Source organism: Xenophilus arseniciresistens, from assembly GCF_028023875.1.
Classification (GTDB): domain Bacteria; phylum Pseudomonadota; class Gammaproteobacteria; order Burkholderiales; family Burkholderiaceae_C; genus Xenophilus; species Xenophilus arseniciresistens.
The window spans coordinates 110,967-221,768 of record NZ_JAQIPB010000006.1 but is presented as its reverse complement, the minus strand read 5'-3'; the positions used below and the strand labels follow the sequence as shown (position 1 = coordinate 221,768).

Genomic DNA, 110,802 nt, shown 5'->3' with positions numbered 1-110,802 from the left:
CGTGCAGAAGCTCAAGGGCGTGCTGGAGTACTACGAAGACCCGGCCCCGGGCCTGGAGGGCATGGCCGCCGTCGCGCGCGAATGCGACGTGCCGCTGGCCACCAACATGGTGGTGACCGATTTCGCCGAATTCCGCCGCAACGCCGACATGGGTTGCCCCGTGAAGATCGTGCTGAGCGACCACCACTACTGGGGCGGCCTGCGCGCCACGCAGCGCCTGTCCACGCTGTGCCGCACCTTCGACCTGGGGCTGTCGATGCACAGCAACTCGCACCTGGGCATCAGCCTGGTCGCCATGACCCACCTGTGTGCCAGCGTGCCGCTGCTGACCTACGCCTGCGACACGCACTACCCCTGGCAGGACGAGGAAATCGTCGAAGGCGGGCGGCTCCGCTTCGAACAGGGCAGCCTGCGCGTGCCCACCACGCCAGGCCTGGGCGTGACCCTCGACCGGGAAGCCCTGGCGCGCCTGCACGAGAACTACCTGCGCTGCGGCATCCGCAACCGCGACGACCTGGGCCAGATGCAGAAGTACGACCCGTCGTTCACGGGCCGGCAGCCTCGCTACTGACACGGGCGCCCCATGACCGCCCCGCTCTACATCACCATGCACGAGGCCGACAACGTGGCCATCGTGGCCAACGATGGCGGCCTGCCGGCCGGCACCGTGTTCCCCGACGGCCTGACGCTGATCGACAAGGTGCCGCAGGCGCACAAGGTGGCGCTGGTCGACATCCCCGAAGGCGGGGCCGTGCGGCGCTACAACGTGACCATCGGCTATGCGCTCAAGGCGCTGCCGCGCGGCAGCTGGGTGCATGAGCGTCTGCTGCAGATGCCGCAGGCGCGCGAACTCGAGGGCCTGCCCATCGCCACCGTGAAGCCGCCGCCGCAGCCGCCGCTCACGGGCTACACCTTCGAGGGCTTTCGCAACCCCGACGGCTCGGTGGGCACGCGCAACATCCTGGCCATCACCCAGACCGTGCAGTGCGTGGCCGGCGTGACCGACTTCGCGGTGCAGCGCATCAAGGCCGAGCTGCTGCCCAAGTACCCGAACGTGGACGACGTGGTGGCGCTGGAACACAGCTACGGCTGCGGCGTGGCCATCGACGCGCCCGATGCCATCGTTCCCATCCGCACGCTGCGCAACATCAGCCTGAACCCGAACTTCGGCGGCGAGGTGATGGTGGTCAGCCTGGGCTGCGAGAAGCTGCAGCCCGAGCGGCTGCTGCCGCCGGGGTCCATCCCGTTGATCGACGAGCGCAATGTGGCCGACGTGGGCGACACGGCCGAGGCCACGCTCGACGTGGTGTGCCTGCAGGACGAGGCCCATGTGGGCTTCATGTCCATGATCGACTCGGTGATGCGCCAGGCCGAGGAACACCTGGAACGCCTGAACGCGCGCCGGCGCGAAACCGTGCCGGCCAGCGAACTGGTGGTGGGCGTGCAGTGCGGCGGCAGCGATGCCTTCAGCGGCGTGACGGCCAACCCGGCCGTGGGCTTCTGCACCGACCTCCTGGTGCGCGCGGGCGCCACCGTGATGTTCAGCGAAGTGACCGAGGTGCGCGACGGCATCGACCAGCTCACCTCGCGCGCCAGCACGCCCGAGGTGGCACAGGCCATGATCCGCGAGATGGCGTGGTACGACGCCTACCTGGACAAGGGCCGCGTGGACCGCAGCGCCAACACCACGCCCGGCAACAAGAAGGGCGGGCTGTCGAACATCGTCGAGAAAGCCATGGGCTCCATCGTCAAGAGCGGCAGCAGCCCGATCAGCGGCGTGATCGCGCCCGGCGAGAAGCTCAGGCAGAAGGGGCTGATCTACGCCGCCACGCCGGCCAGCGACTTCATCTGCGGCACGCTGCAACTGGCGGCCGGCATGAACCTGCACGTGTTCACCACCGGCCGCGGCACGCCCTACGGCCTGGCCCAGGTGCCCGTCATCAAGGTGGCCACGCGCGACGACCTGGCGCGGCGCTGGCACGACCTGATGGACATCAACGCCGGCACCATCGCCACGGGCGAGAAAACCATCGCCGACGTGGGCTGGGAGATGTTCCACCTGATGCTGGACGTGGCCAGCGGCCGCAGGAAGACCTGGGCCGAGCAGTGGAAGCTGCACAACGCGCTGGTGCTGTTCAACCCCGCGCCCGTGACCTGAGCTGCGCCCCCTGACCCACGCCTTTCCTCACACCGATATAACTCTGGAGACTCCTGATGCAACGCCGAACCCTCATCCAACACGCCGTCGTCGCCGGCACGTTCATGGCCGCCGCCGCGCTGCCCGCCGGCAGCGCCCTCGCCCAGGGCAACTGGCCCACGGGCAAGGCCGTCACCTACGTGGTGCCCTTCCCGCCCGGCGGCAACACCGACACGCTGGCCCGCGTGATCGCCCAGCCCCTGGGCGCGGCGCTGGGCACGCCGGTGGTCATCGACAACAAACCCGGCGCCGGTGGCAGCGTGGGCTCCACCTTCGTCGCCCGCGCACCGGCCGACGGCTACACCATTCTGGGTGGCACCATCAGCTCGCACTCCATCAACGTGAGCCTGTATTCGAAGCTGGACTATGACCCGGTCAAGTCCTTCACGCCGGTCGCCATGCTGGGTTCCGGGCCGCTGGTGCTGGTGGTGCCTGCGTCCAGCCCCTACAAGACGCTCAACGACGTGCTGGCCGCCAGCAAGGCCAAGAGCGGCGGCCTGTCCTCGGCTTCGCCGGGCAACGGCACCTCGCCGCACATGGCGCTGGAGCTGCTGGCCTACCAGTCGGGCGTGAAGTTCACGCACGTGCCCTACAAGGGCAGCGGCCCGGCCGTGCAGGACGTGGTGGGCGGGCAGGTCGACATGATGTTCGACACCACGCTGATCGTGGGCCCGCACATCCAGTCGGGCAAGCTGCGCCCCATCGCCGTCAGCAGCTCCAAGCGGGTGGAGTCGCTGCCCGACGTGCCCACGATTGCCGAAGCGGGCCAGAAGGGCTTCGACGTGGGCTCGTGGCAGGCCGTGTTTGCCCCTGCGGGCACGCCCAAGCCCGTGGTGGACCGCCTGCACGCGGAGATCATGAAGATCGTCGCCACGCCGGAGGTGCAGGCCCGCCTCAAGGGCTTCGGCATGGTGCCCTCCAGCATGACGCCGGCCGAGCTGGGCGAATACCAGAAGGCCGAGGTGAGCAAGTGGGCGCAGGTCATCAAGGCGGCCGGCATCAAGGCCGACTGAGCAGCACCGGGGCTCCCAGGGACGCTCTTCATGAATCCTCGCGCCGTGTGCATCTGCGGACTCGGGCGATCTGCTTCGTTGCAAATGCTCGCAATAGCAATGGCTATTGCTGCGCTTTGCGCCTCGCAGCTCATCCCGACCCGCAGCGCACACTTTCCGCTCGATTCGTGAAGAGCATCCCTAGAATCGGCCGCTCATCGCCTTCCGCTCAGGAGCACCCTACTTGTCCGATCGCCTCGCCGTCCTGCCGCAGTACCTCTATCCCAAACAAGCGCTCACGGCCTTCGCCGGCTGGGTGGCACGCGGCGAGCGCGGCGGACTCACGACCTGGATCATCCGGCGCTTCGTCGACAAGTACCAGGTCAACATGGCCGAGGCGGCCGAGCCCGACATCACGCGCTACGCCAGCTTCAACGATTTCTTCACGCGCGCGCTGCAGCCGGGTGCCCGGCCCATCGCGCAGGCGCCGCTGGTGTGCCCGGTGGACGGCGCCATCAGCCAGTTCGGCCCCATCACGGGCCAGGCCGGCGACCAGATCTTCCAGGCCAAGGGCCACCACTACAGCACCACGGCGCTGGTGGGCGGCGACGCGCAGCTTGCGGCCCAGTTCCAGCACGGCAGCTTCGCCACGCTCTACCTGAGCCCGCGCGACTACCACCGCATCCACATGCCCTGCGACGGCAGGCTCACGCGCATGATCTACGTGCCCGGCGAGCTGTTCTCCGTCAACCCGGTCACCGCGTGCGGCGTGCCGGGGCTGTTCGCGCGCAACGAGCGCGTGGTCTGCGTCTTCGAATCCGCGCGCGGGCCTTTCGTGCTCGTGCTGGTGGGCGCCACCATCGTGGGCAGCATGGCCACCGTGTGGCATGGCGTGGTCAATCCACCACGCCCGGGCCGCTTGCGCGAATGGCGCTATGACGGCGCGTCCGCAGCGCCCGTCGTGCTGCGCCAGGGCCAGGAAATGGGCCGCTTCCTGCTCGGCTCGACCGTGGTGATGCTGTTCCCGCGCCCCGCCCTGGCCTTCCACCCCGACTGGGCGCCGGGCCGCGCCGTGCGCCTGGGCGAAGCCATGGCCTACGACGCCGAGCTGCCGCGCTGAAGGGCGCCCGCCTGCGCCCTGCCCGGCGCGCAGCCCGGCCCAGATTCACGACTAGACTGCATCACGCGTCTTTGTCAGGACTGGCCCCCATGAGCACCAAGGACAACACCGCCATCAGTGCCCTTCTTGCGCTGCTGGAAGCACGCTATGCGCTGCGCGTGCTCTGGGCCCTGCGCGACGGCCATGCCCAGACCTTCCGCCTGCTGCAGGACAGCGTGGGCGGCGTGACCCCCAACACGCTGAACACCCGCGTCAAGGAACTGCGCGCGGCCGGGCTGCTCACGCGCAGCCGCGACGGCTATGTGCTCACACCCAGCGGGCTGGACCTGAGCCGCCGCCTGTCGGACCTGCCGGCCTTTGCCGGGCGCTGGCACGCAAGCCAGCCGCGCCCGGCGCCCGCGCCGGCCGCCGGCGCGGCGGATGGTTCGGGCGGGCCCGAAGGCTCCCTCTGATTGCGGCGCGCGCGGTGCCGCGGCGCACGCGGGCTGCCGCAGTGCCCTCGTTACACTGCCCGCCCGACGCAGCCTGGCTGCGCGCCCCTTTTCTGACCCTCTTCAAGGAGTTTCCACAATGCCCACCACCCCCTCCGGCCTGCAATACGAAGACACCGTTGTCGGCGAAGGTGCGCAAGCCCAGGCCGGCCACCATGTGCACGTGCACTACACGGGCTGGCTCTACAACGACGGCCAGCAAGGGGCCAAGTTCGACTCCAGCCGTGACCGCGGCCAGCCCTTCGCCTTCCCGCTGGGCGCCGGCCATGTGATCAAGGGCTGGGACGAAGGCGTGGCCGGCATGAAGGTCGGCGGCCAGCGCACGCTGATCATCCCCGCAGTCCTGGGCTATGGCGCACGCGGCGCCGGCGGTGTGATCCCGCCCAACGCCACGCTGAAGTTCGACGTCGAGCTGCTCGACACGCACTGAAGTCCAGGCTCTCGCACTGACCGCCGCGCGGCCGGCCCGCAGCGGCGGTCGTCCTTTGTGCCGGCCTTTCGCGTCGCTGCCGATGCGCGCGCCAGCGGATCGCCGGCCTCCTCCCGAAATGCGGCGCATGTGGCGCAGTTGATCGACCCCTGCGAGTCGATTGGAATTTTCTTACGCCACAACCGATCGCCCTGCCTTGAAAAGGGCTTTGCGGGCCCTAGCTGCGACGCAGCACTCATTCCCAGCCATCACAGATCATGTCGGAGAATCAGAATCCCCCGAACGGCCCGGACGCCCTGTCCGGCGCACCAAGCCCCGAAGAACTGGAGGCCGCACTGGCCGCGAACGAGGCCGAATCGCAGGCCCAGCAGGCCGTGGCCCAGAACCTCGAGGCCGAACTCGCGACGCTCAAGGCCAAGAACGCCGAGCTGGCCGACCAGTACCTGCGCGCCCAGGCCGATGTGCAGAACGCGCGCCGCCGCGCCGACGAGGAAGTCAGCAAGGCCCGCAAGTTCGCCCTCGAGTCCTTTGCCGAAGGCCTGCTGCCCGTGCTCGACAGCTTCGAAGCCGGCCTGGCCATTGAAGGCGCCACGCTGGAACAGTTGCGCGAAGGCTCCGAGGCCACGCTGCGCCAGCTGCAAAGCGCGCTGGAGCGCAACAAGGTGCTGGCCATCAACCCGGCCGCGGGCGAGAAGTTCGACCCGCACCAGCACCAGGCCATCTCCATGGTGCCGGCCGAGCAGGAGCCCAACACCATCGTGAGCGTGCTGCAGAAGGGCTACACCATCGCCGAGCGCGTGCTGCGCCCCGCGCTGGTCACCGTGAGCGCGCCGCGCTGAGGCCAGGCGCGAGCCACAGGAAATACACAGGAAGTCCCCACGGCATCCCTTGAAACCGTCGGACTTATCCACACGTTCAGCACAAGACTTTTTTCAGATTCAGGAGTCACTCAACATGGGCAAGATCATCGGCATCGACCTGGGCACGACCAACTCGTGCGTGGCGATCATGGAGGGCAACAACACCCGCGTGATCGAGAACTCGGAAGGCGCGCGCACCACGCCTTCCATCATTGCGTACCAGGAAGACGGCGAGGTGCTGGTCGGTGCATCGGCCAAGCGCCAGGCCGTCACCAACCCCAAGAACACGCTGTACGCGGTCAAGCGCCTGATCGGCCGCAAGTTCGAAGAGAAAGAGGTGCAGAAGGACATCGACCTGATGCCCTACACCATCTCCAAGGCCGACAACGGCGACGCCTGGGTGGAAGTGCGCGGCAAGAAGCTGGCACCGCCGCAGATCAGCGCCGAAGTGCTGCGCAAGATGAAGAAGACCGCCGAGGACTACCTGGGCGAGCCCGTGACCGAGGCCGTCATCACCGTGCCGGCCTACTTCAACGACAGCCAGCGCCAGGCCACCAAGGACGCAGGCCGCATCGCCGGCCTCGATGTGAAGCGCATCATCAACGAACCCACCGCCGCGGCCCTGGCCTTCGGCCTGGACAAGCAGGACAAGGCCGACCGCAAGATCGCCGTTTACGACCTGGGCGGCGGCACCTTCGACGTGTCGATCATCGAGATCGCCGACGTCGACGGCGAGAAGCAGTTCGAAGTGCTGTCGACCAACGGCGACACCTTCCTGGGCGGCGAGGACTTCGACCAGCGCGTGATCGACTACATCATCAGCGAGTTCAAGAAGGAACAGGGCGTGGACCTGTCCAAGGACGTGCTGGCGCTGCAACGCCTGAAGGAAGCGGCCGAGAAGGCCAAGATCGAGCTGTCCAACAGCGCGGCCACCGACGTGAACCTGCCCTACATCACGGCAGACGCATCGGGCCCCAAGCACCTGAACATCAAGCTGACCCGCGCCAAGCTGGAAAGCCTGGTCGAGGACCTGATCGAGCGCACCATCGCGCCCTGCCGCACCGCCATCAAGGATGCCGGCGTGAGCGTCAGCGAGATCAGCGACGTGATCCTGGTGGGCGGCCAGACCCGCATGCCCAAGGTGCAGGAGAAGGTCAAGGAGTTCTTCGGCAAGGAGCCGCGCAAGGACGTGAACCCTGACGAGGCCGTGGCCGTGGGCGCTGCCGTGCAGGGCCAGGTGCTGTCAGGCGACCGCAAGGACGTGCTGCTGCTGGACGTGACGCCGCTGTCGCTGGGCATCGAGACCATGGGTGGCGTGATGACCAAGATGATCACGAAGAACACGACGATCCCGACGAAGTTCGCGCAGACCTTCTCGACGGCCGACGACAACCAGCCGGCCGTGACCATCAAGGTGTTCCAGGGTGAGCGCGAAGTCGCCGCGGGCAACAAGCTGCTGGGTGAATTCAACCTCGAAGGCATTCCGCCGGCACCGCGCGGCACGCCGCAGATCGAGGTGAGCTTCGACATCGACGCCAACGGCATCCTGCACGTGGGCGCCAAGGACAAGGCCACGGGCAAGGAAAACAAGATCACCATCAAGGCCAACTCGGGCATCTCCGAGGAGGAAATCCAGAAGATGGTGAAGGACGCCGAGCTCAACGCCGCCGAGGACAAAAAGAAGGTCGAACTGGCCCAGGCCCGCAACCAGGGTGAAGCGATGCTGCACAGCGTGCGCAAGTCGCTGGGCGAGCACGGCGACAAGCTGTCGGAAGCCGAAAAGAGCGAGATCGAGACGGCCGCCAAGGAGCTGGAAGACGTGCTCAAGGCCGACGACAAGGCGGCCATCGACAGCAAGACCGAAGCGCTGATGACGGCCAGCCAGAAGCTGGGCGAGAAGATGTACGCCGACGCGCAGGCCGCTGCCGGCGCTGCGGGCGCCGCCCCGGGTGGCGAGCAGCAGGCCGCCGCCGCCCCGGCCGACGACAACGTGGTCGATGCGGAAGTCAAGGAAGTGAAGAAGGGCTGAGCCCGCCTTCCGGTGAAAGGCTGGAGCACCTTCAAGGGCGCTCCGGCCTTTCGTCTTTTTCACTGACCGACCGCTGACTCCCGCAGGGACCCCGCCATGGCAACCAAACGCGACTACTACGAAACCCTGGGCGTGCCGAAGAACGCTTCGGACGACGAAATCAAGAAGGCCTACCGCAAGCTGGCCATGAAGTACCACCCGGACCGCAACCAGGGTGATGCGGCCAAGGACGCCGAGTCCAAGTTCAAGGAGGTCAAGGAAGCCTACGAGATGCTTTCCGACGGCCAGAAGCGCGCGGCCTACGACCAGTACGGCCACGCAGGCGTGGACCCGAACATGCGCGGCGGCCCGGGCGCGGAAGGCTTCGGCGGCTTTGCGGAGGCCTTCGGCGACATCTTCGGCGACGTGTTCGGCCAGGGCGGGCGCCGGGGCGGCGGCGGGCGGCAGGTCTACCGCGGCAACGACCTGAGCTACGCGATGGAAGTGACGCTGGAAGAGGCGGCCGAAGGCAAGGACGCGCAGATCCGCATCCCGAGCTGGGACGACTGCGGCACCTGCCACGGCAGCGGCGCCAAGCCCGGCACCAAGCCCATCACCTGCACCACCTGCCATGGCCAGGGCGCCGTGCAGATGCGCCAGGGCTTCTTCAGCGTGCAGCAGACCTGCCCGCAGTGCCGCGGCACGGGCAAGATCATTCCCGAGCCCTGCACCACCTGCCACGGCCAGGGCAAGATCAAGAACAACAAGACGCTGGAAGTGAAGATCCCGGCCGGCATCGACGACGGCATGCGCATCCGCAGCACCGGCAACGGCGAGCCGGGCACCAACGGCGGGCCTCCGGGCGACCTGTACATCGAGATCCGGCTCAAGAAGCACGAGGTCTTCGAGCGCGACGGCGACGACCTGCACTGCGTGGTGCCCGTGAGCATGACCACCGCAGCCCTGGGCGGCGAGATCGAAGTGCCCACGCTGGGCGGCCATGCCGCCATCGACATCCCCGACGGCACCCAGAGCGGCAAGCAGTTCCGCCTGCGCGGCAAGGGCATCAAGGGCGTGCGCGCCAGCTACCCGGGCGATCTGTACTGCCATATCCGTGTGGAAACCCCCGTCAAGCTCACCGAGCACCAGCGCAAGCTGCTCAAGGAACTGGACGAGTCCCTCAAGAAGGGCGGCGACAAGCACAGTCCCAACGACAAGGGCTGGCTGGACAAGGCCAAGGAGTTCTTCAGCTGATGGCACCCCACGGCGCGCGGCCGGCCCCGGCCCGCGCCAGCGCCTGAGCCACCGCTGCCCCCCAGGACCGCCCTGCCCGGCGGTCTTTTTTTGCCTGCGCCGATCCGGCGGCGGGCGCCGGCACTCGTCGAATGAAACAGCCGCGCAAAGGGCTTTGGGCCGCCGCCGGCAAAGGGCGGCTATTCGCAATAGTATGGAAGGCTCCGGCTTTGGAATTGCGCGACGCCCCGCGCCGGGGCATCGCAGCCCGGGCCCGTCGAATTGGCCGATTTGGGCCACCAGGCATGCGGCCCGTCCTACTTTGCTGTCAGCCGCCGCAGGCTTTCGAGATAGGCTGGGACAGCGCCTATTTTTTATCCGGATTCTTTTTCTTTTAGCCGGGTAATACTCGGTAACACCAATTTCCCCGGCAGAAAATTGTCGGAACTCCAGAGCCTCAATCGTCTCTCCCCGAGGGAAAACTGCGCCGGGCGCACTTGCAGGGGCCTGATGTAGATATACGCCCGGGCGAAATGACCGCATTGCGCACGAGTTTGGCGCCGCACCGGCCAGCCGGCATGGCTTTTGCTCGTTCGAAAGAGGACGCAGCCCGGTCGTTTTTTGTGGAATTCGATTTGTAAATTCGCAAATCGCGCCAACGGCCAATGACCTTGCCGCGTTATTTGTCTTATGCTGGGCCCACCAATCTGCAAATGGGGGGTTCATTCAGGGGACGGACAGTTGCACCGCGCGATCACGTCCAAATGGGCCAGCCAGGGCGAAATGGGCGATCAATGAGGCGAATGTGGCTGTCCGGGCCCTGAACCCGGCGCAGAGCCTTGTTGACCCGATGGAGGTGCCCTATGGACGTCATCAGCAACTTCGCCGCTCGCTTCGAGCGCACCCGCGAAGAGGTTCTTTCCCTCCAGGACTACCTGGACATCTGCAAACGCGATGCCACGGCCTACGCCACCGCGGCCGAGCGCATGCTCAAGGCCATCGGCGATCCCGAGCTGCTGGACACGCGCAACGACCCGCGGCTGTCCCGCATCTTCGCCAACAAGGTCATCAAGATCTACCCGGCCTTCCGGGAGTTCTACGGCATGGAGGACGCCATCGAACAGGTGGTCTCCTACTTCCGCCACGCGGCGCAGGGCCTGGAGGAGAAGAAGCAGATCCTCTACCTGCTGGGGCCGGTGGGCGGCGGCAAGAGCTCCATCGCCGAGCGGCTCAAGCAGCTGATGGAGCAGGTGCCCTTCTATTCGCTGCAAGGCTCGCCGGTCAACGAATCGCCGCTGGGCCTGTTCGACCCCACCGAGGACGGCGAGATCCTCGAGAAGGAGTACGGCATCCCGCGCCGCTACCTGCAGCGCATCCTCTCGCCCTGGGCCGTGAAGCGGCTGGAGGAATACGGCGGCGACATCCGCCAGTTCAAGGTGGTCAAGCGCTTCCCCTCAGTGCTGCGCCAGATCGCCGTGGCCAAGACCGAACCCGGCGACGAGAACAACCAGGACATCTCCTCGCTGGTGGGCAAGGTGGACATCCGCAAGCTCGAGACCTATGCCCAGGACGACCCGGACGCGTACAGCTACTCCGGCGGCCTGTGCCTGGCCAACCAGGGCCTGCTCGAATTCGTCGAGATGTTCAAGGCGCCGATCAAGGTGCTGCATCCGCTGCTGACGGCCACGCAGGAAGGCAACTTCAAGGGCACCGAGGGCTTCGGCGCGATCCCCTTCGATGGCATCGTGCTGGCCCACAGCAACGAAAGCGAGTGGAAGGCTTTTCGCAACAACAAGAACAACGAGGCCTTCCTGGACCGCATCTACATCGTCAAGGTGCCCTACTGCCTGCGCGTGTCCGAAGAGATCAAGATCTACGACAAGCTGGTGCGCAACTCCTCGCTCTCGGCCGCGCCCTGCGCACCGGGCACGCTGAAGATGATGGCGCAGTTCTCGGTGCTCACGCGCCTGAAGGAGCCCGAGAACTCCAACCTGTTCAGCAAGATGCAGGTCTATGACGGCGAAAGCCTCAAGGACACCGACCCCAAGGCCAAGTCGCTGCAGGAGTACCGCGACTACGCGGGCGTCGACGAAGGCATGAGCGGCGTGTCCACGCGCTTTGCCTTCAAGATCATCTCCAAGGTCTTCAACTTCGACAGTTCCGAGGTGGCGGCCAACCCGGTGCATCTGATGTACGTGCTGGAGCAGCAGATCGCGCGTGAGCAGTTCCCGCCCGAGACCGAGCAGAAGTTCGTGGGCTACATCAAGGAGCTGCTGGCACCGCGCTATGCCGAGTTCATCGGCAAGGAGATCCAGACCGCCTACCTCGAGAGCTACTCCGAGTACGGCCAGAACATCTTCGACCGCTACGTCACCTACGCCGACTACTGGATCCAGGACCAGGAGTACCGCGACGTGGACACGGGCGAAGTGTTCGACCGGGCCTCGCTCAACGCCGAACTCGAGAAGATCGAAAAGCCCGCAGGCATCGCCAATCCCAAGGACTTCCGCAACGAGATCGTGAACTTCGTGCTGCGCGCGCGCGCCAGCAACGCGGGCAAGAACCCGCTGTGGACCAGCTACGAGAAGCTGCGCGCCGTGATCGAGAAGAAGATGTTCTCGAACACCGAGGAGCTGCTGCCCGTCATCAGCTTCAACGCCAAGAGCAGCGCCGACGAGCAGAAGAAGCACGAGGACTTCGTGACCCGCATGGTCGAGAAGGGCTACACGGCCAAGCAGGTGCGGCTGCTGTGCGAGTGGTACCTGCGCGTGCGAAAGAGCTCCTGAGGTCTGCGCCTGTGTTTCAACCGGGAGGCTGACATGGCCTTGCTTCAACAGATCATCGACCGCCGCCTGTCCGGCAAGAACAAGTCGGTGGGCAACCGCGAGCGCTTTCTGCGCCGCTACCGCGGCCAGATCCGCGATGCGGTGCGCAAGGCCGTGAGCGGGCGCAACATCCGCGAGCTGGAACAGGGCGAGGACGTCACCCTGCCCCGCCGCGATGTGTCCGAGCCCACCTTCGGCCATGCGCCGGGCGGCAACCGCGAGTACGTGCATCCGGGCAACCAGGAGTACGTCAAGGGCGACCGCATCGAGCGGCCGCAGGGCCAGGGCGGCGGCGGTTCGGGCAGCGGCGAGGCCAGCGACAGCGGCGAGGGCGAGGACGACTTCGTCTTCCGCCTCACGCGCGAGGAGTTCATGCAGGTCTTCTTCGAGGACCTGGCCCTGCCCCACCTGGTCCGCACCCAGCTGGCCGAGGTGCCGGAATGGAAGAGCCACCGAGCCGGCTTCACCAGCGACGGCACGCCCAACAACCTGCATGTGGTGCGCTCCATGCGCGGCGCGCTGGCCCGGCGCATCGCGCTCGGCGGCGAAGACCGCAAGGAGCTGCGCCGGCTGGTGCAGCGGCTCATCGCGCTGGAGGCCCACCCCGAGGCCGAAAGCGCGCTGCTGCGCCAGCAGAGGCACGAGACCGAACTCGCCATCGAGGAACTGCGCAAGCACGCGCGGCATGTGCCCTACATCGACCCGATCGACCTGCGCTATCGCAGCCGCGTCAGGACGCCGGTGCCCAGCGCCAAGGCCGTGATGTTCTGCCTCATGGACGTCTCGGGCTCCATGGACGAGACGCGCAAGGACATGTCCAAGCGCTTCTTCATGCTGCTGTACCTGTTCCTCACGCGGCACTACGAAAAGATCGAGCTGGTCTTCATCCGCCACCACACGCAGGCCCAGGAAGTCAGCGAGGACGAGTTCTTCCACGCCACCGAAACTGGCGGCACCGTGGTCTCGAGTGCGCTGGTGCTGATGCGCGACATCATCCGCGCCCGCTACCCCAGCGGCGAATGGAACATCTACGGTGCCCAGGCCAGCGACGGCGACAACTGGCACCAGGACAGCGGCCGCTGCCGCGAACTGCTGGCCCAGGACATCCTGCCGCTGGTGCGCTACTACGCCTACGTGCAGGTGGCCGAGACCGAGCAGAACCTGTGGCAGGAATACACGCAGCTCGAAGCCGGGCAGCCGCACTTCGCGATGCGCAAGGTCAACAGCGCGCAGGACATCTACCCGGTGTTCCGCGAGCTGTTCAAGAAGGAAGGAGTGGCGGCATGAGCGCCGCCCGGCCGCCCGGCCGCCCGAAGGCGCTTGCACCGCAGCGCGTCAGCGCGGAGGTACCCAATGACCACTGTTCTTGAGCGGCAGCCCCCTGTGTTCGAGCGGGTGCCCCAGCGCCTGCCCAGCCCGGCCGACTGGAGCTTCGAGCTGATCGAGCAGTACCACGGCGAGATCGCGCGCACCGCGCGCGCCTTCGGCCTGGACACCTACCCGAACCAGCTGGAGATCATCACGGCCGAACAGATGATGGACGCCTACGCCAGCGTGGGCATGCCCGTGATCTACCGCCACTGGTCCTACGGCAAGCAGTTCATCGCCACCGAGAAGAACTACCGCCGCGGCTTCATGGGCCTGGCCTACGAGATCGTCATCAACTCCGACCCCTGCATCTCCTACCTGATGGAGGAGAACACCATGGCGATGCAGGCCCTGGTGATCGCGCATGCGGCCTACGGCCACAACAGCTTCTTCAAGGGCAACTACCTGTTCCGGATGTGGACGGATGCCTCCTCGATCATCGACTACCTGGTCTACGCGAAGAACTACGTCGCCGAGTGCGAGGAAAAGCACGGCATCGATGCGGTGGAAGCGCTGCTGGACTCCTGCCACGCGCTGATGAACCACGGCGTGGACCGCTACCGCCGGCCGCAGAAGCGCTCGCTGGCGCAGGAGATCGCCCTGCGCGAGGAGCGCGAGCGCCACCTGCAGCAGCAGGTCAACGACCTCTGGCGTACCGTGCCGCGCGGCAGCGCCGCCGCCGCCGAGGCCGACAACACAAGGCGCTTCCCGCCCGAGCCGCAGGAGAACCTGCTCTATTTCATCGAGAAGAACGCCGCCCTGCTCGAGCCCTGGCAACGCGAGGTGGTGCGCATCGTGCGCAAGATCGCCCAGTACTTCTACCCGCAGCGCCAGACGCAGGTGATGAACGAGGGCTGGGCCACCTTCTGGCACTACACGCTGCTCAACTCCCTGTATGACCAGGGCCTGCTGGCCGACGGCTTCATGGTCGAGTGGCTGGCCTCGCACACGGCGGTGGTGTATCAGCCGCCCGTGGGGCACCGGGCCTACAGCGGCCTCAACCCCTATGCGCTGGGTTTTGCCATGTACACCGACCTGCGCCGCATCTGCGAAAAGCCCACCGATGAAGACCGGCACTGGTTCCCCGACATCGCTGGCAGCAACTGGGTCAAGACGCTGGACTGGGCCATGCGCAACTTCAAGGACGAGAGCTTCGTGGGCCAGTTCCTGAGCCCCAAGGTGATGCGCGACTTCCGGCTGTTCGCGATCCGCGACCAGGAAAGCGAAGCGGAGCTGGAGGTCTCGGCCATCCACGACGAAAGCGGCTATCGCCTGCTGCGCGAATCGCTCTCGCGCCAGTACGACATCGCCAGCCGCGAGCCCGACATCCAGGTCTGGAACGTGGACCTGCGCGGCGACCGTTCCCTCACGCTGCGCCACACGGTGCGCGACCACCGGCCGCTGCACGAGGACACGCCCGAAGTGCTCAAGCACGTGGCGCGGCTGTGGGGCTTCGACGTGCACCTGGAAAGCGTGGACGCACAGGGCAGCGTCAGCGCGCGCCGCACGGTCAGCCCCAAGCGCAACTGAAAGCGTCTTTCAAACGGTTTTGCATTCAAGCGCAGAGCGAGGCGGGGTGCCGCAGACAGTGCTGACGCACGGCAAGGCACCCCAACGAAGCTATGCGTTTGAAGGCGAAACCGTCAAACGGTGGGCTGGCGATGGCGCTCCCACGCCTCGCGCGTGGGCGTGGTGCCCGCGCCGGGCAGCTGCGGCAGGCGGAAATGCCCGTCCACCACCTGCGCCGGATCGGTGAAGCAGTCCTTGATCCAGGGGATGTATTCCAGCACCTCGCAGGCCGGATGCGCGTAGCTCAGGTGCACGTGCACCTGGCTCATGTCGCCCGCATGCGGCGCCACGGGCAGGCGGAAGGCATGCGCGGCTTCGCAGACCTGGATCACTTCGCTGAGCCCGCCCATGCGCGTGCAGTCGGGCTGCACCCAGTGGATGGCCTGCTGCGCAAAGAACTCGCTGAAGGCATCGGCCGTGTAGAGCTGCTCGCCCAGCGCCACCGGGATGGGGGTGCTGCGTGCAAGCTGGGCGTGGCCCTTGACGTCGTCGTGCCACAGCGGCTCTTCGAACCAGAACACGTCATGCGGCTCGGCGCCGCGGCAAAAGCGCAGGCATTCGGCCAGCGACCACTTGCCGTTGCCGTCCACGGCCAGCGTCACCTCGGGGCCGATGGCCGCGCGCACGGCGGCCAGGCGCCGCAGGTCGCGCTCCACGGCGGAGCCGACCTTGATCTTGATGCCCGTGAAGCCCTGGTCCACCGCGCGGCGCGCGCCGTCGACCAGCTTGTCGTCGGCAATGCTGAGCCAGCCGATGTCGGTGTTGTAGGCCCGCACCTTCTCGCGCACCTGGCCGCCCAGCAGCTTCCACAGCGGCACGCCGGCCGCCTTGGCCTTCAGGTCCCACAGCGCCACGTCGATGGCGGCCAGCGACAAGGTCGTGATGCCGGCCCGGCCGATCCACTGCAGCGCCGGGTTTCGCGCCAGCTTGCACCACAGGCGCCGCACGTCCTGGGCGTCCTCGCCCACCAGCAGCGGCGCGTGGCAGCGCTCGATGCAGCGGGTGATGAGCTGGTCGCTGGGCAGATGCGCATGCGTGCCCGTGAAACCGTAGCCCGAGAGGCCGTCTTCGGTGTCGATGCGCGCGCCCACCACACCCCAGTGCGTGATGCTGTGCGTGCTGTCGGCGATCTGCGAGCCCGTGACGGGCACATGCAGGATGAAGGGGCTGACCGAGCGGATCTTCATGGTGGTTGTCTCCTGCGTGTTGTCTGGTTCGGGCTCAGGCCGGCAGGCCGGCCGCCAGCGCGCGCACCAGTTGCGCCGCCGGCTGCGCACGGCAACCCGAGGCGTTCTGCCCCGCCCACAGCGAAGTGAAGTCGGTGCTGCCCGCCGCCTCGGCCTTGGCCCGCAGGGGCGCAATGGCCGCAGTGGCCAGCGGGAATTCAGGCGCGACCGGGTTCAGAGGCCCCATCTCGCGCATCACGCGGTTGACGATGCCGCGCGCCGGCCGGCCCGTGAACAGGGTTGTGAGCGCCGTGTGGCGCGCAGCCTCGCTTTGCAGCGCGGCGCGATGCAAGGCGCTGGTGCTGGCCTCGTCGCATAAAAGGAAAGCCGTGCCCACCTGCACGCCTGCCGCGCCCAGCGCCATCGCTGCCGCCACGCCCTGCGCGTCGGCAATGCCGCCGGCCGCGATCACGGGCACGCGCAGCGCGGCCACCAGTTGCGGCACCAGCGCAAAGACACCCATTTGCCGGCTCAGGTCATGCGACAGGAAATGGCCCCGGTGGCCGCCCGCTTCCAGGCCCTGGGCAATGACCGCATCGGCCCCGTGCGCCTGCAGCCACAGCCCCTCCTCCACCGTGGTGGCCGACGCCAGCACGCGCGCGCCCCAGCCCTTGACGCGCTGCACCAGCGCGGCATCGGGCAGGCCGAAGTGGAAGCTGATCACCCGCGGGCGGAAGGGCTCGACGAGGTCGGCGATCTCGGCGCTGAAGGGGTTGCGGCCCGGGCCCGCGGCAATGCCGGCTGCATCGATGCCATGTTCGGCGTAGTAAGGCGCCAGCGCCTGGCGCCAGGCTGCTTCGCGCGCGGCATCGGGCGCAGGCGGCACATGGCTGAAGAAGTTCAGGTTCCACGGCTGCTGCGGGCGCAGGCCATCCTGCAGGGCCTTCAGCTCGGCACGCAGCGCATCGGCACCGAGCATGGCGCAGGGCAGCGAGCCCAGGGCGCCGGCCTGCGTCACGGCCACGGCGAGCCGGCTGCCCTGCACGCCCGCCATGGGCGCCTGGATCAGCGGCAGTTGGGTACCCAGCAGGGCACGCAGGTCATTCGTCATCACGGCATCCTCGTCGCTTGTGGAAAGGCGCACGCAGCGGCGCCCGAAAGCAGTGCGTACGCCGCTTGGGCATGCACCACGCGCGGGCCATTGTGCCCAGCGCATCGGCCGGCCGTGCAGCGGTGTAAACAAGGCCCTGGACGACAACTTGCCACAGCTCGGGTAGGCAGAGTCAGCCTTCATGAACACTGCGCAAGACCCGCCTCGATCCTCCCGCCTGTGGGAGATCGACGCCCTTCGCGGCCTGATGCTGGTGCTGATGACCGTGACGCATGTGCCCAGCCGGCTGACCGACCCGGTGGGCCAGCCCTTCGGCTTCGTCTCGGCGGCCGAGGGCTTCGTGCTGCTGTCGGCCTTCGTCTCGGGCCTGGTGTACGCGCGCATCGGCCACACGGCTGGCCGGCCCGCCATGCGGCGCGCCTTCTGGCGCCGGGCGCTCACCGTCTACATGTGCCAGGCCGCCACCCTGCTCTTCCTGTTCACCGTGATCACGGCCCTGAGCCTGCGCGTCGACAACCCTGCGGTGCACCAGTTGCTGGGCTACTACCTGGCCCACCCGCACCAGAGCTTCGTCTTCGCGCTGCTGCTGGTGTACCAGCCGCCGCTGCTGGACATCCTGCCGCTGTACATCCTGTTCATGCTGCTCAGCCCCTGGGTGATGGCCTGGGGCCTGGCGCGCGGCTGGCGCGGGCCGCTGCTGCTCAGCGCCCTGCTGTGGGCGCTGGCGCAGTTCGGCTTCACGCCCTGGCTCTACGAGCAGCTGCGCGGCCTGCTGCATGTGCCCGTGCCCTTCAGCGAAACCGGCTCCTTCGACACCCTGGCCTGGCAACTGCTGTGGGTGGTGGGCCTGGCGCTGGGCGCGGGTCGGCAGGCGCCCGACGCGCAGCCCTACCGCATCGCGCCCGGTCTGGCGCGCGCAGCGCTGGTGCTGGCCGCTGCGGTGCTGCTGTGGCGCCATCTGGGCCCCGGCGGGCAGGCGCCGTTCGGCGAGTGGCAGGTCATGAACCTGCTGTTCGACAAGTGGCGGCTGGGCCCGCTGCGGCTGCTGGACCTGGCGGCCATTGGGGTGGTGGCGGTGGTTTATGGCCCTGCGCTCGCGCGCAGGCTGCCGCGCCCGCGCGTGCTCGAGACCCTGGGCCGCGCCTCGCTGCCCGTGTTCTGCGCCCACCTCGTGGTGGTGCTGCTGGTGATGGTGGCCTGGGGCGGCGAGACGCCGGCCCGGCCCTGGTGGGGCGACGTGCTGCTGATGGGCAGCGTGTTTGCAGCCCTGTACGGCGTGGCCTGGGGCGTGCTGCGCATGGAGGCCCGCGCCGCCGCACGCCGCACCGCGCGGCCGGCCGCGGCCAAGCCGGTGGCGGTCGCGCGCTGAGTCGGTCCGTCAGTCAGGCGCTCATCACCGCCGGCGGCTGCGCGCCCGCGATCTGGCGCAGCGCCCGCTCGAAGACCTCGGGCGGCTGGCCGCCCGAGATCAGGTGCTGTCGGTTGATGATGACGGCCGGCACCGAATGGATGCCCGCCTGCGTGAACATGGCCTCGTCCTGGCGCACGTCCTCGGCGAACTCGTCGCTGGCCAGGATCTGCTGCGCACGCGCCTCATCCAGGCCGGCCTCCTGCACTTTCTGCAGCAGCACCGCGTGGTCCGAAGGGCTCAGGCCTTCGATGAAATAGGCGCGCAGCAGCGCCTGCTTGAGCGCGAGCTGCTGGGCGCCGCCCACGGTGCCGGCCCAATGCAGCAGACGGTGTGCATCGAAGGTGTTCCACACCCGCTTGCGCACGTCCAGGTTGAAGGGAAAGCCCACCGCCTCGCCGCGCTGGCGCAGGGCCTCGCCATTGGCCCGCACCTGCTCTTCGCTGATGCCGTACTTGCGCTGCAGGTGCTCGATGGAATCTTCGCCCTCCGGGCCCATCTGCGGGTTCAGCTCGAAGGGCTGGAAATGCAGCTCGACCTCGATCTGCGGCGCCACGCGCGCCATGGCCTGCTGCAGCGAGGCCAGCCCCACGGCGCACCAGGGGCAGGACACATCGGAGACGAAGTCGATGCGCAGGGCGGTGCTGTCGTTGGCGGGCGTGCTCATGGTCGGGTCTTCCTTCAATCAATGTTCAGCCGTGCAGTGTGGCACTTCAGACATGACCCAGGATCGGGTGCGGGCGATACGGCGCCTCCAGCTGCGCCATTTCCTCGTGCGTGAGCGCCACGTCCAGCGCCGCCACGGCCTGGTCGATCTGCCAGGTCTTGCTGGCGCCCACGATGGGGCCGGTGATGCCCTTGTGCAGCAGCCAGGCGTAGGCCAGCGTGGCATTGCTCAGGCCACGCGCCTGGGCCAGGGCCGTGAGCGCCTGCACGATGGCGAAGTCGCTGTCACCGTAGTAGTACTTCTGCGCGATGTCATCGGTCTGGGCACGGCTGGTCTGGCCGGCGGTCGCATCGTCGGCCTTGCGGTTGCCGGCCAGAAAGCCGCGCGCCAGCGGGCTCCACGGGATCAAACCCACGCCCTGGTCGTGGCACAGCGGGATCATCTCGCGCTCTTCCTCGCGGTAGGCCAGGTTGTAGTGGTTCTGCATGGAGACGAAACGCGTCCAGCGGTTCTCCCTGGCCACCTGCTGCGCCTTGGCGAACTGCCAGGCGTACATGCTGCTGGCGCCGATGTAGCGCACCTTGCCGCTCTTGACGATGTCGTGCAGCGCTTCCATCGTTTCCTCGATGGGCGTGTCGTGGTCCAGGCGGTGGATCTGCCACAGGTCGATGTAGTCGGTGCCCAGGCGCTGCAGGGACTCGTCCACCGCATGGAACAGCCGCTTGCGAGAGAGGCCGTCGGCATTGGGCACGCGGTCGGGTTTGGCGGCGGCACTGTTGCCGCCCTTGAAGGCCAGCGACACGGGGTAGTAGGCCTTGGTGGCGATCACCACCTCCTCGCGGCGGCAGAACTCGCGCACGAACTTGCCGGTCAGCACCTCGGACTCGCCGGCCGAGTACATGTCGGCCGTGTCGAAGAAATTGATGCCCTGCTCCACCGCATGCCGCACCACAGTGCGCGACGCCTCTTCCTCCAGCACCCACGGGCGCCACTGCGGCGTGCCGTAGGTCATCATGCCCAGCGCGATGCGCGAAACGGTCAGGCCCGTGCGGCCCAGCTTCACATACTTCATGCCTTTGATCTCCGGTTGGCGGGGAGGATGAAACAGGCAGGCCGGCCTCAGGGCCTGCGCGTGATCGCTGCGCGCTCCAGCCGCGTCACGCGCCAGGCGCACAGGCTGCCGATCAGCGCCAGCGCCGTGGCGGCGCCGAACATGGTGACGAAGCCGAAGCGTTGCGCTGCGGCGCCACCGGCCAGCACGCCGATCACACCGCCGAAACCATAGCCGATCACGGTGAACAGTGCCTGGCCACGGCCTCTGAGCTGCCCCGTGAAGTGGCGCGAGACCAGCGCCACGCAGGTGGTGTGGTGCGCGGCGAAGCTCAGCGCATGCAGCAGCTGGGCAATGATCACGGCCCACATCCAGTGCGCCATCCAGGCCGTCATGCCCAGGCGCAGCACCGTGGCCGCGCCGCACAGCAGCAGCCACTGCGGCATGCGCAGGCGCCCGATCACGTGGCCCTGCAGCCAGAACCACAGCACCTCGGCCACCACCGACACGGCCCACAGCAGCCCGATGCTGCTCTTGCTGTAGCCCAGCGAATCGAGGTACAGCGAGATGAAGCCGTAGACCGAGAAATGCGCCGTGACATGGAAGAACAGCGAGGCGAAGAACCAGCGCACGGCCGGCTGGCGCAGCACCGGCATCACGGGCTGGCGCGCTTCGGTGCGCGTGCCGCGCGGCTCGCGCATCACCGGCAGGCGCAGCGTGGCCAGCAGCACCAGCGCCAGGGTGGCAGTGGCCCAGGCCGGGAAATGGCCCATGCCGAAATGCTCGAACCATGCGCCGGCCACGAACACCGTCAGCAGGAACCCGGCCGAGCCGCACATGCGGATGCGGCCATAGCGCCCCCAGTCACCGGCCACCAGTTGGGCCAGTGCAGCCTCGGTCAGCGACATCATGGAGCCGGTGTGGATGAACATCACCAACAACACCAGGAAGATCCACCACGGCCCGCCGTTCCACAGCAGGCCCAGCGAGGCCACCAGCGCCACGGCCGCGCTGACGCGCAGCAGCAGCACCCGGTCGCCCAGGTGGTCGCTGAGCGCGCCCCAGGCATAGGGCGCGAACACGCGGGTGACCGACTGCACCGAAGTGAGCAGACTGATGGTGATCAGCGGCAACCCCAGGCTCTGCAGCCACAGCGGCAGGTAGGGGTTGAAGAAACCGATGTGGGCGAAGTAGCTGGCCGACAGCGCGGCAAAGGCCAGCAGGGATGTGCGGGACGCGCGCGAACTGCCGCTGCCGCCTGAGCCCGATGCTGGCCCCGGGGCCTGCGCGCTCACCCGCGCGCGCTCACAGGAAGGAGGACTGCGGGCCCTCGTGCGCCGCAGCGCTGCCGGCGGCGGCCGCTGCGGCCGCCGCGCGCTGGCGGTGCAGGCCCTCGCCCACGTCGCCGCACTGGGCGCGCTGGCGCAGCGCATGCTCCATCACCACCAGTGCCAGCATGGCCTCGGCGATGGGCGTGGCGCGGATGCCCACGCAGGGGTCGTGGCGGCCCTTGGTCACCACTTCGACCGGCTCGTTGTTCACGTTCACCGACTGGCGCGGGCTGATGATGGAGCTGGTGGGCTTGATGGCGATGCTCACCTCCAGGTCCTGCCCGGTGCTGATGCCGCCGAGCACGCCGCCCGCGTTGTTGGTCAGGAAGCCCTCGGGCGAGATCGAGTCGCCGTGCGTGGTGCCGCGCTGCGCCACGCTGGCGAAGCCGGCGCCGATCTCCACGCCCTTCACGGCATTGATGCCCATCATGGCGTAGGCGATGTCGGCGTCGAGCTTGTCGAACAGCGGCTCGCCCAGGCCCACGGGCACGCCCGTGGCCGTGACGCGCAGCTTCGCACCGCAGGAGTCGCCGGCCTTGCGCAGCGCGTCCATGTACGACTCCAGCGCGCCCACGTCGGAAATGGGTGCGAAGAAGGGGTTCTGGCTCACGTACTCCCAGGCGCCGAAGGGAATCTCCAGATCGCCGATCTGCGTCATGCAGCCGCGAAAGCGGGTGCCGTACTGCTCGAACAGCCACTTCTTGGCCACCGCACCGGCGGCCACCATGGGCGCCGTGAGCCGGGCCGAGGAACGCCCGCCGCCACGCGGATCGCGGATGCCGTACTTCTTCCAGTAGGTGAAGTCGGCATGGCCGGGCCGGAACTGCTGCGCGATGTTGCCGTAGTCCTTGCTGCGCTGGTCGGTGTTCTGGATCAAGAGCGCAATGGGCGTGCCCGTGGTCTTGCCCTCGTACACGCCGCTGAGGATCTGCACCGCATCGGGCTCGTTGCGCTGGGTCACGTGGCGGCTGGTGCCGGGGCGGCGGCGGTCCAGGTCGGGCTGGATGTCGGCCTCGCTCAGCGCCATGCCGGGCGGGCAGCCATCGATCACGCAGCCGATCGCAGGGCCATGGGATTCACCGAAGTTGGTGACTGCGAACAGGGTGCCGAATGTGTTGCCGCTCATGCGGGCGAATTATTCCAGAGCCTTGCCCAGGGGCGGGCTGCGGCTTGCGCGGCACCCGCCGCTGCCTCCTTATGCCGTATTGAAGATTTGAATTTCTCTATTGACAGAAATATCGAAAGTCATAGACTCCGCGGCATGGAACTCACCGATCTGCAACGCAAGTTCGTGCTTCACTGGGGCGAGATGGGCTCGCTGTGGGGGGTCAACCGCACCGTCTCGCAGATCCATGCCCTGCTCTTCGTGCATGGCAAGCCCCTGCATGCTGAGGCGCTGTCGGAGACCCTCAACGTCGCCCGCTCCAACGTGAGCAACAGCCTCAAGGAGCTGCAGGCCTGGAACCTGGTGCGCGTGACCCACGTGCTGGGCGACCGGCGCGACTACTTCGAGACCAGCGTGGACGTGTGGGAACTGTTCCGCACCGTGATCCGCGAGCGCAAGGAGCGCGAGTTCGACCCCACCACGCGCATGCTGCACGAGATCGTCGCCAGCCCCGACTTCGCGCGCGAGACGCCCGATGCGCAGGACCGCATCCGCGCCACGCTGGAGCTGATGCAGAAGCTGGGCAGCTGGGCCGACGAGATGCTGCGCCTGTCGCCCGCCACGCTCGACAAGGTGCTGAGCCTGGGCGCCAGCGTGCAGCGCTTCGTGCGCGGGGGCGATGGCACTGCTGCACCTGCAAAGAAGGCCGGCGACGAAGGCGACGACGCCATGCATGCCCGCCTGCCCATGATCTGAGCGAATTCTTCGCTCTTTTTTTGCCTCTTTATTTCTGTTTTAACTGAAATATCGGAAGAAACAACATGCAAACCCAGGCCCTTCCGCGCTACCCGTTGACGCTGTACTACGACGGCAGTTGCCGCCTGTGCTCGGCCGAGATCCGCAACCTGCAGGCGCGGGATGGCGCGGCCCGCTTGCGCTTTGTTGATTGCTCGGCCGCGGACTTCAGTGGTGGGCCTGCACCGCTTGAGGCCATGATGGCCGCGATCCACGCCGTGGACGCGGCGGGCCGGGTGTACGTGGGCGTGCCCACGCTGCGCGCAGCCTATGCCGCGGTGGGCCTCACGGGCCGGAGCTCGCTGCTGGCGCTGCCCGGTGTGCGCGGCCTCGCCGCCCGCGCCTACCAACTGCTGGCGCGCAACCGCCACCATCTGCCGGACCATCTGATCGAGTTGCTGTTCGAGCGTGCCAGCCAGCACGCGGCGCAACGGGCTGTGCGGCGCACCGCCGCCTGCCGCGAAGGCGCATGCGAGCGGCCCCACGAAGCGGACCGCAAGGCTCGTGAGGCTGTAAGCGCAACGACCCCTTCGATGATCGAACCAGGAGCTTTCTGATGACCCGCCTGCCTCTGCAGCTGCCAAGTGCTTCCGCTGCCGCCCCCACCCAAGCCGCACACGCCATCACACCGCGCGACACCCAGACCTATTTCACAGAGGTCGCCCACGACTACCGCGCCTGGAGCCCTGCCTACAACATGCACTTCGGCTACTGGCGCGCGGGCCTCAACCCGCTGCGGCGCGAAGGCATGCTCGATGCGATGAACCTGGCCGTGGGCGAGGCCCTCGGGCTGCAGCCGGACCACGCCGCCTGCGTGCTGGATCTGGGCTGCGGCGCCGGCGCCACCGCGCGTTCGCTGCTGCGGCGCTGGCCGGCGCTGCACGCTGTCACCGTCACGAACGTGGCGGTGCAAAACCAGATTGCGCGCGAGCTCGACGCGGCCGCCGGGGTGAGCGAGCGCGTGGTGCACCTGGAGGCCGACTACACACGCACCGGCCTGCCGGCGGGCCAGGCCGATGGCGCCTGGGCCGTGGAAAGCGCCTGCTACGCCCCCGGCACCGACAAGCGCGCCTTCTGCCGCGAGGCGGCGCGCCTGCTGCGCCCCGGCGCGCGCCTGGTGGTGCTGGACGGCTTTCTGCTGCGCGAACGGCCGGGCCGCGTCGCCGGTTGGCTGCACCGGCTGTGGGCCGACTGCTGGGCCGTGCCCACGCTGGCGCGGCGGGACGAACTGCTTGCAGCCCTGCAGGCCGAGGGTTTCACGCAGGTGAAGTTCCGGTCGCTGCGCTGGCGCATCGCGCCCAGTGCGCTGCATGTGCCCTTCCTGGCCACGCGCTTCGCGCTGGCCGAGCTGTGGAAGGCCCGCGGCCGGCTGCCGGCCTGGCGCCGCAAGCACATCATTGCCAGCTATTGCGCGCTGGCGCTGGGCATGTTCTGGCGAGACTTCGACTACGGCATGGTCACGGCCGTGCGCGGCGAGGACGCTGCACGATGAGCACGAATCAAGAGCTGCAGCCCCGGCCCGCTGCATCCGCAGCGCCTGTCGAGAAGCGCAGCGTGCTGCCTTTCGCGGCCTGGCGCCCGCTGCTGGTGGGCGCGGGCGTGGCCTTCGTCATCCGCCTGATGTTCTGGGGCGCGCCGGGCGCACCCTTCTCGGCCATGCTGGGCGCCTTCATCTACCTGGCCCCGGCCGTCTGCGGCGCCGTCACCGTCTATGCGGCCGAGCGCACCCGGCGCCGCAGCTTCGGCTACTACCTCTGGGCACCGTGGGTGGCGACCGCCCTCTTCGTGGCCGGCACCTTGCTGGTTTTCATCGAAGGGCTGATCTGCGCCATCGTCATCATTCCGCTGTTCGCGCTGATGGGCAGCCTGGGCGGCTTGCTGATGGGCATCATCTGCCGCGTCACGCACTGGCCCCGGCAGGCGGTCTACTCCTTTGCGCTGCTGCCGCTGGCGCTGGGCGGCGTGGAGCCCTTGCTGCCCAACCCCGAGCAATTGATGACGACCACCACGCGCAGCGTGTTCATCGCCGCACCCGCCGAGGCCGTCTGGCATCAGCTCAACAACGCCCACGACATCCGGCCCGACGAGATAGGCGGCGCCTGGGCCTGGCGCATCGGCGTGCCCATGCCCGTGCACGGCGTGACCGAGGAACGCCCCAGCGAAGGCCCGGGCGTGCGCGTGCGCGAGGTGCACTGGCAGAAGAACGTGCATTTCGAGGAAGTGGTGGCCGAATGGTCGCCGCCGCACCGCCTGCGCTGGACCTACCGCTTCGCGCCCGACTCCTTTCCGCCCGGCGCGCTCGACGACCATGTGCTGATCGGCGGCCACTACTTCGACCTGCGCGACACCACCTACACGCTGACGCCGCGCAACGGCGGCACTGAGCTGCGCATCGACGTGGGCTGGCGCGTCAGCACGCGCTTCAACTGGTATGCCAAGCCGGTGGGGCAGTTCCTGCTCGGCGATTTCTCCGAACACATCCTGGGCTTCTACAAGGCACGCGCCGAGCAGGCGAAGATCGCAGGATGACGCACCGAGAAGACTTCAGGCCCGTATTCCAGACCGTGCTGGGCGATGCCGGCTGGCAGCGCCTGGGCCATGTGGTGCGCGAACACTACAGCCTGCGCCCGTTCACGAAGGACCAGATGACCGTGCGCGGCCACATGGATGAGGTGTGGCATGCGCGCATGGCGGCGCTGTTCATGCCGGTGGGCCGTGTGTTCGGTGCGCTGGTGCCCCATCAGGGGCGCGAGGTGCCGATCGACGTTCACTACAGCTGCCGCAGCACCGATGCGGGCCTGTACTGGGACCGGCGCTTCCATTTCCCGGGCCGGCCAGTGTTCCATTTCCGCTCGCACATGGAGGTGGCCGACGCGGCGCGGCACGAGGTGATCGAGTACGTGCGCTTCGGGCTGGGCCTGCGCCTGCGCGTGACGGCCGAAGATGGCGCGCTGGTGTTTCGCGACGCGGGCTATGTGTGGCGCATCGGCCGCCTGCAGCTGCCACTGCCGCTGCACCTCGTGCTCGGCCGCGCCTACGTGGAAGAGCGGCCCGTGCCCGGTGACGACGGCGCCTTCACGATGAAGATGCGGATCCGCCACGCGTGGTGGGGCGAGCTGTTCCGCTACAGCGGGCGCTTCAGGCTCGGCTGAGGCCGGGGCCCGCAACGCCCCTCAGACCTCCGACCACATGCGCAGCAGGTTGTGGTAGTTGCCCGTGAGCGCCACCGTTTCTTCGGTTTCGCCCAGGCGGGCACGCAGCTTCTGGATGCTCTGGTCCATCTCGAACAGCAGGGCCCGCTGCGCATCGCTGCGCACCAGGCTCTGCAGCCAGAAGAAGGAACACACGCGCTCACCGCGCGTGACCGGATGCACGCGGTGCAGGCTGCTGGAGGGGTAGAGCAGCAGGTCGCCGGCCGGCAGCTTGGCCTCGTGGCTGCCGTAGGTGTCCACCACCTCGAGCTCGCCACCCTCGTAGTCCTCGGGTTCGCACAGGAAGAGCGTGCATGAGAGGTCAGTGCGCAACTGCAGTTGCGTGCCCGGCAGGGTGCGCACCGCACCGTCCACATGCAGGCCGTAGGTCTCGCCCGCGCCGTAGCGGTTGAACAGCGGGGGCACGAAGCGGTGCGGCAGCGCGGCGGCAAAGAACAGCGGGTTCTTCATCAGCCGCGCCAGGATCTGCTCGCCGATCGCGCGCCCCACTGGTGAGAGTTCGTCGATCTGCCGGTTGTTCTTCACCTGCGCGCCCTGCTCGCCCACGGTGGCCCGGCCGTCGACCCAGGGCTCGGCGTCCAGCCGCTGGCGCACCAGCGCCACTTCCTCGGCCGTCAGCACCTGCGGAACATGCAGCATCATCGAAGCGGGTCTCCATCAAGAAAAATGCCCCGGCGCGCGGGCCGGGGCATGCAGTCTCGCATGCACGCACCCGCATCGGCGGGCGCGTGCAGAACGCACGTCAGAACTTGACGTTGGCAGTGAGCATGTACGAGCGCGGCACACCGGGCTGGTAGCGCGAGCCGCCGTTGTTGAAGCGCTCGATGTACTTCTTGTCGAACAGGTTGTAGGCGTTGAACTGCAGCGAGACGTTGCGGTTGATCTCGTAGCCGATCATGGCATCGACCACCCAGTAGTCTTGGCTGCTGTAGATGCCGTTGGCCGTGGCCGGGTTGGCGGCGCTGGAGCGGGTCACGCCGTCCTGGTAGCGCGCGCCGCCGCCGATGGTCAGGCCCATGGGAAGGCGGTAGGAGGTCCAGGCCGTGAAGGCGTTCTTGGGCGTCCATTGCAGCGGGCCGTCGGTGGTGGCCGAAGCCGAGCCGGTGGTGCCGCGCAGGATCTTGGCATCCAGGTAGGCATAACCGGCCGTGACCTGCCATGCGGGGGTGATCTGGCCCACCACGCCCAGTTCCAGCCCGCGCACGCGGCGCTTGCCGATCTGCTCCGAGACACCGGTCACCGAGTCGGTCACGTTCTCGTTGCGGTTCACGGTGTCAAAGATGGCGCCGGTCAGCGCCAGGCGGCTGTCCATGAAGTCCCACTTGGTGCCCAGCTCGATGTTGCGCGACTTCTGCGGGTTGAAGATGGGGTTGTCGCCGCTGGTGTTGCTGGTGCTCAGCGTGAACGCGTCGCCCCCCGGCGGACGCTGCGAAGCCGAGTAGGACAGGTACACGCTGCCGTTGGGCGCGGGCTTGTAGACCGCGCCCAGCTTCCAGCTGAACAACGTGTCGGAATCCTTCGCGCGCGCGGTGGTGAGCGGCGTGGCGGCCGTGGTGCCTGCGGCGCCCACGGGCATGCGCAGGTTCGAGAAGCGGGTGCGGTACCTGTCTGCACGCAGGCCACCCGTGAGCTGGAAGGCCTCGCTGATCTTGAGCGTGTCGAAGGCGTACAGGCCGATGGTGGTGGTCTCGCCCTTGTCGTAGGAGCCGTTTTCCTGCGGTGCGTAGTTCTGCAGCAGGAAGAAGGGATCGGGGTTGTACAGGCTGGCGGCCGGCACGGTGGCGTTGTTGGCGCCGGTGCCGCCGGTGGCGAACATCAGGTGCCGCTTGTCCTGCTTCTCGCGGATCAGCTCCAGGCCGGCGTTCAGGTTGTGCTTGAAGGCACCGGTCATGAACTCGGTCGAGACGTTGGTCTGGTTGGTCAGGATCTCGTTGGTCTGGACTCGGCCCTGGCCGCCGTCGCTGGCGCGGTTCTGGCCGTCCGAGCGGTTGCGCGCCACGGTGTAGGTGAACGGGTTGCCCGGCGTCGTGAACGTGGGGCCGATCACGCTGGTGACCATGCGGAACTGCTCCGTCTTGCCATAGCGGAAGGTGTTGCGCAGGGTGGTGCCCGGCGCGATGTCGTGCTCGACGCGCGCCGTGAACATGTTGGCCTCGATCTTGTCGAAGTCCTGGATCGAACCGTAGAAGTTCGACGAATCCGGCGCCGCGGCCGTCAGGCCGGCGAAGCTCTGGCGTGCCTGCAGGTCGCGGTTGGCCGCGTTGCCGCTGGGTGTGATCGAGTAGTAGTAGCCCGGCAGGCCCACGGTCGGCACGCCGCCGTCGGGGCGGTTGTTCTGCTTGGTGTACAGGTGCGACAGGTAGATGCGGGTGGGCGTGCCCAGGCCCAGTGCGATGGAAGGTGCGATGCCAAAGGACTTGTTCTTGACCCAGTCGCGGCCCGGCACGCCGCCGTTCTGCTCCATCAGGTTCAGGCGCACGGCCGAGGTGCCGCTGCCCAGGCTGAGCTTGCGATTCAGGTCGGCCGTCAGGCGATGCCGGTCGGCCGAGCCGAAGGACGCGCTGCCGGCGAAGAAGTCATCGGCCTGCGGCACCTTGGACACCAGGTTGATGTAGCCCGAGGCGGCGGCACGGCCCACGTCCGCACCCGATGCGCCCTTCACAACTTCCACCTGCTCGAGGTTGAAGGTGTCGCGCGTGATCGCGCCCAGGTCGCGCACGCCGTCGATGTAGATGCTGCCCTGGGTGTCGAAGCCGCGCATGGTGATCGAGTCACCCGACTGCGTGTTGCCGTTCTCGCCCATGGTGAAGGTGATGCCCGGGGTGTTGCGCAGGGCTTCACCCAGCGACACGGCGCCCTGCTGCTGCAGCACTTCCTTGCGGATCACGGTGATGGTCTGGGGCGTGTCCACCAGGGGCGCGGTGAACTTCGGGTTGGCCGAGACGTCGGCCTTGAAGTCGGCCGCTGCGGCATCGCGCACCTGCACTGGCGGCAGGCTGGGCGCCTGCTGCGCGATGGCAGGCAGGGCCAGTGCCACCAGCGTCGCCGCGGCTGTCAGGGGGGGAACGGCACCCGCGACAGCATGCTTGCGGCTCTTGATATGGGACATCTCTTCTCCGTGATCGATGGAATTTTGAAAGGCGCCGCGAAGCGGCGCCTGCGCTGGCCGGAGGCCCTGCCGCGGCGGCAGAAGCCCACATCCAGGACCAGGCCCACTAACTTTGACAGCGCAAAATTAGTAGAAATAATGATACCGATTCGCATCTGCAGACACAATGCGACATAGAGCGACAAGCGCCGACATCTGTCGCGGCACTGCAACATTCGGGAGCTTGGAAAGCGACAGCCACTCGTGCACAGGCGAGCCTTGGCGCTGGGGCTGCACCCTGCCCCTGGGCGCCCTCAAGGCGTGACACCGCTCCGCGCCGCGCACGCTGACGGCGCAGCTGATCGCTTCAGCGCGGTCCCGCGCGCCCCTCGCCCATGGCTTTGGCGATGCCCCGCAGGATGTGGATTTCCTCGGCCGTGGGCTGCGCGCGGTTGAACAGCTGGGTCAGCCGCGGCATCAGCTTCTTGGGCGCGGCCGGGTCCAGGAAGCCGATCTCCACCAGCGAGCGCTCCCAGTGCGCCAACATGCCGGCCAGTGCTGCCGCATCGGCCGGCTGCGGGGCGGCAACCGCCTCGCGCACCTCGAAGCCGCCCAGCGCCATGCGCCATTCATAGGCCAGCACCTGGATCGCGGCACCCAGGTTCAGCGAGCCGAAGGCCGGATCGGTGGGAATGGACAGCGCCACATGGCAGCGATAGACGTCCTCGTTGCGCATGCCGAAGCGCTCCGAGCCGAAGAGCAGCGCCACATGCTGCGGCGTGCCGGCCGCCACCAGCGATTCGAAATGCGCGCGCGGCGCGCGCGTGGGCGGGCCGAAGTCGCGCGGCACCATGGCCGTGGCGCACAGGTGCGTCACGCCATCCAGGGCTTCGTCCAGCGTATCGACGATGCGCGCCTTCTCCAGCACGTCCAGGGCGCCGCTGGCGCGCTGGATGGTTTCCTCGCGCCGCAGCACGTTGGACCAGCGCGGTGCCACCAGCACCAGGTCGTCAAAACCCATGGTGCGCATGGCCCGCGCCGCTGCGCCCACGTTGCCGGCATGGCTGGTCTGGATGAGGATGAAGCGGGTTTTCATGCGGCGCGCGCGGGCAATGGAAGCGAAACCGCGCATTGTCACCCTGCCCGGCCGCTCGAAGGCGGCCGGCGTTGGCCCGCTTAAAACACGATGCGTGCAACGCTCTCGGCGGCGTCCTTCGGGTCCTTCTTGCCGTTCTTGATCGACACGTACAGCACATTGCGCTGCGCATCCAGCGACAGGCTGTTGGGGTGCGTGGGCAGGCTCACGGTGCCCAGCGGCGCGTAGCTGGCGCTGTCATAGAAGCTCACCGTGCCGGCATCGCGGTTGGTCACGTACAGGCGCTTGCGCTGCGCGTCCAGCAGCACGCCCATGGGCCCTGCGCCGGTGGGAATGCTGTGAAGCTGGCGACCCGTGTTGGCGTCGAACACGGCCACGCGGTTGCCCGGGTGCGAAGACTTGAAGCCCGGGATGCTCTTGCCCTGGTAGTTGCGGATCATCTCCGCACCCTGGTCGGTCACGAACAGGCGCTGGGTGGCCGCATCGAAGGCGATGTTCATCGGCTGCTCGGCGTCGGTTTTGATGCGCTGCGTGATCTCCAGCGTGCGCGTGCTGATGGTGATCAGTTCGCCCAGCAGGTTGGTCACGAACAGGCGCTGGCCTGCGGCATCGAAGGCCAGGCCCGGAGCCTTGGCATTGCCCAGGCCCGGCAGGATCTTGTCGACCTTCAGGGTCTCGGTGTTCACGACGTAGAGCACGCTGCCCTCGCCCGAATGGCCCTGCAGGAACAGGCGCTTGCTGGCCGGGTCGACGGCCAGCTCGCGCAGGTCGCGCGCATAGCGCTCCTTGCCGTCCTTGCCCTTGACCTTGGGCTCCAGCTGCACCACGCCCACCACGCGGTTGTTCACGATGTCGACCACGGTGACTGACAGGTCCACCGTGTTGCCCACGTACAGGCGGCCGCCCGCATCGTCCAGCGTCACGCCGAAAGCCTTGCGCTCGAGCACGATCTCGCGTTCCACCGCGAGGGTCTGCGGATTCAGGCGCAGCACCTTGGCCGGCGCGGCGTCGGCACCGAAGCCGCCCGAACTCGCCACGAACACGGCGTTCTGGCGCGGGCTGTAGGCCAGTTCATAGATGCCGCGGGCCGGGGCCTGGCGCTGCGCCTGCACGGCGGCAGCGGTGGCTGCGGCGGGCGCCGCGCCGGTGCTGGCAGTGCCAGTGGCGCAGCCGGCCAGCAGCGCGCTCAGGGCCGCAGCGGCCAGCAGGGAAGAACGAAGGATCATGATTGCCTCTCCATGACAACAAGGGAAGAAGCGCCAGGCCCTGGAGCCCGGCGCACGGAAAAAAGGGATGAAGGAGGAAGGGCCGGCGGTCGGCCCCCGCCCGGACGCAAGCCGGCGCGGCTCAGCGCGCGGCCCCGCGCGGTTGGGCGCGCAGCCGCCAGCGCTCGATCGCGATCAGGCCCAGGAAGCTCAGCGCCGCCGCAAAGCTGGTGTGGCCGGAGAAGGACACCAGGCCCAGCGACCAGCCCTGCGTGCGCACCAGCAGCACCAGCGCCAGCAGCAGCAAGGCCCAGCCCGCGACGCGCAGCGCACGCGTGCGGCCCGCGGCCAGCGCTGCGCCGAAGACATCTTCCTGGTGACGTTCCATGGCCAGCGCCAGCGCCGCGAAACCCGGCACGCACATCAGGGCGGCGATCAGGTGCAGGGCCATCATGGTGCGGCCTCGCGCAGCGCGGGTTGCGCCTCCACGCCGGGCAGGCGGCCCTCCGCGGTCGGCGGGGCGGCCGGCCTGGGGGCTGCAGCGGCAGAAGCCGCAGCGGCCTTTCGCACCGGCCTGGCCTTGGGCTTGTGCCGCGCCGTGCGCACGGCCAGCATCGCGTGCAGCGCGGCCAGCGCCAGCAGCGTGAGCTCCAGCCCGGCAAAGACCCAGTCGCCGTCCATCAGGCTGGACCACAGCGGCCGGTCGGTGGTGAAGATGTTCAGCACGGGCAGCAGCGCCAGCACCAGCGCACCGGCCCACAGCAGCTCGATCCAGGCCTTCTTTGCAGGCCGCACGAAGGCCCAAAGCAAGGTGGCGCCCCAGGCGATGAACATGGCGTGGATCTCCCATTCGCGGCGCTGCGCCAACTCCAGCGGCAGCAGGCGGTTGGCCCACAACATGGCGGCCATGCCTACCGACAGGCCGGCGATGGCGGCAATGTTCAGCCGCTCCACCAGCCAGAAGCCGAAATAGGGCTTCTGCGGATCGGGCAGCTTGGCGCGCCGCTTGACGGTCCACATCACCAGCCCGGTGCCCACCATGGCCGTGCCCGCCAGGCTGACCAGGAAGTACATCCAGCGCACGGCGTCGTCGGCAAAGCGGCCCAGGTGCAGCGCGTACAGCACGCCGCGGGTTTCGGCCGCGCCGCCCACCTTGTCCTTGGCCTCGATCAGCGCGCCGGTGGTGCCGTTGAACAGCAGGTATTGCGGGCTGTAGGAAGCCCGGCCCTCCTCGCCGCGCGCGATGACCACGCGCGCATTGGCGTCGCCCGGGTTGTTGACCGTGATGCGGCTGACGTTGCCCACGCCCCAGCGCGCCTCGCCTTCGCGCACGAAGGGCCCCACGGGCAGCAGCGCCGCCTTCTGGCCGCTGGGTTTTTCGGCCTGCACGAAGGCGCTCATCTGCGACGTGAGCTCGCGCCGCTCGGCGGGCGTCTTGAAGGCCGCGTCGTTGCCCCAGGGCATGTACATCAGCATCAGCGTGATCAGCCCCGAGTAGGTGATCATCAGATGGAAGGGCAGCCCGAACACCGACAGCGCGTTGTGCGCGTCCAGCCACGAGCGCTGGCCCTTGCCCCAGCGGAAGGTGAAGAAGTCGATGAAGATCTTCTTGTGCGTGATCACGCCGCTGACGATGGCCACCAGCATGAACATGGCCGCGATGCCCGCCAGCCAGCGACCCCAGAGCACCGGCATGTAGTGGAACTGGAAGTGGAAGCGGTAGAAGAAGTCGCCGCCGGCGGTCTCGCGCGCCGCCACCTTCTCGCCCGTGGCCGGGTCGAAACGCGCGCTCTCGAAGCTGCGCCGCCCCTGCACGCCGGGGTTGCGCCAGAAGGCCGAGGCCACGTTGGTGCGCTCGTCGGGCAGGCCCACGCTCCATTGCGGGCTCCCGGGCGCCTGCACGGCCAGCGTGTCGACCACGCGCTGCGCCACGCCCGCCAGCTCAGGCACCTTGGCCTGATGCGCCAGCTCGGGCTGCATCCACTGCGAAAGCTCTTCCTTGAAGTAGCTCACCGTGCCGGTGAGGAACATCGCATACAGGAACCAGCCCATCAGCAGCCCGGTCCAGATGTGCAGGTCCGACATGGTCTGGCGCAGGCCCGGGGCCTTGGGCGCCTTCTTCGCGCCGGCCTGGGGTGCCGGCTTCACGCTCGCTGCGCTCATGCCGCCGCCCCCTGCCCCTTGAGCACCCACAGCGCCGCCAGTCCGATGGGCAGTCCCGCCACCAGCAGGCCCACCCAGGCACGGGTGGCCGATCGCACGGCAAAGACCCAGATCACGGCCAGCGTGTAGACGATGAAGCTGCCCAGCATGCCGGTGAACACGGCCTGGGTCTTGTCCATGGGCAGCGCCAGCGCCGCCACGCTGAACAGCGCCGCCAGCGCATAGCCGCCGAACAGCGCAGCCACGATTCTGGAAACCAGCGGCAGATGCCGCAGGGCGCCCGCAAGAAAACGGCGCCACGGCGCCTGGTCGACGCTATGCGCGAGGAGGGTCATGCAAAACTCAATGCGAATTGTTATCAATATTGTACGGGCAGGCGCAGCCAGCCGATGAGCGGCCCCGCTCTGTCGGTCACGGTTTTTTGCAGTCCGCCGTTAGAATCGCGCCCCTGTCCGCCCGCATCGCCGGGTCGCCGTCCCCAGCGCTGCTCCTGCGCGTCCCGTTCTTCCCACAATTCATGTCGTCCAACCTGCACCCCATGCTCAACGTGGCCATCAAGGCCGCACGCGCCGCTGGCGCCATCATCAATCGCGCCGCCCTCGACGTGGAGGCGGTGCGCATCTCGCAAAAGCAGGTGAACGACTTTGTGACCGAGGTGGACCACGCGAGCGAGCAGGCCATCATCGAGACGCTGCTGACCGCCTACCCCGGCCACGGCATCCTGGCCGAGGAATCGGGCACCGAACATGGGGCCCGCGATTCGGACTACGTCTGGATCATCGACCCGCTGGACGGCACCACCAACTTCATCCACGGCTTCCCGGTCTACTGCGTGTCCATCGCGCTGTCCTTCCGCGGCAAGATCGAGCAGGCCGTGGTGTATGACCCCACGCGCAACGACCTCTTCACGGCCTCCAAGGGCCGCGGCGCCTTCCTGAACGAGCGGCGCATTCGCGTGTCCAAGCGCACCATGCTCAACCAGAGCCTGATCTCCACGGGCTTCCCCTTCCGCGCGGGCGACAACTTCAAGCAGTACCTGGCCATCATGGCCGACCTGATGCCGCGCGCCGCCGGCCTGCGCCGCCCCGGCGCCGCCGCACTCGACCTGGCCTACGTGGCCGCGGGCTACTGCGACGCCTTCTTCGAAACCGGCCTGAACATCTGGGACGTGGCCGCCGGCTCGCTGCTGGTGACCGAGGCCGGCGGCCTGATCGGCAACTTCACGGGCGAAGGCGAATACCTGGAGCAGCGCGAATGCATGGCCGGCAGCCCGCGCATCTATGGCCAGTTGGTGCCGATCCTGCACAAGTACTCCAAGTTCGCGGGCGTGGACGACAAGCTCGCCGCCACCGAGCGCGCACGCGCCGTGGGTGGCTCGCGCCGCACTGCGGGTGCAGGTACCGAAGGCAACGAGGCCGACCTGTACGCGCGCTCCACCGTCGGCCTGAACGACGAAGCCGCAGCCCAGCACCAGCAACAGGAGGCCGTCGCGCCTGCGGCCCCCGTGCAGCGCAAGCTGGTGCGCGCCAAGCGCCCGGCCGCCGAAGGCGCGCAACCCACGGGCTCGGACTACAAGCAGCCGTGATCGCCCTGCAGCCCGGTGCCGCGGTGCAACGCACCCGGGCCGCGCTGCGCGTGGCCCTGAGTGCCGACGTGCTCAACGGGCTGATGGTGGCCCTGGGGCTGCTGCTCATCTCGGGCGGCGTGCACCTGTGGCTGGGCGCCGCGGCGGGCACCGCCGCCGCCACGGGCGTGATCCTCTCCAGCCCGCCCGACCGCGCGGCCCCGCGCCGCGGCAAGCTGCGCCAGATGCTGCCGGCACCGCTGCTGGGCGTGCCGCTGTTCTTCGCGGTGCAGATGCTGCACGGCATGCCATGGCGCCTGGGCCTGCTGCTGGTGCCGGCCACCTTCCTGGCCTTCCTGGCCATGGCCTGGGGCAAGCGCGGCATCCCGGTGGCGATTGCCGTGATGCTGGCCATGGTCTTTGCCATGGCCACGCCAGCGCCGCACAGCCTGGCCGAGGCCCTAGCGCGCACCGGCCATGTGGCGCTGGGCGCCCTGCTCTATCTGCTGTGGGCCACGCTGGTCAACCTGCTGCTCAACGCCCGCTACCGGCAACTGGCCATGGCCGAGGTGCTGTTCTCGGTCGCGGCGCTGATGCGCAGCGAGGCGCGCCAGTTCACGGCGCGCGATGAGTCCAGCGATGTGCGCGAAGTGGCCGCGCCGCTGCTGAGCCAGATGCTGGCCGCGCAGGCCACGCTGGCCGATCAGCTGCAGGCCACGCGCGACCTGGTGCTCGAATCGCCGCGCACGCCCTCGCGCCAGCGCCTGGCCGGCATGCTGATGACCGCGCTGGAGATGCGCGACCACCTGCTGGCCAGCGAGCTGGACCTGGACAGCCTGCGCGAGCACCCGCGCCATGCCGGCGCGCTGGCCGCCATGCGCGAGGTGCTGCTGGCACTGGCCGACGATGTGGAAGCGGCGGCCGACGCCCTGCTGCTGCTGCGCCGCCCCGACGCCGTGGTGGATCGGCGCCCGCAGCTGGCCGCCATCCATGCCGCCCAGGCCAGCACCGAGGCGCAGGCCGCGCCGCACGGCCCCTCGGCCGCCATGCTGGCGCGCGGGCTGGCCAGCCGCATCGGCCACCTCAACGACGAAGTGCGGCGCCTGGCCGAGCTGGCCCGCGGCGAACGCGCCCCCGACCTGGCCATCGTGCGCGCCAACTGGCAGATGTTCGTCAGCCCCACCGACTGGTCGCCCGCGCCCTTCCTGGCGCTGTGGCACTGGGACGCCCCGCCGCTGCGCCACGCGCTGCGCGCCGCACTGGCGCTGGGCACCGGCTATGCCATCGCGGTGCTGATGCCCTGGGGCTCGCACGACTACTGGATCCTGCTGACCATCGTGGTGGTGCTGCGCGGCAGCCTGGCGCAGACGCTGGAGCGCCGCAACGAGCGCGTGGCCGGCACCCTGCTGGGCAGCGTGCTGGCGGTGGCCGTGCTGTCCCTCCATCCGGGGCCGCTGCAGATGCTGCTGATCATGTCGCTGGCGCAGTCGGTGGCGCATGGCTTTGCGGTACGCAAATACGTGTGGACGGCCATTGCCGCCACCGTGCTGGGCCTGGGCCAGGCGCACATGCTCAACGTGGGCGCGGCGCCCACCTTCGCTTTGGGCGAGCGCATCGCCGACACGCTGATCGGCGCCGCGCTGGCCTGGGGCTTCTGCTACGTGCTGCCCTCGTGGGAGCGCAAGCAGTTGCCGGCGCTGCTCAAGCGCACGCTGGTGGCCCAGGCGCGCCATGCGCGACACGCGCTGTCGCTGGGCCAGTTGCAGGCGCTGGACAACGCGCCCGAACTGGCCTGGCGACTGGCCCGGCGCGAGGCCTTCGACAGCCTGTCGGCGCTGGTGCAGGCCACGCAGCGCGCGTTGTCGGAGCCGCGCGCGGTGCAGCCGCCGCTGGCGCTGCTGCAGCGGCTGCAGGCCCACAGCTACCAGCTGCTGGCCCAGCTCAGCGCCGTCAAGACCATGCTGGTGCAGCGGCGCGACCGGCTCACCCTGTCCAGCGTCGAGGGCCCGCTGCAGCGCGCGGCCCAGCGCATCGAGGCCGCCATCGGCGACGCGCCGGCCGTCGATGGCGCCGAAAGCTCGGCCGATTCGCGCAGCGCACCTTCGCTGCTGCCCGGCCCCGTGCCGCTGCCCGACCCCTTCGAGAACGACATCAGCCCCTGGCTGCTGCGCCGGCTCGATCTGGCGCTGGGCCTGGCCCAGCAACTGGGCGCCGACGCGCGCCAGGCCATGCAGGCCTTGCAGGACAACGCCGCGTCCGCCGACCCCGGCGCATCGGCCGGGGAACCTCCGGCCGATCAGACACTCCCGTCCGCAAGCTCGCGCTGACAGGCCGGCTGCGCACGTACCGTGCGCGGCACATTTCCTGCCGGACCCTCCGCGGGTGACGCCGGCGGGCCCTCGCGCCCCGCCCGGTTTTTTTGCACTCATCTCCCCCGGAACCTGCTCGCGCATGACCCTAGACACGCTGACTTCCCATCCCTGGTTCAACACCGCCGTGGCCGCACTCATTGCCGTGGCAGTGGCGCTTTTGCTGCACCGCCTCGGCGCCCTGGTGGTGCTGCGCGTCACGCGGCCCCTGCTCACCGTGAACGCGCTCGCGCGCGCCGCCCAGCCGGCCACCCGCATCCTGCTGCCCCTGCTGGCGCTGCAGGGCGTCTGGCAGGCCGCGCCCGACGAGCTGCGCGGCCTGGCCGCGCTGCGCCACCTCAATGCGCTGGCGCTGATCTTCTGCTTCACCTGGCTGGCCATCCGCCTGATCAACGGCTTTGCCGATGCCGTGCTGCTGCGCCATTCGGTGGACGTGGCCGACAACATGCAGGCCCGCCGCATCCACACGCAAACGCGCGTGCTGGCGCGCACCGCGATGGTCATCGTCGGCATCCTCGGCACGGCCATGATGCTGATGACCTTCCCCGGCGCGCGGCAGGTCGGGGCCAGCCTGCTGGCCTCGGCGGGCGTGATCGGCATCGTCGGCGGCCTGGCCGCCAAGCCGGTGTTCAGCAATCTCATCGCGGGGCTGCAGATCGCGATCACGCAGCCGATCCGGCTCGATGACGTGCTGATCGTCGAAGGCGAATGGGGCCGTGTGGAGGAGATCACCGGCACCTACGTGGTGCTGCGCATCTGGGACGAGCGGCGCCTGATCATTCCGCTGAACCACTTCATCGAAAAGCCCTTCCAGAACTGGACGCGCGCCAGCGCCCAGCTGCTGGGCTCGGTGTTCGTGCACGTGGACTACGCCACGCCGCTGGCGCCGCTGCGCGCCGAGGTGGAGCGCATCGTCAAGGCAGCGCCCGAATGGGATGGCCGCTTCTTCAACCTGGTGGTGACCGACGCGAGCGAGCGCACCATGCAGCTGCGCGTGCTGTGCACCTCGGCCAATTCAGGCCTGTCGTGGGACCTGCGCTGCAAGGTGCGCGAAGGCCTGATCGACTTCATGCAGCGCGAATACCCGCAGCACCTGCCGCGCCTGCGCATCGAGGCCGATGGCGCGGACCAGCCCTCGCCCTCGATGGCGCCGGCCGCGCCGGTGCAGGCCCCGCCCACGGCCACGCCGAGCAGCCCCGCGCCCTGACGCACGGGGCGTTCAGCTGCGCCCGCGCCGGCGGTCGGCCTTGGGCAGCTCGGCCCGCGCCACCATCTGCTCGGCCCGGCGCTGCATGGTGGCCAGCGCCTGGTCGAGCGTGTGCGCGTCGGCCTCGGTCAGTGTGGACAGCAGCTCGGCATTGATGGCCGCCGCCAGCGGGTACAGCGCGTCGTACACGGCGCGCCCGGCCGGCGTGAGGCCCAGCAGCACATGGCGCCGGTCGCCGCCGGGCTGGGTGCGCGAGACCAGTTGCTTGGCCACCATCGAGCCCACGGCCTTGGAGGTGCGCGCGCGGTCCAGCTGCGCCTGCTGGGCCAGTTGCGAGGAGCTCATGGGCCCGCGGCTGGCCAGGGTGGCGATCAGCCGCCATTCGCGCCGCGTGATGCCGAAGCGCCCCTCGCACAGCCGGATCACCATGCTGCCGGCCACGTCCAGCAGGCGGCTCAGCCGGTACAGCAGCAGGTCATCCAGCGGGCGGGCGCCCTCGCCGTCGGCGGGCACAGCGGTGGGAAGCGTCATGGGGTTAGTCCGCACAACAGTTGATTTGAACAATCGATTGTGAGACTTCCAGAATCGGCGCCGCACACACAAGGAGGCGACAGGCATGAGCACACATCCACACACGCGCCGCTGGGCCCTCAAGGCAGCTGCTGCAGCAGCCGCGCTGGGCAGCCTGGCGATGGGCATGACCGGCAACGCGCAGGCCCAGCCGCTGGACGGCCCGCTGCGCCTGGTCGTCGGCTACGCGCCGGGCGGCACCACCGACATGGTGGCGCGCTTCGTCGGCGACCGGCTGGCGCAGACCCTGGGCGTGCCGGTGGTGGTGGACAACAAGCCCGGCGCGGGCGGGCGCCTGGCGGCCCAGCAGCTCAAGGGCGCGCCGGCCGGCCAGAACGTGCTGATGGTGGCCAACCCGGCCGTGATGGTGGTGGCGCCGCTGGTCTTCAAGGACAACGGCTACGACCCCGAGCGCGACTTCCAGGCCGTGTCCCACGTCAACGACTACGACTTCGGCCTGGCCGTGGCGCCCGGCGTGCCCGCGCAGAACCTCACGCAGTTGCTGGACTGGATGCGCGCCAACCCCAACCAGTCGAACATCGGCGTGCCCGCCACCGGCAGCCTGCCGCACTTCTTCGCGCTGATGCTGGGCCAGAGCGCCAAGGTGCGCGCCGAGGTGATCGGCTACAAGGGCTCGGCCACGGTCATCACCGACCTGATCGGCGGCCAGGTGCCCATCGCCGTCGACACCTTCGATGCGCAACTGCCGCACTACCAGGCCGGCAAGTTCCGCATCCTGGCCATGTCGGGCGCCAAGCGCTCCAGCCTCGCGCCCGACGTGCCCACCTTCAAGGAGTCGGGGCTGGACCTCACGGGCACGGGCTGGAACGCCTTCTTCGCTCCCGCCGCCATGCCGCGCGAAAAGGTCGACCGGCTGGCCCAGGCCATCCAGGCCGTGATGCAGGAGCCCGAGATGCAGCGCCGCTTTGCCGACAACAAGCTGGTGCCGGTGGTGAGCACGCGGGCCCAGACCGAAGCCATGCTCAAGGCCTACCGCGCGCAGTGGGCGCCGGTGGTCAAGACCTCGGGCTACCAACCTTGAACGCAGCAGTGAGCCGGCAACGCCCCAACTTCATCTTCATCGTGGCCGACGACCTCGGCTACGCCGACCTGGGCTGCTATGGCGGGCGCGCGGCTTCCTTCGGCCCGGTCTCGCCCGTGCTGGACCGCCTGGCCGCGCAGGGCGCGAAGTTCACGCAGGGCTATGCGAACTCGCCCGTGTGCTCGCCCACGCGCTTCGGCCTCATCACCGCGCGCTACCAGTACCGGCTGCGCGGCGCGGCCGAGGAGCCGATCCGCAGCGACAGCCGCGGCAGCAGCACGCTGGGCCTGCCGCCCCAGCACCCGACGCTGCCCTCGCTGCTCAAGGGCGCGGGCTACCGCACGGCCCTCATCGGCAAATGGCACCTGGGCTATCCGCCCGCCTTCGGCCCGCTGCACTCGGGCTACGAGGAGTTCTTCGGCCCGCTGTCCGGCGGCGTGGACTACTTCAGCCACTGCGACTCGCGCGGCACGCACGACCTGTGGTTCGGCGAGCAGGAACGCCAGGACGAGGGCTACCTCACCGACCTGCTGTCGCGCCGCGCCGTCGATCTTGTGGACCGCATGGCCCGCGAAGACGCGCCCTTCTTCCTGAGCCTGCACTACACCGCCCCGCACTGGCCCTGGGAAACGCGCGACGACGCCGCCCGCGCCCCCGCGGTGAAGGACAACCTCTTCGATCTGGCCGGCGGCAACATCGACACCTACCGCCGCATGATCCATCACATGGACGAAGGCATCGGCTGGATCGTCGAGGCCCTGCGCCGCAACGGCCAGCTGGACAACACGCTGATCGTGTTCACCAGCGACAACGGCGGCGAGCGTTTTTCAGACAACTGGCCGCTGGTGGGCGGCAAGATGGACCTGAGCGAGGGCGGCATCCGCGTGCCCTGGATCGCCCACTGGCCGGCCGTGATCGCCCCGGGCTGCGAAAGCCGCCAGCTGTGCATGAGCATGGACTGGTCGGCCACGATGCTCGACGCGGCCGGCGTGGCGGCGCACCCGGCGTACCCGCTGGACGGCCAATCGCTCATGCCTGTGCTGCGCGATGCCGGCCACACCTTCGAGCGGCCCCTGCACTGGCGCATGAAGCACCGCGGCCAGCGCGCGCTGCGCGAGGGCGACTGGAAGTACCTGCGCGTGGACGGGCACGACTACCTGTTCAACCTCGCGCAGGACGAGCGCGAGCGCGCCAACCTGGGCAGCCGGCAGGGCGAGCGGCTGGCGCGCATGCGCGCGGACTGGGAGGCCTGGAATGCGGGCATGCCGCCCATCCCCGAAGACGCCACGGTGAGCCTGGGCTACTCGGCCAAGGACATGCCGCAGCGCTGAGCGCGCGCTGCCGCCGCCCTCAACGCCCCATCCACTGTGCGAAGGTGACGCTGCCCTGCCGGGCGGCGCCCGCGGGCACCAGCGTCGCGTCGTCCAGGGGCGCGCCAAAGTACAGCGCCTGCGGATCGGTCACCACGCGGCGCGCGTCCTGCTTCAGGTCCAGGTAGCGCTGCACCAGCTGCGCCAGGCGCCAGCGCTCGGGCCCGGCGATCTCCAGGCGGCCGTTGCGCGGCGCGGCCAGCGCCACCTCCGCCAGCACCTGCGCCACATCGTCCGAACTGATGGGCTGGATGAAGGCCGGCGACAGCCGGATCTCGCCACCCGCCGCAGCAGACTGCACGATGCCGCCCAGGAACTCCAGGAACTGCGTGGCCTGCACGATGGTGTGGGGCAGGCCGCTGGCCTCGATCAGGTCTTCTTGCGCCTGCTTGGCCCGGAAGTAGCCGCTTTGCTGCAGCCGGTCGGTGCCGACCACCGACAGGGCCACGTGGTGCGACACGCCCGCGGCAGCCTCGGCGGCCAGCAGGTTGCGGCCCGAGGTGCGGAAGAAATCCAGCACCGCCTGGTCCTCGAAGGACGGCGAGTTGGCCACGTCCACCACCACCTGCGCGCCGGCCAGCGCAGCCGCCAGGCCCTCGCCGGTCAGCGTGTTGACGCCCGTGTTAGGCGACGCGGCCAGCGCCTCGTGCCCCTGTTGTTCAAGCAGCCGGACCAGCTTGCTGCCGATCAGCCCGGTGCCGCCGATGACGACGATCTTCATGAAGCTTCTCCTGGGGTTGTTGGGGTTCAGGCGAACTGCGCCTTGTCCAGGCCAAAGGCCTTGTCGAGCGAGCCCGGGATGGTGCGGAAGGCCACGTTCAGCCGGTTCCAGGCGTTGATGCCCATCACGTTGTGCGTCAGCACCACCAGTTCCTGCTCGGAGAACTGCTCGCGCGCGGCGGCGTAGTCGGCGTCGGGCACGCCCTGCGGCGACAGTTGCGTGAGCACCTCGGTCCAGGCCAGGGCCGCGCGCTCGCGGGCGCCAAACAGCGGCGACTCGCGCCAGATCGCCACATGGTGCAGGCGCAACTCGCCTTCGCCGTGGATCTTGGCCTGCTTGATGTGCATGTCGGCGCAGAAGGCGCAGCCGTTGAGCTGCGATGCACGCAGCTCGATGAGGTAGAGCAGCCCCGCCTCGATCGGGCCCTTCTTCGCCAACTGGCTGAACTCCCCGAGCTTCTTGAAGAGCTCGGGCCCTTGCTGCATGGCATTGAGACGTTGTTCCATGGAAATCTCCTCTTGGGTTGGAAAGTGGAAGGCCTGGACCGCCTTCCCTCTCAAGACGTGGCAGCGCGGCGGCTTGTGACGCCGATCGGCATCGGCCGCGCCCGTACCCGCCAAATCCCCTTATTTCGATATATCTTTTTTATTCCAGATATAAATCGCCTCCATGACTTCCACGAGCTCTCCCACGCAGGCCGCCGCGGGCACCGGCGGCCGGCACGGCGGAGGCCACCGCATCTTCGGGCGCGGCGGCCTCAAGCTGGTGCTGCTGCAGCTGATCGCCGACCTGCCCCGTCACGGCTACGAACTGATCAAGGCCATCGAAGAACGGCTGGGCGGCCGCTACAGCCCCAGCCCGGGCGTGGTCTACCCCACGCTGACCTGGCTGGAAGAGACGGGCCTGGTCACGGTGGACGCACCCGACCATGGCGGCCGCAAGCGCTACAGCGTCACGGCAGCCGGGCTGGACTTCCTGGCCGAACAACGACAGACCACCGATGAACTGATGGCCCGCATGCACGCGGGGGTGGACGGCGCGGGCCTGCGCGCCGGCCGGCCGCCGCAGGTGGCACGGGCCATCGAGAACCTCAAGCTCGCGATGCGCATGCGGCTCGCGCGCGAACCCCTCAGCGATGAACAGGCGCACGCCTTCGCGGCCGTGCTCGACCAAGCCGCGCAACACATTGAACGCATCTGACACCACACATGAACTCTTCTGCTGCTGCAACCGCCTCCCCTGACCGCCGCGCCCAGCGCGTGCGCCATGCCCTGCGCTTCAGGCGCCTGTCGGTGCTGCGCACCGAGCAGCCCACGCCGCACCTGATCCGCATCACGCTCGGCGGCCCCGAACTGGAGGGCTTTCTGAGCCCGGGCTTCGACGACCACATGAAGCTCTTCTTCCCCGACCCGCAGACCGGGGCGCTGACACTCCCCACGGCCGGGCCCGAAGGCCCGATCTGGCCCGAAGGCCCGCGGCCCGTGGCACGCGACTACACGCCGCACCACCACGACCCGGTCGCCGGCACGCTGCAGGTGGACTTCGCCCTGCACGAGGCCGGGCCGGCCACGGCATGGGCACGCGCCGCCAGGCCCGGCGACCTGCTGGGCGTGGGCGGGCCGCGCGGCTCCTTCCTGGTGCCCACCGATTTCGACTGGCACCTGCTGATCGGCGACGACACGGCCCTGCCCGCCATTGCGCGGCGCCTGGCTGAACTGCCGGCCGGCGCGCGCGTGCGGGTGCTGGCCGAAGTGGACAGCGCGGCCGACCAGGTGCCGCTGCCTTCCGCGGCCGATGTGCAGGTGGTCTGGGTCCACCGCGACGGTGCTGCTGCTGTGGCCGGCCAGGAGCCCCCGCTGCTGGCGGCCCTGCGCGCCACGCCGCTGCCCACGGGCGCCTTCCATGCCTGGATCGGCTGTGAGTCGGCCGCCGCCAAGGCATTGCGCGCGCACCTGGTCAACGACTGCCAGGCCAATCCGCAGTGGATCCGCGCCTCGGGCTACTGGCGCCGTGGCGCCGCGGGCACACACGACAAGCACGAGGATTGAAAGCCGGCATTCCTGCTCGCCCCCTCCCCAAACAGGTGATTGACGCTCCCCCACGCCCTCCGCAGAATGTGACGCGTAAGTTTTGAATTATTAAAACTTACGGATTAAAACCAGCAAAATTCAGGGACCGAAGGAGGCAATCGCCGCCCGAGGGGGAGAAGTGATGAGGAACGTCGACTTTGCCCAATGGCAGCAATGGATGCTGCTTGCGGTTGCCAGCATCGGACTGCTGGCCTTGATCTACTGGCTGGGCAGCAGCGCGCGCGAGCGGCTGCGGCAAAAGCGCCGCATCCTGGCCGCGCGCGTACGCTCGGGCCATGCGGCACTGGACATGCCCAGCACGCATGGTGAACTCGATGAGAACCAGAGCCACTGGGGCACGGTGGGCCGCGCCGACGGCCAGGCGCTGATCGTGGACGAGCAGCCCACCATCCAGATCTGCTACCGCGATGCCTATGGCAAGGCCGTGTATCGCCTGATCGAAGTCGAGCAGCTGGACCTGCACCGCCAGGCCATCGTGGCCAAGGGCAACAGCCTTTACGACCCGCGCATCTTCCCGCTGGAGCGCATCGTCGAAGTGCGCAACAGCGCCACGGGCAAGCCCTTCAACCTGGGCCTGTGGGTGGAGGCCGTGCGCGTGGCGCGCCGCCGCCGCGCCGAGCGCACCGACCTGCAGTCCCTGGACGGCCACGCCTGACCGCGGGCCGCCCGGCGCAGGCCGGAGCCTCAGCCGCGGGCCGCCATCGCCTGCGTCACTTCGTTGGTGCCCTGCGCGGCACCGCTTTGCGGCACCTGCTCGCCATTGCGGTCGGTCACCTGCGCCAGCCGGGCCGCCAGTTGCTCCGGCGTGTCGGCAGCCAGCCCCAGATGCACGCCCTGCGTGAGCGTGATGTGCGCCGCTTCAAACGTGCCCGCGCCCGCGCACAGGATGGTGCGCGTGGGCGCGCTTTCGTGGGCCAGCACCAGCATGGCCGGCACCACCGCCTCGGGCTTGAGCGCGGCCAGCACCTCGGCCGGCATCAGGCCCTCGGTCATGCGCGTGGCGGCCGTGGGCGCCAGGCAGTTCACGTGGATGTTGTTCTTCGCGCCTTCCAGGCTCAGGGTCTGCATCAGCCCCACCAGCGCCAGCTTGGCGGCGCCGTAGTTGCTCTGGCCGAAATTGCCGTACAGGCCCGAGGACGAGGTGGTCATCACGATGCGGCCGTACTTCTGCTCGTTCATGAGCGCCCAGACGGCCTTGGTGCAGTTGACGGCGCCCATCAGGTGCACGTCCACCACCAGCTTGAAGTCGGCCAGCTCCATCTTGGCGAAGCTCTTGTCGCGCAGGATGCCGGCGTTGTTGACCAGCACGTCCACGCGACCCCAGGCGTCCACCGCCTGCTGCACCATGGCCTGCACGGCCGCGAAGTCGGTGACCGAGGCGCCGTTGGCAATGGCCTCGCCGCCGGCCGCGCGGATCTCGTCGACCACCTGCTGCGCCGCCGTGACCGAGCCGCCCTGCCCGTCCACCGCGCCGCCCAGGTCGTTGACGAGCACCTTGGCGCCGCGCGCGGCCAGGGCCAGTGCATGCTGGCGGCCCAGGCCGCCGCCCGCGCCAGTGACGATGGCCACGCGGCCCTTGAAATCGATGCTCATGCTGGGTTGTGCTCCGTGAGAGTGTGTGGGTTGCTCAGGCGGCCTGGAGGATACGCAGTTCCATGCCGCGCACATACGGCTTGACGGCCTGACGGTAGGCCTTCATGTGCGGCGCGGCGCCATGGGCCGCGAGGTTCTCGATGCTCTGCCATTGCTCGACCACCACCACGCGGTCCGGCCCCATGGCCGTCTGGCCCGGAATGGCGGGCTCGAAATCAATCGTGGGCGTGTACGACACGCAACCCACTTCGGCCAGCACCGTGGGCACCAGCTTGTTGAACTCGGCAAGGAAGGCTTCGCGGGTGCCGGGGTTCAGCTCCACGGTGGCGACGACATGGATCATGGCTTCTTGTCTCCTGGGCAAATGCACAAAAGGCCCAGTGTTCCACGCCCGCGCCGCCTGCGCTGTCCGGTGGTGGACATGCGCCCTGCCTTGCGGCGAGTGGTGGGCCTCAGATCGCCAGCAATGCTTCGCCGCGCAACGGGCGCAGCCCCAGACGGCCCGGCGACACGTACTGCTCGCGGTACTGCTCGAAAGGCAGGGTATCGGCCGCCTCGATGCGCGCCTGCTCGGCCACCGAGTCGACGCTGCGCTGCTCCCAGGTGCGCTGCTGGTCCTCGGACCAGGGCAGGTTCAGCAGTTCGGTGCGCGCGGCCAGCGAACGCTCGCGTGCAAAGTCGATGAAGCTGTGGCCATGCCGGTCGGCCATGGCCGCCAGCACGCGGGCCGACGGCAGGGTCTGCGGCGCGGCCAGCGAAGCCTGCGCGGCGGCCAGCGCCTCGCGGTACAGCGTGCCGCCGCCATGGGCTGCATCCAGCGCCGCGGCCACGGGCTCGCACTCGGCGAGGATCTGCGCGCCCCACACCACCAGCGGCACGGCCTGGCCGTTGCGGTGCAGGTGCAGGCCGGGCTCGCGCCCGCGCGCAGCCGTCAGGTGCTGGTTGTGGCCGATCTCGGCGATCTCCTCGCGCGAATCGGGCGGGCTGTCCGACAGCAGGCAGTGCAGCAGGAAGATGTCCAGCCAGCGCATGGTCTGGGCCTGGATGCCAAGCGCCGAGAACGGGTCTAGGTCCAGCAGGCGCACTTCCACGTATTCCACGCCGCGCTCGCGCAGCGCATGCAGCGGACGCTCGCCGGGAAAGATCACACGCTTGGGCCGGATGGTGCCGTAGAACTCGTTCTCGATCTGCAGCAACGTGGTGGCCAACTGGTTGTACTCGCCGCCCAGGTTGCGGATGCCGATGCTTTCGTACGCCGGATACGGGCGCGTGAGCGCATCGGCCAGCGAGGCGCCATAGCCGTCCAGGCTGTTGTAGCTCACGGCCAGCGAGGCCTGCGCCTCGCTCTGGTAGCCCAGCCGGCCCATGCGCAGCGAGGTGCCATGCGGCATGTGCATGGTGTACTCGCCGATGGGCTGCAGCTCGTGCGGGCGCCCTTCGACAAAGCTCGCGCACACGGCCGGCGAAGCGCCGAACAGCACCAGCGGCAGGAAGGCATGGCGACGGAAGTTGCGGATCAGCGCGAAATAGGCCTCGCTGCTCACGCCCGGCAGCGACCAGTTGTAGTGCACGCCCGAGATGGTCTGCATGCGCCGGCCGTAACGGTGCGACAGCCCCATGCGGTAGACGCTCTTGGCGCGGCCCACGTTGGAGGTGCCATAGCGCCCCAGCGGGATGGTCTCGTCGGAGGGCAGGCCGCAGGGCATGCTGGCCAGCCACATGCTTTCGTCGCCGGCCGCGGCCAGTGCGCGGTAGGTGAACTGGTGGACCTCGCGCAATTCGGCCAGGCAGGCGTCCACATCGGTGTGCGCGCCGGTGATCAGCTCCAGCTGCGATTCGCTGAAATCGGTGGTGATGTTCGAATGCGTGAGCGCGCTGCCCAGGGCAGCGGGATGAGGCGTCAGCGCCAGCTTGCCGTCAGGCTGCGAACGCAGGCTCTCCCGTTCGATGCCGCGCCGCATGCCCAGCATGCGCGCCGCCGGCAGCGCCTCCAGCCGCTGTTGCAGTGTGCTCATGATTCCGATCTCTTTGCTCTTGTGTGGGGCCGCACGGTACCACCACCGCAGCCCGGCTGCTGGCGACCCCGCGCCGCAATGGCTGCGCAGGTCATCGCTCTTGAATCAGGAGCATTCGAGTGGCTCCGGCCTTGGATCTTGTTCAGGCCCCCTGGGCATTTCCCCCACGCCGGCAGGCGTTCTCGGCGCGCGCTAGCCAGCCTGGGCGCTGCCCAGCACCTCCACCAGAAAGCGCCCCAGATCGGCGATCTCCTCGGCGCAGACGCTGTGCGGCATCGCGTATTCGCGCCACTGCACCGGTGCGCCCAGTTGCAGCAGGGCGTCGCGCGATGCGGTGGCCCGTGCCAGGGTCACGATCTCGTCCTGCCGGCCATGGGCCAGAAAGATGGGCGTGGCAGCGTTGGCCGGGTGGCGTTCCGCGGCTGTGCTGGCCGCCAGCGGCAGGTAGCCCGACAGCCCCACGATGCCCGCCAGCCGCTCGGCATGGCGCAGCCCCGTGAGCAGCGCCATCGCGCAGCCTTGCGAGAAGCCCGCCAGCACCAGGCGCCCGGCCGGCACGCCGCGCGCCTTTTCGCGCGCGATCAGCGCCTCGATCTCTGACTGGGAGGCGCGCAGGCCCGCTTCGTCCTCGGGCCGGCCGGGGCCCAGGATGTCGTACCACGCGGGCATCACGTAGCCGCCGTTGATGGTCACGGGACGCTCGGGCGCGTTCGGAAAGACGAAGCGCACCGGCCCCACGGCTGCCAGCATCGGTGCCAGCTCGGGCACGATGGGCGCGAAATCGTTGCCGTCGGCCCCCAGGCCGTGCATCAGCATCACGGTAGCGCGCGGCGCGGCGCCGGTTTCTATTTCGATAGCAGGACGCACAGCCATGACGAAGCTCCAGACAGAGTTGAACCTTTAAGTTTCATTAGCATAACTTGATAGGCATTAAGCACTACAAGCAGTAATTTACAAATTAATTACGTGATTTATTGCTTTGTTTTTAGGCTGATTTTCTTGTTTCAAATGAGAAACATGCTTTAACCACGCTCACACTGCCTCAGGGCCTGGCGAGAACTTTTTCACCGAGCCCCAAGCGGGCGGCGCACCGCGCGCCTCCTTTTTCGCACGAGGAACGGTCTCAGGGGGTAGTCATGAGCATCACATATCGACGGGAACCAGGCTGCAAACGCCTCGCGGTCGCGGTGGCGGCAGTCGCCGCCCTCTCGCTGCTGGGCGCCTGCGCGTCCAAGGGCTCGACGAACCTGGGCTTCGCCGGCACCAGCACCAGCACCACCACGCCTTCTGGCGCGGGCGCAAGTGCAGGCGCAGGCGGTGGTTCAGGCACTGGCACTGGCGGCGGCAGCGGCGGCGACACCATCGTGGGCGGCGGCGGTACGCCCGGTGGCGGCACCAACCCGGGCGGCGGCACCGCTCCCGGCCAGACACCCCAGGCCACCAGCGCCCTGGGCGGAACGATCCGCGGCGCCGGCAACACGGTGGATCAGGCGGGCCAGCTCATCGGCGGACTGTCGCAAGGCGGCGCCACGAGCGGCGTCGTGGCCTCCACCGGCGCGGCGGTGAGCGAGCTGGGCAAGGGCGTGGCCAATGGCCTGGGCCAGTTGGGCCAGACCTCCGATCCGGTCGGCACGACGCTGGCCAGTGCGCAGCCCACGGTCCGGCATGTGGGTGCGGCGGTTTCCAGCCTGGGTGGCACGGTGGCAACCGTCGGCGCGGGCACGCCGCTGGCAACCGCGACCCAGCCCGTGGGCGGGCTGGTGTACACGGTCGGCGGCAGCGTCGGCCAGCTCGGTGACCGGGTGGGCGCCGTGCTCGACAACGGCGCCGTTCGCCAGCTCACCAGCCGCAGCAGCGAAGCCATCGTGAGCGTGGACGGCAGGCTCGAAACCCTCACCCAGCAGGTGGGCCGCACCACCGGCCTGGGCCCGCCGGTCGACGGGCTGACCGACCGCCTCGGCCACGCCATCAGCCATGCGGGCGGCAGCCTGCCCGGTGGCCAGGGCAACGGTGTGGGCCTTGCGCTGGGCACGACGGTCGCCAATGTCGGCGACCTCGTGAACGCGCCGGGCAACAACACCAGCGGTGGCTTGGGCAGCCTGACCGGTGGCCTGGGCGGCTTGACGGGCGGTCTGAGCCTTGGCGGGGGAACGGCCGGCCTGACCGGCACGGCCGGAGGCGTCGGCGGCGTGATCACCCCGGTCCTGAACACGGTCACGCCCGTGGTCAGCACCATCGTCACGCCGGTGCTGAACGTCGCGGCGCCGCTCACCGGCCCGGTGACTGCACCACTGGCCGGCGGCACCACCACCAATCTGCTCAGCGGCGGCAGCACCGGCGGCCTGCTGACCAACGTGTTGGGCGGCACCGCGGGCGGCACCAGCACCGGTGGCACCGGTCTTCTGGGCGGTCTCACCGGTCTGACGCAGCAGCGCTGATGCCCGCCCAGGCCGGCCTGCACTGGCTGCGCTCGGGCTTGAATGCGATGCTGGCAGGCGCGCTGGCGGCGGCCGCCCAGGCACAGTCCTCGGGCAACCCGCTTGACCAGTTGCCCCTGCCTGCGCAGCAGCAACAGCCCCCGGTGCCGCGGCCCCAGGTGGCGTTGCAACAGCCCGCCGGCGCAGCGGGGCGCCTGGGGGAAAGCGTGACGCCCACGCGCTTCGACATCGAAGGCGTCAGCGCCATCCCCTTCGCCGAGGTGGCCGCCCTGTTCGCGCCGTGGGTGGGCCAGCCCGTGCTGGTGGAACGCCTGGTGCAGGCGGCACGCCAGGCCAGCGCGCTTTACAGCGCACGCGGCCATCCGCTGGCCTTCGTCTACCTGCCCGAGCAAAGCTTCGCCGACGGCGTGGTGCGCGTGGTGGCCGTGGAAGGCTACATCGCCAGCGTGCGCATCGAAGGCGATGCCGGCCCCGGCGAAGAGCGCCTGCGTGCCATGGCCGCCACACTGCAGGCCGAAAGGCCCTTGCGCCAGGCGAGCTTCGAGCGCGTGAGCCAGCTCATGGCCCGCCTGCCCGGCCTGAACGTGAAGGCCACGGCCGCCCTGCCCGCCAGCACCGATGGCGCGACCACACTGGTGCTGCACGTCAAGCGCCAGCCGCATGACCTTTCATTGGGCGCAGACCTGCGCCAGCCTCGGCCGCGCGCCGTGCTGACCGGCGTGCTCAACGACCCCCTGACGGCCGGCGGGCAGCTCAGCGCCTCGACCCTGCTGGGCCATCCGCGCCAGGAGGCCCTGCTCACCACCAGCTACAGCCAACTGGTGGGCGCCGACGGCACGGCCCTCAAGGCCAGCTTCACGCACTACCGCGGCTACCCCGACGAGAACATGGAACGCGGCGCGCGCATCGAGCGGCGCAACACCAACCGCAGGGCCGAGTTCTCGGCCAGCCACCCCTTGCTGCTGGACGCGCGGCGCAGCCTCACGCTCAGCGGCGGGCTCTATGCCGTCAACAACCTGGACGCCTACAGCGTGCCGCTCACCGGCACCAGGCTGGACGACGACACGCGCGTGCGCGCCGTGTTCGCCCAACTGGGCTACCAGGGTGGCGATGCCTCGCGTGCGCGCAGCGCCAACCTGATGCTGGCGCAGGGCCTGCGCGGCCTGGGTGCAACGGCACAGCAACGCAGCAACGTTCGCGGCGCAGCGGGCGTCAATCCCGCCCGGCTGGACTTCACGCGCCTGAGCCTGGAGGCGAGCCAGCGCGACCGTTTCGAGAACCAGTGGGGCTCGGCCCTGAGCCTGGGCGCGCAGTACAGCCCACACTCGCTGGCCGCGTCCGAACGAATTTCCTTTGGCGGCCAGCGTTTCGGACGGGGCTATTCGGCCGGCGATGCGGCCGGCGACTCGGGCTGGGGCGTGGGCGCGGAGCTCAATCGCCTGTTCAAGGTGGATGGCGGCGAATGGCTCAGGCAAGTCGAGCCCTATCTGCTGCTGGAGGCGGCCCAGGTCTCGTTGAAAAAGGGCTGGCCCGCCCCGCGCCGCCTGCGCTCCGTGGCCCTGGGCACGCGGCTGAGCGACGGCAGGCACTACCACCTCGATCTGGCCGTGGCCAAGCCCGTGGGCGATGCCAGCGCCACCAACCCGCTGCGCCGGGCGCGCCTGACGCTGCTGCTGAACTACAACTTCGGCGAACGCTGAGTGCCGCCGTTCAGGCGATGGACCCGCTGCGCTCAGCGCGCCGCGTCGCGGCAGGCCTGCCGGTTGCGCTCGAAGCCGCTGGCCAGCATGGGCGTGCAGCCGTCGGCCTGCGGCGTGAGCTGGCACAGGCCCACCGCCACCAGGTCGGACACCGCCAGCGTGCAGGCCTCATAGGGCGCCAGCGCCGGATTGGCTCGCGACTTGAACCCCCAGCGCTCGGCCAGGTCCACGGTGCGCGCCATGGCGCCTTCGAAATAGCTGCGGTCGCGCGCGGCGACGGCGGCGTTCATGGCGGGCCATTCGGTTTCGAGGAAGCGCGAGGCCTCAACAGGGAAGGCCCTGGCCGCGTCCTGGCCGGCAGCCGGTGCGGCTCCAAGGACAGCACACAGGGCCAGGGCATACAGGCGGGCGGCAGGACGTGCACGAACAGCAGGCATGGGACAAAAGCGCGGCGGGCGCAAGAATCGGATGGAAGCGGCTTGGAGGCGCGCCGACAAGCCGCACATCCGGGCTTGATTGGAGCGCAAAACAGGCGCCTGCCCGGCCGCTCGGCGCAAAAAAATCACCGCGCCAAACACGGGCACGGGAAAAAGCCACGCCAGATGTGGCCCAATACGGGGTTTCGCTTTCTTTTCACCCCTCCAAAAAAGGAAACCCGCCATGGGCAACAAGATCGTCACCGAAGCAGACCGCAAAGCCACCAAGCCCCTGCCGGGCGCCACCGTCGCACGCCAGGGCGTGGGCCAGAAGCGCAGCCTGGAGCGCGGCACGGCCACCCGCAGCAAGAAGAACCCCGGCAAGCGCGCCCACCAGGGCTGATGCCGGGCCGGCCGCACAGTGACTGCTGCGCGACCGAGCTGTGGAGGCGCCCGCGAGGCGCCTTCTTCTTTTTCTGGATACCGAAGGACCCCAACCCCATGAAGAACGACCAGATGCTGTTGCGCGGCATGGCCTGCGCCCTGATCGGGGTGGCCGTGCTGCTGGGGCCTTATGTGATGCGTTCGGCCGGCTGGCGCGAGATGCTGGCCAGCGCCCAGACCGTGGGCTGGTTCGCGCTCGTGCTGGGTGTGGCGCTGATGGTGGTGGCGCTCGTGCGCAAGAAGCCACGCAAATAAGGAAAAGGCGCCACGCACGTTGTGCGTGGCGCCCATGGGGCTGCATTCGAGCCGGGTCTGAAGGCCCTCAGTGGGCGGCCGCGCCCTTCTTGCCGCCGCGCAGACGCTTGAACAGTTCGACCACCGCGACCACGATGGCGCCAGCCACCAGCCCGACCCCGAAGTTGGCCGCCATGGTGCCCAGCGGGCCGACCACGCCGCCAGCCACGTGGGCCCAGTCTTCCAGCGCATGGCCCACCGCCGGCACGCCATGCACCAGGATGCCGCCGCCCACCAGGAACATGGCCGCCGTGCCGAGCACCGACAGCGCCTTCATGAGCCAGGGCGCGAAGCCCAGGATGGCGCGGCCCAGCGCGCGGGCGCCGCTGCCCTCGCGCCGGCTCAGGTACAGGCCCGCGTCGTCCAGTTTCACGATGCCGGCCACCAGGCCATAGACGCCAATGGTCATGGCCACGGAGATGGCCACCAGCACGCCCAGCTGGGTGACGAAGGGCTGGCCGCTCACCGCGCCCAGCGAGATCACGATGATTTCGGCCGAGAGGATGAAGTCGGTGCGGATCGCGCCCTTGACCTTCTCTTTTTCCAGCGCCACCAGGTCCACCGCCGGGTCGGCCACGGCCTGGGTGTGGCGCGCGGCCTCGTCGGCGGCCTCTTCCTTGTGCAGGAACTTGTGCAGCAGCTTTTCCACGCCTTCGAAGCACAGGAAGGCGCCGCCCACCATCAGCAGCGGCGTGATGAGCCAGGGCAGAAAGCTCGCGATGGCCAGCGCGGCCGGCACCAGGATCAGCTTGTTGACCGCCGAGCCCTTGGCCACCGCGAACACCACGGGCAGTTCGCGGTCGGCCTTCACGCCCGTGACCTGCTGCGCGTTGAGCGCCAGGTCGTCGCCCAGCACGCCGGCGGTCTTCTTGGCCGCCACCTTGGTAAGCACGGACACGTCGTCCAGCACGGTGGCGATGTCATCGATCAGCAGCAGCAGGCTGGAAGCCATGGATTCCTCGGAGATGGGTGATCAGGAAGCTGGGCATGGTAGCGGCGGCGCATGGCACCGCGCTGTCGGCCTTCTGGCCGACCCGGCCCCGGACGACGCAGGGGCCTGTGATGTAAGCGCTGGGCTCAGCCCAGCGAACGCTTGGCGCGCACTTCCTCGATGCGCACGGCGCCCCAGGCGGTGGTGCGCGCGGTCTTCATGTCGCGCTTGAAGCCGGCCTGGTGCTCGAAGAAGCGCAGCGCGCGGTCGTTGCGCAGCGGCACCCAGGCCGACACCGTGGTGCAGCCCTCGTCTTCCAGGCCTTCCTCGGCGGCTTCCCACAGTTGCAGGGCCACGCCCTTGCCCCAGTGGTCGGGGTGCACGTACAGCGACCAGATCTCGCCATCGGCGGGCTTGGTCTTGGGGTCGCGCGAGCGGTCGAAGCCCACGAAGCCGACCACGGTGTCGCCCTGCACGGCCACATGCACCTGCGGTTCGGCGAACTCGATGGCCTGGCGCCACTTGGCTTCGCGGGTGGCCGGGGCCAGCGCGTCCAGTTGTTCTTCGGGAACGATGCCCTGGAAGGCCGCACGCAGCGAGGCAGCGTGGAGTTCGGCGATGGCTTTGGCGTCGCGCAGTTCAGCGGGGAGAACTTCGTAGGGAGACATTCGGGATGCAGGCAGGAGAAATGACAATGCACAAATGCAAGAGCGCCCCATTGTCGCCGCAGCGCCGCCGCTGTCCTGCGGGTCTGACCCCGGGTCCGGCACCGACGCGCCCGTGTTCCACAGCGTGCGGGTGCAGCCGCTGGGCCGCACGTTCAAGGCCGCGCCGGGCCAGCCCCTGCTGCGGGCCGCCGAGGAGGCCGGCATCGAGTTGCCCAGCTCGTGCCGCAACGGCACCTGCCGCAGCTGCCTGTGCCAGCGCAGCGCGGGCGAGGTGCGGCACCTGATCCCCTGGCCCGGTCTGTCGGCCGAGGAGAAGGCCGAAGGCTGGCTGCTGCCCTGCGTGGCCGAGGCCTGCAGCGATGTGGTGCTCGAGGTGCCGCTGGCGTTTGCGTTGTTTGACGATTGACAACACCCAATCGACGAAGCTGCCAAAAACGCGGATGCTATGGGCATGGACGCCCCCAGCCCCCACCTCGGCCGAGCCCTTGCCCATCGCGAGCCCTCCGGCTTGCGGCGGCACGGGCCGCACGCCCCCAGCCCCGCGGCGCCCGCCACCGGCCCCTGGGCGCCCGGCGGCATCGCGGTGCATGAAACCGGCCCTGAGGCGCTGGCACGGCTGCAGCAGGTGCTGACCGATGCCCTGCAGGGCCATGCGCTGACGGCGCAGCTGCAGTTGCGCCAGGCGCCCGAAGATGGCTGCGTGCAGGCGTTCTGGCCGCTGGCCCTGCAGCAGGCACTGGCCCCGGGCCACGACACGCTGGAGCTGCACAGCCGCCTGGGCCTGCCGGCGCCGCAGCCGGGCCGCGAGGCCGGCGATGCGCCCGAGACCGCCGCCGCCCTGCTGCTGGGGCCGCACTGGCAGGACTTCCCGAGCGTGCAGGAGCTGGCCTCGGCCCTGCGCGTGCGCCGCAACGTGGCGCGCGCGGCGGCCCGCACCATGCTCGACTTCGACACCGAGGCCGTGGAGCGCCCCTGGGAGTTCTGGCATCACGACGACAGCCGCGGCTTTCACATCCGCGAGGGCGTGTCGCTGATCGACGCGCTGCGCCAGGCGACCCAGCCCGAAGTCAGCGGCGCGCGCTACGCCTTCAGTTGCTACCGCGCCACTGAATACGTGCTGCTGCTGGGCCTGGCCGAAGAGCTGCAGCAGGCCAATCCGCCGCTCTATGCCCAGTTGCAGGCGCTGTGGCGCCGGCGCGCCATCGTCTCTGCCGAGTTCCACGAGGTCTTCCTGCGCGAGACCGGCAGCCTCGACGCGCCGCTGCCCCCGCGCTACTACGTGCCCGGCGACCGGGTGTGGTTCCGCAATCCCGACGAGGCCTCGGCCGATGCCGCGGGTTTCGAGGGCTCCTGGGTGATCTACCTGGGCGGCGGCCATTTCTGCAACTTCTGGGAAAAGGACCGCCCCTTCGACTTCGAAACCAAGTGCCTGGAAGTGCACCACTGGCGCGACGGGCTCTGGCACGACGCCCAGGGCGAGGCCCGGATCGACGAGGCGCGCGTGGCGCAGGCCATGGCGCGCACCCGCGCCGACCCCGCGGCCCTGGCGCGCATCCTGGCGCGCATGCAGCGTTTTCGGGATCCGCGCGGCGTGTATGCCGAAGGCGGCTGCATCGACAGCACGCGCGAGCAGTTGCGCTGGGTGTGCCCGGGCAGCGCCGATCTGCGGCTGCCGGCTGAATGAGAACGGGCGCCGCGTTCAGCGCGGTGCCGGCGGCGCCGACAGCCGGTCCCGCTGCGCGAGCGCCGGGAAGAGCCTGAACCAGGCCAGGGCCACGGCCACCGTGCCCATGCCGCCGGCCACCACCGAGCCCACGGGGCCCAGCAGCGCGGCCGTGGCGCCTGATTCGAATTCGCCCAGCTGGTTGCTCGCGCCGATGAAGATGCCATTGACGGCGCTCACACGACCACGCATGGCGTCTGGCGTCTCCAGCTGCACCAGCGTCTGGCGAATCACCACGTTCACCATGTCCGCCGCGCCCGAGACGGCCAGCGCCGCCAGCGACAGCCAGAAGCTGGTCGACAGGCCGAACACCACCATGCACAGGCCGAACACGCCCACGGCCAGCAGCAGGGTGCGACCCACACGGCGCTCGATGGGCGTGCGCGTGAGCCAGATCGACATCAGCAGCGCGCCGGCCGCCGGCGCCGAGCGCAGCAGCCCCAGCCCCCAGGCGCCGGTGTGCAGGATGTCCTTGGCGAAGATCGGCAGCAGCGCCACCGCCCCGCCCAGCAGCACGGCGAAAAGGTCGAGTGACACCGCGCCCAGCACCGGCTTGCGCTGCCAGATGAAGCGCACCCCGGCCAGCAGCGTGGCGGCCGTCACGCTCTCGCGCGCAGGCGGGGTATGCGCGTAGCGCAGCAGCAGCGCCAGCACGCAGGCCAGCGCGAAGAGCAGCAGGCTCGCGCCGTACACCACGCCCATGCCCGCCACGAAAAGCAGGCCGCCCAGCGCGGGGCCGCCGATGACCGCGGCCTGCTGCCCGGCCGAGCTGAAGGCCATGGCCCGCGGCAGCATGGCCGGCGGCACCAGCAGCGGCGTGAGCGACTGCTGGGCCGGCATCTGGAAGGCGCGCACCGCCCCCAGCACCAGTGACAGGCCCAGCAGCAGCCCGCGCGAATCCGCTGCGCCGGCGGGCCACATCACGGCCGCCAGCAGCACCAGCGCCACCAGGCCCTGCACCGCCAGGCAGGCTGCCAGGATGCGGCCGCGGTGATGGCGGTCCACCACATGGCCCGCATAAAGGGCCAGCAGCAGCGCGGGCGCGAACTGGTAGAGCCCGACCAGGCCCAGGTCCCAGGCCGAACCCGTCAGCTCATACATGTGCCAGCCCACCGCCACCATCAGCATCTGCTGCGCGGCCGTGCCCGTGAGGCGGGCGGCCCACAGGCGCATGAACGCCTGCTGGCGCCGCAGATCGGCAAAGCTGTAGGTGGGGGAGGCAGTGGCGTTCATGAAGGGGGAATGCGGCGGGCCCGGGCAGGCCACGCGGATGGCGGCTGCTGCGCACGCGCGGGCGTGCAGCAGGGGCCGCAAGCATAGCGAAGCCGCGCCCCGGCTTTCTACACTGCGCCCGTGAGCGAGAACGACGACCTGACCCTGTTGCACGAGGATGCCCATCTGCTGGTGCTGGACAAGCCTGCCGGCCTGCTGTGCGTGCCCGGCCGCGGCCCCGACAAGCAGGACTGCCTAAGCGCGCGCGTGCAGCGCCGCTGGCCCGAAGCGCTGGTCGTGCATCGGCTGGACATGGCCACCAGCGGCCTGGTGCTGATGGCACGCGACCTGCCCACCCAGCGCGCGCTGGGCGACGCCTTTGCCACTCGGCAGATCTGGAAGCGCTACGAGGCCGTGGTCGATGGCTGCGCCGACCAGGCGCATTGGCAGACCATCGATGCGCCGCTGATGGCCGACTGGCCACGCCGGCCCTTGCAGAAGGTGGATGCCGCCGGCAAGCCCTGCCTCACGCGCTGGCGCACCCTGGCCCTGTTGCCCGGCAGCGCCGGCCGGGGCCCGAGCAGCCACCTGCTGCTGGAGCCGCAGACCGGCCGCTCACATCAGCTGCGCGTGCATCTGGCCTTCATCGGCCATCCGATCCTGGGAGATGCGCTTTATGCCGACGCGCGCGTGCAGGCCATGGCCCCGCGGCTGATGCTGCATGCGACCGTGCTGCAGTTTCGCCACCCCGTCACGGGCGCGGCCTTGCGTGTGGAGAGCCCCGCGCCCTTCAGGGCTCCGCCTTGACCACCAGCACCGGCATCGGCGCTTCCTGCAGCACGCGCTGGGTCACGCTGCCCAGCAGCAGTTTCTCGATGCCCGAGCGGCCATGCGAGCCCATCACGATCAGGTCGGCATTCAGGGCCACGGCGGTGTCCACGATGCCTTCATGCACCACGTGGCCGTCGATCACGCGCTGGTCGCTGTGCAGGCCCTCGGCGGCCAGCGCCGCCACGCCGCGTGCCAGCGCCGCATTGGCGCTGGAGGTGGCCGCGGCCAGGTACTCGTTCTGGCCCAGCGCATAGTCGGCGCCCACGCCGATGAAGGGGTAGTTGTCGATCACGTGGATCAGGGTGATCCGACTGCCGAAGGCCAGGGCCAGGCCGCTGGCCTTGCTCACGGCAATCATCGAAGTTTCGGAACCGTCGACGGGGACGAGGATGTGGTTGAACATGGACGTACCTCTCTCTGGTCTTGAATCGCCCCCACTGTACCCTGAGCTTTCGCCAGGACCTGTAGGACGGCCCTCGCCCGCCCGAGGCCGCTCCGGCAGCCCCGGTTCCGCGCCGGCGCTCAGCCCTGCGGGTCGCACTGGAAGGCGCCCGCGCGGCAGGTCAGCACCAGCGTGTCGCGCCAGCCGCTCTCGCCTTCGACCAGCGGCTGGATGGGCGTGGATTCATGGATCACGCGCGCGTCGTCCAGCAGCATCAGCGACCAGGGCTGCTCGAGTGTGAAGCGTTCGCCGCGCCGGCCTTCGAAGACGCGGGTTTCGCCGCCCTTGATGCCGTGGCGCCCCACCAGCGCCACGGCCACGAGGTCCACGCCGTCGCGGTGCGCGCCTTCGGGCGTGGGCCGGCCGATGCCGCCCTGGGTGTCGATGCGGAACTGGTGCGCCTCGATGTACCAGCGCTGCTCGCCGCGCAGCGCGCTGGCCGCCTGCGCCAGGTGCAGCAGCAGCGCGCGCCATACGGGCAGCGCTGCGCTGGCTTCCTGCATGGGCGCGAACCAGCGCTGCATGCCGCCATGCAGCGCGTTGTATTCCACGGGCTGCCAATGGGCGCGGTGCGGTGCCTGCACCAGCGCGCCGCCTTCGGCGATGAAGCAGGCATGCCGGCGCTGGCGGTAGCGGCCGCCGTCCTTGAGGTACTCGTCGGGCGGCAGGCTGTCCCAGTCGGCGCGCAGCACATCCAGCTCGGCCAACGGGCGCTGCAGCCAGTCGGTCGTGCCCTTGGCGCTGAGCACCGCATAGCCCTGCTGCCTGAGCGCGGCGTCCAGTTCCTCGGGTGGCGTGAACGGTGCGTTGAAGGTCTCGTGGGCCATGGCCGTTCAGCCTTCCACGACCTGCACGCCCTTCCAGAAGGCCACGCGGTCGCGGACCATTTCGGCTTCCGGTTTCGGATCGGGGTAGTACCACACGGCGTCGGCATTCAGTTCGCCATCGACCAGCAGCGAGTAATAGCTGGCCATGCCCTTCCAGGGGCAGGTGGTGCGGTGGTTGCTGAAGCTGACGTAATCGCGGTTGAGCGCGCTCGCGGGAAAGTAGTGGTTGCCTTCGACGAGCACCGTGTCGTCACTCTGGGCGATGGTCACGCCCTTCCAGATGGCTTTCATGCAGGACCTCTTTGACAGCCGCGCGAACCGCCTGTGGGCCGCTGCGGGGCGGCTATTGTGCAGCGGGCAGCCAATGCACGCTGAACAGGCGCTCGGGGTCGGTCCACACGGGCCCGATGCCGAAGCCCGCACGCAGCGCCAGGGCGCGCAGCCCTTCCACGCTGAACTTGTGCGAGTTCTCGGTGTGCAGGGTTTCGCCTTCTTCAAAACGCCAGCCCACGCCGCCGATGTGCACGGTCTGCGCGCGCAGGCTCTGCAGGTGCATCTCGATGCGCGCCAGCGGCGCGTTGTAGAAGGCCGAATGGGCAAAGGCATCGACGTCGAAATCCGCGCCCAGCTCGGCGTTGGCGCGCAGCAGCAGGTTGCGGTTGAAGGCCGCGGTCACGCGCTGGCTGTCGTTGTAGGCCGCATGCAGCACGGCCGGATCTTTCACGAGGTCCACGCCCAGCAGCAGGCCGCCGCCGCGCAGCAGCTGGGCCGCGCGCGACAGGAAGGCCTGCGCTTCGGCCGGGTCGAAGTTGCCCAGGGTCGAACCCGGAAAGAAGCCCACGCGCCGCACGCCCGGCGCGGCTTCGGGCAGGCGCATCGGCTGCGAATAGTCGGCCACCACCGGACGCACGGCCAGCCCCGGCCGCTCGGCCCGCAGCCGCTGCGCGGCCTGGGCCAGGTGCTCGCCCGAAATGTCGATGGGCACGTAGCCATGGGCCCGCGGCAGCGCGTCGAGCAGCAGCCGCACCTTGTGCAGCGAGCCGGCACCGAACTCGACGATCTCGGCATCGGGGCCGATGTGGCGCGCGATCTCGCCCGCGCGCTGGCTCAGGATCGCCAGCTCGGTGCGCGTGGGGTAGTACTCGGGCAGTTCGCAGATGCGGTCGAACAGCTGCGACCCGGCCGCGTCGTAGAAGTACTTCGGTGAGATGCGGCGGGGCTGCCCGTCCAGCGCCTGCACCAGGTCACGCGCAAAGGCCTGGCGCGCAAGCTGCTCGGCCGAGGGCGCGGAAGACACCTCGTGAAGATGCGGCTCGGCCTGCGGTGGCACGCCATGCAGGGCCGTGGCCTGCCGGCGCCAGGCCGGCGCGGAGCGCGAAAGAGAAGCTGCTTGCTGCGCGGGGTGAGCGGACATCAAAGATCCTTGGCGAGCCGCAGCCCGCTGAACTGCCAGCGTGCGGCCGGCGGAAAGAAATTGCGATAGCTGGGCCGGCTGTGGCCCGCAGGCGTGGCCAGGCTGCCGCCGCGCAGCACCATCTGGCCCACCATGAACTTGCCGTTGTATTCGGCCGCCAGCCCGGGCAGCGGCCTGAAGCCGGGGTACGGCCCATAGGCCGAACGGGTCCATTGCCAGGCCTGGTCGTCACGCTCGCAAAAGCGCGCGTCGGCACTGGCGGCCTCCCATTCGAATTCGGTGGGCAGCCGCGCGCCGGCCCATTCGGCATAGGCGGCCGCTTCATAGAAGCTCAGTTGCATCACCGGCCGCTCGGGCCGCATCGGCCGCAGTCCGTCGAGCCCGAACACATGCCAGCCCGAGGCACCGCCGATGCCATGCAGCGCCAGCCGCGGATCGTCGGGTGCCAGCCAGTAGGCCGGATGCCGCCAGCCCTGCGTCTGCACCGCGGCCCAGCCTTCGGACAGCCATAGCTCGGGGCGCTGGTAGCCGCCATCGGCGATGAACTGCGCGTACTCGGCGCAGTTGACGAGCCGGTCCGCAATGGCAAAGGGCTGCAGCAGCACCGCATGGCGCGGGCCTTCGTTGTCGAAGGCGAAGCCCTGCCCCGCGTGGCCCACCTCGACCTGGCCGCCCGCATGGGCAAGCCAGTCCAAAGCCGGCGCGCTGGCCGCCACGCGCAGCGCGGGCTCGGCGCTGGGCGCACAGGCCGGAAGCAGCGGGTTGCAGGAAAAGGCGTGCAGGATGTCGGTGAGCATCAGCTCCTGGTGCTGCTGCTCATGGTGCAGGCCCAGCGTCAGCACCGGGCTGATCGCGGCCAGCACCTGCGCATCGGCATCGGCCAGCAAGCGGCACACGGCCGCATCCACGTGGGCGCGCCAGGCATGCACCTCCTCGAGCGTGGGGCGGCTCAGCAGGCCGCGCTGCGGGCGCGGGTGGCGCGGGCCCAGGGCCTCGTAGTAGGAGTTGAACAGGTAGTGCCAGTGGCGGTCGAAGAGCGCGTAGCCGCCGGCATGCGGCGCCAGCAGCAGCGCCTCGAAGAACCAGGTGGTGTGCGCCAGGTGCCACTTGGTGGGGCTGGCATCGGGCATCGACTGGATGCACTGGTCTTCGGCCGACAGCGGCGCGGCCAGCGCGAGGCTGCGCGCACGCACCGCTTCAAATTGGCTTTGCAGCGCCTGCGCGTGGGCACCGGGGCTGGCCCCTGAGCTGGCATCAGGGCTGGAGAGGGAAGGCGAGGCTTGCTGCACCCAGCGGTTGTAGGCAGCCCCGGGCCCGCGCGGCGTAGGACGAAGGCGCAGCCCGCGGCTTGCCGCGGGGCCGGCCGCCCCACCCGGCCACCATAATGAACTCCATGCAAACCCTGACGCCACCCTCCAACTCCCCTGCTGCTGCTGCCACCGCCGACGCCCGCCCTGGCCGTGCGCGCGTGCTCATCGTGGGCTGCGGCTTCGGCGGGCTGGAAGCCACGCGCGCCCTGGCCGGCGAGAACGTGGACGTCACGGTGATCGAGAAAACCAACCACCACCTGTTCCAGCCCCTGCTCTACCAGGTGGCCACGGCCGGGCTGGCGGCGCCGTCCATCGCGGCGCCGGCGCGCACGCTGTTCCGCCGGCAGTCGAACGTGACGACCCTGCTGGGCGAGGTCACGGCCATCGACGCCGCGGCGCGCCAGGTGCAGCTGGCCGACGGCGAACGCCTGCCCTACGAGCACCTGATCGTCGCGGCGGGCGCCACGCACAGCTACTTCGGCAACGACGACTGGGCCACCCATGCGCCGGGCCTCAAGACCCTGGCCGATGCCTTCGAGATCCGCCGCCGCGTGCTGCTGGCCTTCGAGGCGGCCGAGCGCGAACATGACGCGGCGCGGCGCCAGGCGCTGCTGCGCTTCGTGGTGATCGGTGCCGGCCCCACGGGGGTGGAGATGGCGGGCACGCTGGCCGAGATCGCGCGCCACACGCTGACCGGCGAGTTCCGCCGCATCCGCCCCGCCGATGCAGAAGTGCTGCTGGTCGAAGGCGGCTCGCGCGTGCTGCAGGCGATGCCGGAGGCCCTGAGCCAGCGCGCGCTCGAACAACTGGAGGCCCTGGGCGTGCGCGTGCGCCTGAACACCCGCGTGACGCGCATCGACGAAAAGGGCCTGGAAGTGACGCTGGATGCCGGCACGCCGCAGGCCACCAGCCAGTTCATCGACAGCCGCTGCATCACCTGGGCGGCCGGTGTGGCGGCCTCGCCGCTGGGCCGGCTGCTCGCGCAGGCCACGGGCGCCGAGTGCGACCGCGCCGGCCGCGTGAAGGTGGAGCCCGACCTGAGCCTGGCCGGCCATTCCGACATCAGCGTGGTGGGCGACCTGGCCGCAGCCGTGAGCCATGTGCCCGGGCAGCCGCCGCAGCCGGTACCCGGCGTGTCGCCCGGTGCCAAGCAGATGGGCCGCTGCGCCGCCGGCAATGTGCTGCTGCGCATCGCCGGCCTGCCCACCCGGCCCTTCCGCTACCGCGACTGGGGCAACCTGGCCACCATCGGCCGGCACTCAGCCGTGGCCGATGTGCCCACGCCCTTCGGGCATTTGCGCTTTTCGGGATCGCCGGCCTGGCTGTTCTGGCTGTTCGTGCACATCTTCTTCCTGATCGGCTTTCGCAACCGGATGATCGTGCTGATGGACTGGGCCAGCGCCTACTGGACCTTCAGGCGCCATGCGCGCGTGGTCCATGACGTGCAGGCACCGCAGCCTGCGGGCGGGCACGCCGCGCCGCCGCCTTCGCAGGGCTGAGCGCCGGATCAGCCGCGCTCTGCGCGCCGCTCGGAACCGAAGGGGTAATGCCGCACCTTTTCAGAGGGCGCCGCATCCTGCGGCAGCTCCACCGGCGGCTTCACCTCGTCATGCCAGGGCATGGGCCGCGAGCCATAAAGCTCGCGTTCCAGCCGCGCCACGCGTTCGGCATACATCTGTGCCAGCGCGCCGTGGTGCTCGGCCGCGGCCTGGTGCTCCATGCGCGCCATGTTGGCTTCGGTGAGCATCACCTCGGCCCGCTTCAGGTAGGCGTTGGGATTGGGCTTGAAGAGGTGGTCGAGCATGGGCATCGCGTTCTCCAGAGAGGATGCTTCCAGTCTCGAAGTGCAAGGCCCCGGTGCCTGTAGGCGCAGGGCACCTCATCGGCGTAAGGGATTGCGCCGCGTGCCGACCCCCCGAACGCGGAGAAATTCTCAGGCGGCCTGGCCCTCGGCCTCCTGCAGCAGCCGCCACATCACCTTGCCGCTGCCGCTCTTGGGAAGGGCATCGACGAACTGCACCTGGCGCGGCACCTTGTAGGCGGCCATGTTCTCGCGGCACCAGGCGATGATCTCCTCGGCCGTGGTGCTCTTGTGCGTGGGGCGCAGCACCACCACGGCCTTGACGGATTCGCCGCGGTAGGCGTCCTTGGTCGAGATGATGCAGGCCTCCTGGATCGCCGGGTGCTTGAACATCAGCAGCTCCACCTCGGCCGGCCAAACCTTGAAGCCGCTGGCGTTGATCATGCGCTTGAGCCGGTCGGTGATGAAGAAGAAGCCCTCCTCGTCCATGCGGCCCATGTCGCCGGAGCGGAAGAAGCGCTTGCCGTCGATCTCCACGAACACGGCCGCGGTGGCGTCGGGGCGCTTCCAGTAGCCGCTGAATATCTGCGGGCCGCTCATGATGATCTCGCCCGGCTCGCCGATGGGCAGCTCCTTCAGCGTCTCGGGGTCGACCACGCGCGCGTCCACGCCCGTGAAGGGCATGCCCAGGCATTGCTGCTTGGCGTGCAGGGGCGGGTTGCTGTGCGTGGGCGCCGCGGTCTCGGTCAGGCCGTAGCCCTCCTGGAAGGCCAGGCCGAATTCCTCGAGCAGGCGCTGCGCCACGGCCTGCGGCATGGCCGCGCCGCCGCCGCCGATGTACAGCAGGCTCGACAGGTCGTAGCTCTTGAAGTTGGGGCTCGCCAGCAGGTCGATGACCATGGTGGGGATGTTGGTCCAGCTCGTGACCTTCCACTTCGAGATCAGGTGGCCGGCCACGTCGCGGTCCCAGCGCGGCATCAGCACCAGCGAGGCGCCGGCATAGATGGCCGTGTGCATCATGCTCACGATGCCGGTGATGTGGAACATGGGCACCACGGCCAGCACCACGGTCTCGGGCGTGGCCGAGCCCCATTGCGAGCCCGCCACGGCGTTGTGCATCAGCGTGGAATGCGGATGGATGCAGCCCTTGGGCAGGCCGGTGGTGCCGCTGGTGTAGGGCAGCAGGGCCATGTCCTGCGCGGCCACCTCGTGCGCGGGCGCGGCGTGGCCTGCGGCCAGCAGCGCGGTCCAGGCGTGGACCTGGCCGCCCGCGAGCACGGGCAGCTCGCGCTGCGGCAGCAGCCAGTCGCGCCAGGCCGCGGCCATGGCGGGCGTGTCGGCGGCGCTGGCGTCAAAGGCGTCGGTGAACTGCGTGACGATCAGGTGCGACAGTCGCTGCGCCTCGGGCAGGCCGTCGCTGGCCTTGGCCAGCTCGGGGGCCAGGTCGCCCGTGGTCAGGGCCACCCGGGCGTCGGAGTCGCTGATGTAGTGCTTGAGCTCCTCGGCCTTGTTCATCGGGTTGACCGGCACCACCACCGCGTTGGCGCGCAGGATGGCGAAATGCGCGACCACCAGTTGGGGCGTGTTCTGCATGTCCAGCAGCACACGGTCGCCGCGCCGCACGCCCAGCGCATGCAGCGCGCCGGCCAGTGCATCGACCTGCGCCGCCAGCTCGCCATAGGAAGTGATGCGGCCGAAGTAGATCAGCGCCGGCTTGTCCGGATAGCGCTGCGCATTGACCTGGAGGTTGTGCCACAGCGAGGTGGCCGGCGGCGTGATGTTGTGCGGCTGGCGCGCGGGCCAGAACTTAAAGTGCGGGCGTTCGGTCGTCGACATGGATGCGATGCAGAAAGGCGGGCGCCATGGGCGGCAGGAGGCGCACAGCGTACGGTGCACTGCGCCTGCGGCCCCATGGGGAAAGTCCGGCTCGCGTCACCTGCGCGACGCGCGGGCTGCGAAGGGGTGGACATCTTGTCCGTGCCCGGCCTGCGTGCGCAGGGCCACTGCCATAATCTTCGGCCATGCAATTGCTGCGCGCCTGGACACTGCTTGCCCGCCTGGTACTGGCGGGTTTCGTGCTGTCGCTTGGCGTGGCGGCGGCCTCGCCGCTGGTCAAGCCGCAGGCCCTGCAACTGGTGTGCAGCACGGGCAGCAGCGGCGCCAAGCTGGTGCTGCTGGACGATGAGCCCGGCAAGGCGTCCACCGCCGCGCACCACGCACTCGACTGCCCCGCCTGCGTGGCCACAGCACTGCCTTCCCCGCCCATGGCACTGAAGCTGCCGGCCGCCCTGCCCGCGCCGCTGGCACAGCACCGCTTTGAAGAAGCCCGCCTGACCGCGCTGGCCGGCGCCGCGCTGCCGCCGCGCGGGCCACCCGCCTCGGCCTGATACGCGCAGCGCGGGCCGCCGCGCAGCGCCCCATGCCCAGCCCCGCCAGCACGCCGCGCACCGCCGGCTCACAGGCACACAAAAGGCACACAAGGGCGCGCGGCTGCAGGTGCGCTCTGCGTGAACCACGCGCGCGAAGCGCACCGGGCCGCAGGCGCCCATCCCCCCGCACCCTTTCAGCCGCATCCAGGAGATCCCGTCATGCGCATCCAGACCCGCCCCACCCTTGCCTTCATCGCGCTGCTCGGCCTTGGCGCAGCGGCGCAGGCCCAGGTCAGCGTGACGCAGCCCTGGGTGCGCGCCACCGTCGCGCAGCAGCAGGCCACGGGGGCCTTCATGCAGCTGCAATCGCCCACGGCCACGCGCCTGGTGGGCGTGAGCACGCCCCTGACCGCCGTGGCCGAGCTGCACGAGATGGCCATGCAGGGCGACGTGATGCGCATGCGCCATGTGCCGGTGCTCGAGCTGCCCGCGGGCAAGGCCGTGGAGCTGCGGCCCGGCGGCCACCACCTGATGCTGATGAACCTCAAGGCCCAGGTGAAGGAAGGCCAGACCGTGCCGTTGACGCTGACCTTCGAATCGCCCGATGGCAAGCGCGAAACGGTGCAGGTGCAGGCGCCCGTGCGCGCACTCACGGCGCAGGCGGCCGGTGGCCATGCGGGGCACGGCGCAGCCCCTGCGCACAAGCATTGAGCGAGAAGGAACACCACGATGAGACTGCTGCCCCCTCTGCTGCCCGCCCTGCCCCTGCTGGCCGGCGCGCTGATCACACTGGCCCCCCTGGCGGCGCAGGCCGACGAGAAGCTGGCCCAGTCCAAGGCCTGCATGGCCTGCCACACCATCGACAAGAAGCGCGTGGGCCCGGCCTTCAAAGACATCGCCACGCGCTATGGGGCCCAAGCCGATGCATCGGCCAAGCTGGCGGCCAAGATCCGCCAGGGCAGCCGCGGCACCTGGGGCGCCGTGCCCATGCCCGCCAACCCGGGCGTGAGCGAGGCCGACGCTAAGAAGCTGGCCGACTGGGTGCTGCAGCAGAAATAAACAGCCACCCACCGGCCCGACTGCGCATGCGCTCCTTCAGCAAGCACCCCGCGTATCGCACGCCCCGCGGCGCGCGCCTGGCGGCCGCTGCTCGCGCGCGCGCCGCCGTTGAACGCCTGAATGTCGGCTCGGGCCAGGGCAGCGCCTGCATGCGCGCCGCTGCACCTGTCGCCCGACCCTTCTTGCACTGATGCCTCAGGCCGCAAAGCCCAGGGGCATCAGGCCTGCGTGTTCAAGGAATTGCCCTCTTCCCATGACTTCATCTTCCGCTTGCCGTGCGGCCCGCTGGACGGCCGCCGCCCTGCTGGGCACCCTGGCCCTTTTCGGCAGTGCCCAGGCCCACGACTTCCGCGTGGGCGAGCTGTCCATCGACCATCCCTATGCCACGCCTTCGCTGCCCGGCGTGAAGACCGGCGCCGTCTACCTGCGCGGCATTCGCAACAAGGGCAGCGCGCCCGACCGGCTGATCGGCGCCAGCACGCCCGTGGCCGAGCGCGTGGAACTGCACACGCGCCAGATCGATGGCGATGTGCTGCGCATGCGCGAGGTGCCGGCCATCGCGCTGCCCGCGGGCCAGGAGGTGCAGCTGCGCCACGGCCAGCCGCAGCACCTGATGCTGGTGGGACTGAAGAAGCCGCTGAAGGTGGGCGAGCGTTTCGACCTCACGCTGCGCTTCGAGCGCGCGGGCGAGACCACCGTCAAGGCCTGGGTGCAGCAGCCGCGCGCGGCTGCAGACGATGCGGCTCACAAGCACTGAGCCGGCCATGCAAGAGCACCAGCGCTTCTTCTGCTTCAAACCCTCGCCCCTGGCGCACGCGCTGAGCCTGGGCCTGGCCGCCTTGGGGGCCATGGGCGCACAGGCCCAGACCGCCGCGCTGCCCACCATCGAGGTCAGCGATTCATCCGAGCAACTGTCCACGGGCCGGCTGCCGCTGGACCGGCCCGCCGAAACCGGCAGCCGCCTGGGCCTGACGCCGCGCGAGAACCCGGCCTCCGTCAGCATCGTCGAGCGCGCCACCATCGAGGCAAGCGGCGCGCGCAACACACAGGAGGCGCTGCAGGCCATTGCCGGCGTGACCGCGCATGACGCGCCCGGCAACGTGGGCGTGCAGTACCGCGGCTTTGGCAGCGGCTCGCTCTCGCAGCTGTTCAACGGCATTCACGTGCAGTACTCCATCGCCGCGCGGCCCGTGGACAGCTGGATCTACGAGCGCGTGGAAGCCATCGGCGGGCCCTCGAGCTTTCTCAACGGCGCCGGCGCCGTGGGCGGCACGCTCAACTACATCACCAGGCTGGCCACACGCAGCAACGCGAGCGAAGCGCAGCTGCGCCTGGGCAGCGAGCGGCTGCGCGAAGCCTCGGTGGGGCTGAACCGGCGCATCGCCGGCGATGGCAACGGCAGCGGCGATCACCACCTGCGCATTGATGTGAACCACCGCCGCGGCGGCGCCTGGACCGAAGGCACGCGGCCCGAAGCCACGCAGCTGGCCACGTCGCTGCTGTCGGACCTGGGCGGCGGCCTCTCCCACACGCTGGCCTATGAATACCAGAAGGAAGAGGTGCAGCGGCCCTACTGGGGCACGCCGCTGCTCAACCCGATGCAAGGCAGCCTGCGCATAGCCCCGGCCACGCGCGAGAAGAACTACAACAGCGCCGACGGCCTGTATGCGCAGCGCGTGCAGTGGCTGCGCTCCATCACCGAATGGCGCGTGAACGAGGCCCTGAGCCTGCGCAACACCGCCTATTCCTACGACGCGCTGCGCGACTACCGCAACGTGGAGAGCTACCGCTTCAACGCCGGCAACACGGCCGTCACGCGCTCGGCCAGCCTGCTGCAGCGGCATGACCAGCGGCTGCTGGGCAACCGGTTCGATGGCACCTGGCGCAGCGAGATCGCGGGGCGCCGCAGCGACTGGGCCTTCGGCATCGACCTGAGCCTGAACAGGCAGACGCGCTTTCCGAACAGCCTCCCGGGCACCGTGAGCACGGTCAACCCCTACCTGTTCACGACCGAAGCCTTCTTCAGCATTCCGGGCATGCGCCCGGGCTTGCGGCCCGACCGCGAGAACCGCGTGCGCACCACGGCCGTCTTTGCCGAGAACCGCACGCAGCTCACGCCCAGCCTGGCCCTGGTCACCGCATTGCGGCACGAGCGCATCGCGCTGGACCTGAACAACCGCCGCGAGGTGAACGCCGCCAACCCGGCCCACTACGCGCGCAGCTACCGCCCCACCACGGGCAGGCTGGGCCTGGTGTGGGACTTCGCGCCCGGCGCCAACCTCTACGCGCAATACGCCACCGCGGCCGACCCGCCGGCCGGCATCCTCACCACGGCCACCTTCGCCCAGGTGCAGGGCAACAGCGAACTGAGCACGGGCCGCCAGATCGAGCTGGGCAGCAAGTGGGACTTCTGGCGGGGCAAGGGCACGGCCACCGCCGCGGCCTACCGCATCGTGCGCAAGAACATCGCCACCCAGGACCCGGCCAACAGCAGCCTCACGGTGCAGGTGGGCGAACAGTCGTCGCGCGGCGTGGAGTTGGCTGTGGGCCTGCAGGCCACGGCCGCCTGGGCTTTTCAAGCCAACGCCAGCTGGGTCGATGCGCAATACGAGAACTTCCGCCAGGGCGGCGTCTCGCTGGCCGGGCGCACGCCCACCAACACGCCGCGCACGGTGCTCAACGTCTGGAGCTCGTATGCGATCACGCCACAGTTGCAGGCCAGCGCGGGCATCCGCCGCGTGGGCGCGGTGTATGCCGATGCGGCCAACACGCAGCGTTGGAGCGCCTACACCCTGCTGGACCTGGGCCTGAGCTACCAGTTCAACCGCCACACCACACTCACGGCGCGCGTGCGCAACGCGACCGACCGCGTGTATGCGCTGAACGTGGGCGGCACGCAGGCCTACCTGGGCGCGCCGCGCACGGCCGACGTGGCGCTGCGCCTGAACTTCTGATCGGCAGGAAGGCCCCATGCACCTCAGGCGCTGGCTCTTCCTCACGCACCGCTGGCTGGGCATCGGGGTGTGTGCCTTCTTTGCGCTGTGGTTCGTCTCGGGCGTGGTGATGATGTACGTGGGCTACCCCAAGCTCACGGCCGCCGAGCGCCTGCACCACCTGCCGCCACTGGGCACGGGCTCGGGCTGGCTCACGCCGCGCCAGGCGCTGGACGCGGCGCAACTGAACGGCCCGCTGCGCGAGCTGCGGCTGGCCATGGCGCGCGGCGGCCAGCCGGTGTACCTCGCGCAGCCGCAGGCCGGCGCGGCAGGCGCCACGGTGGTGATCGACGCGCGCACGGGCCAGCGGCTGCAGGGGGTGGACACCGCACTGGCGCTGGCCAGCGCCGCGGCCTATGGCCAGTCACTGGCGCAGCAGGCCGCACCCCGCCACCTGGGCACGGTGCAGGAAGACGCCTTCACCCATTCGCGCGCGCTCGATGCGCACCGGCCGCTGCACCGCGTGCAGCTTCACGATGCGCAACACACGCTGCTGTACGTCTCCAGCCTCACGGGCGAAGTGGTGCGCGACGCCCCGCGCAACGAGCGCGTGTGGAACTACGCGGGCGCCTGGCTGCACTGGCTCTACATGTTCCGCGGCAATGCCTTCGATGCGGCATGGGCCGACATCGTCAACTGGCTGTCCATCGTGGGCATTGCCGTGGCCGTCACGGGCACGGTGGTGGGCGTGATGCGCTGGCGCTTCGGCAGCCGGCGCTATCGCAGCGGCGCGCGCACGCCCTACGCGGGCCGCATGATGCGGTGGCATCACATCAGCGGCCTGCTGTTCGCGGCCATCACCTTCACCTGGATCCTGAGCGGGCTCGCCTCGATGAACCCCTGGCGCGTGTTCGACACCGGTGCCGCGCCGCTGCGCAGCGCCGCGCTGCAGGGCGTGGCGCTGGACCCGGGCGCCGAAGCCGCCTCGCCGCAGGCGCTGCTGGCCAGCGCAGGCCCGGCCACGCGCGAGCTGCGCTGGGTGCCGGTGCTGGGCACGCTGACGGTGCAGGCGCAAGGGCCTGCCGGACGGCCCCTGGTGCTCGACGGCCGCAGCGCGCAGCCCCTGGCGGTCGATGAAGCGGCGCTGCGCCAGGCCGGCGCGGGCCTGCTCGACGCGCCGCTCGCGCGCATCGAAAAGCTGCAGGCCCATGACTTCCACTACTACGAGCGCGCCCCCCACACCATGACCGGCGGCGGCGAGCGCCCCCTGCCGGTGCTGCGCCTGGTCTTCGAGGACCCGGCCCGCAGCTGGGTGCACCTAGACCCGCACACCGGCACGGTGCTGGGCCGCAGCGACCGGGGCCGGCGCGCCAGCCGCGTGCTGTTCGCGCTGCTGCATAGCTGGGACTGGCTGCCGCTGTTGCGCCTGCGCCCGCTGTGGGATGTGCTGCTGATCGGCCTGAGCCTGGGCGGCGCGATGCTGAGTTTGACGGGCGTGGTGATCGGCTGGCGGCGGCTGGGGCAGCACCTGCGCGGCCGCGTTGCCGCGCGGCGCCATGCCGGCGCCGCCGGGCCGCCGCGCGGCTGATCAGCCGCGCTGAAAGCCCGCCAGCCGCTGCGTGATGAGCTGCTCGGCCTGGGCCATGATGCCGTCGATCAGTTGCTTGCAGGTGGGCACGTCGTGGATCAGCCCGGCCACCATGCCGCAGCTCCAGGCGCCGGCGTCCATGTCGCCGCTTTGCATGATGCGCGGGTACACGCCCGCCACCTCTTCGATGATGTCCTCGAACTTGAGGTTGGCGCCCAGCGTTTTTTCCTTTTCGAGCAGCCGCTCCACTGCGGCGTTGTTGAGCACGCGCTCGGTGTTGCGCAGCGGGCGCATCACCAGGCGCGTGTCCAGCTCGCTGGCGGCCACGATGGCCTGCTTGACCTTCTCGTGCACGGGCGCTTCCTGCGTCGCGATGAAGCGCGTGCCCATGTTCATGCCCTCGGCGCCCAGCGCCAGTGCGGCCACGAGGCTGCGGCCGTCGGCCATGCCGCCCGAGGCCACGAAGGGGATCTTCAGCTCTTCGGCCGCGCGCGGCAGCAGGATGAAGTTGGGCACGTCGTCCTCGCCCGGGTGGCCGCCGCATTCGAAGCCGTCCACGCTCACGGCGTCGCAGCCGATGGCCTCGGCCTTGAGCGCGTGGCGCACCGAGGTGCACTTGTGGATCACCTTGATGCCATGCTCCTTGAGCAGCGGCATCCATTTCTGCGGGTTGTTGCCGGCCGTCTCCACCGCCTTCACGCCGCCGTCGATGATGGCCTGGATGTAGCCCGGGTAGTCGGGCGAGCTCACGGTGGGCAGGAAGGTGAGGTTCACGCCGAAGGGCTTGTCGGTCATCTCGCGGCAGCGCGCGATTTCCTTGGCCAGCAGCTCGGGCGTCTTCTGCGTCAGGCCCGTGATGATGCCCAGGCCGCCCGCATTGGAGACGGCCGCGGCCAGCTCGGCCAGGCCCACGTAGTGCATGCCGCCCTGGATGATGGGGTGCTCGATGCCAAAGAGTTCGGTGATGCGGGTCTTCAAGGGTGTCTCCAAGGATGAGGGCACGCGCACCACGGCGGGGCGTGCGGATGAACCCCCGGATCATCGGCACCGCAGCGCGGCTTGACTGCCACGCGCGCGACAAGCCGGCGACAGGCACAGCTATTGCTTCCCGCCCTTGCCTGCAAACGCCTCCTTGCGGGCGCCGATCCACTTCCTTCCACGCATGCCCACCACCATGTCGCTTCGCCGCCGCCACCTCTGCACCGCCCTTGCCGCCTCTGCCCTGCTGGCCAGTCCGCTGGCTTTTGCCCAGTCGGCGCTGGATGAGGTGATGAAGGTCAAGCTCATCAAGATCGCGGTGCCCACCGACTACCCACCCTACGGATTCGTCGGCATCGACCTCAAGCCCCAGGGCCTGGACATCGCCATGGCCCAGCTGATCGCCGACAGGCTGGGCGTGAAGCTGGAGATGGTGCCCGTGACCAGCGCCAACCGCATTCCCTACCTGCAGACCCGCCAGGTGAGCCTGGTGATCTCCACGCTGGGCAAGAACGAGGAGCGGCTGAAGGTGATCGATTTCTCGCACGCCTACGCCCCCTTCTTCCAGGGCGTGTACGCGAGCAAGGAACTGCAGATCAAGAGCTTCGCCGACCTGGGCGGCAAGACCATCGCCGTGGCCAAGGGCGCGATGGAGGAGCAGGAGCTGGCGAAGGTCGGCCCTGCCACCATGAACTTCAAGCGCTATGAAGACCAGGCCGCCACCACCGCGGCCTTCGTGGCCGGGCAGACGCAGGCGCTGGCCACCAGCGTCTCGAACGCCGGCCTGATGGCGCAGAAGAACCCGCGCCTGAATGCCGAGTACAAGCTGCTGATCAAGGACAGCCCCTGCTTCATCGGCATCGCCAAGGGCGAAGATGCGCTGCGCAACAAGGTCAACGAGATCATCCTGGCGGCCCGGAAGGACGGCACGCTCGACAGGATGTCGCAGCGCTGGCTCTCGCGGCCGGCCGGCGAGCTGCCGCTGTAAGGCCAGGCTGCCGCGCACGCTGCCCGCATGGCACAGCTCGACTTCAGCACGCTGCTGGCGCAATGGCCCTTTCTGCTGCGCGGCGTGGGCTGGACGCTGGCCCTCACGGCCGTGGCCATCGTGCTGGGCATGGCGGTGGGCGTGGCCTGCGCCTGGGCCCGCAGCCATGGCCCGGCCTGGCTGCGCTGGCTCGCGGGCGGCTATGTGGAGCTGATCCGCAACACGCCCTTCATCGTCCAGCTCTTCTTCATCTTCTTCGGCCTGCCCTCGGTAGGCGTGAAGCTCAGCCCTGAAGTCGCCTCCGTGCTGGCGATGGTGCTGAACCTGGGCGCCTACGCCACCGAGATCGTGCGCGCGGGCATCGACAACACGCCGCGCGGCCACATCGAGGCCGCGCAGAGCCTGGCGCTGAACCGGCTGCAGGTCTTCGTGCATGTGGTGCTGCCGCCGGCGCTGCAGCGCGTGTGGCCGGCGCTGGTGAGCCAGATCGTGATCGTGATGCTGGGCTCGGCCGTGTGCGGCCAGATCGCGACCGAAGAACTGAGCTATGCCGCCAACGTGATCGCCACGCGCAGCTTCCGCACCTTCGAGGCCTACATCCTGGTCACGGCCGTTTACCTGCTGCTGGCCATCGGGCTGCGCGAGCTGCTGAACCGGCTGGGGCCACGGCTCATCTTCAGGAAGTAGCGCATGGTCGAGTTCACGACGTGGGACATCCTGCGCAACCTGCTGCTGGCCGCACGCTGGACGGTGCTGCTCTCGCTGATCGCCTTCGTGGGCGGCGGGCTGGTGGGCGCGGCGCTGCTGATCGCACGGGTGGCCCGGCTGCCCGCGGCCGAAAGGCTGGTGGGCGCCTATGTGCAGCTGTTCCAGGGCACACCGCTGCTGATGCAGCTCTTTCTGGCCTATTTCGGTCTGGCGCTGCTGGGCATCCAGACCCATGCGTGGGTGGCCGCGGGCCTGGCGCTGACGCTCTACACCAGCGCCTTCCTCACCGAGATCTGGCGCGGCTGCGTGATGGCCATTCCGCGCGGCCAGTGGGAAGCCTCGGGCAGCCTGGCCCTGAGTTCTGGCGAGCAGATGCGCCATGTGATCCTGCCGCAGGCGCTGCGCATCGCGGTGCCGCCCACGGTGGGCTTCCTGGTGCAGGTGATCAAGGGCACGGCGCTCGCCTCGGTGGTGGGCTTCGTCGAACTCACCCGCGCCGGCAACATGATCTCCAACGTGACCTACGCGCCCTTCACCGTCTTCGCGGGCGTGGCGCTGATCTATTTCATGCTGTGCTACCCCATCAGCCTGTACGCCAAGATGCTTGAAAGGAAGCTGCATGCAGCCCGACGCTGAAGCCATTGCGCCCCCGGGGCGAAGCGGAGCACGCGCGGCCGCAGGCCCGGGCGCGCCCGTCGTCCGGATCACCGCGCTGCGTAAAAGCTATGGCACGAACGAGGTGCTCAAGGGCATCGACCTCGACGTGCGCCGCGGCGAGGTGATCGCCATCATCGGCAAGAGCGGCTCGGGCAAGAGCACGCTGCTTCGCTGCATCAATGGGCTGGAGACCTTCCAGGAAGGCGCGCTCACGGTCGATGGCAAGCCGCTGCTGCATGAAAGCGCCATGGCCATGCGCGAGCTGCGCCAGCACGTGGGCATGATCTTCCAGAGCTTCAACCTGTTCCCGCACCTGTCGGTGGGCCGCAACGTGATGCTGGCACCCACGCTGGTCAGGAAGCGCAGCAGGCTGGAGGCGGCCTCGCAGGCGCGCCAGCTGCTGGCACGCGTGGGCCTGGCCGAGAAATTCGATGCCATGCCCGACCAGCTTTCGGGCGGCCAGCAGCAGCGCGTGGCCATCGCGCGGGCGCTGGCCATGGAGCCGGCCGTGCTGCTGTGCGACGAGATCACCAGTGCGCTGGACCCTGAGCTCGTGGGCGAAGTGCTGCGCGTTGTCGAAGGATTGGCCGACGAAGGCATGACGCTGCTGATGGTCACGCACGAGATGAACTTCGCGCGCAAGGTCAGCGACCGCGTGATCTTCATGCACCAGGGCAAGGTGCACGAGATGGGCCCGCCGGCCCAAGTCTTTGGCAACCCGAAGACGCCCGAGCTGCAGCAGTTCCTGTCTTCTCTGCGCGACTGATGCGCGAAGCGTCCCACACGCGTGTCCGGCCTGGGCGCGCATGCGCCTGGCAGCAGGTCTGGCACCATGCACCCCATGAGGCAACCGCACCACCCACTGCATCTGCTGCCCCCCGAGGCGCCTTCCTGCTGCGTCGATCCGGGCCCTGATGCCGCGCCCGGCCGCAGGCGCGCGCTGCGCACCATCTTGCTGCTGGGCAGCGCGCTTCCGCTGCTGGCCGGCCCGCGCGCCTGGGCCGGCTTCAACTTCTTCACCAGCGAATACACGGCCAGCCGCGCCGAGCTGGAACAGGCGCTGGGCAAGCAGTTCCCGCAGCAGCGCGGCTATGGCGGCCTGTTCACCGTCGTGCTGCGCGACCCGCAGCTCGGCCTGGACGCGCAGGCCAACCGCCTGCGCCTGTCGATGGCCCTGCGCATCGCCAGCCCGCTGCTGCAGCCTTCGGAGCTGCCGGGCCAGGCCACGCTCAGCAGCGCGCTGCGCTATGACGCCGCCACCCTGTCGGTGCGGCTGGAGCAGCCGCGGGCCGAGCAGCTGCAGCTGAGCGGCGTCACGGGCGCCGATGCCGAACGCCTGCAGCGCGTGGCTGCGGCCGTGGCGCAGGAGGCGCTGCAGGGCCAGGCCCTGCACACCTTCAAGCCCGAAGAGCTCACCGTGGGCCGCAAGACCTATGAGATCGGCGAGATCACGGTGCTGGCCGAAGGGCTCAAGGTGCAGTTGCGCTGAAAACCACGGCTTCTCCCGCGCCACAACGTAACAAATCCAAACGGTGGCGCTGCGAATTGCGGGGCGTTTGACAGTGATGCACACACTGCAATCGGTTTCTGAAGCACAGAAAGCGGTTTCGGGCATTGGTGCATAACGGAAATGACTTTTCGGTCCTTGTGCGGACCCGCCTGAGCCCCTAGAGTGCGGCCACTTTTTTGACGGGAGGCCAAACAAGCCGCGCACATGCGAGTGGCAGGGCATCCCTTGCCCACCGATGACTCTGCGCCTTCCCTCGCTCCCCTCACGCAGCCCGCTGCTGCGCCTCGCACCGCTTCGCGTGCCCTTCACCGTCGCCGCAGGTGCCGCACGATGAGCGCCCAGATCAGCATCGACTACCCGCAGCCCGCACCCGGAATGCCTGCCAGCAGCTGCAGCACCGGCCAGGCCTGGGCACGCGTGCCGCCGCAGCCTTCGCGCGAGGAGCGCGAGCGGCTCAAGGCGCGCATCCGCCAGTTGCTGGTCGAGCAGCAGGCCGTGCTGGTGGCGCACTACTACGTGAGCGACGAGCTGCAGGACCTGGCCGAGGAAACGGGTGGCCTGGTGGCCGACTCGCTGGAGATGGCGCGCTTCGGCCGTGACCATCCGGCGCGCACGCTGGTGGTGGCGGGCGTGCGCTTCATGGGCGAGACGGCCAGCATCCTGTCGCCCGACAAGCGCGTGCTGATGCCCGACCTGGACGCCACCTGCTCGCTGGACCTGGGCTGCCCGGCCGACGAATTTGCCGCCTTCTGCGACCAGCATCCGGATCGCACGGTGCTGGTCTATGCCAACACCAGCGCCGCCGTGAAGGCGCGCGCCGACTGGATGGTGACCTCCGGCTGCGCGCTCGAGGTGGTGCGCGCGCTCACGGCGCAGGGCCACAAGATCCTCTGGGCGCCCGATCGCCACCTGGGCGACTACATCCGCAGCCAGACCGGCGCCGACCTGCTGAGCTGGGACGGCGCCTGCATCGTGCACGACGAGTTCAAGGCCCTCGAGCTGGAGCTGCTGAAAGCGCAGCATCCCGGGGCCAAGGTGCTGGTGCATCCGGAGTCGCCGCGCGACGTGATCGCGCTGGCCGATGCCGTGGGCTCCACGGCCGCGATGCTGGCCGCGGCCCAGCGCATGGATGCGCGCGAGTTCATCGTCGCCACCGACACGGGCCTTCTGCACAAGATGCGTGCGCTCAATCCCGGCAAGACCTTCATCGCGGCGCCCACCGCTGGCGACAGCGCCACCTGCAAGAGCTGCGCGCACTGCCCGTGGATGGCGATGAACGACCTCGCAGGCATCGTGCATGTGCTGGAGACCGGTACCAACGAGGTGCGCATCGCCCCCGCCATCGCCGAACGCGCGCGGCTGCCGATCACGCGCATGCTGGACTTCACGGCCGCGCTCAAGGCCGGCCGCGCGCCTGCCGGCTTCGTGCCCAGCCTGGGAGCGGTCTGATGCGCGCCGCCGGCTTCGACGTGCTGGTGATCGGCAGCGGGCTGGCGGGCCTGAGCACGGCTTTGCACCTGGCGCCCACGCATCGCGTGGCCGTCTTCACGAAAGGCGCCGTCGCCGAGGGCGCCAGCCAGTGGGCCCAGGGCGGACTGGCCGCCGTCCTCGACGACGAGGACAGCTTCGACGCCCATGTGAGCGACACCCTGCTGGCCGGCGCCGGCCTGTGCGACCTGCCGGCCACGCGCAAGGTGGTCGAAGGCGCGCCGGCCTGCATCGCCTGGCTGCGCGCGCTGGGCGTGCCTTTTTCCGAAGAGGCCGGCGAGCTGCACCTGACGCGCGAAGGCGGCCACAGCCAGCGCCGCATCGTGCATGCGGCCGACGCCACGGGCGCGGCCGTGCAGGCCACCTTGATCGACGCGGCGCGGCGCTCGGCCAACATCCAGTTCTTCGAGCACCACACGCTCGTCGACCTCCTGAGCGGCCCCGCCGCCGGCGCGGGCCGGCCCGGCTGCGGGGGCGCCCTCGTGCTGGACGAAGCCAGCGGCGAACTGCGCGCCTTCAGCGCCGCGGCGACGGTGCTGGCCACGGGCGGTGCGGGCCGGGTCTACCTGCACTCGACCAACCCGCCCACGGCCACCGGCGACGGCATCGCGGCGGCCTGGCGCGCGGGCTGCCGGGTGTCGAACATGGAATTCGTCCAGTTCCACCCCACGGCCCTGGCCCACCCCGATGCGCAGAGCTTCCTGATCAGCGAAGCGGTGCGCGGCGAAGGCGGCTTGCTCAAGCTGCCGGCCAGCGCGGGCGGCGAACGCTTCATGCCCGCGCATGACGCCCGTGCCGAGCTGGCCCCGCGCGACGTGGTGGCGCGCGCCATCCACGACGAGATGACCCGCCACGGCCTGCCCTTCGTGCTGCTGGACATCTCGCACCAGAGCGCGGACTTCATCAAGCAGCACTTCCCCAACATCCTGGCCCGCTGCGCCCGGCACGGCATCGACATCACGCGCGAGCCCATTCCCGTGGTGCCGGCCGCGCACTACACCTGCGGCGGCGTGGTCACCGACCTGCAGGGCCGCACCGATCTGGCGGGCCTGTACGCCGTCGGCGAGGCCGCCTGCACCGGGCTGCACGGCGCCAACCGGCTGGCCAGCAACTCGCTGATCGAATGCCTGGTCTTCGCGCGGGCCGCCGCCTGCCAGATCCTCAAGAGCGCCCCGACGGCCAAAGGCCATGAGGCCCAACTCTGGCAAGACGCACCGGCCGGCGCGGCCGATGCGCAGGACATCGTGCGCCAACTGGACGCGCTGCGCCGCCTGATGTGGGAACACGTGGGCATCGTGCGCAGCGGCGAAGGCCTGGAAACGGCCGCGCTGCGGATCGTCGAGCTGCAGCGGCAGGCCGAAGACCTGTATGCGCATGCGCGGCCCACGCGCGCGCTGGTCGAGCTGCGCAACCTGGTGCAGGTGGCCGCGCTGATCGTGGAATCGGCCGCCTCTCGCCTCGAAAGCCGCGGACTCCACCACCGCAGCGACCACCCCGGCCAGGCCGAGCAGGCCGCGCCCACCCTGCTCATTCCCACCAGCCCCCGGCCCCTTGCACGCGCTCCCGAAGAAAGCCCGCCCATGAGCAGCAGCCCGCCCACCACGCCCACGCCGCGCAAGGCGGTGACGCTCGCACGCATGGCCGACATGCGCGCACGCGGCGAGAAGATCGCCATGCTGACGGCCTATGACGCCACCTTCGCCGCGCTGGCCGATGCGGCGGGCGTGGACTGCCTGCTCGTGGGCGACTCGCTGGGCATGGTCTGCCAGGGCCATGGCAGCACGGTGGGCGTATCGCTGGAGGCCATGCGCTACCACACCGACAGCGTCGCGCGCGGGCTGCGCCGCGTGCAGGGCAGCGCCTGGCTGATCGCCGACCTGCCTTTTGGCAGCTACCAGGAATCGCGCGAACAGGCCCTGCGCAGCGCCACCGTGCTGATGCAGGCCGGTGCGCAGATGGTCAAGCTCGAAGGCGGCGGCTGGACGGTCGACACCGTGCGCTTCTTGACCGAGCGCGGCATCCCGGTGTGCGCGCACCTGGGCTTCACGCCGCAGACCGTCCACGCGCTCGGCGGCTACCGCGTGCAGGGGCGCGACGACGGTTCCGCCGCCCGGCTGCGCGAAGACGCCCGGGCGCTGGAAGAGGCCGGCGCCGCGCTGCTGGTGCTCGAGATGGTGCCGGCCGCGCTGGCCCGCGCCCTCAGCGCCGAGCGCCCGCGCTGCGCCACCATCGGCATCGGCGCGGGCAGCGGCACCGCCGGACAGGTGCTGGTGATGCACGACATGCTGGGCATCCACCTGGGCCGGCCGCCGAAGTTCGTGCAGGACTTCATGGCCCAGGCCCAGGGCATCGAAGGCGCGCTGCGCGCCTATGTGCAGGCCGTCAAGGCCGGCCGCTTCCCCGACGACACCCTGCATGCCTGGTGACTGCCAGGCCCTGCGCCACACCGCAGCCAAGCTGCCCCATCGCCCTCTTCTTTTATGCAAATCGCCCGCACCCTTCCCGAACTGCGCCAACTTCTCGCGCGCAGCAATCGCATCGCCTTCGTGCCCACCATGGGCAACCTGCATGAAGGCCACCTGTCGCTGCTGCGAAAAGCCCGGACGCTGGGCGACGTCAGCGTCGCCAGCATCTTCGTGAACCGGCTGCAGTTCCAGCCCCACGAAGACTTCGACACCTACCCGCGCACCTGGGAACAGGACTGCGAGCAACTGCGCGCAGTGGGCTGCGACGTGCTGTTCGCGCCCGACGAGAACACGCTCTACCCCGAGCCGCAGACCTTCAAGCTGCACCCGGATGCGCGGCTGGCCAACACGCTCGAAGGGCAGTTCCGCCCCGGCTTCTTCACCGGCGTGTGCACCGTGGTGATGAAGCTCTTTGCCTGCGTGCAGCCGCAGGCGACGGTCTTCGGCATGAAGGACTACCAGCAGCTCATGATCATTCGCCACATGGTGCGGCAGTTCGCGCTGCCCATCGAGGTGGTGGGCGTGCCCACGGCGCGGGCCGACGACGGCCTGGCGCTGTCGTCGCGCAACGGCTACCTGACGCCCGGCGAGCGCGCCCAGGCCCCCGAGCTGTACGCCGCCCTGCGCAAGGTGGCCGATGCGGTGCGCCGCGGCGCGCAAGACTTCGACGCGCTCGAACTGCGGGCCGCCGCCGAGCTGGGCGCGCGCGGCTGGAAGCCCGACTACATCGCCATCCGCCGGCGCAGCGACCTGCAGGCCGCCCACGGCGGCGACGCCCTCGTGGTGCTGGCCGCCGCGCGACTGGGCAACACGCGACTCATCGACAACCTCGAGATCGACGGCTGACCGGCAGGCGACTTCGGCGCACCGGCCGTCACGCAGATCGCGGACACTGCGCGCATGAAGCAGCCCCTCCTTCGCCGACGCAGCGTGCTGGCCTGGGCCACCGCCCTGCCCGTCACGCTCGGCGCCGCCGGCCTGGCCCAGGGCCAGACGACGCCGGCCGCCCCCCGCCCCTTCGACCTGCAGGGCCACCGCGGCGCACGCGGGCTGGCCCCCGAGAACACGCTGGCCGCCTTCGAGCGCGCCCTTCAGGTCGGCGTGAGCACGCTGGAGCTGGACATCGGGCTCACGGCCGACGGCGTGCCCGTGGTCACGCACGATCCGGCCCTCAACCCCGCCCTCACCCGCGATGCCAGCGGCGCCTACCTGCAGGGCCCGGGGCCCGCGGTGCACACCCTGAGCCTGGCGCAGCTGCAGCGCCATGACGTGGGCCGGCTCGATCCGGCCAGCAAGTACGGCCAGCAGTTCGCCAGCCAGACCCCGCGCCATGGCGAGCGCATCCCCACGCTGCGCGCCCTTTTCGAATACACGCAGGCGCATGCCCCTGCCAGCCTGCGCTTCAACATCGAGGCCAAGACCGACCCGACGCTGCCAGAAAGCACCGCACCGGTGGAAGCACTGGTGGGCGCCATCCTCGACGAGGTGCGGCGCGCGGGCCTGGAATCGCGCGTGACGCTGCAAAGCTTCGACTGGCGCGCGCAGGCACTGGCCACGCAACAGGCGCCCGGCCTCTCGCGCGCCTGGCTCAGCAGCCCGCGCACCCTGCGCGACCCACGCTGGACCCGCGGCCTGCGCGTGGAAGACTTCGGCGGCTCCACCCCGCGCCTGGTTCAGGCCGCCGCCAGCGACGGCCGCGGGCCGGCCATCTGGTCGCCCGCCTTCGCCGACCTGAGCAGCGAACAGGTGCGCGAAGCGCAGGCACTGGGCCTGCAGGTGGTGCCCTGGACGGTGAACCAGCCGGCCGACCTAGCGCGCGTGATGGACCTGGGCGTGGACGGCATCATCACCGACTACCCGGACCGCCTGCGCGCGCTGATGGCCACGCGCGGCATGCCGCTGCCACCACAGGTGCGCCCATGACCGAAACCGACCAACCCCGGCAGCAACTGATGCAGATCGGCCAGGCCCTGGCCCAGGTGCGCCAGCAGCCCGCCACCCTCGGCCAGCTGTGCGACACCGCGCGCCAGGCGCATGCGCTGCAGGCCGCGTTGCCGCCGCGCTTTTCGGAAGTGCTGCTGAACCTGCTGGACCGGCTGGAATCCAGCGCGCTGTTCAGCGAGGAAAGCTGCTCCTTCAGCCAGAAGGACCTTCTGGACAGCCTGCAGCTGTGGGGCGAGAAGGCGGGCGAGCGTCTGGCAGCTCGCTGATCAGGCTGCCGTCAGCTTTTTTGTGCGCCAATGCTGGCGCGCAGGCACTTGACGGCCTCGGCCGACAGAGCCCCGGGCATGGCCCGTGCATGCTTGCAAGCACGGCTTTAGGCCCCAGCTTCAAGACTGAACGGGGTGCCTGCGGGCCAAAACCTAGGGATAACCCCGTCAACTTCTGGGGAACTTTGCTAAATATTGCTTCCCCAACGGTCCAGCAGCGGCAATTTGTCGCTTCCTGGCAACAAACCCAACCGGAGAATTTTTGAGATGCGCTTGACCACCAAAGGCCGTTCCGCCGTCACCGCGATGATCGACGTCGCCCTGCGCGAGGCGGACGGACCGGTCAGCCTCTCGTCGCTCAGCGCGCGGCACGGCATCTCGCTGTCTTATCTCGAACTGCTGTTCGGCAAGCTGCGCCGGGCCGAGCTGGTCAGCGCGACGCGCGGCCCGGGCGGCGGCTATTCGCTGGCTCGCCCCGTCGACAGCATCACCGTGGCCGACATCATCCTCGCCATCGAGGAAGGCTACGACGACGAGCTCGCCGCCCGCGACGACGCCGCCAATCCGCAGAAGTGCTCCACCTCCGAGCTGTGGGCCCAGGCCAACCGCCAGATCATGGAGTTCCTGGGCTCCGTTTCGCTGCGCAGCCTCGTGAACGACCAGATCGCCAAGGGCGGCCCGGTGCGCGCCGCGGCCAAGCCCAAGCCCCTGCACAAGCCGCTGCCGCGCCCGCTCAATGTGGTGGCGCCCAACTCGGTCTTCGCGCTGGGCAAGCTGGCCATTCCGAAACGCTGACGACGCCCCAAAACGCGAAGCGCATGAAGAAAAAACCCGCCGGTTTCGGCGGGTTTTTTCATGGTTGCCTCTCGCGAACGCTCAGACCTCGTTCTGGTCTTCGTCCTCGTGCTTCGAGGCCGCGCCCGTGCGCTTGGCGGGGCGGGCCAGGATTTCGACATAGACCTCGCGACCCTGCGCGGCGGCCACCGCATCGATGCAGGCCAGCAGCGAGGCCAGATGCACAGGCTGCGCGTCGTCGCGCGTGCTGCCGCAGCGGCAGTCGAAATCCCAGTAGTCGGCGCCAGCAGGCAGTTCGCGGCGGCGCTCGCGCTTGATGTATTTGCGAATCTCATGGCGCAGGGCATCCATCACACGGTCCGGGTGCCGGCCTTCGATCTGCAGCGGGAATATTTTTCTCATGGGTGATCGTACCCCGCGGGCGCTAGCATGCGCGGCCGGCGCACCCGGCATCGGCCCGCGCGCGCCCTGATCGCCCCTCATGAAAAAAGAAAGCATCGTCCCCTTCTTCGCCACCTTGCAGGCGGCCAACCCCGAACCCGAAACCGAGCTGGAATACAGCAGCCCCTTCGAGTTGCTGGCCGCGGTGCTGCTGTCGGCCCAGGCCACCGACGTGGGCGTGAACAAGGCCACGCGCAAGCTCTTTCCGGTGGCCAACACGCCGCAGGCCATCCTCGACCTCGGGCTGGAAGGCCTGGAGGGCTACATCAAGACCATCGGGCTTTACCGCAGCAAGGCCAGGCACCTGATCGAGGCCTGTCGCATGCTGGTGACGCAGCATGGCGGCGAGGTGCCACGCACGCGCGAAGCGCTCGAAGCCCTGCCCGGCGTGGGCCGCAAGACGGCCAATGTGGTGCTCAACGTGGCCTTCGGCGAGCCCACGATGGCGGTGGACACCCACATCTTCCGCGTGAGCAACCGCACCGGCCTGGCGCCCGGCAAGACCCCGCTGGAAGTGGAACTGAAGCTCGAGAAGCGCGTGCCCGCCGACTACCGGCTGCACGCGCACCACTGGCTGATCCTGCACGGGCGCTATGTGTGCGTGGCACGCAAACCCAGGTGCTGGGAATGCGCGGTGGCTGCGTACTGCGATTTCAAGCCGAAGACGCCGGCGCCGGCTGCTTGAACGCGGGCTGCCGCGGCACACACCACAGCTGCCCGAACGCAATGGCTTCTGCCGGCCAGTCCGCCGCGGTCGGCACGGTGCGCCGGCCGGTCTCGATCAGTTGCACGGCGCGCATCACGCCCGCATGGGTGATCCAGGCGGCGTCCTGGCCGGTGGCGCGCCAGTCGTCCCAGGCGGCGGCCACGCGCTGGACGAACTGGTCGGTGCTCTCGCCGTCGGCACCCGCGCGGGCGGCGGCGAAGTCGGCGGTCCAGGCCTCGAAGTCCTCGCGCGCGATGGCTGACCACGGGTGCCCTTCCCAGGCGCCGAAGTGCATCTCGGCCAGGCGCGGGTCGGCCCGGGCCGGGCCCAGGTCAGGCCGCAACTGCTGCAGGGCTTCAGCCAGCGCCTGGCAGCGGCGCAAGGGCGAGGCACGCAGCGCCACGCCGGGCGGCAGCGCCTGCGCCAGCGCAACGGCGGCCTGCTGCGTGGCCGCGGCATCGGCCTGCACGTCCAGGCGGCCATAGCACAGGCCGTCTTCGCACAGCACGCGCGCATGGCGCTGCAGCCACAGCCTCATGCCGCAGCCCCCGCCGTGAAGCGCCAGGCCAGCGCAAGGTAGATGGCGATTTCGCTGAGCTGCTGCACCGCGCCCAGGCCGTCGCCCGTGAAGCCCCGGAGCCGGCGCCACAGCAGGCGCGCCATCCAGGCCGTGGCCAGCAGCGCGGCCAGCAGCGCCGCGGCCATGCGCAGCGGCCCCTGCGCCCAGGCCAGCAGCGCCAGGGCCGGCAGGGCCCACAGCAGGCCTGCCAGCAGGGCACTGCTGCCCATGGCATCGGCCAGCGGCTTGGATTTGCTCTGCGCCGTGTCGCCCACATGGGGCAGATGGCGGATCAGCAGCAGCGGCATGAAGCGCGAGAGCACATGCGCCGCCACCAGCGCGGCCAGTGCCACGCGCGCGCCTTCCTGCTGCGCCAGCGCCGCCAGCAATGCGACCTTGGTGCCCAGGGCCAGCACCAGCGCCATCGCGCCATAGGTGCCGATGCGCGAGTCCTTCATGATCTCCAGCGCGCGCGCCCGGTCGGCCGAGCCGCCCAGGCCGTCTGCCGTGTCGGCCAGGCCGTCTTCATGGAAGGCGCCCGTCATCCAGGCCGTGGCGGCGGTGCTCAGCAGCGCCGCGGCCCATGTGCCCGCGGGCCCGGGCAGGCCCGCCAGCAGCAGGCCGAACACGGCCGCGCCCCACAGGCCCACCAGAGCGCCCACGCCCGGAAAGTGCGCCGCGCTGGCGCGCAGCATCTGCGGGCTGTAGCCCACCCAGGCCGCCAGCCGGCCCGTGACGGGCACGCGCGTGAAGAACTGCAGCGCAAGCAGGTAGTGGCGCAGCGCGCGCTTCATGTCAGTGACGCCCGGCCGCCCGAAGGCACTGACGCACCCCCTTGGGGGGCAGCGGACCACGCGAAGCGGGGAAGCGTGGGGGCTGCTTCATGTCATGCAGGGCCTGAAACGCCGGCCGATTCGAAACTGGCCATGTCGCTCAGGATGCGGCAGGCGGATTCGAGCAGCGGCCAGGCCAGCGCCGCGCCCGAGCCCTCGCCCAGCCGCAGGTCCATCTGCAGCAGCGGCTGCAGGCCCAGCAGGCGCAGCAGCAGCGCATGGCCTGGTTCGGCCGACTGGTGCGCGGCCACGCAGCGCTGCACCACCTGCGGTGCCAGCGCATGCGCCACCAGCACCGCGCTGCTGGCGATGAAGCCATCGAGCACGACCAGGCGGCGCTCCTGCGCGGCCTGCAGCACCGCACCCACCAGCGTGGCGATCTCGAAGCCGCCGAAGGCCGCCAGCGCCTGCAGCGGCGTGCGCGCCTGCGCATGCACGGCCAGCACCTCGCGCAGCACGGCGCGCTTGCGGGCCAGGGCCTGTGCGTCCAGACCCGTGCCGGCGCCGGTGCAGGCATCGATGTCCTGCCCCGAAAGCCGAGCCAGCAGCAGCGCCGCCGACGAGCTGTTGCCGATGCCCATCTCGCCCAGCAGCAGTGCGTTGCCAGGCAGGCCGCGCACCACTTCGCGGCCATTGGCGATGGCCTGCGCGCACTGTTGCGCACTCATGGCCGGGGCCTGCAGCGCGTCGGCCGTGCCGGCCGCGATGCGCCGCTGCACCAGGCCGGGCTGCGGCGGCGTGGGTTGCAGCACGCCGCAATCGACCACCGTGAGCGCCAGGCCATGCTGGCGTGCCAGCACGCTGACGGCGGCGCCGCCCGACAGGAAGTTGCGCACCATCTGCCAGGTCACGTCGGCCGGATAGGCGGAGACGCCGCGCGCGGCCAGGCCGTGGTCGGCGGCGCACACCAGCATCTGCGGCGCGTGCAATTGCGGCGCTTCGGTGCCCAGCACCTGCCCGATCTGCAGCGCCAGTTGCTCCAGGCGGCCCAGCGCGCCCAGCGGCTTGGTCTTGGCATCCAGGCGCGCCTGCAGGCGCTGGCGCAGGGCCGGGTCTTCAATGGAGGGGACGGGCGGGATGTCCGCAGCTTGCAGGGTCATTCGATGAGTCGGGCCAGCACACCCGGCGAAAAATGGCTGCCAATGTAATCGGCCAGGCCGTCGAAGGTCTGCTCCAGCGTGGGAACCTGGGCGCCGAACAGGGCCTGCAGCACGCGCGCGTCTTCGAACAGGCCATGCAGGTACAGGCCCAGCACGTTGCCCTGCGCGTTCTGCCAGCCCAGGCCCTCGGGCAGCACGGCTTGCGCGCGCTCGCCCGCCGCCAGCAGGGCCGGGTGCGGTGCCACGCCTTCGGCCGTGCGGCCGTGGTGGATCTCGTAGCCCGCCACCTCGGCGCCTGCCAGTGCCGCCCACGGGCCCTGCACGGCACCGAAGCGCGTGCGCCGCAGGCGCACGGTCTTGTCGCGTTCGAAGACGGTGACCAGCGGCAGCAGGCCCAGGCCGGGCGCGTTGCCATCAATGCCGTGCGGATCGATCAGCGCCTCGCCCAGCATCTGCAGCCCGCCGCAGATGCCCAGCACCGCCCCGCCCTGCGCCGCATGGGCGGCGATGGCCGCATCCAGGCCCTGGGCGCGCAGCCAGGCCAGGTCGCTGCTGGTGGCCTTGGAGCCGGGCAGCACGATCCAGTCGCATCGACGATCAAGGCCCGCCAGTTCGGCCGGCGTGCGCACCCAGCGCAGGGCCAGGCCAGGCACGCGCTTGAGCGGCTGGAACTCGTCGAGGTTGCTGAGGCGCGGGCAGGCCACCACGGCCACGGTGCGCGTGATCCTGCCCTCGCCCGCGCTGCCGCGCTCGTCGAACAGGCCGTCTTCTTCAGGCAGGCCGTGCTGCCACCACATGGGCAGGGTGGCGACGGTGGGCACGCCGGTCAGGGCCTGCAACTGCTCGGGGCCGGGGGCCAGCAGCGCGGCGTCGCCGCGGAACTTGTTGAGCACGAAGCCCGCCAGCAGCGCGCGCTCCTCGGGCGGCAGCAGGGCCCAGGTGCCGTACAGGTGCGCAAAGGCGCCGCCGCGGTCGATGTCGGTCACCAGCAGGCAGCGCGCACGCGCATGGCGTGCCATGCGCATGTTCACGATGTCGCTGGCATGCAGGTTGATCTCGGCCGGCGAGCCCGCGCCCTCGAGCACGATCACCTCATGCCGCGCCGCCAGTTCGTCGAAGGCCTGCGCGATGTGCGGCCACACGGTGGCGCTGCGCTGGCGCCAGGGCGTGCGCGAGAGCGGCTCGTGCACCTGCCCCATCAGCACCACCTGGCTGGCGGTGTCGCGCTCGGGCTTGAGCAGCAGCGGGTTCATGCGCACCTCGGGCACGGCGCGCGCGGCCAGGGCCTGGAAGTACTGGGCGCTGCCGATCTCGCCACCGGCATCGAAGGCATCGGCGCCCGCGCCCGCAGCAGGGCCCACCACGCGCGCGTTGTTGCTCATGTTCTGCGCCTTGAAGGGCGCCACGCTGAGCCCCTGGCGCGCATACCAGCGGCATAGGGCCGTGGTGAGCCAGCTCTTGCCCGCGCCGCTGGTGGTGCCCAGCACCATCACACAGCGCGCGCTCATGGAAGTTGTTTTTTAGAAAGGTTGCACAGCATGGCCCGGATTGTGTCCGCCTGGACACCTCACCGATGCTGCGCCATGCCCGGGCGCCGGGCCGGCTATTTGGGCAACTGCTGCCTGCAGATGTTCTGGCCCGTGGTGGTCAGGCGCAGGGCGCCGCCGTTCCATTCGATCCAGGACAGGCTGACCAGGTCGTCGATCACGTCTTCGCCGATTTCCCCAGCGCGGCGGCGCTGCAGCAACTGCTCGACGCCCGGCAAGGCCACGCGCAATTCGCTCTGTCGATCTAGGGTAGGTACCGCTGCACTCATGGGAGCCATTCTCCAAGCCCCGCAAGCCAGAGGGCTGACGAAAATCAGCGTAACACAGTAGACGCTTTACTTACATGAATTCCACAACCCCGCCTTGATGGGCTTCTGGAGCCTCACGCAGGCGGCTGGCGGCCGTTGCGACCGTCGCGGCCGGTGGCGCGCAGCAGCGCCGCAACCTGCTCGCGCACCACGGCCAGGGCGCGGTCGTCGTCGCTGCTCTTGCGCGCCACCAGGGTCAGCTCCAGCATGGGCGCGTTGCGGCCCAGGCGCAGTTCGCGCACGGGGTAGGCGGCGGCGAAGGCCTCGTCCAGCAGGTGGATGATGGACACGCCCAGGCCCCGATGCACGCTGGCGATGATGGCGGGGGCCGAATCCAGCTCCAGCGCGCTGCGCTTGTTGGGCACCAGCGAAAGCACATGCCGCGCCGCCATCGCGCCGGTGACGGTGTTGCGGTCGTAGCGCACCCAGTCGTGGCGGCGCAGCAGCAAGGTGGGGCTGGTCTCGGTCGAATCGGGCGGCGCGATCAGCACCAGCTCGCGCCGCGCCAGCGGCCACCAGCGCAGCCGCTCGCTGCCGCCCTTGGCCGGCAGCGCCACCACGGCCGCATCGAGCTGGCCTGACTTCACGGCATTGATCAGCCCCGCGCTGCGCCCGCGCATGGGCTCGATGCTCAGCCGCGGGTGCCGCTGGCGCAGCGCCGACAGGCTGTCGGGCAGCAGCGAAGGCAGCAGCGATTCGATGATGCCGAGCTTGACCACGCCCTGGATGGCCACCGAAGGTTTGCGCCGCAGCGACTCCAGCTGCTGCAGCCCGCCGCGCAGCGCCGCGGCCACGTCGAAGGCGGCCACGCGCGGGCTCACGCGCGGCCCGGCGCGCTCGAACAGCGGCTGGCCCAGGTACTGCTCCAGCTGCTTCATCTGCATGCTCACGGCGCTGGGCGTGAGGCTCATCTCTGCCGCGGCGCCGGCAAAGCTGCCGGTGCGCAGCACCGATTCCAGCGTCTGGAAGGCTTCGATCTTCATCAACTTCCTTGATGTTGTTCTTCAATTTTCATCGCTTTTTCCTGATCCTTGCCCGGCCTAGACTGCCCTGCATCGACCCGTGGATTCCAGCGACCCGTGACCACTGACGCGGTGCGGCGCTGCACTGAAGGAGACTGAGCATGAGCAACACTGAATTCAAACCCCGCGCCTGGCTGGCCGCCGATGTGGCGCAGGACGACTCGTGGATCCTGCGCATGACGCCGCAGGAGGTCGAAGGCTTCGACGCCGCGCTGGCGCATGCCCGGACCGTCGGCAAGCCGCTGCTGGCCATGACGCTGGAGGACTTCCCGCTGCCGGCGGCTTCGCGCGCCGTGCTCGACCGCGCCATTGCCGCCACGCAGGGCCGCTGGGGCATGTGCCTGGTCAAAGGCTTCCCGGTTGATCGCTGGAGCGAGGCCGACACGCGCCTGGCCTACTGGGGCATGGGCCTGCACATGGGCGTGGGCCGCACGCAAAACCGCGCCAGCGAAATCATCAACGACGTGCGCGACGTCGGCGCCAGCTACAAGGTCAAGGGTGGCCGCGGCTACAACACCAATGCCGGGCTGGACTTCCACCAGGACTCCTGCGACGTGGTGGCCCTGCTGTGCCGGCGCACGGCCAAGTCGGGCGGCACCAGCAAGGTGATCAGCTCCATCGCGCTGCGCGACGAGGTGCAGCGCCAGCGGCCGGAGCTGATCCCCGTGCTGCAGCAGGACTGGTACCACAGCTACCAGGGCACGCAGGACCCAGTGCAGCCGCCCTTCTACCGCTGCCCCATCTTCGGCGACGACCCGCAGCACTTCTGCGCCCGCAGCAACCGCAAGAACACCGACGCGGCCCAGCGCGACTTCGACGAAGTGCCGCGCCTGTCCACCGCGCAGAAAGAGGCGCTGGACCTGTTCGACCAGCTGATGCCCAGCGACCGTCTGTGCTACTCGATGGAGCTGGAACAGGGCGACCTGCAACTGCTGAACAACTACGTCACCCTGCACTCGCGCACGCCCTTCGAGGACTTCGAGGAGCCCGACCAGAAGCGCCACCTGCTGCGCCTGTGGCTGGCCGTGCCCTCCTCGCAGCCGCTGCCGCCGCAGTGGGAGGAGTACTACGGCGACGTGCGCGCCGGCGCCGTGCGCGGCGGGGTGCGCGGCAGTGCCATCACGCAGGAGTTCCTGGCCTACGAGGAGCGCCATGCGAAGGCGCTGGGCATGCAGTGGCGCCCCTGGCGGCCGCTGGTGGTGCGCGAGCCCGCAGCAGCCGAATGACGAAGGGCCGCACGGCCCTGCCCTGTGAGCCAGCACGCGGCGCCCGGAAGGCCGCGCCCATGCATGAAGAACAAGCCGCGGGCCAGGCACCCGTGGCCCCCACGGAGACATCCCCATGAAGAAAAGCAGCAAGAAGATCTTTCGCGCGCTCTCGGCCTTCGCGCTGGCCCTGCTCGCGCCCGCCCTGGCGCTGGCCGACTACCCCGAGCGCCCCGTGCGCATCGTGGTGCCCTTCTCGGCCGGCGGCAACATCGACCTGACGGCGCGCGCCATTTCCACCGGCATGTCGCAGGCGCTGGGCCAGAGCGTGATCGTCGAGAACAAGCCCGGTGCCGGCGGCATGCTGGGCGCCGAGCAGGTGGCCCGTGCCGCGCCCGACGGCTACACACTGCTGCTGGCCTCCACGGGCTCGCTGGCGGCGGCGCCGGCGCTCTACCCCAAGCTGGGGTTCGACCCGGTCAAGGACCTGGCAGCCTCGCGCGCCATCACCCAGGTGCCGCTGGTGCTGGTGCTCAACCCCAAGCTGCCCGTGAGCAACGTCAAGGAGCTGATCGCGCTGGCCAAGTCGCGCGGCGCGCCGCTGACCATGGCCTCCACGGGCAACGGCACCTCCAACCACCTGGCGGGCGAGCTGTTCCAGAAGATGGCCGGCGTGCAGTTCACCCATGTGCCCTACCGCGGCAGCAGCCAGGCCCTGACCGATGTGCTGGGCGGCCAGGTGGACCTGATGTTCGACAACGTGCCCACCTCGCTGCCCTTCATCAAGAGCGGTAGGCTCAAGGCCCTGGGCGTGACGGGTGCCGGGCGCAGCCCCGCGCTGCCGCAACTGCCCACGGTGGCGGAGTCCGGCCTGGCCGGCTTCGAGGCCAGCACCCTCACCGGCATCGCGCTGCCCACGGGCGTTGCGCCCGAGGTGGCCGAGCGCATCCAGGCCGCCATGGCCCAGGCGATGGCCGCGCCCAAGGTGCGCGAGGACTTCGCCGGCATCGGGGCCGAGCTGGTGAACCTGCCCCCCGCAGACTTTGCGCGCCACATGCGCGACGAAGGCCGGAAGTGGTCGCAGGTGGTGCGCGACGCGGGGGTGCGCATTGACTGAAGCCGCAGCCGCGCCGCTGTGCCTGCCGCCGCAGTCGCCGCCGGAGCCGGCGCGCGTGGCCTTGCCTGCCGGCGCCACCGACTGCCACTGCCACGTGTTCGAGGACGAGGCGCGCTACCCCTGGGTGGCGCAGCGCAGCTACACACCCGCACCCGCGCCGCTTGCGGCCTACCTGCGCATGTGCGAGGCCGTAGGCCTGGCGCGCACGGTGCAGGTCAACGCCAGCATCTACGGCAATGACAACCGCCTCACGCTCGACGTGATCCGCGCCCTGGGCCAGCACCGTGCGCGCGGCGTGGCCGGGCTGGCGGCCGATGTGTCGGCCCAGGAACTCGAAACGCTGCACGAAGGCGGCATGCGCGGCGTGCGCCTGTCCACCCATGTGGCGGGCTATGGCGGCACCGAGCACCTGGAGCGCATGGCGCAGCGCCTGAAGCCTTTCGGCTGGCACCTGCAGGTGCATGTGGCGCAGGCGCGCGAGCTGGCCGAGCTTGAGCAGCGCCTGATGCAGGTGGACGCGCCGCTGGTCTTCGACCACCTGGGCTGCACGCGCGGCGGCGAAGGCGTGGACAGCCCGGGCTTCCAGGCGCTGCTGCGGCTGCTGACGCGGCGCGAGGACTGCTGGGTCAAGATCTCCAGCTGGTACCGGCGTTCCTCGCAGGCCGCACCGCACGAGGACATGCGCGCGCTGGCCCAGGCGCTGGTGCAGGCCCGGCCCGAGCGCGTGCTCTTCGGCAGCAACTGGCCGCATCCCAACCTGTTCGGCGATGAGGCCGTGCCCAGCGACGCCGGCCTGCTGGCCAGCTTTTTCGACTGGGTGCCCGAGGCCACACAGCGTGAACGCATCCTCGTGCGCAACCCGGAGCAGCTGTATGGCTTTCCGGCGCTGGCGCCCACCCCAAGACCCACGGAGACAGCATCATCATGATCAACAGACGCCAGACCCTCGGCGCCCTGGGCGCCGGCCTTCTCGCGCTGCAGGCCCCCGCCATCGTGCGAGCCCAGCCCGCCGTCACGCGGCTGCTGGTGGGCGCAACGCCCGGCGGCGGCACCGACATCGTGGCCCGCGCGCTGGCGCAGGAGCTCAGCACCCGCACCGGCCGCCAGTACGTGGTCGACAACAAGCCCGGCGCGGCCGGCAACATCGCGGCGCAGATGGTGGCCCAGGCCGCGCCCGACGGCGCGACCTTGCTGCTGAGCTACACCAGCCACGCCATCAACCCCACGCTGTACACCAAGCTGCCTTTCGACACGCAGAAGGACTTCACGCCCATCGCCGGCGTGGCGACCATCCCCGCGCTGCTGGTGGCCAACCCGGCACTGCCGGCCAGGGACGTGCGCGAGCTGATCGCGCTGGCCAAGGCCAGGCCCGGCCAGCTCAACATCGCCATCGCAGGCCTGGGCAGCGCCAACCATCTGGCCGGCGAAGTGCTCAAGCTGCAGGCCGGGGTGGACATCATCAGCGTGCCCTACAAGGGCACCGGCCCGGCGCTGCAGGACGTGATCGCAGGCCAGATCCAGCTGGCCATCTCGGGCGTGGCCAGCGTGCAGCAACTGGTCAAGGGCGGCAAGGTCAAGGCCATCGGCGTGACCAGCGCCAGGCGCGTGGCCGAATTCCCCGATGTGCAGGCCATCGGCGAAGTGCTGCCTGGCTTCGACTTCAGCTCCTGGTACGGCCTCTTCGGCCCTGCCGGCATGGACGCCAGGCAGGCCGACACGCTCAGCGCCGCCGTGCGCGACGTGCTGGGCTCGCCCGCGCTGCTGGCGCGGCTCAAGCATGAAGGCATTCTTCCCATGCCCAGCCGCGACCGGGCCGAGTTCGAACGCTTCGTGAACAGCGAAATCAGCCGCTGGGGCAAGGTGGTGCAACAGACCGGAGCCACGCCGCAATGAAGCGAAGCGAGACCGAAGGCATGACGCTGAAGCAGAGACTGGCGCAACCGCGCGCGCTGCTGGCGCCCGGCGTGTATGACGCCCTCACCGCGCTGCTGGCCGAGCAGGCCGGCTTCGAGGCGCTGTACCTCTCGGGCGGGGCCGTGGCCTACACCCAGCTGGGCCGCTCCGACGTGGGCCTGACCACGGCCAGCGAAACGGCCAACGTGCTGGCCCGCATCACCGACCGCGTGCGCCTGCCCGTGATCGTGGATGCCGACACGGGCTACGGCAACGCGCTCAACGTGCAGCGCACCGTGCGCGACTTCGAACGCGCGGGCGCGGCCATGATCCAGCTCGAGGACCAGGACTTCCCCAAGCGCTGCGGCCACCTGGCCGGCAAGAGCCTGGTCAGCAGCGCGCAGATGCAGGGCAAGCTGCGCGCCGCGCTCGATGCGCGCCATTCGCGCGACACCTTGATCCTCGCGCGCACCGATGCCGTGGCCGTCGAAGGCGTGGAAGCGGCCTTCGAGCGCGCCGAGGCCTATCTGGCCTGCGGCGTCGATGCGCTGTTCATCGAGGCCTTGCGCTCGCGCGAGCAGATGCAGCAGGCGTGCGAGCGCTTCGGCAGCCGCGTGCCGCTGCTGGCCAACATGATCGAAGGCGGCCAAACGCCCGTAAGCAGTGCCAGCGAACTGGGCGAGCTGGGCTTCCGGATCGTGATCTTCCCGGGCGGCACGGCACGCTGGGCGGCGGCCGGGCTGCAGCGCTACTTCGCCACGCTGGCCGCCGACGGCACCACCGCCGCCCTGCGCAGTCAGATGCTGGACTTCGACCAGCTCAACGGCCTGATCGGCACGCCCGAACTGCTGGCGCTGGGCAAGCGCTACGAGGCCTGAGCCGAAGCATCCCAGCCGCCGCCCAGCGCGCGCACCAGCGCCACCGTGGCCTGGTACTGCGCGGCCTTGACCTGCAAGGCCTGGCGGCGGTTGCGCAGCTCGCTGCGGCGCGCGTCCAGCAGGTCAAGCTGGCTGATGTAGCCGTTGCGGTAGCGCGTGTCCGACAGCTGCGTGGCGCGCTGCGCCGAACTGACGGCCGTGGCCTGCACCTGGGCCTGCTCCTGCAGGAGCCGCAGCGCCGAGAGCTGGTCTTCCACTTCCTTGAACGCACCCAGCACCTGGGCCCGGTAGCCGGCCAGGGCTTCGTCGAGCTGGCCCGAGGCGTTCTGCACGCCGGCCTCGCGCCGGCCGCCGTCCAGGATGGGCAGCGACAGCAGCGCGCCGATGCCCCAGGAGCGGGCCGACCACTTGAACAGGTCGCCGATCTCGGGCGAGGCATAGCCGCCGCCCGCCGTGAGCGTGAGGTCGGGGAAGTAAGCCGCCTGCGCCGCGCCCACGCGCGCCTGCGCGGCCAGCACGGCGGCCTGGGCGGCGGCCACATCGGGCCGGCGCTGCAGCACCGTGGCCGGCAGGCCGGCCGGGATGCCGGGCAGCACGCTGGTCCAGGCCTGGTCGTCGATCGCCAGCGCGGCCGGGGCCTGGCCCGTGAGCACGGCCAGCGCGTGTTCGAGCTCGGCGCGGCGCCGGTCCAGCGCCAGCGCGTCGGACTCGGTGGCCGAGACCTCGGTCTGCACGCGCGCCACGTCCAGCTCGGCCACGTCGCCGGCCTGCTGGCGGCGCTGCGTGAGGCGCAGCGTGTCGCGATAGGCCTGCACGTTGTCGCGCACCAGGGCGCGTTCGGCGTCGGCCGCGCGCAATGCCAGGTAGGTCTGGGCCACCTCGGCCTGCACCAGGAGGCGGGTGCTTTGCAGCAGGGCCTCGCGCTGCTGCGCGTCCAGGCGCGCGGCCTCGCTGGCGCGCGAGAGGCGGCCGAACAGGTCCAGCTCGTACGAGGCACTGAGGCCCGCGGTGGTCAGGGTCGAAGGCCGGTTGCTCTGGTTGCGGTCCAACCCCTGCTGGCGCGACGCACCTGCGCCGGCGCCCAGTTGGAATGAGCGGTCGGCGTCGCTCAGGCGGGCCAGCGCCCTCGCCTGCCGCACGCGCGCCGCCGCCTGGGCGATGCTGGCGTTGCCGTCATCGACCTGCAGGGCGCGCTCGACCAACTGGTCCAGCACGGGGTCGCCGAAGGCGCGCCACCATTGGCCGCGCGGCTGGGCCTCGGCCGGCGTGGCGCGGGTCCATTGGCCTTCCGTGGGCGCAGCGGCTGGCGCCGCGGCCCGGGCTTCCTTGAACTGGGCGGGCGCGTCCACGCTGGGCAGGCCCGAAGGCGTGCTGGCGCAACCGGCCAGCACCAGGGCGGCCATCAGCGGCGCAAGGGCCGCGCGCAGCGGGCGCCGCAGGGTTGCCGGGGTCTTCATCGAGCCATGCATGGTTCTTCTCCTTGGCTTCGTGTCATTCATGATCATCATTCGTGGTGGCCCAGCCGCGCCGCTGGGGCCGGCTGCAGGCCCGCGCCATGGCCGCCGCCGCTTGCAGCCGGTGCCGGATGGCTGGCGGACACGAAGTCCTCACCCGCGGCCGGCACCGTGCCGTGCTGGCGCAGCGGCCGGTTGCCGGCCAGGCGGCGCAGCGCCACATAGAAGACGGGCGTGAGGAACAGGCCGAAGGCCGTCACGCCGATCATTCCGGCGAACACCGCCACGCCCATGGCCGTGCGCATCTCTGCACCCGCGCCGGTGGCCAGCACCAGCGGCAGCACGCCCATCACGAAGGCCAGCGAGGTCATCAGGATCGGACGCAGGCGCAGGCGGCTGGCCTCGATGGCGGCCTGCACGGGCGTGCGGCCGGCGAATTCCAGCTCCCGCGCGAACTCCACGATCAGGATCGCGTTCTTCGCACTGAGCCCCACCAGCACGATCAGCCCGATCTGCGTGAAGACGTTGTTGTCACCGCCCGAGAGCCACACGCCCGTCATCGCGGCCAGCAGGCCCATGGGCACGATCAGGATGATCGACAGCGGCAGGGTCAGGCTCTCGTATTGCGCGGCCAGCACCAGGAACACCAGCAGGATCGCGAGCGGGAACACGATCACGGCCGAGTTGCCGGCCAGGATCTCCTGGTAGGTCAGGTCGGTCCATTCGAAGTCCACGCCCGGCGGCAGCGTTTGCGCCGCGATGCGCGCGATGGCCTCCTGCGCCTGGCCCGAGGAATAGCCCGGCGCGGCGCCGCCGTTGATGTCGGCCGTGAGGTAGCCGTTGTAACGCATGGCACGCTCGGGGCCGAAGCTGCTGTTGACCTTCAGCAGGGCCGACAGCGGGATCATCTCGCCCGAGCTGGACCGCACCTTGAGCGCGCCGATGTCTTCGGCCCGCGCGCGGTACGGCGCATCGGCCTGCACGCGCACGCTGTAGGTGCGGCCGAACTTGTTGAAGTCGTTCGCATACAGGCTGCCCAGGTAGATCTGCATGGTGTCGAAGATGTCGGTCACGGGCACGCCGAGCTGGCGCGCCTTGGTGCGGTCGATGTCGGCATACAGCTGCGGCACGTTGACCTGCCAGCTCGTGAACATGCCCGTGAGTTCGGGCGCCTGCACGGCCTTGGCCATGAAGGCCTTCACGGCCGCGTCCATCTGCGCGTAGCCCACCGAGGCGCGGTCTTCCAGCTGCAGCTTGAAGCCGCCCGTGGTGCCCAGGCCCGCCACCGGCGGCGGCGGGAACATGACGATGAAGGCGTCCTGGATGCCCGCGAAGGCCTGGTTGAGCTGGCCCGCCACCGCGCCGCCGGACTGGTCCGGGTTCTTGCGCTGGTCAAAAGGCTTGAGCATCGCGAACACGATCCCCGAGTTGGAGCTGTTGGTGAAGCCGTTGATCGACAGCCCCGGGAAGGCCAGCGTGCCTTCGACGTTGGGGTTGCTCTTCATGATCTCGCCCATGCGGCGGATCACGTCGTCGGTGCGGTCCAGCGTGGCGCCGTCGGGCAGTTGGGCGAAGCCGATCAGGTACTGCTTGTCCTGCGTGGGCACGAAGCCGCCGGGCACGGCCTTGAACAGGCCGAAGGTCACGCCCACCAGCGCGAGGTAGATCACCAGCATCAGCGTCTTGCGCGAGATCACGCTCCTGACGCCGCCGCCGTAGGCTTCGGAGCCTCGCTGGAAGAAGCGGTTGAAGCCGCGGAACAGCCAGCCCAGGGCCTTGTCCATGCCGCGCGTGAGCGCATCCCTGGGCGCGTCATGGCCGCGCAGCAGCAGTGCCGCAAGCGCGGGCGACAGGGTCAGCGAGTTGATGGCCGAGATCACCGTGGAGATGGCGATGGTGACGGCGAACTGCTTGTAGAACTGGCCCGTGAGCCCGCTGATGAAGGCCAGCGGCACGAACACCGCCACCAGCACCAGCGCGATCGCGATGATGGGGCCCGAGACCTCGCGCATGGCGCGGTAGGTGGCCTCGCGCGGCGACAGGCCCGCCTCGATGTTGCGCTCCACGTTCTCCACCACCACGATGGCATCGTCCACCACGATGCCGATGGCCAGCACCAGGCCGAACAGGCTCAGCGCGTTGATGGAGAAGCCCAGCACATGCAGCACGGCGAAGGTGCCCACCACCGACACCGGCACGGCCAGCAGCGGGATGATGGACGCGCGCCAGGTCTGCAGGAACAGGATCACCACCAGCACCACCAGCAGCACGGCTTCGAGCAGCGTGGCGATCACCGAGTCGATGGAGGCCCGCACGAACTGCGTGGGGTCGTAGGCGATGCGGTATTCCAGCCCCTCGGGCATGTGGGCGTTGAGCGCATCCATGGTGGCGCGCACGTTGGCCGAGATGTCCAGCGCGTTGGAGCCCGGCGACTGGAACACGCCGAGGCCCACGGCCGGGTCGTTGTCCAGCAGCGAACGCAGCGAATAGTCGGCCGCGCCCAGCTCGATGCGCGCGATGTCGCGCAGGCGCACCACCTGGCCATCATTGCCACTCTTGACGATGATCTCGCCGAACTCTTCCTCGGTCGAAAGGCGCCCCTGCGCGTTGACCGAGAGCTGCACGTCGATGCCCTGCAGCCCCGGCGAGGCGCCGATCACGCCAGCCGCGGCCTGCACGTTCTGGCCGCGGATGGCGGCCACCACGTCGGCCGCCGACAGGCCGCGCTGCGCGACCTTCTGCGGGTCGAGCCAGACGCGCATCGCGTATTCGCCGCCGCCCCAGATCTGCACCTGGCCCACGCCCTCGATGCGCGCCAGCCGGTCCTTGACGTTGAGCACCGCGTAGTTGCGCAGGTAGTCGATGTCGTAGCGATTGTTGGGCGAGACCAGGTGCACCACCATCGTGATGTCGGGCGAGCTTTTGACCGTGGTCAGGCCCAGGCGCCGCACTTCCTCGGGCAGGCGCGGCTCGGCCTGCGAGACGCGGTTCTGCACCAGTTGCTGCGCCTTGTCGGGGTCGGTGCCCAGGCGGAAAGTCACGGTGAGCGTCATCACGCCGTCGGTGGTGGCCTGGCTGCCCATGTAGAGCATGCCTTCGACGCCGTTGATCTGCTCCTCCAGCGGCGTGGCCACGGTTTCAGCGATCACCTTCGGATTGGCGCCCGGGTACTGGGCGCGCACCACGATCTGCGGCGGCGCCACCTCGGGGTACTCGGAGATCGGCAGCCCGCGCAGCGCGATCAGCCCTGCGATCAGGATCAGCAGCGACAGCACGCCGGCAAAGATGGGCCGGTCGATGAAGAATTTGGAGAGGTTCATGGTGAACTTTCAGCGGCGCGCTTCGCGAAAAGAAAGAGCGCCGCGGTTCGGATAAATCAGTTGCTGCTGTTGCTGGCCACGCGCGTGCTGCGCGCTTCCGCGGCCTGGGCCGCGGTGTCCATGGGCACGTCCTGCGGCGCCAGTTGCGCGCCGGGGCGCAGGTGCTGCAGGCCGTTGACCACCACGCGCTCGCCGGCCTTGAGCCCGCTGCTGACCACCCGCAGCCCGTTGACGGGCGCGCCCAGCGTCACTTCGCGGTACTCGGCCTTGTTCTGCGCGTTCACGACCATGACGAACTTCTTGTCCTGGTCGGTGCCCACGGCGCGTTCGGCCACGAGCAGGGCGCGGCTGTCCTGCGGCTGGCCCATGCGGATGCGCGCGAACTGGCCCGGGATCAGCGCGCCGTCCTTGTTGTCGAAGGTGGCGCGCACGCGCACCGTGCCGCTCTTGGCATCGACCTGGTTGTCGATGAGCTGCAGCTTGCCTTCGAAGGGCGTGCCTTCGGTGGCCACGGTGCCCATCTGCACCGGGATCTGGCCGATCAGCGAACGCGCGCTGGCGCCGCCGGGCATGGCCTGCAGCGCGCGGCCGATCACCTGCTCGTCGGCGTCGAAGCTGGCGTAGATGGGGCTGACCGACACCAGCGTGGTCAGCACCGGCGCGGCCGGGCCGGCCGCCACCAGGTTGCCCACGGTCACTTCGAGCTTGCCGATGCGCCCGGCCACCGGCGCGCGCACCTGCGTGTAAGACAGGTTCAGCTGCGCGCTCTGCAGCGCGGCCTGCGCGGCGCGCAGGTTGGCCTCGGCCTCCAGGCCGGCGTTCAGGCGCTCGTCCAGCTCGCGCTGCGCGATGGCCTGTTCGTCATACAGGCGCCGCGCGCGGGCCTGCTCGCTGCGGGTGTAGGTGGCGCGAGCCTGGGCCGAAGCCACCTGCGCCTGCGCACGCTCCACCTCGGCGCGGTAGGGGGCGGGGTCGATGGTCAGCAGCAGGTCGCCCTGCTTGACCAGCGCCCCTTCGCGGAAGTGCACGGCCTGCACGGCGCCGGCCACGCGCGAGCGGATGTCCACGCGCTCCACGGCCTCGAGCCGGCCCGAGAACTCGTCCCAGGCGTTGATGGCGGTTTCCTGCACCACGGCCACCGAAACCGGCGTGGCCGGCGCCTGCGCGGGCGCGGGCGGGTTGCTGGCCTGGGCCTGCAGGCCCGGAATGCTGAACACGCCCGCGGCGATGGCAGCCACGGCCGTCAGCGCGGTGGCGGCCGGCCAGAAACGGCGCCGGCTTTGGGCTTGCACGGGAGTGTGGTCATCAGAGGAAGACGGCGGAAGGTGCGACATGGCGGCTCCTGAAGGTCAAGCAATGGATCAAGGGGCAACACCGCTCCCCCGCGGGCAGATGCACACGGAAAAACAGGCGGCGGGAATCACGAAAAAAATGGAAGGGAAGAACGCGGCGCCGCGGCGCCGTTCTTCGTGGCGCACCAGGCCTGATTGCAGGCATGGCGCTGCCTGCGGCGATGCACGAGGCACCGCCGCATCAGCGGATCAGGTGGAGGTCAGGGCCTGCGGCTTCAGCCGCCGGGCTGCGCCTGCAGCGAGGGCGGCTCGAAGAAGCTGCGGAAATGCTGCATCACGCTGAGTTCACAGCCCTGGCAGCCGGACTCGCCGGGCTCGTAAAGCGCCTCGGGCCAGTTGGCGGCGCTGCTCACGATCTGGCTGCACACGTTGATGCCCGCTTCGCGCAGCCGGCCGGCATAGGCCAGCGCCTCGTCGCGCATCGGATCGTCCGGGCCCACCAGCACCAGCGTGGGCGCCAGGTCGCTCAGGCGCAGCGAGCTGCCCGGCACCGCATAGGGGTGCAGCGCGTCCATGGGGCGCTTGAGGTATTGCTGCCAGCCCGTGGCCCATTTGCAGGCATCGGTGCTGTCGCAGCCGGCGGCCCGCAACGAGGCCGTGCCCGCGCACGGGTCCAGCATCGGCGACAGCAGCACCTGCCCGGCCAGCGGCGGATGGTCGCGGTCCCGCGCCACCATGGCCACGGCCGCAGCCAGGTTGCCGCCGGCCTCTTCGCCGGCCAGGAACACGCGCGCCCCCTTGCCGGCCAGCTTGACGCGCTGCTTGTACAGCCACACCAGCACCTCGTAGCCCACCTCGATGGGCTTGGGGAAGGGGTACTCGGGCGCCAGCGGGTAGGCCAGCGAAACCGCCACCGCGCCCGAGCGCGCCAGCAGCCGGCCCACGTTGCGGCCGTTGTCCAGGTCGCCACAGGTGAAGGTGCCCCCATGGAAATGCAGCACCAGCGGCTGGCCGCCGGCCACGGCTTCGCGCCGGCCGTACTGGCGGGCCGTCACGGTGTCGCCGCCGGGCAGCGGGATCTGCAGCTCGGCCTCGGGCACGTCGGCGCCCGCGGCCAGGCCGGGTGCGAGAAGGGACGTTGCGTTGCGGGCGGTCATGGCGTTGGTATACGGAAGATCGATGACTGCAAATGTAAGCCCGCACCGCGCCCGGAAATGGGGGGCATTGCCGCTACTGCGTTTCCATGCAGACAACAATCGCAGCGCAGCATGGCTGCAGAATCCGTGCCCGGGGCGCCGCGCGTCACAAGCGCGCGCGCCACAACGTCTGGCTGGCATCACCTCCTTACCAGTTTGCCCTCCTTCTTTAGTCGTTGACCATGGACCCAATCCAGACCATGCGGGTGTTCGTGCGTGTCGTCGAGGCCGGCAGCTTCACGCGCGCGGCCGATTCGCTCGGCATTCCCAAGGGCACCGTCACCAAGCAGATCCAGGCGCTGGAATCGCGCGTGCACGCCAAGCTGCTGAACCGCACCACGCGGCGCGTGACGGTCACGCCCGACGGCGCCGCCTACTTCGAGCGCGCGGCGCGCCTGCTCAACGACTTCGACGAGCTGGAAGCCAGCATGAGCGACGCGCAGTCCTCCCCCAAGGGCAAGCTGCGCGTGGACGTGGGCACCTCGATGGCGCGGCTGGTCATCATCCCGGCGCTGGACAGCTTCTACGCCAGCTACCCCGACATCCAGCTCGACCTGGGCGTGAGCGACCGCCCCGTGGACCTGATCGGCGACAACGTGGACGTGGTGATCCGCGCCGGCACCATCGCCGACCAGTCGCTGGTGGCGCGGCGCATCGGCACCCTGCCCTTCGTCACCGTGGCCTCACGCGGCTACCTGCAGAAGTACGGCACGCCGCTGCATCCGCATGACCTGCAGCGCGGGCGCCACCATGTGCTGAACTTCTTCTCGAGCAACTCGCGCCGCCTGTACCCGCTGGACTTCAGCAAGGACGGCGAGCGCATCGAGATCTCCGAGCCCTACCGCCTGTCGGTCAACGACAGCAACGCCCACACCGAAGCCGCCCTGGGCGGCTTTGGCGTGACGCAGATGGTGAAGTTCATCGCCGAGCCCTACCTGGAAAGCGGCGAGCTGGTGCAGCTGATGCCCGACTGGACGCTGGACGCGCTGCCCGTGCACGTGGTGTACCCGCCCAACCGCCATCTCAGCGCCAAGGTGCGCGCCTTCGTCAACTGGACGGCGGACCTGTTCGCCCAGAAGCAGCACCTGACGCGGGGCTGAGGCCCGCACGCGTTCGGCCTCATACGGTTTTGCATTCAAGCGCAGAGCGAGGCGGGGTGCCGAAGACAGTGCTGACGCACGGCGAGGCACCCCAACGAAGCTATGCGTTTGAAGGCAAAACCGTGTCAGCCTTTCAGCGAGCCGCCCGCATTCACAACCGGCTGCGAGCCGCGGTCGCTGCACAGCACCACCAGCAGGTTGCTCACCATCTGGGCCTTGTGCTCCTCGTTGAGCTGCACCATGCCGCCCTTCTGCAGTTCGGCCAGCGCCATTTCCACCATGCCCACGGCGCCCGCGACGATGCGCGTGCGCGCCGCGATCACGGCATTGGCCTGCTGGCGCTGCAGCATGGCCTGTGCCACCTCGGGCGCGTAGGCCAGGTGGCTGATGCGCGCCTCGCGCACGCGCACGCCCGCATTGCCCAGGCGCTCGGCCAGCTCGGTCTGCAGGTGTTCGCTGATCTCGGCCGCATGGCCGCGCAGCGAGATCACACCCTCCTCGGTGCCGTCGTAGGGGTAGCTGGTGGCCAGGGTGCGCAGCGCGGCCTCGGACTGCACGTGCACGAAGTCCTCGTAGTCGTCCACGTTGTAGACGGCCTCCGAGGCATCCACCACCTCCCACACGATCACGGCCGCGATCTCGATCGGGCTGCCTTCCAGGTCATTGACCTTGAGCACGCCGCTTTCGAAGTTGCGCACGCGCAGGCTGATCTTGCGCTGGCCGAAGAAGGGGTTGTTCCAGCGCAGGCCGGTCTGCTTCACGGTGCCCACGTACTTGCCGAACAGCTCCAGCACCGCGGCCTGGTTGGGCTGCAGCGTGTACAGCCCCTTGACCACGACGAAAAAGAGCACGGCGCCCGCCACGCCGCCGGCCAGGCCCAGCGGCTCGCGGCGCACCAGGAACACATAGAGCCCGGCCAGCACCACCAGGGCGACGATCACCAGCAGGGCAATGCCCGACAAAGAGTTTTTGCTGCGTTCCTGCATGGCAGGCTCCTTTGGAGTTGTGAAAAGTTTGGGCGTGCGGCCCTGAAAAAAAGGCCCCCACGCTCCCCCGCTTCGCGTGGTCCGCTGCCCCCCGAGGGGGGCTTTTCATCTTGGGGCGGCCCGGCGATGAAAAAGGGCCCGGCCGACATGGTAGAACCTCGCCCCATCGCGCCCGGGCTGCTGGGGTTGATCCAGGCCCGTGCGCGCACGCCCTTTTCATTGCCTTGCAAAGAGTCCACGCCATGACGACCCTGCCTGCCACCGAACTGCGCCAGGCCTTCGCGCCCACGGGCGTGCTGCGCGCCTCCATCAACCTGGGCAATCCCATTCTTGCGGGCCGCGACGCCGCGGGCGCGCTGTGTGGCGTGTCGGTGGACCTGGCCCGCGCGCTGGCCGAGCGCCTGGGCCTGCCACTGGAGCTGCTCCCCTTCGAAAAAGCCATGAAGTCGGTCGAAGCCGTGAAGGGCGAGGCCGCCGACGTGGGCTTCTTCGCGGTCGATCCGGCCCGCAGCGAAGGCTTGAGTTTTTCCGCGCCCTATGTGCTGATCGAAGGCAGCTACCTCGTGCGTGCCGATTCGCCCCTGCAGGACAACGCGGCCGTGGACCGCAGCGGCACGCGCATCGCCGTGGGCCTGGGCAGCGCCTACGACCTGTTCCTCACGCGCGAGATCGCGCAGGCGCAGATCGAGCGCATGGCCAACGCCGATGCGGTGCGCGAGGCCCTGGTGGCCGGCCAGGTCGAGGTGGCGGCCGGCATCCGCCAGTTGCTGCAGGAATGGGCCGACGAGGATGCCGGCCTGCGCCTGCTGCCCGGGCGCTTCATGGTGATCCAGCAGGCCATGGGCCTGCCCGCGGGCCGCGGTGAAGCCGCAGCACAGGCGCTCGCCCATTTCGTCGAAGAGATGAAGGCCCAGGGCTTCGTCGCCCAGGCCCTGGCACGCCATGGCATCGCGGGGGCATCGGTGGCGCCAGCGGCGCAGCCCTGATGCGGCGGCGATGAGCACAGACTTGCTGCACACCGCCCCCGTCTCTCACCCGCAGCCCGCCCGGCGCGCGCCCTGGCTGCGCTGGGCGCTGGCCTATGCGCTCGTGGCCGGTGCCAGCCTGTGGCTGCGCCAGGGCTTTGCCACGCATGCGGTGGCGGCGGCCGGCTTCGACGATGCGCTCTTCGTGCGCCTGGCCTATTCGCTGGGTGCGGGCCAGTGGCTCGGGCCTTTTGACCGCGTGACGCTGGCCAAGGGCATGGGCTATCCGCTGTTCATCGCGCTCAGCGCCGCCCTCTCGATCCCGCTGAAGCTGGCCGAGCAGGCGATCTACCTGCTGGTGTGCGCGCTGCTGGCCCATGCGCTGGCACGGCGGCTGCGCCGGCCCGGGGCCGGGTTTGCGCTCTTTGCGGCGCTGGCCTTCAACCCGGTGCTGTGGCATCCGGAGCTGGCCCGCATCATCCGCGAGGGCCTGTACCTCACGCAGTCGCTGGCCGTGCTGGCGCTGGCCGCCGCGCTGCTCGTGCCGCCGCGGCGCCAGCGTCGCGGGGCCCTGCCGCTGCTGGGCGGGGCCGTGCTGGCTTTCTACTGGTGCACGCGCGAGGAAGGCCTGTGGCTCGTGCCCTCGCTGGCGCTGATGGCCACTGCCGTGCTGCTGGCGGGCCTGCGCCGCCAGCGCCGGGCCGCCCGCCGCCATGCCGCGCTGGCACCGCCGCGCCGGCGCCTGTTCCAGGCGCTGCTGCCCTTGCTGGCCGCGGGCCTGGTCGCGGGCCTGGGCGTGGCCGGAGTCAAGGCCGTCAACCAGGCGCGCTACGGCGTGTTCCTGGCCACCGAGTTCCAGGACGCCCGCTTCCAGCGCGCCTATGGGGCGCTGGCGCGCATCCGCCATGACCAGCGCCGGCCCTATGTGGTGTTCCCGGCCGACGCCCGCCAGCGCGCCTACGCCGCCAGCCCCGCAGCGCGCGAGCTGCAGCCGGCCTTCGAGGGCGAGAACAGCGCGCTGTGGCGCCATGTGGGCTGCACGCAGTTGCACATCGCCGCAGCCGACTGCCCTGAGGTGCTGTCGGGCTGGTTCATGTGGGCCTTGCGCGATGCGGTCTGGCTGGCGGGCCACTACGAAAGCGCACCGCGCGCCATGGCTTTCTACGAACGGCTGAGCACGGAAATCAACGCCGCCTGCGACAGCGGCAGGCTCGCCTGCGATGCGCCGCGCCGCGGCCTCGCACCGGCCTTCGACGCCCAGCGCCTGGGCGCCGCCGCGCAGGCCGCGGCCTGGCTCACGCGCGCGCTGGTGCAACTGGGCGATGGCCAGATCGGCGCCCGCCCCAGCCTGGGCCGGCTCGACGACCTCGAATACATCCGCCAGATGGTGGGCCGCCTGACGCTGCCGGCCATCCAGGACGTGGCCGTGGCCCTGCGATGGGAGTCACCCACGGGCGCGCCCGTGCCGCCCCTGCGCATCGAAGGCCCCTCCGCTGCGCAATGGCGGCTGGAGCTGCAGCCCGGCGAGGACCCGCGCACGCAGCAGCTGCGCCTGCTCACCGACTGCAGCGCCAGCGACTGCCGCCTGGCACTGGGCGATGCCATGCTGCCCCTGTCCAATGGTGGCGAACTGCGCAGCGCGCAGGGCCTGCTGCGCATCACCGACGTGCGCCTGCACGCGCGCACGCTGGAAGGCCAGCGCACGCGCGCCCAGCAGGCCGCGGCCCGGCTGCTGGCCAAGGCCTATGCCTGGGCCTGGCCGCCGCTCACGCTGGCCGCGCTGCTGGGCTGGGCACTGGCCCTGCGCCAATGGCTGCTGCGGCCCCATCGGCGCAACGCCCTGCCCTGGATGCTGCTGCTGGCCAGCGCCGCCCTCACCGCCGTGGCCACGCGCATCGCGCTGCTGGCCTGGCTGGACGCCACCTCCATCCCCTCGGCCCACATGCTCTACGCCTCACCGGCCTCGCCGATGGTGCTGCTGTTCACGGTGCTGGGGCTGCTGCTGGGGCAGGCGGCGCTGCGCGGGGCATGGCCGCGCAACTGAACGCGGGTGAGCTACATCAGCCGCGCGACGCGGTAGCCCTGGCGCTCCAGAAGCGCTGGCAACGCCTGCGGCCCCACAAGATGCAGCGCGCCCACGGCGACAAACAGGCGCTGATACTGCCCTCCACTCAACGCGCCGATGCGCTGCGCCATGGCTTCGTTGCGCTCGGCCATCTGTTTGACAAAGATCTTGTGGAGTTCGGGCGACCGGCTTGGATCGGCCTCGGGATCCAGCAGGCTCAGGTCGTGTTCCTGCCAGCCCCGCACGACGCGCGACACCACGCGAGTGCTGTGCCCGCTGGCCAGATCTTCCAAGGCTTCTGAAAGCATGGCCTGTCGCTGCGCTTCCGGAAGCGTGTCATTCATCGTCATCTGCATGGCGAAGCCTTCGAGCTCGACCACCGGGATTCCAGCCGCGCGGGCAAAGCCGAGCAGGAAGTAGTCCACGCCGTAGGCCGTACTCAAGCCCAGCGGCGCAGCGGCCAGGCCTACCAGCGTCATGGCCAGCACCTCTGGCTTGAACCTGCGTGCGAACGCCGGGTCAATCTGGGCAGCACGTAGCATCGGATCGATCCGCTGCGCATCAGCCTCGGCGATGGACAGCGACGGTGCATCGGCTGGCAGCGTCCCATGCTGCCTGAAGGCCGACGCAAGATCGGGCGCGAGCAGATCGACCTCCACCACCAGCACCTCGGCGCGCCGCAACGGCCGCAGCACGCGGGGCGACAGGGGATAGAAGGACGCACTGCCCACATGAATGGTGCCGTACAAGAACACCGTCGATTCGCCGCGCACGGCGCGATAGAGCAGCCCACCCTCCCCCGCTTGCGGGGGTGTTTCCGCAGGCGTCGCCAGCGCCTTCAACCACGGCGCCAGCGCAAGAGCCAGCAGCATTTCGCGCCTGCGGCTCACGGGTGTCAGCATGCGGCGCGCGCTGGTCGAGACCCGTGGCGCGGGCAAGCTTGCGGCGGCGCTCTGCCACGCATGCGAAGACGCATGGCCAAACAAAATCCGGCTCATCTGGAACCCTCCCCTGTTCTGGCGCAAGGCCAGTTCTTTTCGTTGTCAGGCCATCTCCAGGATGGCGTGTGGCAGGAACAGGCTAGTCGAAAAATCGCGGCAGGAAGCGCTGACGTCCGCGCGGGGCCGACATGCATTGGACTTCTGGCAAGAACTTGGCAAATCCGCGAGGGCGGCTTGCGCCTTGTCTCGTATCCTGCGTTGCACAAACCGGCTTGGCAGGGGATGTTGGGATGCCGTCTTCGCGGATACGTCGTTGGGTCGTCTTGGCCCTGTGTGCCATGTGCGCCTGCACTGCAGTGCAGGCCCAGCGCCAGGCTTCGCCGGACGCGCAGATCCTGCAACGCGCCGCCGTGGTGGCCCAGGGTGCGCGAATCTCATTGCTGGCCGACCAGGTCACGGTCGATGCGGCCTTGTTGCCGCTTTTGGAGAAGGCGCTCGACCAGATGGAGGTGCTCACCGGCCGAACGCTGGACATTGCCACCATGGGGCCGCGCGTGCAGGTGGTGGTGTCGGCCCAGACCCGCGTTTCGCATGTCTGGCGCGGCTACGAACATCCGCTCGATCCACGCGCCCTGGTGTTCCT

At 69.7% G+C, this 110,802-nt stretch carries 106 protein-coding genes and 1 pseudogene (2 of these 107 running past the window's edge); 62 read left to right on the top strand and 45 right to left on the bottom strand.

Features of this window, described 5'->3' with window-relative positions; translation table 11 throughout:
* The 12 genes from PGB34_RS13850 to PGB34_RS13795 form a co-directional block, all read left to right on the top strand.
* Positions 1-571, top strand: the 3' portion of a protein-coding gene (locus PGB34_RS13850) for a glucarate dehydratase family protein (protein WP_271428676.1). Its footprint begins 725 nt before the window's first position; the window shows 571 of its 1,296 coding nt (coding positions 726-1,296); the start codon falls outside the window, past its left edge; the stop codon is at positions 569-571.
* 12 nt (positions 572-583) lie between these two features.
* Positions 584-2,158, top strand: a complete 1,575-nt coding sequence (gene garD, locus PGB34_RS13845) for a galactarate dehydratase (RefSeq protein WP_271428675.1) — start codon at positions 584-586, stop codon at positions 2,156-2,158.
* A 56-nt stretch (positions 2,159-2,214) separates the two neighbouring features.
* The gene (locus PGB34_RS13840) at positions 2,215-3,210 is read left to right on the top strand and encodes a Bug family tripartite tricarboxylate transporter substrate binding protein (protein ID WP_271428674.1); all 996 of its coding nucleotides are present in this window, start codon (positions 2,215-2,217) and stop codon (positions 3,208-3,210) included.
* A 223-nt stretch (positions 3,211-3,433) separates the two neighbouring features.
* Positions 3,434-4,309 carry an archaetidylserine decarboxylase gene (asd, locus tag PGB34_RS13835; protein WP_271428673.1) on the top strand — a complete coding sequence of 292 codons (876 nt, stop codon included), beginning with the start codon at positions 3,434-3,436 and terminating at the stop codon, positions 4,307-4,309.
* Positions 4,310-4,398: 89 nt separating this feature from the next.
* Positions 4,399-4,761 (top strand): winged helix-turn-helix transcriptional regulator, encoded by a 363-nt coding sequence (locus tag PGB34_RS13830; RefSeq protein WP_271428672.1) that lies wholly within the window; start codon positions 4,399-4,401, stop codon positions 4,759-4,761.
* A 118-nt stretch (positions 4,762-4,879) separates the two neighbouring features.
* Positions 4,880-5,230, top strand: coding sequence for an FKBP-type peptidyl-prolyl cis-trans isomerase (locus tag PGB34_RS13825; RefSeq protein ID WP_271428671.1), 351 nt, complete (start codon positions 4,880-4,882; stop codon positions 5,228-5,230).
* A 257-nt stretch (positions 5,231-5,487) separates the two neighbouring features.
* Positions 5,488-6,069: a nucleotide exchange factor GrpE gene (gene grpE / locus PGB34_RS13820; RefSeq protein ID WP_271428670.1), complete on the top strand. Its 582-nt coding sequence runs from the start codon at positions 5,488-5,490 to the stop codon at positions 6,067-6,069.
* A gap of 115 nt (positions 6,070-6,184) precedes the next feature.
* Positions 6,185-8,119 (top strand): molecular chaperone DnaK, encoded by a 1,935-nt coding sequence (gene dnaK / locus PGB34_RS13815; RefSeq protein WP_271428669.1) that lies wholly within the window; start codon positions 6,185-6,187, stop codon positions 8,117-8,119.
* 96 nt (positions 8,120-8,215) lie between these two features.
* Complete coding sequence (dnaJ, locus tag PGB34_RS13810) at positions 8,216-9,352, top strand: molecular chaperone DnaJ (protein ID WP_271428668.1); 1,137 nt, start codon at positions 8,216-8,218, stop codon at positions 9,350-9,352.
* A gap of 842 nt (positions 9,353-10,194) precedes the next feature.
* Complete coding sequence (locus PGB34_RS13805) at positions 10,195-12,117, top strand: PrkA family serine protein kinase (protein ID WP_271428667.1); 1,923 nt, start codon at positions 10,195-10,197, stop codon at positions 12,115-12,117.
* Between the two features lie 33 nt (positions 12,118-12,150).
* Positions 12,151-13,443 carry a YeaH/YhbH family protein gene (locus PGB34_RS13800; protein WP_271428666.1) on the top strand — a complete coding sequence of 431 codons (1,293 nt, stop codon included), beginning with the start codon at positions 12,151-12,153 and terminating at the stop codon, positions 13,441-13,443.
* Positions 13,444-13,509: 66 nt separating this feature from the next.
* A complete protein-coding gene (locus tag PGB34_RS13795) occupies positions 13,510-15,054 on the top strand; it encodes a SpoVR family protein (protein WP_271428665.1) in 1,545 nt (514 codons plus the stop codon).
* Between the two features lie 113 nt (positions 15,055-15,167).
* Here PGB34_RS13795 and PGB34_RS13790 read toward each other — a convergent pair whose 3' ends face one another.
* Both PGB34_RS13790 and PGB34_RS13785 read right to left on the bottom strand, forming a co-directional pair.
* Positions 15,168-16,280 (bottom strand): mandelate racemase/muconate lactonizing enzyme family protein, encoded by a 1,113-nt coding sequence (locus PGB34_RS13790; RefSeq protein WP_271428664.1) that lies wholly within the window; start codon positions 16,278-16,280, stop codon positions 15,168-15,170.
* 34 nt (positions 16,281-16,314) lie between these two features.
* Positions 16,315-17,370, bottom strand: a complete 1,056-nt coding sequence (locus PGB34_RS13785) for an NAD(P)H-dependent flavin oxidoreductase (protein WP_271428663.1) — start codon at positions 17,368-17,370, stop codon at positions 16,315-16,317.
* A gap of 181 nt (positions 17,371-17,551) precedes the next feature.
* Here PGB34_RS13785 and opgC point away from each other — a divergent pair, with 181 nt between their 5' ends.
* Entirely contained in the window at positions 17,552-18,739 is a 1,188-nt protein-coding gene (gene opgC / locus PGB34_RS13780; protein ID WP_271428662.1) for an OpgC domain-containing protein, read from the top strand.
* 13 nt (positions 18,740-18,752) lie between these two features.
* On the opposite strand, the gene PGB34_RS13775 is transcribed toward opgC, so the two are convergent.
* Genes PGB34_RS13775 through aroC form a run of 4 tightly spaced genes read right to left on the bottom strand, consistent with a single transcriptional unit; the run spans position 18,753 to position 22,953 of the window.
* Positions 18,753-19,445 (bottom strand): DsbA family oxidoreductase, encoded by a 693-nt coding sequence (locus PGB34_RS13775; RefSeq protein WP_271428661.1) that lies wholly within the window; start codon positions 19,443-19,445, stop codon positions 18,753-18,755.
* Positions 19,446-19,491: 46 nt separating this feature from the next.
* Entirely contained in the window at positions 19,492-20,517 is a 1,026-nt protein-coding gene (locus PGB34_RS13770; RefSeq protein ID WP_271428660.1) for an aldo/keto reductase, read from the bottom strand.
* A gap of 47 nt (positions 20,518-20,564) precedes the next feature.
* Entirely contained in the window at positions 20,565-21,791 is a 1,227-nt protein-coding gene (locus PGB34_RS13765; RefSeq protein ID WP_408647892.1) for an MFS transporter, read from the bottom strand.
* 10 nt (positions 21,792-21,801) lie between these two features.
* On the bottom strand, positions 21,802-22,953 hold the full coding sequence (aroC, locus tag PGB34_RS13760; RefSeq protein WP_271428659.1) for a chorismate synthase: 1,152 nt from the start codon (positions 22,951-22,953) through the stop codon (positions 21,802-21,804).
* 135 nt (positions 22,954-23,088) lie between these two features.
* Here aroC and PGB34_RS13755 point away from each other — a divergent pair, with 135 nt between their 5' ends.
* The 5 genes from PGB34_RS13755 (at position 23,089) to PGB34_RS13735 (ending at position 26,879) form a co-directional block, all read left to right on the top strand.
* Positions 23,089-23,688, top strand: a complete 600-nt coding sequence (locus PGB34_RS13755; RefSeq protein ID WP_271428658.1) for a GbsR/MarR family transcriptional regulator — start codon at positions 23,089-23,091, stop codon at positions 23,686-23,688.
* Between the two features lie 65 nt (positions 23,689-23,753).
* The gene (locus PGB34_RS13750; RefSeq protein WP_271428657.1) at positions 23,754-24,284 is read left to right on the top strand and encodes a thiol-disulfide oxidoreductase DCC family protein; all 531 of its coding nucleotides are present in this window, start codon (positions 23,754-23,756) and stop codon (positions 24,282-24,284) included.
* Entirely contained in the window at positions 24,284-25,219 is a 936-nt protein-coding gene (locus tag PGB34_RS13745; RefSeq protein ID WP_271428656.1) for an SAM-dependent methyltransferase, read from the top strand. Before PGB34_RS13750 ends, PGB34_RS13745 begins: the two co-directional genes overlap by 1 nt.
* On the top strand, positions 25,216-26,256 hold the full coding sequence (locus PGB34_RS13740) for an SRPBCC family protein (protein ID WP_271428655.1): 1,041 nt from the start codon (positions 25,216-25,218) through the stop codon (positions 26,254-26,256). Before PGB34_RS13745 ends, PGB34_RS13740 begins: the two co-directional genes overlap by 4 nt.
* Positions 26,253-26,879 carry a DUF4166 domain-containing protein gene (locus PGB34_RS13735; protein WP_271428654.1) on the top strand — a complete coding sequence of 209 codons (627 nt, stop codon included), beginning with the start codon at positions 26,253-26,255 and terminating at the stop codon, positions 26,877-26,879. Before PGB34_RS13740 ends, PGB34_RS13735 begins: the two co-directional genes overlap by 4 nt.
* Before the next feature lie 21 nt (positions 26,880-26,900).
* Here the strand turns inward: PGB34_RS13735 and PGB34_RS13730 are convergent, their stop codons facing one another.
* The 7 genes from PGB34_RS13730 to PGB34_RS13700 form a co-directional block, all read right to left on the bottom strand.
* Positions 26,901-27,581: a Fe2+-dependent dioxygenase gene (locus PGB34_RS13730; protein ID WP_271428653.1), complete on the bottom strand. Its 681-nt coding sequence runs from the start codon at positions 27,579-27,581 to the stop codon at positions 26,901-26,903.
* Between the two features lie 100 nt (positions 27,582-27,681).
* Positions 27,682-30,048 (bottom strand): catecholate siderophore receptor Fiu, encoded by a 2,367-nt coding sequence (locus PGB34_RS13725; RefSeq protein WP_271428652.1) that lies wholly within the window; start codon positions 30,046-30,048, stop codon positions 27,682-27,684.
* A 346-nt stretch (positions 30,049-30,394) separates the two neighbouring features.
* A complete protein-coding gene (locus PGB34_RS13720; RefSeq protein ID WP_271428651.1) occupies positions 30,395-31,123 on the bottom strand; it encodes an RNA methyltransferase in 729 nt (242 codons plus the stop codon).
* 80 nt (positions 31,124-31,203) lie between these two features.
* A complete protein-coding gene (locus PGB34_RS13715; RefSeq protein WP_271428650.1) occupies positions 31,204-32,349 on the bottom strand; it encodes a YncE family protein in 1,146 nt (381 codons plus the stop codon).
* A 121-nt stretch (positions 32,350-32,470) separates the two neighbouring features.
* Positions 32,471-32,782, bottom strand: coding sequence for a DUF3325 domain-containing protein (locus PGB34_RS13710; RefSeq protein ID WP_271428649.1), 312 nt, complete (start codon positions 32,780-32,782; stop codon positions 32,471-32,473).
* Positions 32,779-34,491, bottom strand: a complete 1,713-nt coding sequence (locus tag PGB34_RS13705; RefSeq protein ID WP_271428648.1) for a PepSY-associated TM helix domain-containing protein — start codon at positions 34,489-34,491, stop codon at positions 32,779-32,781. Before PGB34_RS13705 ends, PGB34_RS13710 begins: the two co-directional genes overlap by 4 nt.
* The gene (locus tag PGB34_RS13700; protein WP_271428647.1) at positions 34,488-34,826 is read right to left on the bottom strand and encodes a DUF3649 domain-containing protein; all 339 of its coding nucleotides are present in this window, start codon (positions 34,824-34,826) and stop codon (positions 34,488-34,490) included. Before PGB34_RS13700 ends, PGB34_RS13705 begins: the two co-directional genes overlap by 4 nt.
* Before the next feature lie 182 nt (positions 34,827-35,008).
* Between PGB34_RS13700 and PGB34_RS13695 the strand changes: the two genes are divergently transcribed.
* From PGB34_RS13695 to PGB34_RS13685, 3 genes are all read left to right on the top strand, one after another.
* The gene (locus PGB34_RS13695) at positions 35,009-36,076 is read left to right on the top strand and encodes an inositol monophosphatase family protein (RefSeq protein ID WP_271428646.1); all 1,068 of its coding nucleotides are present in this window, start codon (positions 35,009-35,011) and stop codon (positions 36,074-36,076) included.
* Positions 36,073-38,382: an FUSC family protein gene (locus PGB34_RS13690; RefSeq protein WP_408647891.1), complete on the top strand. Its 2,310-nt coding sequence runs from the start codon at positions 36,073-36,075 to the stop codon at positions 38,380-38,382. Before PGB34_RS13695 ends, PGB34_RS13690 begins: the two co-directional genes overlap by 4 nt.
* Before the next feature lie 124 nt (positions 38,383-38,506).
* A complete protein-coding gene (locus PGB34_RS13685) occupies positions 38,507-39,631 on the top strand; it encodes a mechanosensitive ion channel family protein (RefSeq protein WP_271428645.1) in 1,125 nt (374 codons plus the stop codon).
* A 12-nt stretch (positions 39,632-39,643) separates the two neighbouring features.
* Here PGB34_RS13685 and PGB34_RS13680 read toward each other — a convergent pair whose 3' ends face one another.
* Positions 39,644-40,162 carry a MarR family winged helix-turn-helix transcriptional regulator gene (locus PGB34_RS13680; RefSeq protein ID WP_271428644.1) on the bottom strand — a complete coding sequence of 173 codons (519 nt, stop codon included), beginning with the start codon at positions 40,160-40,162 and terminating at the stop codon, positions 39,644-39,646.
* 85 nt (positions 40,163-40,247) lie between these two features.
* On the opposite strand from PGB34_RS13680, the gene PGB34_RS13675 reads away from it, so the two are divergent.
* Positions 40,248-41,243, top strand: a complete 996-nt coding sequence (locus PGB34_RS13675) for a Bug family tripartite tricarboxylate transporter substrate binding protein (protein WP_408647890.1) — start codon at positions 40,248-40,250, stop codon at positions 41,241-41,243.
* Positions 41,244-41,251: 8 nt separating this feature from the next.
* Complete coding sequence (locus tag PGB34_RS13670; RefSeq protein WP_271428643.1) at positions 41,252-42,574, top strand: sulfatase family protein; 1,323 nt, start codon at positions 41,252-41,254, stop codon at positions 42,572-42,574.
* Between the two features lie 19 nt (positions 42,575-42,593).
* Here PGB34_RS13670 and PGB34_RS13665 read toward each other — a convergent pair whose 3' ends face one another.
* Positions 42,594-43,334, bottom strand: a complete 741-nt coding sequence (locus PGB34_RS13665) for an SDR family oxidoreductase (RefSeq protein ID WP_271428642.1) — start codon at positions 43,332-43,334, stop codon at positions 42,594-42,596.
* Between the two features lie 26 nt (positions 43,335-43,360).
* Complete coding sequence (locus tag PGB34_RS13660) at positions 43,361-43,840, bottom strand: carboxymuconolactone decarboxylase family protein (RefSeq protein WP_271428641.1); 480 nt, start codon at positions 43,838-43,840, stop codon at positions 43,361-43,363.
* A 163-nt stretch (positions 43,841-44,003) separates the two neighbouring features.
* Here PGB34_RS13660 and PGB34_RS13655 point away from each other — a divergent pair, with 163 nt between their 5' ends.
* From PGB34_RS13655 to PGB34_RS13645, 3 genes are all read left to right on the top strand, one after another.
* On the top strand, positions 44,004-44,534 hold the full coding sequence (locus PGB34_RS13655) for a PadR family transcriptional regulator (RefSeq protein WP_271428640.1): 531 nt from the start codon (positions 44,004-44,006) through the stop codon (positions 44,532-44,534).
* An 8-nt stretch (positions 44,535-44,542) separates the two neighbouring features.
* Positions 44,543-45,382, top strand: coding sequence for a siderophore-interacting protein (locus tag PGB34_RS13650; RefSeq protein ID WP_271428639.1), 840 nt, complete (start codon positions 44,543-44,545; stop codon positions 45,380-45,382).
* Positions 45,383-45,545: 163 nt separating this feature from the next.
* Positions 45,546-46,079, top strand: coding sequence for a hypothetical protein (locus PGB34_RS13645; protein WP_271428638.1), 534 nt, complete (start codon positions 45,546-45,548; stop codon positions 46,077-46,079).
* A 29-nt stretch (positions 46,080-46,108) separates the two neighbouring features.
* Here PGB34_RS13645 and PGB34_RS13640 read toward each other — a convergent pair whose 3' ends face one another.
* The 4 genes from PGB34_RS13640 to PGB34_RS13625 all read right to left on the bottom strand — a co-directional run bounded on the left by PGB34_RS13640 (position 46,109) and on the right by PGB34_RS13625 (position 49,905).
* On the bottom strand, positions 46,109-47,017 hold the full coding sequence (locus tag PGB34_RS13640) for an SDR family NAD(P)-dependent oxidoreductase (RefSeq protein ID WP_271428637.1): 909 nt from the start codon (positions 47,015-47,017) through the stop codon (positions 46,109-46,111).
* 34 nt (positions 47,018-47,051) lie between these two features.
* Positions 47,052-47,360, bottom strand: a complete 309-nt coding sequence (locus tag PGB34_RS13635) for a putative quinol monooxygenase (protein WP_271428636.1) — start codon at positions 47,358-47,360, stop codon at positions 47,052-47,054.
* Positions 47,361-47,469: 109 nt separating this feature from the next.
* On the bottom strand, positions 47,470-49,032 hold the full coding sequence (gshA, locus tag PGB34_RS13630; protein WP_271428635.1) for a glutamate--cysteine ligase: 1,563 nt from the start codon (positions 49,030-49,032) through the stop codon (positions 47,470-47,472).
* 192 nt (positions 49,033-49,224) lie between these two features.
* A complete protein-coding gene (locus PGB34_RS13625) occupies positions 49,225-49,905 on the bottom strand; it encodes an alpha/beta hydrolase (protein WP_271428634.1) in 681 nt (226 codons plus the stop codon).
* A 314-nt stretch (positions 49,906-50,219) separates the two neighbouring features.
* Between PGB34_RS13625 and PGB34_RS13620 the strand changes: the two genes are divergently transcribed.
* Both PGB34_RS13620 and PGB34_RS13615 read left to right on the top strand, forming a co-directional pair.
* Positions 50,220-51,470 carry a collagen-like triple helix repeat-containing protein gene (locus PGB34_RS13620; RefSeq protein WP_271428633.1) on the top strand — a complete coding sequence of 417 codons (1,251 nt, stop codon included), beginning with the start codon at positions 50,220-50,222 and terminating at the stop codon, positions 51,468-51,470.
* Complete coding sequence (locus PGB34_RS13615; protein WP_271428632.1) at positions 51,470-53,170, top strand: ShlB/FhaC/HecB family hemolysin secretion/activation protein; 1,701 nt, start codon at positions 51,470-51,472, stop codon at positions 53,168-53,170. The genes PGB34_RS13620 and PGB34_RS13615 overlap by 1 nt, the downstream gene beginning before the upstream one ends.
* Before the next feature lie 32 nt (positions 53,171-53,202).
* Here PGB34_RS13615 and PGB34_RS13610 read toward each other — a convergent pair whose 3' ends face one another.
* On the bottom strand, positions 53,203-53,460 hold the full coding sequence (locus tag PGB34_RS13610; protein WP_271428631.1) for a hypothetical protein: 258 nt from the start codon (positions 53,458-53,460) through the stop codon (positions 53,203-53,205).
* 370 nt (positions 53,461-53,830) lie between these two features.
* On the opposite strand from PGB34_RS13610, the gene PGB34_RS13605 reads away from it, so the two are divergent.
* A complete protein-coding gene (locus PGB34_RS13605; protein ID WP_225784778.1) occupies positions 53,831-53,989 on the top strand; it encodes a hypothetical protein in 159 nt (52 codons plus the stop codon).
* A gap of 98 nt (positions 53,990-54,087) precedes the next feature.
* Positions 54,088-54,285 carry a hypothetical protein gene (locus PGB34_RS13600; RefSeq protein WP_271428630.1) on the top strand — a complete coding sequence of 66 codons (198 nt, stop codon included), beginning with the start codon at positions 54,088-54,090 and terminating at the stop codon, positions 54,283-54,285.
* 67 nt (positions 54,286-54,352) lie between these two features.
* On the opposite strand, the gene PGB34_RS13595 is transcribed toward PGB34_RS13600, so the two are convergent.
* Both PGB34_RS13595 and PGB34_RS13590 read right to left on the bottom strand, forming a co-directional pair.
* A complete protein-coding gene (locus PGB34_RS13595; protein ID WP_271428629.1) occupies positions 54,353-55,276 on the bottom strand; it encodes a DUF808 domain-containing protein in 924 nt (307 codons plus the stop codon).
* Positions 55,277-55,401: 125 nt separating this feature from the next.
* Complete coding sequence (locus tag PGB34_RS13590; RefSeq protein WP_271428628.1) at positions 55,402-55,923, bottom strand: GNAT family N-acetyltransferase; 522 nt, start codon at positions 55,921-55,923, stop codon at positions 55,402-55,404.
* A 112-nt stretch (positions 55,924-56,035) separates the two neighbouring features.
* On the opposite strand from PGB34_RS13590, the gene PGB34_RS13585 reads away from it, so the two are divergent.
* Positions 56,036-56,329 carry a 2Fe-2S iron-sulfur cluster-binding protein gene (locus PGB34_RS13585; protein WP_408647900.1) on the top strand — a complete coding sequence of 98 codons (294 nt, stop codon included), beginning with the start codon at positions 56,036-56,038 and terminating at the stop codon, positions 56,327-56,329.
* Positions 56,330-56,374: 45 nt separating this feature from the next.
* A complete protein-coding gene (locus tag PGB34_RS13580) occupies positions 56,375-57,607 on the top strand; it encodes a hypothetical protein (RefSeq protein WP_271428627.1) in 1,233 nt (410 codons plus the stop codon).
* Between the two features lie 15 nt (positions 57,608-57,622).
* Here PGB34_RS13580 and PGB34_RS13575 read toward each other — a convergent pair whose 3' ends face one another.
* Positions 57,623-58,819 (bottom strand): MFS transporter, encoded by a 1,197-nt coding sequence (locus PGB34_RS13575; RefSeq protein ID WP_408647899.1) that lies wholly within the window; start codon positions 58,817-58,819, stop codon positions 57,623-57,625.
* Between the two features lie 180 nt (positions 58,820-58,999).
* Between PGB34_RS13575 and PGB34_RS13570 the strand changes: the two genes are divergently transcribed.
* Positions 59,000-59,665 (top strand): RluA family pseudouridine synthase, encoded by a 666-nt coding sequence (locus tag PGB34_RS13570; protein ID WP_271428625.1) that lies wholly within the window; start codon positions 59,000-59,002, stop codon positions 59,663-59,665.
* Here the strand turns inward: PGB34_RS13570 and PGB34_RS13565 are convergent.
* The 5 genes from PGB34_RS13565 to egtB all read right to left on the bottom strand — a co-directional run bounded on the left by PGB34_RS13565 (position 59,649) and on the right by egtB (position 63,586).
* Positions 59,649-60,092 carry a universal stress protein gene (locus tag PGB34_RS13565; RefSeq protein WP_271428624.1) on the bottom strand — a complete coding sequence of 148 codons (444 nt, stop codon included), beginning with the start codon at positions 60,090-60,092 and terminating at the stop codon, positions 59,649-59,651. The two genes, PGB34_RS13570 and PGB34_RS13565, sit on opposite strands and share 17 nt — an antisense overlap.
* A gap of 119 nt (positions 60,093-60,211) precedes the next feature.
* Positions 60,212-60,958, bottom strand: a complete 747-nt coding sequence (locus PGB34_RS13560) for a 2OG-Fe dioxygenase family protein (protein WP_271428623.1) — start codon at positions 60,956-60,958, stop codon at positions 60,212-60,214.
* 6 nt (positions 60,959-60,964) lie between these two features.
* A complete protein-coding gene (locus PGB34_RS13555) occupies positions 60,965-61,249 on the bottom strand; it encodes a DUF427 domain-containing protein (protein WP_271428622.1) in 285 nt (94 codons plus the stop codon).
* Positions 61,250-61,301: 52 nt separating this feature from the next.
* Positions 61,302-62,372 carry an L-histidine N(alpha)-methyltransferase gene (egtD, locus tag PGB34_RS13550; protein ID WP_271428621.1) on the bottom strand — a complete coding sequence of 357 codons (1,071 nt, stop codon included), beginning with the start codon at positions 62,370-62,372 and terminating at the stop codon, positions 61,302-61,304.
* Positions 62,372-63,586 (bottom strand): ergothioneine biosynthesis protein EgtB, encoded by a 1,215-nt coding sequence (gene egtB / locus PGB34_RS13545; protein ID WP_271428855.1) that lies wholly within the window; start codon positions 63,584-63,586, stop codon positions 62,372-62,374. Before egtB ends, egtD begins: the two co-directional genes overlap by 1 nt.
* A 179-nt stretch (positions 63,587-63,765) precedes the next feature.
* Between egtB and PGB34_RS13540 the strand changes: the two genes are divergently transcribed.
* A complete protein-coding gene (locus PGB34_RS13540; RefSeq protein WP_271428620.1) occupies positions 63,766-65,181 on the top strand; it encodes an NAD(P)/FAD-dependent oxidoreductase in 1,416 nt (471 codons plus the stop codon).
* An 8-nt stretch (positions 65,182-65,189) separates the two neighbouring features.
* Here the strand turns inward: PGB34_RS13540 and PGB34_RS13535 are convergent, their stop codons facing one another.
* Positions 65,190-65,492: a hypothetical protein gene (locus tag PGB34_RS13535; RefSeq protein ID WP_408647889.1), complete on the bottom strand. Its 303-nt coding sequence runs from the start codon at positions 65,490-65,492 to the stop codon at positions 65,190-65,192.
* A gap of 123 nt (positions 65,493-65,615) precedes the next feature.
* Complete coding sequence (locus PGB34_RS13530; RefSeq protein ID WP_271428619.1) at positions 65,616-67,319, bottom strand: long-chain fatty acid--CoA ligase; 1,704 nt, start codon at positions 67,317-67,319, stop codon at positions 65,616-65,618.
* A gap of 185 nt (positions 67,320-67,504) precedes the next feature.
* Here PGB34_RS13530 and PGB34_RS13525 point away from each other — a divergent pair, with 185 nt between their 5' ends.
* From PGB34_RS13525 to PGB34_RS13500, 6 genes are all read left to right on the top strand, one after another.
* Entirely contained in the window at positions 67,505-67,870 is a 366-nt protein-coding gene (locus PGB34_RS13525; RefSeq protein WP_271428618.1) for a DUF2946 family protein, read from the top strand.
* Positions 67,871-68,071: 201 nt separating this feature from the next.
* A complete protein-coding gene (locus PGB34_RS13520) occupies positions 68,072-68,563 on the top strand; it encodes a copper chaperone PCu(A)C (RefSeq protein WP_271428617.1) in 492 nt (163 codons plus the stop codon).
* 18 nt (positions 68,564-68,581) lie between these two features.
* Entirely contained in the window at positions 68,582-68,911 is a 330-nt protein-coding gene (locus tag PGB34_RS13515) for a c-type cytochrome (protein ID WP_271428616.1), read from the top strand.
* Positions 68,912-69,164: 253 nt separating this feature from the next.
* Positions 69,165-69,668 (top strand): copper chaperone PCu(A)C, encoded by a 504-nt coding sequence (locus PGB34_RS13510; protein WP_271428615.1) that lies wholly within the window; start codon positions 69,165-69,167, stop codon positions 69,666-69,668.
* 7 nt (positions 69,669-69,675) lie between these two features.
* Entirely contained in the window at positions 69,676-71,865 is a 2,190-nt protein-coding gene (locus PGB34_RS13505; protein ID WP_408647888.1) for a TonB-dependent receptor, read from the top strand.
* Positions 71,866-71,881: 16 nt separating this feature from the next.
* On the top strand, positions 71,882-73,432 hold the full coding sequence (locus PGB34_RS13500; RefSeq protein ID WP_271428614.1) for a PepSY domain-containing protein: 1,551 nt from the start codon (positions 71,882-71,884) through the stop codon (positions 73,430-73,432).
* On the opposite strand, the gene PGB34_RS13495 is transcribed toward PGB34_RS13500, so the two are convergent.
* Positions 73,433-74,410 (bottom strand): NAD(P)H-dependent flavin oxidoreductase, encoded by a 978-nt coding sequence (locus PGB34_RS13495; RefSeq protein WP_271428613.1) that lies wholly within the window; start codon positions 74,408-74,410, stop codon positions 73,433-73,435. It abuts the gene before it with no gap.
* A gap of 196 nt (positions 74,411-74,606) precedes the next feature.
* Between PGB34_RS13495 and PGB34_RS13490 the strand changes: the two genes are divergently transcribed.
* From PGB34_RS13490 to PGB34_RS13435, 12 genes and pseudogenes are all read left to right on the top strand, one after another.
* Positions 74,607-75,398 (top strand): transporter substrate-binding domain-containing protein, encoded by a 792-nt coding sequence (locus PGB34_RS13490; protein WP_271428612.1) that lies wholly within the window; start codon positions 74,607-74,609, stop codon positions 75,396-75,398.
* A gap of 27 nt (positions 75,399-75,425) precedes the next feature.
* Positions 75,426-76,085 carry an amino acid ABC transporter permease gene (locus PGB34_RS13485; protein WP_271428611.1) on the top strand — a complete coding sequence of 220 codons (660 nt, stop codon included), beginning with the start codon at positions 75,426-75,428 and terminating at the stop codon, positions 76,083-76,085.
* Between the two features lie 3 nt (positions 76,086-76,088).
* A complete protein-coding gene (locus PGB34_RS13480; protein ID WP_271428610.1) occupies positions 76,089-76,742 on the top strand; it encodes an amino acid ABC transporter permease in 654 nt (217 codons plus the stop codon).
* Entirely contained in the window at positions 76,726-77,529 is an 804-nt protein-coding gene (locus PGB34_RS13475; RefSeq protein ID WP_271428609.1) for an amino acid ABC transporter ATP-binding protein, read from the top strand. The genes PGB34_RS13480 and PGB34_RS13475 overlap by 17 nt, the downstream gene beginning before the upstream one ends.
* Positions 77,530-77,604: 75 nt before the next feature.
* The gene (locus PGB34_RS13470) at positions 77,605-78,252 is read left to right on the top strand and encodes a DUF1439 domain-containing protein (RefSeq protein WP_271428608.1); all 648 of its coding nucleotides are present in this window, start codon (positions 77,605-77,607) and stop codon (positions 78,250-78,252) included.
* A 351-nt stretch (positions 78,253-78,603) separates the two neighbouring features.
* A complete protein-coding gene (gene nadA / locus PGB34_RS13465; RefSeq protein ID WP_271428607.1) occupies positions 78,604-79,722 on the top strand; it encodes a quinolinate synthase NadA in 1,119 nt (372 codons plus the stop codon).
* A pseudogene (nadB, locus tag PGB34_RS13460) lies at positions 79,722-81,296 on the top strand (L-aspartate oxidase); the annotation flags it as partial. The gene nadA and the pseudogene nadB, both read left to right, overlap by 1 nt.
* A 45-nt stretch (positions 81,297-81,341) precedes the next feature.
* Positions 81,342-82,187: a 3-methyl-2-oxobutanoate hydroxymethyltransferase gene (gene panB / locus PGB34_RS13455; protein ID WP_333909032.1), complete on the top strand. Its 846-nt coding sequence runs from the start codon at positions 81,342-81,344 to the stop codon at positions 82,185-82,187.
* A 54-nt stretch (positions 82,188-82,241) separates the two neighbouring features.
* Positions 82,242-83,072 (top strand): pantoate--beta-alanine ligase, encoded by an 831-nt coding sequence (panC, locus tag PGB34_RS13450; RefSeq protein ID WP_271428606.1) that lies wholly within the window; start codon positions 82,242-82,244, stop codon positions 83,070-83,072.
* 54 nt (positions 83,073-83,126) lie between these two features.
* Entirely contained in the window at positions 83,127-84,149 is a 1,023-nt protein-coding gene (locus tag PGB34_RS13445; RefSeq protein ID WP_271428605.1) for a glycerophosphodiester phosphodiesterase, read from the top strand.
* Positions 84,146-84,436, top strand: coding sequence for a hypothetical protein (locus tag PGB34_RS13440; RefSeq protein ID WP_271428604.1), 291 nt, complete (start codon positions 84,146-84,148; stop codon positions 84,434-84,436). Before PGB34_RS13445 ends, PGB34_RS13440 begins: the two co-directional genes overlap by 4 nt.
* A 267-nt stretch (positions 84,437-84,703) precedes the next feature.
* Positions 84,704-85,231, top strand: coding sequence for an Rrf2 family transcriptional regulator (locus PGB34_RS13435; RefSeq protein ID WP_271428603.1), 528 nt, complete (start codon positions 84,704-84,706; stop codon positions 85,229-85,231).
* 81 nt (positions 85,232-85,312) lie between these two features.
* On the opposite strand, the gene PGB34_RS13430 is transcribed toward PGB34_RS13435, so the two are convergent.
* Positions 85,313-85,633, bottom strand: coding sequence for a DUF6172 family protein (locus tag PGB34_RS13430; protein WP_271428602.1), 321 nt, complete (start codon positions 85,631-85,633; stop codon positions 85,313-85,315).
* A gap of 79 nt (positions 85,634-85,712) precedes the next feature.
* On the opposite strand from PGB34_RS13430, the gene nth reads away from it, so the two are divergent.
* Positions 85,713-86,357 (top strand): endonuclease III, encoded by a 645-nt coding sequence (gene nth / locus PGB34_RS13425; protein ID WP_271428601.1) that lies wholly within the window; start codon positions 85,713-85,715, stop codon positions 86,355-86,357.
* Here nth and PGB34_RS13420 read toward each other — a convergent pair.
* The 6 genes from PGB34_RS13420 to PGB34_RS13395 all read right to left on the bottom strand — a co-directional run bounded on the left by PGB34_RS13420 (position 86,326) and on the right by PGB34_RS13395 (position 91,708).
* Entirely contained in the window at positions 86,326-86,916 is a 591-nt protein-coding gene (locus PGB34_RS13420; protein ID WP_271428600.1) for a histidine phosphatase family protein, read from the bottom strand. The genes nth and PGB34_RS13420 overlap by 32 nt on opposite strands.
* On the bottom strand, positions 86,913-87,731 hold the full coding sequence (cobS, locus tag PGB34_RS13415) for an adenosylcobinamide-GDP ribazoletransferase (RefSeq protein WP_271428599.1): 819 nt from the start codon (positions 87,729-87,731) through the stop codon (positions 86,913-86,915). The genes PGB34_RS13420 and cobS overlap by 4 nt, the downstream gene beginning before the upstream one ends.
* A 92-nt stretch (positions 87,732-87,823) precedes the next feature.
* A complete protein-coding gene (cobT, locus tag PGB34_RS13410) occupies positions 87,824-88,870 on the bottom strand; it encodes a nicotinate-nucleotide--dimethylbenzimidazole phosphoribosyltransferase (RefSeq protein ID WP_271428598.1) in 1,047 nt (348 codons plus the stop codon).
* A complete protein-coding gene (locus PGB34_RS13405; protein WP_271428597.1) occupies positions 88,867-90,378 on the bottom strand; it encodes a cobyric acid synthase in 1,512 nt (503 codons plus the stop codon). The genes cobT and PGB34_RS13405 overlap by 4 nt, the downstream gene beginning before the upstream one ends.
* Positions 90,379-90,473: 95 nt before the next feature.
* A complete protein-coding gene (locus tag PGB34_RS13400; protein WP_271428596.1) occupies positions 90,474-90,686 on the bottom strand; it encodes a hypothetical protein in 213 nt (70 codons plus the stop codon).
* Between the two features lie 113 nt (positions 90,687-90,799).
* The gene (locus tag PGB34_RS13395) at positions 90,800-91,708 is read right to left on the bottom strand and encodes a LysR family transcriptional regulator (protein WP_271428595.1); all 909 of its coding nucleotides are present in this window, start codon (positions 91,706-91,708) and stop codon (positions 90,800-90,802) included.
* Between the two features lie 140 nt (positions 91,709-91,848).
* Here PGB34_RS13395 and PGB34_RS13390 point away from each other — a divergent pair, with 140 nt between their 5' ends.
* From PGB34_RS13390 to PGB34_RS13370, 5 genes are all read left to right on the top strand, one after another.
* Positions 91,849-92,973 carry a TauD/TfdA family dioxygenase gene (locus tag PGB34_RS13390; protein WP_271428594.1) on the top strand — a complete coding sequence of 375 codons (1,125 nt, stop codon included), beginning with the start codon at positions 91,849-91,851 and terminating at the stop codon, positions 92,971-92,973.
* 115 nt (positions 92,974-93,088) lie between these two features.
* Positions 93,089-94,069 (top strand): Bug family tripartite tricarboxylate transporter substrate binding protein, encoded by a 981-nt coding sequence (locus PGB34_RS13385; RefSeq protein ID WP_271428593.1) that lies wholly within the window; start codon positions 93,089-93,091, stop codon positions 94,067-94,069.
* Entirely contained in the window at positions 94,062-94,997 is a 936-nt protein-coding gene (locus PGB34_RS13380) for an amidohydrolase family protein (protein ID WP_271428592.1), read from the top strand. Before PGB34_RS13385 ends, PGB34_RS13380 begins: the two co-directional genes overlap by 8 nt.
* Complete coding sequence (locus tag PGB34_RS13375) at positions 94,994-95,962, top strand: tripartite tricarboxylate transporter substrate binding protein (protein WP_271428591.1); 969 nt, start codon at positions 94,994-94,996, stop codon at positions 95,960-95,962. Before PGB34_RS13380 ends, PGB34_RS13375 begins: the two co-directional genes overlap by 4 nt.
* Entirely contained in the window at positions 95,959-96,840 is an 882-nt protein-coding gene (locus PGB34_RS13370; RefSeq protein ID WP_408647887.1) for an isocitrate lyase/PEP mutase family protein, read from the top strand. Before PGB34_RS13375 ends, PGB34_RS13370 begins: the two co-directional genes overlap by 4 nt.
* On the opposite strand, the gene PGB34_RS13365 is transcribed toward PGB34_RS13370, so the two are convergent.
* From PGB34_RS13365 to PGB34_RS13350, 4 genes are all read right to left on the bottom strand, one after another.
* Complete coding sequence (locus tag PGB34_RS13365; protein ID WP_271428850.1) at positions 96,828-98,297, bottom strand: efflux transporter outer membrane subunit; 1,470 nt, start codon at positions 98,295-98,297, stop codon at positions 96,828-96,830. The genes PGB34_RS13370 and PGB34_RS13365 overlap by 13 nt on opposite strands.
* A 47-nt stretch (positions 98,298-98,344) precedes the next feature.
* Entirely contained in the window at positions 98,345-101,614 is a 3,270-nt protein-coding gene (locus PGB34_RS13360; RefSeq protein ID WP_271428590.1) for an efflux RND transporter permease subunit, read from the bottom strand.
* 56 nt (positions 101,615-101,670) lie between these two features.
* Positions 101,671-102,948, bottom strand: coding sequence for an efflux RND transporter periplasmic adaptor subunit (locus tag PGB34_RS13355; protein WP_271428589.1), 1,278 nt, complete (start codon positions 102,946-102,948; stop codon positions 101,671-101,673).
* A gap of 233 nt (positions 102,949-103,181) precedes the next feature.
* Positions 103,182-104,063 carry an alpha/beta hydrolase gene (locus PGB34_RS13350; protein WP_271428588.1) on the bottom strand — a complete coding sequence of 294 codons (882 nt, stop codon included), beginning with the start codon at positions 104,061-104,063 and terminating at the stop codon, positions 103,182-103,184.
* Between the two features lie 221 nt (positions 104,064-104,284).
* On the opposite strand from PGB34_RS13350, the gene PGB34_RS13345 reads away from it, so the two are divergent.
* Positions 104,285-105,202, top strand: a complete 918-nt coding sequence (locus PGB34_RS13345; RefSeq protein ID WP_271428587.1) for a LysR family transcriptional regulator — start codon at positions 104,285-104,287, stop codon at positions 105,200-105,202.
* Between the two features lie 125 nt (positions 105,203-105,327).
* Here PGB34_RS13345 and PGB34_RS13340 read toward each other — a convergent pair whose 3' ends face one another.
* Entirely contained in the window at positions 105,328-106,188 is an 861-nt protein-coding gene (locus PGB34_RS13340) for an SPFH domain-containing protein (protein ID WP_271428586.1), read from the bottom strand.
* A 242-nt stretch (positions 106,189-106,430) separates the two neighbouring features.
* On the opposite strand from PGB34_RS13340, the gene PGB34_RS13335 reads away from it, so the two are divergent.
* Both PGB34_RS13335 and PGB34_RS13330 read left to right on the top strand, forming a co-directional pair.
* A complete protein-coding gene (locus tag PGB34_RS13335; RefSeq protein WP_271428585.1) occupies positions 106,431-107,174 on the top strand; it encodes a transporter substrate-binding domain-containing protein in 744 nt (247 codons plus the stop codon).
* Positions 107,175-107,184: 10 nt separating this feature from the next.
* Positions 107,185-109,197, top strand: coding sequence for a hypothetical protein (locus PGB34_RS13330; RefSeq protein ID WP_271428584.1), 2,013 nt, complete (start codon positions 107,185-107,187; stop codon positions 109,195-109,197).
* An 11-nt stretch (positions 109,198-109,208) separates the two neighbouring features.
* Here the strand turns inward: PGB34_RS13330 and PGB34_RS13325 are convergent, their stop codons facing one another.
* The gene (locus PGB34_RS13325; protein ID WP_271428583.1) at positions 109,209-110,216 is read right to left on the bottom strand and encodes a TraB/GumN family protein; all 1,008 of its coding nucleotides are present in this window, start codon (positions 110,214-110,216) and stop codon (positions 109,209-109,211) included.
* Positions 110,217-110,497: 281 nt separating this feature from the next.
* On the opposite strand from PGB34_RS13325, the gene PGB34_RS13320 reads away from it, so the two are divergent.
* Positions 110,498-110,802, top strand: partial view of a hypothetical protein gene (locus PGB34_RS13320; RefSeq protein WP_271428582.1) — the 5' end (the start) only. 430 nt of this gene lie beyond the right edge of the window; 305 of the gene's 735 nt are visible here — the first part of the coding sequence; its start codon is at positions 110,498-110,500; the stop codon falls past the right edge of the window.

Coding starts and splice junctions, on each gene's coding strand:
- garD (WP_271428675.1), top strand. CDS start 584: ATGACCGCCCCGCTCTACATCACCATGCACGAGGCCGACAACGTGGCC.
- PGB34_RS13840 (WP_271428674.1), top strand. CDS start 2,215: ATGCAACGCCGAACCCTCATCCAACACGCCGTCGTCGCCGGCACGTTC.
- PGB34_RS13830 (WP_271428672.1), top strand. CDS start 4,399: ATGAGCACCAAGGACAACACCGCCATCAGTGCCCTTCTTGCGCTGCTG.
- PGB34_RS13825 (WP_271428671.1), top strand. CDS start 4,880: ATGCCCACCACCCCCTCCGGCCTGCAATACGAAGACACCGTTGTCGGC.
- grpE (WP_271428670.1), top strand. CDS start 5,488: ATGTCGGAGAATCAGAATCCCCCGAACGGCCCGGACGCCCTGTCCGGC.
- dnaK (WP_271428669.1), top strand. CDS start 6,185: ATGGGCAAGATCATCGGCATCGACCTGGGCACGACCAACTCGTGCGTG.
- dnaJ (WP_271428668.1), top strand. CDS start 8,216: ATGGCAACCAAACGCGACTACTACGAAACCCTGGGCGTGCCGAAGAAC.
- PGB34_RS13805 (WP_271428667.1), top strand. CDS start 10,195: ATGGACGTCATCAGCAACTTCGCCGCTCGCTTCGAGCGCACCCGCGAA.
- PGB34_RS13800 (WP_271428666.1), top strand. CDS start 12,151: ATGGCCTTGCTTCAACAGATCATCGACCGCCGCCTGTCCGGCAAGAAC.
- PGB34_RS13795 (WP_271428665.1), top strand. CDS start 13,510: ATGACCACTGTTCTTGAGCGGCAGCCCCCTGTGTTCGAGCGGGTGCCC.
- PGB34_RS13790 (WP_271428664.1), bottom strand. CDS start 16,280: ATGAAGATCCGCTCGGTCAGCCCCTTCATCCTGCATGTGCCCGTCACG.
- PGB34_RS13785 (WP_271428663.1), bottom strand. CDS start 17,370: ATGACGAATGACCTGCGTGCCCTGCTGGGTACCCAACTGCCGCTGATC.
- opgC (WP_271428662.1), top strand. CDS start 17,552: ATGAACACTGCGCAAGACCCGCCTCGATCCTCCCGCCTGTGGGAGATC.
- PGB34_RS13775 (WP_271428661.1), bottom strand. CDS start 19,445: ATGAGCACGCCCGCCAACGACAGCACCGCCCTGCGCATCGACTTCGTC.
- PGB34_RS13770 (WP_271428660.1), bottom strand. CDS start 20,517: ATGAAGTATGTGAAGCTGGGCCGCACGGGCCTGACCGTTTCGCGCATC.
- aroC (WP_271428659.1), bottom strand. CDS start 22,953: ATGAGCGGCAACACATTCGGCACCCTGTTCGCAGTCACCAACTTCGGT.
- PGB34_RS13755 (WP_271428658.1), top strand. CDS start 23,089: ATGGAACTCACCGATCTGCAACGCAAGTTCGTGCTTCACTGGGGCGAG.
- PGB34_RS13750 (WP_271428657.1), top strand. CDS start 23,754: ATGCAAACCCAGGCCCTTCCGCGCTACCCGTTGACGCTGTACTACGAC.
- PGB34_RS13745 (WP_271428656.1), top strand. CDS start 24,284: ATGACCCGCCTGCCTCTGCAGCTGCCAAGTGCTTCCGCTGCCGCCCCC.
- PGB34_RS13740 (WP_271428655.1), top strand. CDS start 25,216: ATGAGCACGAATCAAGAGCTGCAGCCCCGGCCCGCTGCATCCGCAGCG.
- PGB34_RS13735 (WP_271428654.1), top strand. CDS start 26,253: ATGACGCACCGAGAAGACTTCAGGCCCGTATTCCAGACCGTGCTGGGC.
- PGB34_RS13730 (WP_271428653.1), bottom strand. CDS start 27,581: ATGATGCTGCATGTTCCGCAGGTGCTGACGGCCGAGGAAGTGGCGCTG.
- PGB34_RS13725 (WP_271428652.1), bottom strand. CDS start 30,048: ATGTCCCATATCAAGAGCCGCAAGCATGCTGTCGCGGGTGCCGTTCCC.
- PGB34_RS13720 (WP_271428651.1), bottom strand. CDS start 31,123: ATGAAAACCCGCTTCATCCTCATCCAGACCAGCCATGCCGGCAACGTG.
- PGB34_RS13715 (WP_271428650.1), bottom strand. CDS start 32,349: ATGATCCTTCGTTCTTCCCTGCTGGCCGCTGCGGCCCTGAGCGCGCTG.
- PGB34_RS13710 (WP_271428649.1), bottom strand. CDS start 32,782: ATGATGGCCCTGCACCTGATCGCCGCCCTGATGTGCGTGCCGGGTTTC.
- PGB34_RS13705 (WP_271428648.1), bottom strand. CDS start 34,491: ATGAGCGCAGCGAGCGTGAAGCCGGCACCCCAGGCCGGCGCGAAGAAG.
- PGB34_RS13700 (WP_271428647.1), bottom strand. CDS start 34,826: ATGACCCTCCTCGCGCATAGCGTCGACCAGGCGCCGTGGCGCCGTTTT.
- PGB34_RS13695 (WP_271428646.1), top strand. CDS start 35,009: ATGTCGTCCAACCTGCACCCCATGCTCAACGTGGCCATCAAGGCCGCA.
- PGB34_RS13685 (WP_271428645.1), top strand. CDS start 38,507: ATGACCCTAGACACGCTGACTTCCCATCCCTGGTTCAACACCGCCGTG.
- PGB34_RS13680 (WP_271428644.1), bottom strand. CDS start 40,162: ATGACGCTTCCCACCGCTGTGCCCGCCGACGGCGAGGGCGCCCGCCCG.
- PGB34_RS13675 (WP_408647890.1), top strand. CDS start 40,248: ATGAGCACACATCCACACACGCGCCGCTGGGCCCTCAAGGCAGCTGCT.
- PGB34_RS13665 (WP_271428642.1), bottom strand. CDS start 43,334: ATGAAGATCGTCGTCATCGGCGGCACCGGGCTGATCGGCAGCAAGCTG.
- PGB34_RS13660 (WP_271428641.1), bottom strand. CDS start 43,840: ATGGAACAACGTCTCAATGCCATGCAGCAAGGGCCCGAGCTCTTCAAG.
- PGB34_RS13655 (WP_271428640.1), top strand. CDS start 44,004: ATGACTTCCACGAGCTCTCCCACGCAGGCCGCCGCGGGCACCGGCGGC.
- PGB34_RS13650 (WP_271428639.1), top strand. CDS start 44,543: ATGAACTCTTCTGCTGCTGCAACCGCCTCCCCTGACCGCCGCGCCCAG.
- PGB34_RS13645 (WP_271428638.1), top strand. CDS start 45,546: ATGAGGAACGTCGACTTTGCCCAATGGCAGCAATGGATGCTGCTTGCG.
- PGB34_RS13640 (WP_271428637.1), bottom strand. CDS start 47,017: ATGAGCATCGATTTCAAGGGCCGCGTGGCCATCGTCACTGGCGCGGGC.
- PGB34_RS13635 (WP_271428636.1), bottom strand. CDS start 47,360: ATGATCCATGTCGTCGCCACCGTGGAGCTGAACCCCGGCACCCGCGAA.
- gshA (WP_271428635.1), bottom strand. CDS start 49,032: ATGAGCACACTGCAACAGCGGCTGGAGGCGCTGCCGGCGGCGCGCATG.
- PGB34_RS13625 (WP_271428634.1), bottom strand. CDS start 49,905: ATGGCTGTGCGTCCTGCTATCGAAATAGAAACCGGCGCCGCGCCGCGC.
- PGB34_RS13615 (WP_271428632.1), top strand. CDS start 51,470: ATGCCCGCCCAGGCCGGCCTGCACTGGCTGCGCTCGGGCTTGAATGCG.
- PGB34_RS13610 (WP_271428631.1), bottom strand. CDS start 53,460: ATGAACGCCGCCGTCGCCGCGCGCGACCGCAGCTATTTCGAAGGCGCC.
- PGB34_RS13605 (WP_225784778.1), top strand. CDS start 53,831: ATGGGCAACAAGATCGTCACCGAAGCAGACCGCAAAGCCACCAAGCCC.
- PGB34_RS13600 (WP_271428630.1), top strand. CDS start 54,088: ATGAAGAACGACCAGATGCTGTTGCGCGGCATGGCCTGCGCCCTGATC.
- PGB34_RS13595 (WP_271428629.1), bottom strand. CDS start 55,276: ATGGCTTCCAGCCTGCTGCTGCTGATCGATGACATCGCCACCGTGCTG.
- PGB34_RS13590 (WP_271428628.1), bottom strand. CDS start 55,923: ATGTCTCCCTACGAAGTTCTCCCCGCTGAACTGCGCGACGCCAAAGCC.
- PGB34_RS13580 (WP_271428627.1), top strand. CDS start 56,375: ATGGACGCCCCCAGCCCCCACCTCGGCCGAGCCCTTGCCCATCGCGAG.
- PGB34_RS13575 (WP_408647899.1), bottom strand. CDS start 58,819: ATGCGCCTGTGGGCCGCCCGCCTCACGGGCACGGCCGCGCAGCAGATG.
- PGB34_RS13565 (WP_271428624.1), bottom strand. CDS start 60,092: ATGTTCAACCACATCCTCGTCCCCGTCGACGGTTCCGAAACTTCGATG.
- PGB34_RS13560 (WP_271428623.1), bottom strand. CDS start 60,958: ATGGCCCACGAGACCTTCAACGCACCGTTCACGCCACCCGAGGAACTG.
- PGB34_RS13555 (WP_271428622.1), bottom strand. CDS start 61,249: ATGAAAGCCATCTGGAAGGGCGTGACCATCGCCCAGAGTGACGACACG.
- egtD (WP_271428621.1), bottom strand. CDS start 62,372: ATGTCCGCTCACCCCGCGCAGCAAGCAGCTTCTCTTTCGCGCTCCGCG.
- PGB34_RS13540 (WP_271428620.1), top strand. CDS start 63,766: ATGCAAACCCTGACGCCACCCTCCAACTCCCCTGCTGCTGCTGCCACC.
- PGB34_RS13535 (WP_408647889.1), bottom strand. CDS start 65,492: ATGCCCATGCTCGACCACCTCTTCAAGCCCAATCCCAACGCCTACCTG.
- PGB34_RS13530 (WP_271428619.1), bottom strand. CDS start 67,319: ATGTCGACGACCGAACGCCCGCACTTTAAGTTCTGGCCCGCGCGCCAG.
- PGB34_RS13525 (WP_271428618.1), top strand. CDS start 67,505: ATGCAATTGCTGCGCGCCTGGACACTGCTTGCCCGCCTGGTACTGGCG.
- PGB34_RS13520 (WP_271428617.1), top strand. CDS start 68,072: ATGCGCATCCAGACCCGCCCCACCCTTGCCTTCATCGCGCTGCTCGGC.
- PGB34_RS13515 (WP_271428616.1), top strand. CDS start 68,582: ATGAGACTGCTGCCCCCTCTGCTGCCCGCCCTGCCCCTGCTGGCCGGC.
- PGB34_RS13510 (WP_271428615.1), top strand. CDS start 69,165: ATGACTTCATCTTCCGCTTGCCGTGCGGCCCGCTGGACGGCCGCCGCC.
- PGB34_RS13505 (WP_408647888.1), top strand. CDS start 69,676: ATGCAAGAGCACCAGCGCTTCTTCTGCTTCAAACCCTCGCCCCTGGCG.
- PGB34_RS13500 (WP_271428614.1), top strand. CDS start 71,882: ATGCACCTCAGGCGCTGGCTCTTCCTCACGCACCGCTGGCTGGGCATC.
- PGB34_RS13490 (WP_271428612.1), top strand. CDS start 74,607: ATGTCGCTTCGCCGCCGCCACCTCTGCACCGCCCTTGCCGCCTCTGCC.
- PGB34_RS13485 (WP_271428611.1), top strand. CDS start 75,426: ATGGCACAGCTCGACTTCAGCACGCTGCTGGCGCAATGGCCCTTTCTG.
- PGB34_RS13480 (WP_271428610.1), top strand. CDS start 76,089: ATGGTCGAGTTCACGACGTGGGACATCCTGCGCAACCTGCTGCTGGCC.
- PGB34_RS13475 (WP_271428609.1), top strand. CDS start 76,726: ATGCAGCCCGACGCTGAAGCCATTGCGCCCCCGGGGCGAAGCGGAGCA.
- PGB34_RS13470 (WP_271428608.1), top strand. CDS start 77,605: ATGAGGCAACCGCACCACCCACTGCATCTGCTGCCCCCCGAGGCGCCT.
- nadA (WP_271428607.1), top strand. CDS start 78,604: ATGAGCGCCCAGATCAGCATCGACTACCCGCAGCCCGCACCCGGAATG.
- panB (WP_333909032.1), top strand. CDS start 81,342: ATGAGCAGCAGCCCGCCCACCACGCCCACGCCGCGCAAGGCGGTGACG.
- panC (WP_271428606.1), top strand. CDS start 82,242: ATGCAAATCGCCCGCACCCTTCCCGAACTGCGCCAACTTCTCGCGCGC.
- PGB34_RS13445 (WP_271428605.1), top strand. CDS start 83,127: ATGAAGCAGCCCCTCCTTCGCCGACGCAGCGTGCTGGCCTGGGCCACC.
- PGB34_RS13440 (WP_271428604.1), top strand. CDS start 84,146: ATGACCGAAACCGACCAACCCCGGCAGCAACTGATGCAGATCGGCCAG.
- PGB34_RS13435 (WP_271428603.1), top strand. CDS start 84,704: ATGCGCTTGACCACCAAAGGCCGTTCCGCCGTCACCGCGATGATCGAC.
- PGB34_RS13430 (WP_271428602.1), bottom strand. CDS start 85,633: ATGAGAAAAATATTCCCGCTGCAGATCGAAGGCCGGCACCCGGACCGT.
- nth (WP_271428601.1), top strand. CDS start 85,713: ATGAAAAAAGAAAGCATCGTCCCCTTCTTCGCCACCTTGCAGGCGGCC.
- PGB34_RS13420 (WP_271428600.1), bottom strand. CDS start 86,916: ATGAGGCTGTGGCTGCAGCGCCATGCGCGCGTGCTGTGCGAAGACGGC.
- cobS (WP_271428599.1), bottom strand. CDS start 87,731: ATGAAGCGCGCGCTGCGCCACTACCTGCTTGCGCTGCAGTTCTTCACG.
- cobT (WP_271428598.1), bottom strand. CDS start 88,870: ATGACCCTGCAAGCTGCGGACATCCCGCCCGTCCCCTCCATTGAAGAC.
- PGB34_RS13405 (WP_271428597.1), bottom strand. CDS start 90,378: ATGAGCGCGCGCTGTGTGATGGTGCTGGGCACCACCAGCGGCGCGGGC.
- PGB34_RS13400 (WP_271428596.1), bottom strand. CDS start 90,686: ATGAGTGCAGCGGTACCTACCCTAGATCGACAGAGCGAATTGCGCGTG.
- PGB34_RS13395 (WP_271428595.1), bottom strand. CDS start 91,708: ATGAAGATCGAAGCCTTCCAGACGCTGGAATCGGTGCTGCGCACCGGC.
- PGB34_RS13390 (WP_271428594.1), top strand. CDS start 91,849: ATGAGCAACACTGAATTCAAACCCCGCGCCTGGCTGGCCGCCGATGTG.
- PGB34_RS13385 (WP_271428593.1), top strand. CDS start 93,089: ATGAAGAAAAGCAGCAAGAAGATCTTTCGCGCGCTCTCGGCCTTCGCG.
- PGB34_RS13375 (WP_271428591.1), top strand. CDS start 94,994: ATGATCAACAGACGCCAGACCCTCGGCGCCCTGGGCGCCGGCCTTCTC.
- PGB34_RS13370 (WP_408647887.1), top strand. CDS start 95,959: ATGAAGCGAAGCGAGACCGAAGGCATGACGCTGAAGCAGAGACTGGCG.
- PGB34_RS13365 (WP_271428850.1), bottom strand. CDS start 98,297: ATGAAGACCCCGGCAACCCTGCGGCGCCCGCTGCGCGCGGCCCTTGCG.
- PGB34_RS13360 (WP_271428590.1), bottom strand. CDS start 101,614: ATGAACCTCTCCAAATTCTTCATCGACCGGCCCATCTTTGCCGGCGTG.
- PGB34_RS13355 (WP_271428589.1), bottom strand. CDS start 102,948: ATGTCGCACCTTCCGCCGTCTTCCTCTGATGACCACACTCCCGTGCAA.
- PGB34_RS13350 (WP_271428588.1), bottom strand. CDS start 104,063: ATGACCGCCCGCAACGCAACGTCCCTTCTCGCACCCGGCCTGGCCGCG.
- PGB34_RS13345 (WP_271428587.1), top strand. CDS start 104,285: ATGGACCCAATCCAGACCATGCGGGTGTTCGTGCGTGTCGTCGAGGCC.
- PGB34_RS13340 (WP_271428586.1), bottom strand. CDS start 106,188: ATGCAGGAACGCAGCAAAAACTCTTTGTCGGGCATTGCCCTGCTGGTG.
- PGB34_RS13335 (WP_271428585.1), top strand. CDS start 106,431: ATGACGACCCTGCCTGCCACCGAACTGCGCCAGGCCTTCGCGCCCACG.
- PGB34_RS13330 (WP_271428584.1), top strand. CDS start 107,185: ATGAGCACAGACTTGCTGCACACCGCCCCCGTCTCTCACCCGCAGCCC.
- PGB34_RS13325 (WP_271428583.1), bottom strand. CDS start 110,216: ATGAGCCGGATTTTGTTTGGCCATGCGTCTTCGCATGCGTGGCAGAGC.